84 protein-coding genes and 3 pseudogenes (2 of these 87 cut by a window edge) are annotated in these 115,343 nt (G+C 40.7%); 41 read left to right on the plus strand and 46 right to left on the minus strand.

Annotation, left to right across the window (positions count from 1 at the left end):
• On the plus strand, window positions 1–802 hold the 3' portion of the coding sequence (gene ttcA / locus AC0SAP_RS00280) for a tRNA 2-thiocytidine(32) synthetase TtcA (RefSeq protein ID WP_473382308.1). The gene continues 86 nt to the left of window position 1, outside the view; only the last 802 of its 888 coding nucleotides appear in the window; the start codon falls outside the window, past its left edge; it ends in the stop codon at window positions 800–802.
• A 75-nt stretch (window positions 803–877) separates the two neighbouring features.
• Here the strand turns inward: ttcA and AC0SAP_RS00285 are convergent, their stop codons facing one another.
• From AC0SAP_RS00285 to elbB, 11 genes are all read right to left on the minus strand, one after another.
• Window positions 878–1,780, minus strand: coding sequence for an AEC family transporter (locus tag AC0SAP_RS00285; protein WP_473382309.1), 903 nt, complete (start codon window positions 1,778–1,780; stop codon window positions 878–880).
• Window positions 1,781–1,971: 191 nt separating this feature from the next.
• A complete protein-coding gene (gene nagA / locus AC0SAP_RS00290) occupies window positions 1,972–3,162 on the minus strand; it encodes an N-acetylglucosamine-6-phosphate deacetylase (protein ID WP_473382310.1) in 1,191 nt (396 codons plus the stop codon).
• 336 nt (window positions 3,163–3,498) lie between these two features.
• Window positions 3,499–4,518 carry an SIS domain-containing protein gene (locus AC0SAP_RS00295; RefSeq protein WP_094568236.1) on the minus strand — a complete coding sequence of 340 codons (1,020 nt, stop codon included), beginning with the start codon at window positions 4,516–4,518 and terminating at the stop codon, window positions 3,499–3,501.
• A gap of 166 nt (window positions 4,519–4,684) precedes the next feature.
• Complete coding sequence (locus tag AC0SAP_RS00300; RefSeq protein WP_473382311.1) at window positions 4,685–5,587, minus strand: ATP-binding protein; 903 nt, start codon at window positions 5,585–5,587, stop codon at window positions 4,685–4,687.
• 167 nt (window positions 5,588–5,754) lie between these two features.
• A complete protein-coding gene (accA, locus tag AC0SAP_RS00305) occupies window positions 5,755–6,714 on the minus strand; it encodes an acetyl-CoA carboxylase carboxyl transferase subunit alpha (RefSeq protein ID WP_094568293.1) in 960 nt (319 codons plus the stop codon).
• Window positions 6,715–6,784: 70 nt separating this feature from the next.
• Entirely contained in the window at window positions 6,785–8,149 is a 1,365-nt protein-coding gene (locus AC0SAP_RS00310; RefSeq protein ID WP_473382312.1) for a class II 3-deoxy-7-phosphoheptulonate synthase, read from the minus strand.
• 399 nt (window positions 8,150–8,548) lie between these two features.
• Window positions 8,549–9,565, minus strand: coding sequence for a ketol-acid reductoisomerase (ilvC, locus tag AC0SAP_RS00315; protein ID WP_094568233.1), 1,017 nt, complete (start codon window positions 9,563–9,565; stop codon window positions 8,549–8,551).
• 240 nt (window positions 9,566–9,805) lie between these two features.
• Complete coding sequence (gene ilvN / locus AC0SAP_RS00320; protein WP_094568232.1) at window positions 9,806–10,321, minus strand: acetolactate synthase small subunit; 516 nt, start codon at window positions 10,319–10,321, stop codon at window positions 9,806–9,808.
• A 9-nt stretch (window positions 10,322–10,330) separates the two neighbouring features.
• Window positions 10,331–12,073: a biosynthetic-type acetolactate synthase large subunit gene (gene ilvB, locus AC0SAP_RS00325; protein ID WP_094568231.1), complete on the minus strand. Its 1,743-nt coding sequence runs from the start codon at window positions 12,071–12,073 to the stop codon at window positions 10,331–10,333.
• 426 nt (window positions 12,074–12,499) lie between these two features.
• Window positions 12,500–13,777 (minus strand): homoserine dehydrogenase, encoded by a 1,278-nt coding sequence (locus AC0SAP_RS00330; protein ID WP_473382313.1) that lies wholly within the window; start codon window positions 13,775–13,777, stop codon window positions 12,500–12,502.
• A 368-nt stretch (window positions 13,778–14,145) separates the two neighbouring features.
• Window positions 14,146–14,829 (minus strand): isoprenoid biosynthesis glyoxalase ElbB, encoded by a 684-nt coding sequence (gene elbB / locus AC0SAP_RS00335; RefSeq protein ID WP_473382314.1) that lies wholly within the window; start codon window positions 14,827–14,829, stop codon window positions 14,146–14,148.
• 408 nt (window positions 14,830–15,237) lie between these two features.
• Between elbB and AC0SAP_RS00340 the strand changes: the two genes are divergently transcribed.
• The 7 genes from AC0SAP_RS00340 to AC0SAP_RS00370 all read left to right on the plus strand — a co-directional run bounded on the left by AC0SAP_RS00340 (window position 15,238) and on the right by AC0SAP_RS00370 (window position 24,863).
• Window positions 15,238–17,037, plus strand: a complete 1,800-nt coding sequence (locus tag AC0SAP_RS00340) for a tetratricopeptide repeat protein (protein ID WP_473382316.1) — start codon at window positions 15,238–15,240, stop codon at window positions 17,035–17,037.
• Window positions 17,034–18,644, plus strand: a complete 1,611-nt coding sequence (locus tag AC0SAP_RS00345) for an N-acetylmuramoyl-L-alanine amidase (RefSeq protein ID WP_473382317.1) — start codon at window positions 17,034–17,036, stop codon at window positions 18,642–18,644. The genes AC0SAP_RS00340 and AC0SAP_RS00345 overlap by 4 nt, the downstream gene beginning before the upstream one ends.
• Before the next feature lie 391 nt (window positions 18,645–19,035).
• Complete coding sequence (locus tag AC0SAP_RS00350; protein WP_473382319.1) at window positions 19,036–20,523, plus strand: aldehyde dehydrogenase family protein; 1,488 nt, start codon at window positions 19,036–19,038, stop codon at window positions 20,521–20,523.
• Between the two features lie 347 nt (window positions 20,524–20,870).
• Window positions 20,871–21,821: an ABC transporter permease gene (locus tag AC0SAP_RS00355; RefSeq protein WP_094568227.1), complete on the plus strand. Its 951-nt coding sequence runs from the start codon at window positions 20,871–20,873 to the stop codon at window positions 21,819–21,821.
• Window positions 21,818–22,777 carry an iron chelate uptake ABC transporter family permease subunit gene (locus AC0SAP_RS00360; protein ID WP_286478939.1) on the plus strand — a complete coding sequence of 320 codons (960 nt, stop codon included), beginning with the start codon at window positions 21,818–21,820 and terminating at the stop codon, window positions 22,775–22,777. The genes AC0SAP_RS00355 and AC0SAP_RS00360 overlap by 4 nt, the downstream gene beginning before the upstream one ends.
• Window positions 22,778–23,536 carry an iron ABC transporter ATP-binding protein gene (locus tag AC0SAP_RS00365; protein WP_286478942.1) on the plus strand — a complete coding sequence of 253 codons (759 nt, stop codon included), beginning with the start codon at window positions 22,778–22,780 and terminating at the stop codon, window positions 23,534–23,536. It begins immediately after the preceding gene.
• Window positions 23,537–23,873: 337 nt separating this feature from the next.
• Window positions 23,874–24,863: a siderophore ABC transporter substrate-binding protein gene (locus AC0SAP_RS00370; RefSeq protein ID WP_473382321.1), complete on the plus strand. Its 990-nt coding sequence runs from the start codon at window positions 23,874–23,876 to the stop codon at window positions 24,861–24,863.
• 524 nt (window positions 24,864–25,387) lie between these two features.
• On the opposite strand, the gene AC0SAP_RS00375 is transcribed toward AC0SAP_RS00370, so the two are convergent.
• Window positions 25,388–26,596, minus strand: coding sequence for an argininosuccinate synthase (locus tag AC0SAP_RS00375; RefSeq protein WP_094568224.1), 1,209 nt, complete (start codon window positions 26,594–26,596; stop codon window positions 25,388–25,390).
• 32 nt (window positions 26,597–26,628) lie between these two features.
• On the minus strand, window positions 26,629–28,008 hold the full coding sequence (gene trkA, locus AC0SAP_RS00380; RefSeq protein ID WP_109235308.1) for a Trk system potassium transporter TrkA: 1,380 nt from the start codon (window positions 28,006–28,008) through the stop codon (window positions 26,629–26,631).
• A gap of 296 nt (window positions 28,009–28,304) precedes the next feature.
• Here trkA and AC0SAP_RS00385 point away from each other — a divergent pair.
• Window positions 28,305–28,478: pseudogene (locus AC0SAP_RS00385) on the plus strand (transposase); the annotation flags it as partial.
• Between the two features lie 181 nt (window positions 28,479–28,659).
• Window positions 28,660–28,932, plus strand: coding sequence for an amidohydrolase family protein (locus tag AC0SAP_RS00390; RefSeq protein WP_353623174.1), 273 nt, complete (start codon window positions 28,660–28,662; stop codon window positions 28,930–28,932).
• A 305-nt stretch (window positions 28,933–29,237) separates the two neighbouring features.
• Here the strand turns inward: AC0SAP_RS00390 and narI are convergent, their stop codons facing one another.
• From narI to AC0SAP_RS00430, 8 genes are all read right to left on the minus strand, one after another.
• Window positions 29,238–29,930: a respiratory nitrate reductase subunit gamma gene (gene narI, locus AC0SAP_RS00395; RefSeq protein WP_286478948.1), complete on the minus strand. Its 693-nt coding sequence runs from the start codon at window positions 29,928–29,930 to the stop codon at window positions 29,238–29,240.
• Window positions 29,931–29,940: 10 nt separating this feature from the next.
• Window positions 29,941–30,618 carry a nitrate reductase molybdenum cofactor assembly chaperone gene (gene narJ, locus AC0SAP_RS00400; protein ID WP_473382323.1) on the minus strand — a complete coding sequence of 226 codons (678 nt, stop codon included), beginning with the start codon at window positions 30,616–30,618 and terminating at the stop codon, window positions 29,941–29,943.
• A 9-nt stretch (window positions 30,619–30,627) separates the two neighbouring features.
• On the minus strand, window positions 30,628–32,178 hold the full coding sequence (gene narH, locus AC0SAP_RS00405) for a nitrate reductase subunit beta (RefSeq protein WP_473382324.1): 1,551 nt from the start codon (window positions 32,176–32,178) through the stop codon (window positions 30,628–30,630).
• A 181-nt stretch (window positions 32,179–32,359) separates the two neighbouring features.
• Window positions 32,360–36,073, minus strand: a complete 3,714-nt coding sequence (locus AC0SAP_RS00410) for a nitrate reductase subunit alpha (protein WP_473382326.1) — start codon at window positions 36,071–36,073, stop codon at window positions 32,360–32,362.
• Between the two features lie 307 nt (window positions 36,074–36,380).
• Window positions 36,381–37,751 carry an MFS transporter gene (locus AC0SAP_RS00415; protein ID WP_473382328.1) on the minus strand — a complete coding sequence of 457 codons (1,371 nt, stop codon included), beginning with the start codon at window positions 37,749–37,751 and terminating at the stop codon, window positions 36,381–36,383.
• A 159-nt stretch (window positions 37,752–37,910) separates the two neighbouring features.
• Window positions 37,911–39,146, minus strand: a complete 1,236-nt coding sequence (locus AC0SAP_RS00420; RefSeq protein WP_473382330.1) for an MFS transporter — start codon at window positions 39,144–39,146, stop codon at window positions 37,911–37,913.
• A 140-nt stretch (window positions 39,147–39,286) separates the two neighbouring features.
• Entirely contained in the window at window positions 39,287–39,973 is a 687-nt protein-coding gene (locus AC0SAP_RS00425) for a response regulator (RefSeq protein WP_286478959.1), read from the minus strand.
• Window positions 39,974–40,054: 81 nt separating this feature from the next.
• Window positions 40,055–41,947: a histidine kinase gene (locus tag AC0SAP_RS00430; protein WP_473382331.1), complete on the minus strand. Its 1,893-nt coding sequence runs from the start codon at window positions 41,945–41,947 to the stop codon at window positions 40,055–40,057.
• A 351-nt stretch (window positions 41,948–42,298) separates the two neighbouring features.
• On the opposite strand from AC0SAP_RS00430, the gene AC0SAP_RS00435 reads away from it, so the two are divergent.
• The 3 genes from AC0SAP_RS00435 to AC0SAP_RS00445 all read left to right on the plus strand — a co-directional run bounded on the left by AC0SAP_RS00435 (window position 42,299) and on the right by AC0SAP_RS00445 (window position 46,613).
• On the plus strand, window positions 42,299–42,703 hold the full coding sequence (locus tag AC0SAP_RS00435; protein WP_286478963.1) for a hemerythrin domain-containing protein: 405 nt from the start codon (window positions 42,299–42,301) through the stop codon (window positions 42,701–42,703).
• Between the two features lie 1,200 nt (window positions 42,704–43,903).
• Window positions 43,904–44,932, plus strand: coding sequence for a magnesium transporter (mgtE, locus tag AC0SAP_RS00440; protein WP_286478966.1), 1,029 nt, complete (start codon window positions 43,904–43,906; stop codon window positions 44,930–44,932).
• 406 nt (window positions 44,933–45,338) lie between these two features.
• The gene (locus AC0SAP_RS00445; RefSeq protein WP_473382333.1) at window positions 45,339–46,613 is read left to right on the plus strand and encodes an AmpG family muropeptide MFS transporter; all 1,275 of its coding nucleotides are present in this window, start codon (window positions 45,339–45,341) and stop codon (window positions 46,611–46,613) included.
• 241 nt (window positions 46,614–46,854) lie between these two features.
• Here the strand turns inward: AC0SAP_RS00445 and AC0SAP_RS00450 are convergent, their stop codons facing one another.
• Window positions 46,855–47,517, minus strand: a complete 663-nt coding sequence (locus AC0SAP_RS00450; RefSeq protein WP_473382334.1) for a fumarylacetoacetate hydrolase family protein — start codon at window positions 47,515–47,517, stop codon at window positions 46,855–46,857.
• 547 nt (window positions 47,518–48,064) lie between these two features.
• Between AC0SAP_RS00450 and AC0SAP_RS00455 the strand changes: the two genes are divergently transcribed.
• Window positions 48,065–48,757, plus strand: a complete 693-nt coding sequence (locus AC0SAP_RS00455) for a VIT1/CCC1 transporter family protein (protein ID WP_473382336.1) — start codon at window positions 48,065–48,067, stop codon at window positions 48,755–48,757.
• A 117-nt stretch (window positions 48,758–48,874) separates the two neighbouring features.
• Here AC0SAP_RS00455 and AC0SAP_RS00460 read toward each other — a convergent pair whose 3' ends face one another.
• The 4 genes from AC0SAP_RS00460 to fdnG all read right to left on the minus strand — a co-directional run bounded on the left by AC0SAP_RS00460 (window position 48,875) and on the right by fdnG (window position 54,758).
• Complete coding sequence (locus tag AC0SAP_RS00460) at window positions 48,875–49,783, minus strand: hypothetical protein (RefSeq protein WP_473382338.1); 909 nt, start codon at window positions 49,781–49,783, stop codon at window positions 48,875–48,877.
• A 336-nt stretch (window positions 49,784–50,119) separates the two neighbouring features.
• On the minus strand, window positions 50,120–50,782 hold the full coding sequence (locus tag AC0SAP_RS00465; protein ID WP_286478978.1) for a formate dehydrogenase subunit gamma: 663 nt from the start codon (window positions 50,780–50,782) through the stop codon (window positions 50,120–50,122).
• 3 nt (window positions 50,783–50,785) lie between these two features.
• Window positions 50,786–51,691, minus strand: a complete 906-nt coding sequence (fdxH, locus tag AC0SAP_RS00470; RefSeq protein WP_094568217.1) for a formate dehydrogenase subunit beta — start codon at window positions 51,689–51,691, stop codon at window positions 50,786–50,788.
• Between the two features lie 16 nt (window positions 51,692–51,707).
• Window positions 51,708–54,758 (minus strand): formate dehydrogenase-N subunit alpha, encoded by a 3,051-nt coding sequence (gene fdnG / locus AC0SAP_RS00475; RefSeq protein WP_473382339.1) that lies wholly within the window; start codon window positions 54,756–54,758, stop codon window positions 51,708–51,710.
• Between the two features lie 803 nt (window positions 54,759–55,561).
• Here fdnG and AC0SAP_RS00480 point away from each other — a divergent pair.
• Entirely contained in the window at window positions 55,562–56,311 is a 750-nt protein-coding gene (locus tag AC0SAP_RS00480) for a Nif3-like dinuclear metal center hexameric protein (protein ID WP_473382341.1), read from the plus strand.
• A 329-nt stretch (window positions 56,312–56,640) separates the two neighbouring features.
• Window positions 56,641–60,159: a translocation/assembly module TamB domain-containing protein gene (locus AC0SAP_RS00485; RefSeq protein WP_473382342.1), complete on the plus strand. Its 3,519-nt coding sequence runs from the start codon at window positions 56,641–56,643 to the stop codon at window positions 60,157–60,159.
• A gap of 442 nt (window positions 60,160–60,601) precedes the next feature.
• Here the strand turns inward: AC0SAP_RS00485 and AC0SAP_RS00490 are convergent, their stop codons facing one another.
• Window positions 60,602–62,239, minus strand: a complete 1,638-nt coding sequence (locus AC0SAP_RS00490) for an FMN-binding glutamate synthase family protein (protein ID WP_233146831.1) — start codon at window positions 62,237–62,239, stop codon at window positions 60,602–60,604.
• A 532-nt stretch (window positions 62,240–62,771) separates the two neighbouring features.
• Between AC0SAP_RS00490 and AC0SAP_RS00495 the strand changes: the two genes are divergently transcribed.
• The 3 genes from AC0SAP_RS00495 (at window position 62,772) to AC0SAP_RS00505 (ending at window position 67,658) form a co-directional block, all read left to right on the plus strand.
• Window positions 62,772–63,446, plus strand: coding sequence for a hypothetical protein (locus AC0SAP_RS00495; protein ID WP_286478990.1), 675 nt, complete (start codon window positions 62,772–62,774; stop codon window positions 63,444–63,446).
• Complete coding sequence (locus AC0SAP_RS00500) at window positions 63,443–63,997, plus strand: regulatory protein RecX (protein WP_473382344.1); 555 nt, start codon at window positions 63,443–63,445, stop codon at window positions 63,995–63,997. The genes AC0SAP_RS00495 and AC0SAP_RS00500 overlap by 4 nt, the downstream gene beginning before the upstream one ends.
• 235 nt (window positions 63,998–64,232) lie before the next feature.
• Entirely contained in the window at window positions 64,233–67,658 is a 3,426-nt protein-coding gene (locus AC0SAP_RS00505; protein WP_473382345.1) for an FAD-dependent oxidoreductase, read from the plus strand.
• Between the two features lie 182 nt (window positions 67,659–67,840).
• Here AC0SAP_RS00505 and AC0SAP_RS00510 read toward each other — a convergent pair whose 3' ends face one another.
• Window positions 67,841–68,152 carry a YqfO family protein gene (locus AC0SAP_RS00510; protein WP_109235319.1) on the minus strand — a complete coding sequence of 104 codons (312 nt, stop codon included), beginning with the start codon at window positions 68,150–68,152 and terminating at the stop codon, window positions 67,841–67,843.
• A 159-nt stretch (window positions 68,153–68,311) separates the two neighbouring features.
• On the opposite strand from AC0SAP_RS00510, the gene rluA reads away from it, so the two are divergent.
• Window positions 68,312–68,971: a bifunctional tRNA pseudouridine(32) synthase/23S rRNA pseudouridine(746) synthase RluA gene (rluA, locus tag AC0SAP_RS00515; RefSeq protein ID WP_473382347.1), complete on the plus strand. Its 660-nt coding sequence runs from the start codon at window positions 68,312–68,314 to the stop codon at window positions 68,969–68,971.
• A 160-nt stretch (window positions 68,972–69,131) separates the two neighbouring features.
• On the opposite strand, the gene AC0SAP_RS00520 is transcribed toward rluA, so the two are convergent.
• Complete coding sequence (locus tag AC0SAP_RS00520) at window positions 69,132–70,319, minus strand: M20 aminoacylase family protein (protein ID WP_473382348.1); 1,188 nt, start codon at window positions 70,317–70,319, stop codon at window positions 69,132–69,134.
• Window positions 70,320–70,706: 387 nt separating this feature from the next.
• Here AC0SAP_RS00520 and AC0SAP_RS00525 point away from each other — a divergent pair, with 387 nt between their 5' ends.
• Window positions 70,707–71,735 carry a PTS sugar transporter subunit IIC gene (locus AC0SAP_RS00525; protein ID WP_473382350.1) on the plus strand — a complete coding sequence of 343 codons (1,029 nt, stop codon included), beginning with the start codon at window positions 70,707–70,709 and terminating at the stop codon, window positions 71,733–71,735.
• A 117-nt stretch (window positions 71,736–71,852) separates the two neighbouring features.
• Complete coding sequence (gene tpx, locus AC0SAP_RS00530) at window positions 71,853–72,359, plus strand: thiol peroxidase (RefSeq protein ID WP_473382352.1); 507 nt, start codon at window positions 71,853–71,855, stop codon at window positions 72,357–72,359.
• A gap of 139 nt (window positions 72,360–72,498) precedes the next feature.
• Here tpx and AC0SAP_RS00535 read toward each other — a convergent pair whose 3' ends face one another.
• The 3 genes from AC0SAP_RS00535 to kynU form a co-directional block, all read right to left on the minus strand.
• A complete protein-coding gene (locus tag AC0SAP_RS00535) occupies window positions 72,499–73,320 on the minus strand; it encodes an alpha/beta hydrolase (RefSeq protein WP_473382353.1) in 822 nt (273 codons plus the stop codon).
• A 68-nt stretch (window positions 73,321–73,388) separates the two neighbouring features.
• Window positions 73,389–74,783, minus strand: a complete 1,395-nt coding sequence (locus AC0SAP_RS00540; protein WP_473382354.1) for an amino acid permease — start codon at window positions 74,781–74,783, stop codon at window positions 73,389–73,391.
• A gap of 310 nt (window positions 74,784–75,093) precedes the next feature.
• Window positions 75,094–76,344, minus strand: coding sequence for a kynureninase (gene kynU, locus AC0SAP_RS00545; RefSeq protein WP_094568204.1), 1,251 nt, complete (start codon window positions 76,342–76,344; stop codon window positions 75,094–75,096).
• Window positions 76,345–76,945: 601 nt separating this feature from the next.
• Between kynU and AC0SAP_RS00550 the strand changes: the two genes are divergently transcribed.
• Complete coding sequence (locus AC0SAP_RS00550) at window positions 76,946–77,389, plus strand: Lrp/AsnC family transcriptional regulator (RefSeq protein ID WP_094568203.1); 444 nt, start codon at window positions 76,946–76,948, stop codon at window positions 77,387–77,389.
• Between the two features lie 142 nt (window positions 77,390–77,531).
• Here the strand turns inward: AC0SAP_RS00550 and AC0SAP_RS00555 are convergent, their stop codons facing one another.
• From AC0SAP_RS00555 to AC0SAP_RS00600, 10 genes and pseudogenes are all read right to left on the minus strand, one after another.
• Complete coding sequence (locus AC0SAP_RS00555) at window positions 77,532–77,900, minus strand: glutaredoxin family protein (protein ID WP_094568202.1); 369 nt, start codon at window positions 77,898–77,900, stop codon at window positions 77,532–77,534.
• 221 nt (window positions 77,901–78,121) lie between these two features.
• The gene (locus AC0SAP_RS00560) at window positions 78,122–78,577 is read right to left on the minus strand and encodes a YaiI/YqxD family protein (RefSeq protein ID WP_286479012.1); all 456 of its coding nucleotides are present in this window, start codon (window positions 78,575–78,577) and stop codon (window positions 78,122–78,124) included.
• Between the two features lie 123 nt (window positions 78,578–78,700).
• Complete coding sequence (locus AC0SAP_RS00565) at window positions 78,701–79,135, minus strand: universal stress protein (protein WP_473382356.1); 435 nt, start codon at window positions 79,133–79,135, stop codon at window positions 78,701–78,703.
• 314 nt (window positions 79,136–79,449) lie between these two features.
• The gene (locus AC0SAP_RS00570) at window positions 79,450–80,727 is read right to left on the minus strand and encodes a cytosine deaminase (RefSeq protein WP_473382358.1); all 1,278 of its coding nucleotides are present in this window, start codon (window positions 80,725–80,727) and stop codon (window positions 79,450–79,452) included.
• Window positions 80,728–80,738: 11 nt separating this feature from the next.
• Window positions 80,739–81,971: pseudogene (gene codB / locus AC0SAP_RS00575) on the minus strand (cytosine permease).
• A gap of 328 nt (window positions 81,972–82,299) precedes the next feature.
• Window positions 82,300–83,295 (minus strand): type I glyceraldehyde-3-phosphate dehydrogenase, encoded by a 996-nt coding sequence (gene gap, locus AC0SAP_RS00580; RefSeq protein ID WP_473382359.1) that lies wholly within the window; start codon window positions 83,293–83,295, stop codon window positions 82,300–82,302.
• Window positions 83,296–83,640: 345 nt separating this feature from the next.
• Complete coding sequence (locus AC0SAP_RS00585) at window positions 83,641–85,137, minus strand: leucyl aminopeptidase (RefSeq protein ID WP_473382361.1); 1,497 nt, start codon at window positions 85,135–85,137, stop codon at window positions 83,641–83,643.
• 380 nt (window positions 85,138–85,517) lie between these two features.
• Window positions 85,518–86,861 carry a tRNA (N6-isopentenyl adenosine(37)-C2)-methylthiotransferase MiaB gene (gene miaB, locus AC0SAP_RS00590; RefSeq protein WP_286479022.1) on the minus strand — a complete coding sequence of 448 codons (1,344 nt, stop codon included), beginning with the start codon at window positions 86,859–86,861 and terminating at the stop codon, window positions 85,518–85,520.
• A gap of 187 nt (window positions 86,862–87,048) precedes the next feature.
• Window positions 87,049–87,858 carry a peptidoglycan editing factor PgeF gene (pgeF, locus tag AC0SAP_RS00595; RefSeq protein ID WP_473382362.1) on the minus strand — a complete coding sequence of 270 codons (810 nt, stop codon included), beginning with the start codon at window positions 87,856–87,858 and terminating at the stop codon, window positions 87,049–87,051.
• The gene (locus tag AC0SAP_RS00600; protein WP_473382363.1) at window positions 87,839–88,837 is read right to left on the minus strand and encodes an RluA family pseudouridine synthase; all 999 of its coding nucleotides are present in this window, start codon (window positions 88,835–88,837) and stop codon (window positions 87,839–87,841) included. The genes pgeF and AC0SAP_RS00600 overlap by 20 nt, the downstream gene beginning before the upstream one ends.
• 84 nt (window positions 88,838–88,921) lie before the next feature.
• Here AC0SAP_RS00600 and AC0SAP_RS00605 point away from each other — a divergent pair, with 84 nt between their 5' ends.
• From AC0SAP_RS00605 to AC0SAP_RS00615, 3 genes are all read left to right on the plus strand, one after another.
• Entirely contained in the window at window positions 88,922–89,719 is a 798-nt protein-coding gene (locus AC0SAP_RS00605) for an outer membrane protein assembly factor BamD (RefSeq protein ID WP_473382365.1), read from the plus strand.
• 678 nt (window positions 89,720–90,397) lie between these two features.
• Window positions 90,398–91,678 (plus strand): 3-deoxy-D-manno-octulosonic acid transferase, encoded by a 1,281-nt coding sequence (locus AC0SAP_RS00610; RefSeq protein ID WP_473382367.1) that lies wholly within the window; start codon window positions 90,398–90,400, stop codon window positions 91,676–91,678.
• Between the two features lie 430 nt (window positions 91,679–92,108).
• Entirely contained in the window at window positions 92,109–94,322 is a 2,214-nt protein-coding gene (locus tag AC0SAP_RS00615; RefSeq protein ID WP_473382369.1) for an NADP-dependent isocitrate dehydrogenase, read from the plus strand.
• Window positions 94,323–94,493: 171 nt separating this feature from the next.
• Here the strand turns inward: AC0SAP_RS00615 and leuS are convergent, their stop codons facing one another.
• Window positions 94,494–97,079, minus strand: a complete 2,586-nt coding sequence (leuS, locus tag AC0SAP_RS00620) for a leucine--tRNA ligase (RefSeq protein WP_473382370.1) — start codon at window positions 97,077–97,079, stop codon at window positions 94,494–94,496.
• Window positions 97,080–97,699: 620 nt separating this feature from the next.
• Here leuS and AC0SAP_RS00625 point away from each other — a divergent pair.
• Complete coding sequence (locus AC0SAP_RS00625; RefSeq protein WP_094568189.1) at window positions 97,700–98,470, plus strand: ABC transporter ATP-binding protein; 771 nt, start codon at window positions 97,700–97,702, stop codon at window positions 98,468–98,470.
• Between the two features lie 109 nt (window positions 98,471–98,579).
• Window positions 98,580–100,259, plus strand: a complete 1,680-nt coding sequence (locus AC0SAP_RS00630; protein WP_473382372.1) for a cysteine desulfurase family protein — start codon at window positions 98,580–98,582, stop codon at window positions 100,257–100,259.
• A 194-nt stretch (window positions 100,260–100,453) separates the two neighbouring features.
• On the opposite strand, the gene pgsA is transcribed toward AC0SAP_RS00630, so the two are convergent.
• Window positions 100,454–101,008, minus strand: coding sequence for a CDP-diacylglycerol--glycerol-3-phosphate 3-phosphatidyltransferase (pgsA, locus tag AC0SAP_RS00635; RefSeq protein ID WP_094568187.1), 555 nt, complete (start codon window positions 101,006–101,008; stop codon window positions 100,454–100,456).
• Window positions 101,009–101,173: 165 nt separating this feature from the next.
• Between pgsA and guaB the strand changes: the two genes are divergently transcribed.
• The 3 genes from guaB (at window position 101,174) to AC0SAP_RS00650 (ending at window position 105,553) form a co-directional block, all read left to right on the plus strand.
• Window positions 101,174–102,634, plus strand: coding sequence for an IMP dehydrogenase (gene guaB, locus AC0SAP_RS00640; RefSeq protein ID WP_286479041.1), 1,461 nt, complete (start codon window positions 101,174–101,176; stop codon window positions 102,632–102,634).
• 511 nt (window positions 102,635–103,145) lie between these two features.
• The gene (gene lysS / locus AC0SAP_RS00645; RefSeq protein WP_286479044.1) at window positions 103,146–104,660 is read left to right on the plus strand and encodes a lysine--tRNA ligase; all 1,515 of its coding nucleotides are present in this window, start codon (window positions 103,146–103,148) and stop codon (window positions 104,658–104,660) included.
• A 431-nt stretch (window positions 104,661–105,091) separates the two neighbouring features.
• Window positions 105,092–105,553: a hypothetical protein gene (locus AC0SAP_RS00650; RefSeq protein WP_133243668.1), complete on the plus strand. Its 462-nt coding sequence runs from the start codon at window positions 105,092–105,094 to the stop codon at window positions 105,551–105,553.
• Between the two features lie 210 nt (window positions 105,554–105,763).
• Here the strand turns inward: AC0SAP_RS00650 and AC0SAP_RS00655 are convergent, their stop codons facing one another.
• A complete protein-coding gene (locus AC0SAP_RS00655; RefSeq protein WP_094568183.1) occupies window positions 105,764–105,943 on the minus strand; it encodes a hypothetical protein in 180 nt (59 codons plus the stop codon).
• A gap of 918 nt (window positions 105,944–106,861) precedes the next feature.
• Here AC0SAP_RS00655 and queC point away from each other — a divergent pair.
• The 3 genes and pseudogenes from queC (at window position 106,862) to queE (ending at window position 108,643) form a co-directional block, all read left to right on the plus strand.
• Window positions 106,862–107,518 (plus strand): 7-cyano-7-deazaguanine synthase QueC, encoded by a 657-nt coding sequence (queC, locus tag AC0SAP_RS00660; RefSeq protein ID WP_286479049.1) that lies wholly within the window; start codon window positions 106,862–106,864, stop codon window positions 107,516–107,518.
• A pseudogene (locus AC0SAP_RS00665) lies at window positions 107,518–107,939 on the plus strand (6-pyruvoyl trahydropterin synthase family protein). The gene queC and the pseudogene AC0SAP_RS00665 overlap by 1 nt, the downstream one beginning before the upstream one ends.
• Window positions 107,936–108,643, plus strand: a complete 708-nt coding sequence (queE, locus tag AC0SAP_RS00670) for a 7-carboxy-7-deazaguanine synthase QueE (RefSeq protein WP_473382968.1) — start codon at window positions 107,936–107,938, stop codon at window positions 108,641–108,643. The pseudogene AC0SAP_RS00665 and the gene queE overlap by 4 nt, the downstream one beginning before the upstream one ends.
• Before the next feature lies 1 nt (window position 108,644).
• Here the strand turns inward: queE and AC0SAP_RS00675 are convergent, their stop codons facing one another.
• Window positions 108,645–109,217, minus strand: a complete 573-nt coding sequence (locus tag AC0SAP_RS00675) for a TetR/AcrR family transcriptional regulator (protein ID WP_109235347.1) — start codon at window positions 109,215–109,217, stop codon at window positions 108,645–108,647.
• A 688-nt stretch (window positions 109,218–109,905) separates the two neighbouring features.
• On the opposite strand from AC0SAP_RS00675, the gene AC0SAP_RS00680 reads away from it, so the two are divergent.
• From AC0SAP_RS00680 to hcaB, 7 genes are all read left to right on the plus strand, one after another.
• Window positions 109,906–110,721 (plus strand): alpha/beta fold hydrolase, encoded by an 816-nt coding sequence (locus tag AC0SAP_RS00680; protein ID WP_109235348.1) that lies wholly within the window; start codon window positions 109,906–109,908, stop codon window positions 110,719–110,721.
• A 6-nt stretch (window positions 110,722–110,727) separates the two neighbouring features.
• Complete coding sequence (locus tag AC0SAP_RS00685) at window positions 110,728–111,024, plus strand: extradiol ring-cleavage dioxygenase (protein WP_109235349.1); 297 nt, start codon at window positions 110,728–110,730, stop codon at window positions 111,022–111,024.
• A 4-nt stretch (window positions 111,025–111,028) separates the two neighbouring features.
• Window positions 111,029–111,889 carry a DODA-type extradiol aromatic ring-opening family dioxygenase gene (locus AC0SAP_RS00690; RefSeq protein ID WP_473382374.1) on the plus strand — a complete coding sequence of 287 codons (861 nt, stop codon included), beginning with the start codon at window positions 111,029–111,031 and terminating at the stop codon, window positions 111,887–111,889.
• Window positions 111,889–112,239: a non-heme iron oxygenase ferredoxin subunit gene (locus AC0SAP_RS00695; protein WP_109235351.1), complete on the plus strand. Its 351-nt coding sequence runs from the start codon at window positions 111,889–111,891 to the stop codon at window positions 112,237–112,239. Before AC0SAP_RS00690 ends, AC0SAP_RS00695 begins: the two co-directional genes overlap by 1 nt.
• 227 nt (window positions 112,240–112,466) lie before the next feature.
• Window positions 112,467–113,810: an aromatic ring-hydroxylating oxygenase subunit alpha gene (locus AC0SAP_RS00700; protein WP_109235352.1), complete on the plus strand. Its 1,344-nt coding sequence runs from the start codon at window positions 112,467–112,469 to the stop codon at window positions 113,808–113,810.
• Window positions 113,811–113,819: 9 nt separating this feature from the next.
• On the plus strand, window positions 113,820–114,347 hold the full coding sequence (locus AC0SAP_RS00705) for a 3-phenylpropionate/cinnamic acid dioxygenase subunit beta (RefSeq protein ID WP_109235353.1): 528 nt from the start codon (window positions 113,820–113,822) through the stop codon (window positions 114,345–114,347).
• A gap of 284 nt (window positions 114,348–114,631) precedes the next feature.
• On the plus strand, window positions 114,632–115,343 hold the 5' portion of the coding sequence (hcaB, locus tag AC0SAP_RS00710; protein WP_473382376.1) for a 3-(cis-5,6-dihydroxycyclohexa-1,3-dien-1-yl)propanoate dehydrogenase. It continues 95 nt past the right edge of the window; 712 of the gene's 807 nt are visible here — the first part of the coding sequence; its start codon is at window positions 114,632–114,634; the stop codon falls past the right edge of the window.

The raw sequence follows: 115,343 nt of genomic DNA on the forward strand, positions 1-115,343 counted from the left end.
ACAAGCTGAAAAACTCTCATTTTCTCAATTGCAAAAACGTCTGCGTCATCAAGTAGGAAGAGCCGTGATGGATTATAAGATGATTGAGGAAGGAGATCGCATCATGGTTTGTCTCTCGGGTGGGAAGGATTCTTACACGCTGTTAGATCTTCTTATGATTCTGCAGAGGCATGCGCCGATCTCATTTGAGATTTTAGCGGTTAATCTTGATCAAAAGCAACCCGGTTTTCCTGAAGAGATACTCCCCCAATATCTAGAGAGTATTGGTGTGCCATATCATATTATTGAACAAGATACCTATTCAATTGTGACAGAGAAAATTGCACCCGATAAGACGATGTGTAGCCTCTGTTCTCGGTTACGTCGAGGTTCTCTCTACTCATTTGCTAAAGAGCATGGCTATAATAAGATTGCTTTAGGACATCATCGTGACGATATTGTTGAGACTCTCTTTATGAATATGTTTTTTGGGGGAACAATGAAAGCGATGCCACCAAAGTTGCGGAGTGAAGATGCTGATAATATTGTTATTCGTCCTCTCAGTTACTGTAGTGAAGCAGATATTGCCGCTTATGCCCAATTACGTGAGTTTCCAATTATTCCTTGTAATCTATGTGGCTCTCAAGAGGGACTACAGCGACAAGAGGTGAAGAAGCTATTGCAGCAATGGGAGCGAGAGTCACCCGGAAGAATCGATAATATTTTTAGAGCAACAAAGAATATTCGTCTCTCCCAGCTATGTGACAGCGACCTTTTCGATTTTGAAGCATTTTCAACAAATAGTGAATATGTGAAATCTTAAAAATTTCTGTCTCGAATTACACCCCAAGGTTTTTATTGAACCTTGGGGTTTTTTGATCAGTTTATTATTGAGATATTAGATGACGAGATAGTAGAAGAGTGGGACTGTTAAAAATGAGATGGGGATACCGATAGCGGTCATAATGGAGGCGAGTTCTCCATCGAGTCCGCGCTCAAGCGCAATAATAACAGCAATCACCATCGGTGCCATGCCCGCTTGCATCAAGACAATCTGATTGATGTAGATATTAGAGGATGCATAGATAAAGAGAAGGGTGGCAAGAATAAAGAGTGGTAGGATAATGAGTTTAATAGTAAGACCGATCGTTAGATAACCGATGAGTTTTCTATTACGAGGTATCGTTAAGTTTGCTCCAACAGAGATCATGGTCAGCGGGGTAATGAGGCTACTGAGAGACTCTAAAGTGAAAGTTATAAAGGCTGGGTAGGTAAAGGGCTTGAGGAGGAAGGCGAAGATCAGAGCAATAATTGGAGGATATTTAATTAAAGCATGTAAGTTTTTACGAATAGAGATCTTTTCACCACTATAGAAGTCAGCGATAAAAGCACCGAGTGTAAAGAGAAGAATAAAGTTTGATTGATCAACCCACAATGCGATTCCAAGATACTCTTCTGTTCCCATCATTGCCTGTATCAAGGGGACACCGACAAATGAGGTATTTGCAGTTCCTGCAAGTAAAATGAGTGTCCCGGTAGTGATGCGAGACATCGGAATAAATATTTTGATGATATAGATGAGGATGATTGTTACTAAGAAAAGCACCCAGGGCGAGAGTAGTGGGAAGAGGGCATCTAAAGAGAAGGTTTGTGAATGAACTTTATCGAGTATTAACGCCGGCAGTGCAACTGTGATCGCAACGCGATTGAGAGAGTAGATAAATTCGCTTTTGCAGCTGATTGTACGTGTGACAAGTTTACCTATTACAAGGCATATCAATATTAAGATAATTCCATTCATAAAGGCTGATCCATCCAATATACCCTCTTTTGCACTAAGGGGTGTTTTAGAGCAAGAAGAGAAAGAGAGTGAGTATTTTTAATCCGATAGAGGAGAGTGCAATGAGGAGATTGATGAAGGAGCTGATGAGTCAGCTAATGAGAAAATCATCTCCTTTTTTGCTCTCTACCACTTTAATATAGATCACTCTATTATCCCATCTCAAAGTCTGAGTTTGCTTGAGTAGAGGGGCATGATTCGAAATTAAGGGGAGTAATCACTCCCTCTTTTAATAGATTGATATAGGCAGGTGCCCCTTTTTGGAGAAAACCGTAATTTCTAGAGCTTTTCTGCTCTTTCTGATCTTTCTGATAAATGAGAGTTGCCGGGATCGATGTCCCCAAAGCGAGTGCTTCTTCTAGAGGGATATCGAGAAGATCGATTGCATTGAGAATAGAGCAAGCCATATCGATATGGGCACCGGCAAGCGTTCCTTGATTATTTGTTAAGCGCCCTTGATCGACATAAATTTGCTGATCATCTAAGTAGAATGATTTTTGATCACTGCCGATAGAACTCATGGCATCACTGACAATAAAGAGTTTTCCTTTAGGCTTACTTTGATAAGCTAGCTTCACCATTAAAGGATCAACATGAAAAGTATCATTGATAATAGAAACATAACTCTCTTTCGATTGAATGGCATAACCGGTCGTTGCCGGATTGCGGGAGCTCATTTGTGGCATCGCATTATAGAGATGGGTAAATCCTTTAACGCCGGCCGCTATAGCTCTATGAAGGAGATCAGGAGGGCATTCGGTATGTCCGGCAAAGATAATTGCACCTGATTGAGTAAGCTTTTCAATAATGGGGAGCGGCACCATTTCAGGGGCTAGGGTAATGAGGCGAGGGATTTCTGTATAAGAGGCGATCAGATCGATCATCTCATCACTCAGAAGTCGGATATTATCTGCTTTATGGATCCCTTTACGTTCAGGATTGATCATCGGTCCCTCAATATGGATTCCAAGTAACCCTGGAAACTTTTTCTCCATCCCCTCTGAAACGGCCTCCAATCCTCTTTTGATCACCTCATCTGTAGCAGTAATGAGCGTGGGAAGAAGTGCCGCTGTTCCTCTTGCTCGATGTGCTTTTAAAATTTGGGATATGCCGAGAAGATTGGGGGCATCATTAAAGAGTATTCCTCCACCACCATTAACCTGTAGATCGATAAATCCTGGGAGCAATGTACCACGATACTCTTTTATAGAGTAGGAGGAGGGAATATTTTGGAGAGGAATGATCGCTTCAATAAGATCATTTTTTAATAAGATGGCTGACTCTTTGAGTAGTTGCATGCCATCAAAGATTGTGGGAGCAACAAGAGCAATATTTTGATTCATGATTTATTATGACACTGGACTGATATTAGGCTGATATTGTGCCGGTATTATGTATTAAACAGAAGGTATTTTCTTTAGGAAATAGAGACTGAAAGTATTCTAGTCCTGTTGAGTGTCAGTGACAATCCTATTTTTTTAATGAAGAAGAGAAGCAACTATTTAAATTTTTTATCATTTTATTGCATCTCCTACTATATCTCTTGCTTGTATCTCTTTTTCACTTTATAAGCTCTTAATTTTACAAAATAAGATCTAGAAGGAGGTGAAAGAGAGATCAAAGAGTGTCTTAAGAGAGATAACGCATCTATCTAGAATGACACTCTTTGAAGCAGTAGCTTATAGCGTCTCAGTCACTTTTTTAAGATTAGGGGGTAGATCAGGATCTAGGCCACGATGTTTAGAGAGCTTCTCGATCACCCGGTAGTATGCGGTAATCTGAACTAATGGTTGAAGAAGAGGGTGAACCTCTGGAACGGCTAAGGTATATTCATCTCCCGCTTTTGATGCCACAGAGAAGACTTGTGCCCCATAACCTTCTAACTTTTTATTAATCTCTAAGCAGGATGCTCGAGATTGATCCGAGCCAATAAAGCTAATGACGGGATATTGTGGGGTAATTAATGATACTGATCCGTGGAAAATTTCTGATGCTGAGATTCCTTCAGCATGAATTTGGCAGGTCTCCTTCAACTTTAGTGCAGCCTCTACCGCAGCACTGAGACCTACGCCACGACCGATAATGAAGAGATCTTTTGCATGAGAGAGATGATCAATCAGTGTTGGCCACTCACTATTAACAGCCTCTTCTAAGGCTAATGGGAGGTTAAGAAGGGCATCTGCTAAAGCACCATCTTCGCTCCATGCAGCAAAAATAGCGGCATAGATTGAGAGGCTTCCGACAAAGCTTTTAGTTGCGGCAACACTCTTTTCTTCCCCGGCTTTAATACCAAAGAGAAAATCACACTCTTTAGCAAGTGGGGATTCTTCATCATTGATAATACCGATGACCTTAGTCCCTTGTGCGCGCATCATCTTTGCAAAAGTGATAAGGTCTGGACTTTTACCAGATTGAGATGTGACAATCAAAATGGCATTATCAGTTTTGAGTGCGCGTTGATAGACAGTAGCTAAGGAGGGCGCAGCAACAGAGACGGGAACCCCTAATCCTGTTTCAAAGAGATACTTCCCATAAATAGATGCATTGTAGGAGCTCCCTCGACCTAATGTAATAATCTGATTAGGTTGCTTTTTCTTGAGATACTCCGCAAGTGCGATCAATGTAGAAGCATTTGCTTCATTTTGATGCTCGATAACATTGGGGATATCTAAAATCTCTTTAGCCATGTAGGTCGACATTGTTTATTCCTTATTTTGCTAAATATTAATGAGATAGAGGTTGAGATAGGGCTCTCAGTCTATCATTTTTTGATCATTATACCGTTTTGATTAACGCTGTTATTGGTTTATATCAGTAGTTTTATGAGTACTTCCATCATATTACTTCCATCATATTTTTCTCTTTTTAGTGGTTAACTACTTCTTTTGCTTTCTGCAAAGCGGCTAATTGCGAGCTACCGACAAAATCTTTTGCAAATTGATAGGCGATACGGCCACTGCGAGAGCCGCGGCTCTGAGTAAATTGCAACGCTTTTCGTTCAACATCCTCATTATAAGGGAGATCGGGGGCTAATTGATAGAGCCAACTTTTCACCATCGCAAGATACTCTTTTTGTGAAGGTGGGTAGAAAGAGACCCATAATCCAAATCTCTCTGAGAGTGAGATCTTCTCTTCGATCGCCTCTTGTGGGTGAATCTCCTGCGCTTCATATTGATTAAGATTATCTTGCATCGATTCAGGTAATAGATGGCGTCGATTAGAAGTGGCGTAGAGAAGAATGTTTTTTGCCGGGCTCGAGAGGGAGCCATCCAACATTGCTTTTAGCGGTTTATAAGCGGGATCGCCAGACTCAAAGGAGAGGTCATCACAGAAGATAATGAAAGGGTAGGGGAGCTCTTCTAATAGTGAAAGGAGCTCAGGAAGATCCTCAAGATCTTGACTATCAATTTCAACCATCTTTAATCCATCTTTGTGATAAGAGGCTAAGGTTGCTTTGATCAGGGAGGATTTTCCAGTTCCGCGCGCGCCGGTCAAGAGTAGGTTATTTGCCGGTAATTGCGCTAAAAACTGTTCGGTATTTTGGCGGATAGTTGTAATCTGTTTCTCAATTCCAACAAGTTGCTCAAAAGAGATAGTTGCCGGGTTTTTAATGGGGAGAAGCTGTCCAAAAGGTGAGTAGCTCTTTTTTGCCCAGCGAAATGCAACATTTTCTGCAAAGTTGATGGCTGTATGATCAGGTGGAAAGAGTGGTTCTAAACGATCAATACTCTTACTAATTTTCTCTAAAAGAGTTCTAATTTTTTCCATAAATCTCCCTCCAGATTGGTATGCTCTTGATCTTTTTTGAAATTATTATCGTTATGTTTGGCCAGTTATGACTGATAGTCATGATGGGCTGTGGGGTTTAATTTTCCCCATAAGAAAAGACGATTTTATTTTTCATAAAATCGTCTCTTATCTGCTATTTTATAGGCTTATTTCTCTTTATACTGCCCATATGCCATGATCTTATCATAACGTTGTGCAAGTAATTCCTCTACAGAGAGTTGAGATAATTGATCTAATGCTTCAAGAATCTCTTTTTTGATATTATCGCTCATCTCTTTATAGTTGCGATGCGCTCCACCTTGAGGCTCTTCAATGATTTCATCGATCAGTTTTGCTTCTCGATTCTTCTCTGCTGTTACACCCATCGCTTCAGCCGCTTCCTTATTTTTCTCTGCACTTTTCCAGAGAATAGAAGCACAGCCTTCAGGGGAAATAACAGAGTAGATAGAGTATTGAAGCATCATCACTTTGTCACCTACAGCGATCGCTAATGCACCGCCAGAGCCACCTTCACCTGTTACGGTGCAGATGATAGGCACGCGTAATTTGCTCATCTCTAATAAGTTACGAGCAATTGCCTCACTCTGTCCACGCTCTTCAGCCCCAATACCAGGATATGCTCCAGGTGTATCGATAAAGGTGATGATCGGAACATTAAAGCGCTCAGCAAGCTTCATGAGACGAAGTGCTTTGCGATATCCTTCAGGGCGAGGCATACCGAAGTTACGTCTGATCTTCTCCTTGGTATCGCGTCCCTTTTGATGACCAATCACCATGACTGTTCGGCCCTCAATTCTCGCTAAACCGCCAACGATTGCTGCATCATCTGCATAAGCGCGGTCACCATGGAGTTCTTGGAAATCCTCACAAATAAGATTGATGTAATCTAGGGTATAAGGACGTAAAGGATGGCGTGCGAGTTGTGTGATCTCCCACGATGTGAGCTTAGAAAAGATCTGCTCTAATTTTGCATTCTTCTTCTTTTCTAAGGCTTCAATTTTATCCGATACATCAATATCTGCGTCTTGAGCCCAATTCTGGAGCTCATTTATTTTAGTTTGAAGCTCATAAATAGGGGCTTCAAAATCGAGGTAATTCGTATTCAACACAATACTCCTAAGAAATTCGATATGCCCTATAAAATAGCATATATTAGGGCAATAGTAAGCTAAACTATTATACGCGAGCAGGAATCTTTTCGCGATGCTCTTTTAATTTCGATGAGATTTGGAATGCTAATTCTAAGCTCTGTTGCGCATTTAATCTAGGATCACAATGTGTATGATAACGATCTTCGAGATCTTTAGAGGTGATATTTTGTCCACCCCCTAAACATTCTGTGACATCGGTACCCGTCATTTCAAAATGGACACCACCGGCATAAGTGCCTTCGGCATTATGGGCATCGAAGAAATTGACAACTTCAGCAAGAATTTGATCAAAGGGGCGTGTTTTATAGCGATTTTCAGTAATGGTATTACCATGCATTGGGTCACAGCTCCAAACAACATTTCTCCCTTCTCGTTTTACAACGCGGAGAAGTCTCGGGAGGTGCTCTAAAATATTGTCGGCGCCCATACGGGTGATTAAGGTTAAGCGTCCTGGTTCATTTTGCGGGTTGAGGGTATCAATAAGACGAATAAGTTCTTCATCGCTCATTTTTTGACTCACTTTGACCCCAATTGGGTTTGCAATGCCACGGGCATATTCGATATGCGCGCCATCAAGTTGTCGCGTACGCTCTCCAATCCATACCATGTGTGCCGAGGTGTTATACCAGTCGCCGGTTGTCGAGTCAGTACGTGTCATCGCCTCTTCATAACCTAGGAGAAGCATCTCATGAGATGTGAAGTATTCTGTCTCACGAATAATGGCATTATTAGGGTCGACACCACAAGCTTGCATAAACTTCAATGCATCTTGGATACGTGTTGCCAGATCGATATAACGCTCTGCTTGAGGTGATTTATCAACAAAGCTCATTGTCCAGCGTTGAACGCGGTGAAGGTCGGCATAGCCCCCCTTTGCAAAGGCACGGAGCAGGTTGAGCGTTAATCCTGATTGCGCATATGCTCTCCATAATCTCTCTGGATCAGGCTCTCTCGCCTCAGTAGTAAATTCAATACCATTGACAATATCACCCCGATAGCTAGGAAGGGTCACACCATCAATTGTCTCGGTATCTGATGAGCGAGGTTTTGCAAATTGTCCTGCAATTCGACCTACTTTGATCACAGGGCTACTTGCGGCAAATGTTAAGGTGACTGCCATCTGTAGAAGGACGCGGAAGGTATCACGAATATTATCAGAACTAAAATCTGCAAAGCTCTCGGCACAATCTCCCCCTTGGAGAAGAAACGCCTTTCCATCAACAGCTTGTGCTAAATGGGACTTAAGAGAGCGAGCTTCGCCGGCAAATACAAGAGGAGGTGATTTACGTAAACGATCCTCAACCGCTTTAAGGGCTGCTTTATCTTTGTAGTTAGGCATCTGTGCCGCAGGGAAGTTTCTCCAGCTAGAGGGTGTCCAAATCTGAGTCATAATAATCCTATAATCCTCTCTTGAATTGTCTTGATGATTGAATAAGTAAATATAGTTAAATAAGTAAAAGAATAAAGTAAAAGAATAAAGTAAAAATCAAAGTGATAATGAATAGTGGTGATAAAAACAGAAGCAATAAAACTATAGCACTAACAATGGTACTGGCAATAGCAATAATAGTAATACTAGTAATAGTAGTAATGATAACCTAGAGAATGTCGGTAATAAAAAATGCCTTAAGAGTTATCCGCTTAAGGCATTTTGAACATTCTATCTATAAACTATTGTAGATTATCTATCTCTCGATTGGGAATTGAATCCTAAAATCTCTCTTTGAGTAGATTTATATTAGATAGAGGCTAGCTGCTATCTACCTGCTATCCACTATTGATAGTTTGCTTAGTTTTTAGATTGATCAACAAGGCTATTTTCTGTGATCCATGGCATCATAGAACGAAGTTTAGCACCTGTTTTTTCAATAGGATGTTCTGCATTTAAGCGGCGAAGAGCTGTCATTGACGGATAGTTAGTCATCCCTTCTTGAATAAACATTTTCGCATATTCTCCAGATTGAATGCGATAGAGTGCGTAACGCATCGCTTCTTTCGTCTCTTCTGTAATAATCTCAGGGCCTGTCACATACTCACCATACTCGGCATTATTAGAGATGGAGTAGTTCATATTTGCGATTCCACCTTCATACATAAGGTCTACAATTAACTTCAACTCATGTAGACACTCAAAATATGCCATCTCCGGAGCATAACCAGCTTCTGTTAATACCTCAAAGCCTGCTTTAACAAGCTCTACTGCACCACCGCAGAGAACTGCTTGTTCACCGAAGAGATCTGTTTCCGTCTCTTCTTCGAAGGTTGTTTCGATTACGCCAGCTTTGCCGCCACCGTTTGCAGATGCATAAGAGAGTGCTAAATCGCGCGCTTTACCAGATGAGTCTTGATAGACAGCGATCAATGTAGGAACGCCACCACCTTTAACATATTCAGAGCGAACAGTGTGGCCTGGGCCTTTTGGAGCAACCATCACAACATCGAGATCTTTGCGAGGAACAATCTGGTTGTAGTGGATATTAAATCCATGAGCAAATGCAAGTGTTGCACCCTCTTTAAGATTAGGTTCAATAGCATCACGATAGACAGCAGGCTGATTCTCATCAGGGAGAAGAACCATTACAAAGTCAGCTTCTTTAGTCGCTTCTGCAATCTCTTTCACATTGTGACCAGCGTTAACTGCTTTATCCCATGAAGCGCCACCTTTACGAAGGCCGACAATAACATTGACGCCTGAATCTTTAAGGTTTTGCGCATGAGCGTGACCTTGCGATCCATACCCAATGATTGCAACAGTTGTCCCTTTGATTAATGAGATATCGGCATCTTTGTCATAAAAAACATTCATCTTTAAATATCCTTTCTTTGTTTATGATCTCTCTTCACTACGCTATAAGTTAGCACGCTCTTAATGGCGATTGCTCTAGGATTAGCTTAAGTGAAAATAGAGAGATTATTTTTTATCTAATTTATTAATTTATTTTAATATTGATCTTAGATATTACTCTTAGATCTATTCTTTATTTCTCAAATATTGAGCTATTTTGTTACTTTTAGATTTGTGGTTACTCAATTTTAGGGCGTTACTTTAAATCGTTAAACCTTTTGCGCCTCTGACTAATCCGAGTGCGCCAGATCTTACGATTTCGATGATTCCTAATTCCTGTACCGCCACAATAAAGGCATCAAGCTTCTCTTGTGTACCTGTCATCTCTATTGTGTAGGAGAGAGGAGTAACATCAATCACGCGGCCTCTAAACATCTCATTGATACGAAAAAGCTCAGAGCGATTCTGCCCTTCAGCTTGTACTTTAATGAGCATCATTTCACGCTCAACATAAGCACTATCGCAAAGATTTGTAAGTTTGACAACATCAATTAATTTGTTGAGTTGCTTGATAATCTGCTCAACAACATGATGATCGGCAATAGTGACAAGTGTTAAGCGAGAGAGTGAAGGATCATCTGTCGCAGCAACACAGAGGCTGTCAATATTGTAACCACGGGCGGAAAATAGATTCACTACCTTCGATAGTGCGCCGGCTTCGTTCTCCATTAAGATCGAAATAATATGACGCGAGGTTTCTGTATTAAAAAGTGTCATTTTTCTCTCCTATACCTGACTTAAGCCTTCTTTGAGCGTATTTTCCATCTTATCACGACCCGCTAAGATCATTTCGTGATGACCTTTTCCGGCAGGAATCATTGGGTAAACGTTCTCGCTGGGATCGGTGATAAAGTCGAGGAAGATGGTCTTATCTTTCTGTTTGAAAGCTTCACGTAGTGCCGGTTCAACATCACTTGGTTTGTGAATTTGAACGCCACTGTGACCATATGCCTCAGCAAGTTTTACAAAATCAGGGAGAGAGTCGAAATAGCTCATGCAGTAACGCTTCTGGAAGAAGAATTCTTGCCATTGGCGTACCATCCCTAAATAACCATTATTAAGGTTAATAATTTTAACAGGAGAGCAATATTGCAACATGGTAGAGAGCTCTTGGAGCATCATCTGAATACTACCATCTCCGGTAATACAGGCGACTTCTCTATCAGGACGGGCAATTTTTGCTCCCATTGCGGCAGGAAGGCCAAATCCCATCGTGCCGAGACCACCTGAATTGAGCCATTGTCTTGGCTCATCAAAGGGGTAATATTGTGCTGCCCACATCTGATGTTGGCCCACATCTGAGGTAATAATCGCTTTACCTTCAGTGACCTCAAAGAGTTTTTCAATCACAAATTGTGGTTTGATAACCACGTCAGATTGTTCATACTTTAAGGATTCCATCGCACGCCATTCACCAATCTGCTCCCACCATTTAGTCAGAGCATCCTGATCTAATTTACCTTTTTTGCTCTTATGGATCGCATTAAGCTCTTTAAGAACAGGTTGAAGTTGACCCACAATGGGAAGATCAACAGGGACATTTTTAGCAATTGATGATGGATCAACATCGACATGAATGATCTTCGCGTATGGGCAGAAGCTCTCTAATGTTCCGGTAATCCGATCATCAAAGCGCGCACCTAAGGCAACTAAAACATCACAGTGATGCATCGCCATATTTGCTTCATAAGTTCCATGCATTCCTAACATGCCAAGAAACTGCTTATCAGTTCCCTCGTAAGCACCTAGTCCCATTAAGGTACTTGTGATAGGAAGATTGAGCGCTTTAACAAATTCACGAAGCTCTTTAGAAGCTTCACCAATAATGACGCCCCCGCCGGTATAGACCATTGGGCGTTTAGCTTTCATAATAAGATCATATGCGCGAGCGATCTGTTTTGAGTGCCCCTTAACGGTAGGGTTATAGGAGCGCATTGTAATTTTTTCAGGGTAGACAAACTCTGCTTCATGGACCGTAATATCTTTTGGAAGGTCTATCACAACAGGGCCGGGGCGACCTGTTGTAGCAATATAGAATGCTTTTTTAATTGTGCTTGCGAGATCTTTGACATCTTTGACTAAGAAGTTATGTTTGACACAAGGAAGGGTAATTCCGACAGTATCTACTTCTTGGAACGCATCATTCCCAATTAAGCTGGTAGCTACTTGTCCAGAAAAGACAATCATGGGAATAGAATCCATATAAGCAGTTGCAATACCGGTGACAGCATTGGTTAGTCCAGGGCCTGAAGTGACCAGTACTACGCCTGGTTTACCTGTTGTACGTGCATAAGCATCAGCCGCATGGGTTGCAGCTTGCTCATGGCGCACAAGGACATGTTCAATTTTGTCTTGTTTATAAATCTCATCATAAAGCGGTAGGACAGCACCTCCAGGATAACCAAAGATACACTCTACCTTCTCCTTCATTAAGGAGTGAATGACGATTTCTGCACCGCTTAATTTCACAGGATCTCCTCTCTTTTCAATATTTGTTATTCATTTTTTTTTAGGGTATTGGTTAGATTCCAGAGACTCTTTAATCTCTATCATCAATCTAATCTGATCTAATCTCCATAAAGAACTTCCACTAACTTTCAGTGCTAGTACCACCCATTATAAGTATTGTTCATTATCTAGATTATCTAGGAATTCATTATCTGGGAACTTATTCTTATCTCTCCATCAGATATCACGATACAATAGTGTCGATGATTATTCGGCACCTTTTTACTCCCGCTACCGTCAAATGTAGTAGGAATATTTATAATGATAGAGTGATTGAGATTTATATTTTTTATTCAGAAAATGATTCAGAAATGGGTGGTCATTTATTCTTTTTTCTTGCCGATAAATTTAAAGAAACTCCCTCAATTATTGGGGGATTTTAGAAACTTATTCGACACGGATAAATTTAGAATCCTCAATACCTTTAATTAACATAGCATTATTAATGATATTTTCTACATTTTCTTGCACTGTTTTTTCTAAAAACAGGATAACTTGTTGATATTGATCATAAACTTTAATTTTTTCTGCTCTAATTTCCGCGTCTAAAAGCACTTTTTTAAGCGCTTCAGTAATAGTGTTGCTCACTAGATTGTCACTATATTTAAAAGAGAGATAGTAATGGGAAGAGAAGGCTTTTGCTGGAAGTGTTGGCAGCGCCTGAAGATTCTCTTCTAAAAAGCCTAATGCCGGCGCACTATGGTTGCGGCTCTTGTTTTGAATTATTTCAATAAGATCGGCAATGACCGCAGATGCTGTTGCTTCACTACCTGCACCGCGACCGGAGTAGAATTGTTCGCCAACTGCATTGCCTGCAACATAAACGCCATTAAGGACACCATCGACCTGAGCGAGCTGGTGATCTTTAGAGAGCAGGGTAGGATGAACACGAAGCTCAACTCCCTGCTTGCTCTTTCGGGCAATGCCGAGATGTTTAATGGTATAACCCTCTTCTTGTGTAATAGTAATATCTTCGGCGGTAATGGTATCAATCCCTTCGATATAGAGATCTTCAAAATTGAGGGGCATTCCAAAGGCTGTCGCTGCAAGAATGGTTAACTTGTGAGCCGCATCGATTCCCTTAATATCAAATGTAGGATCTGCCTCGGCATAACCATGTGCTTGTGCTTCTTTGAGACATTGGTCGAAGTCGACCCCTTTATGACTCATCTCCGTTAAAATATAGTTAGAGGTACCATTAATGATTCCCATCACGGTATCGATCTCATTTGCAGATAACCCCTCTCTTAAAAGTTTTAAGATGGGAATGCCGCCGGCAACAGATGCCTCAAAACGGAGAAATACCCCATTTTCTTTTGCAAGTTGAAGCAATTCATTGCCGTGGAGAGCGATAAGCTCCTTATTGGCTGTAATCACAGATTTTCCATGACTTAGGGCGCTTTTAATATAGGTTAATGCAGGTTCAATGCCACCAATGAGCTCAATTACAATATCAATTTCAGGATGATCGGTAATATCGGTAATAGAGGTTGTCAGGTTGAGATCGTAAGGGTTATCTCTCTCGAGTGAGCGCACAAATACTTTTTCTATAATAGGGGTGCGGGTAATTCGACGAGCAATCTCTTCTCTATTTTTTGTTAAAACAGCGGCAACGCCTGAGGCAACAGTGCCAAGACCAATTAATCCTACTTTAAGAGGCTCCATGATAGATCAAATTTCTCCAATGATTAATGAGTGATGAACAATGAGAGTTCAAAAATAGTTTCTGAGTGAGTCTGCTTTTAGGCGCTTATCTATTTTTGACTACATCATTAAGGATTGAAAATTAGGGAGGATAAAACCCCTAATTGTGACTTAAAATTAGTCGTATAATTGAGAGTGTACCTGATTTTTTTAAAAGTGGAAAACAGTTGAGATTCTTGACTATAAAATAAGCAAAGATCTCTCTTGTTCCTTTTGTGAAAATTTTGTTAAGCCCCTATTTGAGCCATTTTATTAAGAACACTCCATATCATTTGTTAAACCATTTGTTAAACGATGATATGGAGGTTCACTTAATGTAGATAGATGATCTATTTTGTTGATTTTTGATAAATTTCTATAGCCTTTAATGCCCCTTGAAAGATTTCATAAGGCGTTGCATCACCATCCATATATGCGCCTCCTGTAATAATTTGATATTGCGCATCATAATGTGCACCAGTTGTTGCGGTTTCAATATGTTTTATATCCCACTTTTCAAGAGCGGGAAGAAAAGCGCCAGCATTTTGAGCTTGTCCAAAGGTGATAGATGCATCTTTGATGTTGAGCTCTTTGAGTGCAATTGCAATAGCCATTGGGGCAGCACAGATCGCAATAATGGGTTTTTTCATCTCGATAGCACCTTTAAGTTTCTCCCCGATATCGGCAGAAAGGGTAGCATCTTCCCCCTTATCAAGAAAATTAGTGAAGTTTTTAATCACGCCGAAACCACCAGCGAGTGCTACACCATCGATTTTATTGAGGTCTAGTTTGGAGATGGGGGAGATTTTCCCTCTCGCGATACGGGCGGCCTCTTGCATAATGTTGCGCTCATCTCCTTCGATCTCTCCATTGAGGTGATTGATGGTATCGGCCTGTAAGCGATCTGGCGCATAGAATGAGACCGCTATTCCTGCTTTAGAAAGTGCGATATTAAGTGCGGTCGCCTCTGTAATTTCTGCACCATCTAGGTGACCACATCCTGAAAGAATTAAAGCAAAATGTTTCTGACTCATACTTTTGTAACTCCTTTTAGTTTGATGGTAATAATTAACACTTCCCCGATTTTTACGTTAAAATAGGCGAAGAATCAATCTTCTTTCATCATACCAGATAAATATTGATCTTCGATGAGAGAGGGTAGATAAGGGATAGAAGAGATATTATAAGAAGCATTATAAAAAATAGAGACAGGTAGAGAGATCGTCGACCGCTGAGCGGTAGATCGGTAGAGTAGTCAATTGAGATTGCTCAGTTACAAGTTGGCCAATCGGCAACATAGTCGCTGAGTATGATTATTGAATATTATCAGTGACATTATCATGACATTATCAGTCATGAGGGTTGATTCTTTGATATCGTTGCTTGGTACTGCTCTCTATCTGAGTATATACAGAGATATAAATTATAAGGAGCCTCTCGGAATGAAGAAACTGTTCAACCTGCTGTTACTCTTTGTGTGTATAACGCACATTCCTACATATGCTCAAACAGGAGCTGATGAAGAGGGGTCGATTGTTGATAACTCAGGAGTGGTAGAAGAGGGTAGGGATGAACCTGTCGATCTTATTGAAGAGATTGATGCTGCAACATTCTATAGAGATCAAGCGATATCTGAGGTTTATGATTTTTTAGCCGCAGAAATCGCTTCTAAGCGTGAAGATTGGGAGAGTGCAAAAGAGCATTATGATGCGCTATTAGAGCGAAATAGTGACCCAAAAGTTTTAGAGCGAAGAATTCGCCTCGATCTAGAAGCCGGCAGTATTGCCGATGCGCTTCCGCTTATTCAGAAATTGGTGATTCAAAATCCATATAACTTGGCAAATTATAATTTATTAGCACAAGCTTACCTTTTAACCGGGGATCTTGAGTATGCGGCAAGAGCTTATAATAACCTGGTAGAGATGATCTATCTTACCAATGAGGGAGTTGTTGAACCTTCTCCTTACTTTGCGATTTTAAAGAAGCTTCATGAATTTGAAATTCCATTAGAAGAGCAGCTAACGCTCTTTAAAAAGATGGCGGCTTTAGAAGAGCATGATACTTTTCCTTTAGTGCTTTTAGCGGGTTTTTTAATCGATAATTTACGCTTTGATGAAGCAGAAGGTTATCTAGAGAGAGCATTGCAACTTGATCCTTCTAATCCTAAAATTTATGCACTCTACACCTATATCTATTGGAATGAGGGTGAACCTGAAAAATCGATTGAGTTATTAGAAGAAGCTTATAACAAGTATCAAGATCCAGAGATAGGGCTAGAGTTAGCGAATACATTAATTGCTAACTTTGAGTATGAAGAGGCTTACCAGCGCCTTATTCCTCTAATGATTTTAACAAATGAGGACCCTGCTGTTTTTGAGAAGTTTATCGGCATGGCTTATGTCATGGGTAATTATGACAATATCAAAGAGATGTTGCAGTTGAGACTGGATCAGCCTGAAATTTTAACTCGAGCAATTTTAAATCTCTTCTATTTCTCTGAAATTTTAGGGAATAGCGAAAATCTTTTAAAAGTGCTCCCTGAAATTGATAATCCGACGCCAGAATATGCCGAAGCTCTCTATACCATTAAGGCTAAAATTGCATTAGCAGAGGGAGATTATGCACAATTCAATCACTATTTTGATGAAATTGCACAATTAGAGATCTTCGATGCACCATCACTTCTTTTGAAGCGTCTATTAATGCTCCAAGAGTTAGAGGAGTATGATCTACTTGATCAGGTATTAGTAGAAGAGGCGGCACTACTTCCTGCGGTTGAGAGCTCCTATCTTGCTTTTCTTCGCTCGATGAGTGCTCTATATCATCAAGACTATAATGAGATGGCGGAGATTCTACAAGAAGAGATCCGTAATAATCCGCAAGATCCTATCGCCTATAATGCATTAGGATTCTCTCTGATCGAAATCGACCCCAAAAATGCAAAGGTTGCATTACCTTTTATCTCTAAGGCAAATTTAATGGCGCCGGGGCGTGACTTTATCCAAGATAGTCTAGCCTGGGCCTACTATATGTTAGGGGATCTAGATCGTGCTTATAAATATATTGTACAAGCGTATCATCAGAATAAAGATCCTGAAATTATCGCTCACTATATCGTGATTTTAGATGCTATTGGCGAGCGTCAAAAAGCGGAAGATCTCTATCACCGTTTTAATCTATTCTTTGGAAATTCAGATGCAAAAGAGGTGCTCATCGAAAACGTTGAGTGGATTAACGAATGAGAGTAGCAAATATGCTGAAGGTAAAAAAAGGTAAACGACTCCTGTTTGCCTTTTTGTTTTTTATGGTGACAACGTTGAGTAATCTGCTGTTTGGCGCAACAGTTGTCGGTACCGGAAAGATGGAAAATCGTGGTGGTGAGATGCTAATTATCTTCCCATTGAGTCAACAGATTAAATTTAATAGCTTTCGCCTGCAAAATCCTGATCGGTTGGTGATCGATATCCCTAATGCCGAGCTACAACATAAAGCGAGTGCTTTACCTATTACTTCGGCTTATGTTGCCGGTGTTCGTTTAGGGACGCAACAAGGGACAGACCTTCGTATTGTGGTGGATCTTAAGCAGGGCTCTGTGCCGGCAAGTGCCGCTGTATTAAGGGGGCGCTTAGGTTATGAGTTGGTCATTGCGGTGGGTGCATCTGTAGGGAGTGTGAAAGAGGATCTCGCTTCATCAGGGCAGACAGTTGTGACTCAGCCTCAGGAGATACAAGTTGCAAAACGTGTTCCTAAGAAAAATATCTTAATTATTCTTGATCCCGGCCATGGCGGAAAAGATCCTGGTGCGGTTGGTAAAGCGGGAACAAGGGAGAAGGATGTCGTATTACAAATTGCAAAAGTATTGCAACAGAAGATCAATCGTGAACCCAATATGAGAGCGATCTTAACACGAAACGATGATACCTTTATTCCTTTGAGAGAGCGTGTATTGATTGCAAGACGGAATAAGGCAGATATGTTTATCTCCTTACATGCCGATGCGGGATCTGCAAAAGCAGATGGTGCTTCTGTCTATATTCTCTCCACTAGTGGCGCATCGAGTGAAGCGGCAAGATTACTAGCAAGAGCTGAGAACCAATCTGACCTTATTGGTGGCGTCAAGATCTCTGATAAGGATGATGCTATCGCCTCTATGTTGCTCGACCTATCACAAGAGGCAACGATTGAATCCTCTAATGCGTTGGGAAACCATCTCTTAAAAAATTTGAGTCGTCATGCTAATCTTCATAAAAAACAGGTTGAACGAGCAGGATTTGCCGTATTGAAAGCACCCGATATCCCATCTGTATTGATTGAGACAGGATTTATCTCTAATCCGAAAGAGGAGCAGAACCTTCGCAATAAAAAACATCAAGATCGTTTAGCGAATGATATTTTGGCGGGAATAAAGGCTTACTATAAGGAGCGTCCGGCAACTGAGCTTATCTATAGTACCGTGGTTCAGCGTTCAGATAATAGCCGTGCGCAAGTATTGACACAAAATCAAGCAAAAGTTGTCGCTCCTCCGAAGCAGTCGATTACGATCCCTCCTATTCGCCTTGAGTCAAAATCGGTGGAGCCTGCAATTCAGCCAGTAGCGCCGCCGATCGAAGTTACGATGATTGAGCCACCGCCGGTAACGATTGGGGTTCAATTTCCTGAACCTTCTGGGCCACCTATTGAGTTGATTTCAAAAGAACGACCACCGAAAGAGTATAGAGTGCAACGAGGAGATACTATTGCGGAAATTGCTCGGACGCATCAGGTTAGTGAGTCGGCATTAAAGCAACGTAATGGGCTTCCTGATAATCAGCTTCGAGTGCCCGCTGGAACGATCTTAATTATTCCATAATCATTGATTCAGTAATTATTGTTTTTGATATTGTTTGAGATCTTTTTAGAGATTCTAATTTTATTTGAAACTGAAACTGAAACTGAAACTGAAACTGAAACTGAAACTGATGTTGATGTAGCTCTAGTTTCAGATTTGAAGATCTAACGTGATCTAAAAAAGGTTGTTAATTGCCGTTGAGAGAAGAGAGATGCTTCTAGGAACTCCTAGATAGCATCTTTTTTATGATTACATTTTATGGTTGTGCGTAATTAGATAGCAAAGAGATATAATATTTTTATCGCAATTTATTATACTTTTTAATAGATTATCTCGTTAAAAAACGGTATGTTGATGAGTGAGACTACTTTTTGTAGGGCTCGTTCTTAATATTCGTTAAGGAGATTAGTGTATGAAAATGTTATCTGATATCAATGGTGATTTGCGTCCGCAGCGCTCTTATCAACTCTTAATTGATGGGGAATGGCTCGATGGAGCGCAAGGTAAAACCTTAGAGAGCCACAATCCCGCAACAGGTGAGAAGTTGACAGAGATCGCTGTCGCAGAAAAAGAAGATGTTGATCGTGCTGTAAAAGCGGCATGGGCTGCATTTGATACGTGGAGTCAAACTTCGCCACAAGAACGAGCGAAATATCTCTTAGAGATTGCTGATCGCTTAGAGGCAGAGTTAGAGCGCTTTGCAACATTGGAGACGCTCGATAATGGTAAGCCAATTCGTGAAACGATGAATGTTGATGTTCCGCTAGCGATCGATCATTTCCGTTATTTCGCCGGCGTTATTCGTGCAGAGAGTGATGAAGCGAATCTAATTAATAAAGATAGTTTAAGTATTGTACTCAGTGAGCCTATTGGCGTTGTGGGGCAGATTATTCCTTGGAACTTTCCACTTTTGATGGGGGCTTGGAAGATTGCACCGGCACTTGCTGCAGGAAACTGTATTGTCATTAAGCCATCGAGCGATACTTCTATTACACTCCTTGAGCTTGGTCGTATCCTCAATGAGGTATTACCCAAAGGGGTTGTTAGTGTCCTGACAGGCGGTGGATCAACTACAGGGAACTATATTTTAGAGCATGAAGGTTTTAGTAAGTTTGCCTTTACCGGTTCCACAAGTGTTGGATATAACGTCGCGAAAGCTGCTGCCGATAAACTAATTCCAGCAACTTTAGAGCTAGGTGGAAAGTCAGCAAATATCGTCTTTGAGGATGCGCAGATAGATAAAGCAATCGATGGCGCACTGATGGGAATTCTCTTTAATCAAGGTCAGGTCTGTTGTGCGGGTTCTCGTCTTTTTATTCAGCGATCGATCTATGATCAATTTTTAGAGAAGTTGAAAGAGAAGTTTGAGAGTGTTCGTGTCGGAGATCCCCTCGATCCCAATACACAGATGGGGGCGCAGATCAATGAGAAGCAACTTAAGCAGATTTTGGGCTATGTTGATATTGCGAAAGAGGAGGGTGCACGTGTTTTAACCGGTGGCCAGCGTGCCTCAGATCAAGGTGCATTTCTTTGTCCGACGGCGATTGTGGATGTAAAACCCAATATGCGCATTGAGAAAGAGGAAGTTTTTGGTCCTGTTGTTGCTATTTTACCTTTTGATAGTGAAGAAGAGGTGATCGAGCTTGCTAATGACTCGGAATATGGTTTAGGTGGTGCAGTCTGGACGCGTGATATCAATAGAGCGTTCCGTGTTGCAAAAGCTGTCCGTACAGGACGGATGTGGGTCAATACCTACAATGAATTGCCGGCACACTCTCCTTTTGGTGGTTATAAAAAATCGGGAATTGGTCGCGAGACCCATAAGATGATTCTCGATGCTTATACCCAGAAGAAGAATATTTACATTAGTTTTAACGAAAAACTTACCGGCTTCTACTAGCTTATGCTTGATCCGAATGGAAGTAGGAGATAAGGCACTCATTAGCCGACGGTGATTATCATGGATTACTGAGTGCTCATATTACTGACTGAAAGGGCTCTATCTTTTAAGGTAGAGCTCTTTTTTGTGGAACAAGGGTAGTGGCATAGTGGCAAGGGCAGTTGAATAAGAAGACTTTTTAAGCAGAAAGTAGCTAATTTTTGCACAAAGCTATTTAAATTCTTTAATAGTGCTATGAAAAGTATAAATATACTGTAAAATAGCAATCATTATCATTCGAGTGCATGTTTCATTTGTAAGAGTTCGTTTAAAAGAATTCATTTGTAAAAGGACAAATTGTTTTATATATGAGAATACAGTACTGGGTTCTCATTCTCATTGTATTATCAGCAATCTCCCTCTTTGTAGGGGTGATAAATATATCGGTGAATGACCTATTTAATTTAACAGATGCTCAGAAGCAGACAATATTGATTAGTCGTATTCCGAGGCTTATTACTATTTTGATTGCCGGGGCAAGCCTCTCAATCAGCGGTCTTATTATGCAAAAATTGAGCCAGAATGCTTTTGTCTCTCCGACAACTGCCGGCACAATGGAGTCTGCACGTTTAGGGATTTTGGTAGCGATTTTGCTCTTTGCCGGAGCCTCTCCTCTTGTAAAGATGGGGTTAGCCTTTCTCTTTGCCCTTTTAGGAACATTTCTCTTTATGAAGATTCTTAATCGAATTCGTTATAAAGATGTTGTCTTTGTTCCGTTAGTGGGGTTGATGTTTGGTGGCATTATCGGTTCAATTTCAACCTTTATTGCATATAAGCATGATCTGATTCAAAATTTAGCCTCGTGGTTGATCGGTGATTTCTCTATGGTGATGTCAGGCCGTTATGAATTGATCTACATCTCCATTCCATTGATGATTATCGCTTATCTCTATGCCCATCAATTCTCAATTGCGGGTTTAGGTGAGGATTTTTCTAAAAATTTAGGTCTAAAGTATCAGCAGGTGGTCAACATCGGTCTTGCGATTGTAGCGATGACAACCGCATCTGTTATTTTGACCGTTGGGATGATTCCTTTTTTAGGATTGATTGTCCCCAATATTATCTCTCTCTATAAAGGAGATAATATCCGCACAACACTCCCTTATACCGCACTTTTAGGGGCGATTATTGTCCTTGCATGTGACATTTTAGGGCGCATTATTATCTACCCTTATGAGATACCGATCAGTGTAACTATTGGTATTTTGGGAAGTCTGCTCTTTATCTGGTTGCTCTTTAAAAAGGTAGGGCAGGCATGAATATAAGAGTCATCAATACAAGAATGAAGTTGGTGTTACTACTGATTTTAGCTGTAGCAAGTTCGGCGCTCTTCCTCTTTTATCAATTAGGCGTTAATTGGGATTATGTACTTCCAAGACGTAGCTATAAACTTTTAGCGATGGTTATTGCCGGGAGTGCTATTGCATTTTCGACAGTTATCTTCCAGACCGTGACCCATAATAGGATCTTAACTCCAAGTATTATGGGGCTAGATTCGCTCTATCTTTTAGTGCAGACTCTATTGGTCTATTTCTTGGGCGGTAAAAACTTTGCAATGATTAGTAATGAGTGGCTCTTCCTCCTCTCAGTATTAGTATTAGTGACTTTCTCTATGCTCTTATTTAAGATGTTACTTGGGAAAGATGGACGTTCAGTCTTCTTTCTACTCTTAATAGGGATCGTTTTAGGAGCACTCTTTCAGAGTCTATCCACTTTTATGCAGGTTTTGATCGACCCTAATGAGTTTTTCTTAGTACAAGATAAGATGTTTGCAAGTTTTAATAATGTACAGGTGAAGTTAATCTGGTGGGCATTAGGAATTATTGGGGTTACGATGATTCTCTATTTACCGATGATTAAATATCTTGATGTCCTCTCGTTAGGGCGTGATCAATCAGTTAATTTAGGGATCTCTTACCGTAAGGTTGTGATGTTGACATTGATTGCGGTCTCTGTTTTGACAGCAGTATCAACAGCATTAATAGGGCCGATCACTTTTTTAGGCTTATTAGTGGCAAATCTTGGCTATGAGATCTTTAAAACTTATCGTCACTCTGTTTTGCTGATGGGGACGATATTAGTGAGTATTATTGCCTTAGCATTTGGGCAGATGTTGGTGGAGCGAGTCTTCTCATTCTCAACGACCTTGAGTGTTATTATTAACTTTATTGGTGGACTCTATTTTATCTATCTACTTTTAAGGGGGAGCAAATAAATGGTTGTAGTCGAAGGAGTTTCAAAATTATTTGGACAACGAAAAGTTGTTGATAATGTTTCCATTACGATCCCTAAAAATAAGGTCACATCCTTAATTGGGCCTAATGGGGCAGGCAAGAGTACCCTCTTAGGGATGATGAGTCGTCTGATTGATCCTGATGCTGGCTCTATTAAGATCGATGATCGTCTGATTCGTGATTGGAAGAGTGATGAGTTGGCGAAAAAGATTTCGATTCTTAAGCAGGCCAATCATCTCAATCTTCGAATTACGGTTCGTGAATTGGTTGCTTTTGGACGTTTTCCCCATAGTAAAGGTCGTTTGACGGCGGAAGATGACGCATTGATTGATGAAGCAATTGCTTATATGGGATTGACAGATCTTGAGAATAAGTATGTCTCTGAACTAAGTGGTGGGCAGCGTCAATGTGCCTTTATCGCGATGGTTGTTGCACAAAATACTGATATTATCTTTTTAGATGAACCGCTCAATAATCTGGATATGAAACATTCAGTAGAGATTATGCAGGTTTTGCGTAAATTAGTAGCTGAAAAGAATAAGACAATCGTTATTGTCATTCATGATATTAACTTTGCATCGTGCTACTCAGATTACATTATCTCTCTTAAAGGGGGAGCTTTGGTGCATGAAGGTGCGACAGAGAAGATTATCGATACCAATATTCTTCGTGATATCTATGACATGGAGATCCCTATTCAGACCATTAATGATCAGCGAATTTGTGTTTATTTCTCATAGGTTAATGTAATAAGCATAATAATGCGTAATAAGCCTGTGAGATAGATGGAATAAAGAGAGTAATTTTAGAGAGCAATTTCTCTTTTTTTAAAGTATCATGATGTGAATGATTCTCAATTATATAGTTGAATGGCTCCTATTAAGGAACCTTTATTAGATGATAGCTGTTATGTATTATCGATCGCTGTTGAAGTGAGCGGTTATGCCATCCCTTGATGCAATCAGGCCTATTCAATGGGTTCATTCAATAGGGTCATTCAAGAGGTCCATTTAATTTGTTTAATTAACTGTTTAATTAACTGAAATAATCAAAAGTGTAAAAGCTTAAGGAGTAAAAATGAAGTCCAAAGCATTTAAGAAAGTGGTTCTTGTATCGGCATTAGCGCTAGTGCTAGCTGCCTGTGGTGAAGAGAAAGCAGCGCCGGCAAAATCAGTCGAAAGCGCAGTTAAAGAGCAGAGCAGTAGTGCTGTTGCGGAAACTAAGCGAATTACGGTTAAGCATGACTCAGGGGAGACTGTTGTTCCTTTTGCTCCTGAAAAAGTGGTTGCTTTCGATTTTGGGGCGCTAGATACATTAGAATCTTTAGATATCGACATTATTGGACTTCCTAAAGCAAATCTCCCAGCTTATCTTAATGATTATAGTGCCGACAAATATCAAAACTTTGGAACTCTAAAAGAGCCAAATTTTGAAGCGATTCATGCAGCAAAGCCTGATCTTATTATTATTGCGGTACGACAAGCACCACTTTATGAGCAATTCTCTGAAATTGCACCGACAATCAATCTTTCTGTAGATGATAACGATATTATGGGATCTACAGAGCGTAATATTCGTGTCTTAGGTGAAATCTATGGTCGTGAAGCGGATGTAGAGAAAGAGATAGCCCTTCTTAATGAGAAGATTACCAAGGTTCGTGAGAAGACCGACCAGATGGATGAGACAGGTTTAATTCTTCTTGTCAACGATGGCAAAATTAGTGCCTATGGCCCAGGCTCACGTTTCGGTATTATCCATGATGTTTTAGGTATTAAGCCGGCAGATAGTACAATCAAGCAATCACGCCATGGTCAAACGGCATCATTTGAGTATGTGATGGATCTTAATCCTGATTATCTCTTTATTGTCGATCGAAGTGCTGTTATTGCCGGTAACGGTAATACCGGAGCTAAAGAAGTTGTTGAAAATGATCTAGTGAAAAATACTAATGCTTATAAAAATGGCAAGATCGTCTATCTTGATCCTAATGTTTGGTATCTCTCAGGCGGTGGTTTTAAATCAACCAACCAGATGATTGATGATATCGCTGAAGCAATTGATCAGTAGTTGATCAGTAATTACTCAGGAATTGATGGATATAACATCAATCTAAAAAGTATTTCCTTTATAAAACTTTGCCACTACTTCGGTAGTGGTTTTTTTATACTGCAAAACTAAGGTCTCAAAGCTAAGAGGATTTTTGGAGCCAAAGGAACTCGATCATCTTACTCTTACTACTTACTCTTATAGTAGATTCTGTAGATCTGTAGATTTATGCCTGTCTGAGGCATCTACAATGCCGGGATCATATCTTTAAATTGATATTATCTCCCGACGAGGATCAGCATTTGCCGAAGCAGGTTTTTGAAACAGATGTGATAGTGGGATTTAACCGCTGTCGGGCTTTGTTGTTTTATCATTTGATCAGTAGCAACAGTAGTAGCAATAGCAACCAATGGTAACAATAATGATAATAGCAATAATAATAAAAATCCTATAGTGCGATTAGACACTATAGGATTTTTTGATGATAATTTTAAACCATCAAATGTAACTTCTGCGAAGCAGGTGACAACTGATGAGAGGACTGATTAACGGCGATTTTTGCTCGCTGCAATACGAAGACGAAGAGCATTGAGTTTGATAAAACCACCCGCATCTTTCTGATCATACGCGCCACCATCATCTTCAAATGTTGCGATATTCTCATCAAAGAGTGAGTCATCAGATTTACGACCCACGATGATAACATTCCCTTTATAGAGTTTGACGCGCACGACACCATTTACAAACTTTTGTGATTCATCGATCATTGTTTGTAAAAGTTCACGCTCAGGACTCCACCAGTAACCATTATAGATAAGGCTTGCATAGCGTGGCATTAACTCATCTTTAAGATGAGCAACTTCACGGTCAAGTGTAATTGACTCAATCGCACGATGCGCCTTCAACATAACGGTCCCAGCAGGTGTTTCATAACAACCGCGTGCTTTCATACCGACATAGCGGTTTTCTACGATATCAACACGACCGATTCCATTTTCACCAGCGAGTTTGTTAAGCTTCTCCATGACGGTTGCAGGAGAAGTTTCAACACCATCAATAGCAACAATATCACCATGGCGATAGGTTAACTCTACATAGGTAGGCTTATCAGGTGCTTCTTCAGGAGAGACTGTCCAGCGCCACATATCTGCTTCTGGCTCTGTCCATGGATCTTCTAACATTAAACCTTCGTAAGAGATATGGAGTAAGTTAGCATCCATTGAGTAAGGGGATTTTTTACCACCACGATCGATCTCAATATTGTTTTTCTCAGCGTAGTCGAGAAGTTTCTCACGAGACATAAGATCCCACTCACGCCATGGAGCGATCACTTTCACGCCTGGCTTAAGTGCGTATGCACCTAACTCAAAGCGAACTTGGTCATTACCTTTACCGGTTGCTCCGTGAGAAATTGCATCTGCGTTTGTTTCATTAGCAATTTCAACGAGGCGTTTTGCAATTAATGGACGCGCGATAGAGGTCCCTAAAAGATACTCTCCTTCATAGATCGCATTTGCGCGGAACATTGGAAAAATAAAGTCACGAGCAAATTCTTCGCGGAGGTCATCGATATAGATCTCTTTAACGCCAAGCGCCTTCGCTTTATCGCGTGCCGGCTCAACTTCTTCGCCTTGACCAATATCTGCCGTAAATGTTACGACTTCGCAATTATATTCATCTTGTAACCATTTGAGGATTACAGAAGTGTCCAATCCGCCTGAATATGCGAGAACCACTTTATTGATTTTTTCCATTATAGTCTCCTGTCGACTTTTGGGGTTTTTGACTATTTTCTTAACTCAAAGAGATCTTCCACTTCTGGAATACTCTCTTTGTCTGTGATAAATAAGATGAGATGATCATTCTGTTCAATAGAGATGGAGGGCTCAATTTTCATCACTTTCCCTCTTCGGATAAGTCCCGCGACAACGACATTTTCGGGCCAACGTATCCCTTCCAAAGATTTACCGACGATTTTTGAGGTTTCAGCATTACCGTGGGCAATAATCTCCATTGCTTCTGATTCGCCTGATCTAAGAGAGTATACCTGAACAATATCGCCTTTTCTAATATAGGTTAACAAGGTACTCAAAGTTACCTGTTGTGGCGAGAAGGCGAGATCAATATTTGACTCCTCTTCAATCATCTCAAGATAGGAAGAACGATTGATTAGCGCCATTGAAAACTTCGCACCTAGACGCTTAGCTAACATAGCGGCCATAATATTAGTTTGATCATCATTTGTGAGCGCGCAGAAGAGATCCGTTTTATCGATATTTTCTTCAAATAGCAGTGTCTCATCGGTACAATCCCCATGAAGAATGAGGCTGCGACTCAGCTTAGAAGCAAGGGCGTTAGCACGTTCTGCATTCTCTTCGATCAGCTTTACATGGGTATAAGATTCAAGGGCTTCCGCTAATGCGGCACCGATATTACCACCACCGGCAATGGTGACTTTTTTGGCAATTCTCTGTTTAGATTGAAAGAGCTCAATGACCTCTCTTGCATCTGAACGAGCACAGAGAAAGTAGATCTCATCATCCTCTTCTAAGATGGTCTCATCATGGGGAATAAATTCACTTCCTTCCCGATAGATCGCAACATAGTTGATGTTGAGATGGCGGGTTCGACGTTTGATTTTGGCAAAACGGCGACCATAGAGCTGGGAGTTCTTTTCTACCCCAATAGAGACAATAAGTGCTTCACCTTTTGAGAAGCGTAAGACATCGAGCGCACCCGGTAATTCAATAATATTTTTAATATAGTTAGTGATTAAGATCTCAGGGCTGATCACAACATCGATGTGAAAGGTCGAATCGAGTTTGTTTCCAAAAAGATCACCGTGACGAACATAATCGCGTGAGCGAACTCTAGCAACTTTTAACTTAATGCCAAAAACGGTATGTGCAATTTGGCAGGCAACAATATTGACCTCATCGCTTGAGGTAACGGCAATAATCACATCCATATTTTCAGCGCCAGCCTCTTTCAGTAAGATGGGAGAAGCCGCATTGCCACGGATGGTACGAATATCATATCGCTCTTTAAGGGCTGCTAGAGGGGCATATTGATTATCGATAATGGTGATATCGTTTTGTGCTTCTTTTGATAAAACATGGGCAACAGTAGAACCTACTTGTCCGGCACCAAGAATCAAAATTTTCATGACTGCGATTATTCCTTTTGAAAGACGCCTAAAATAATAGCTCAAAATAGAGGGATATTGTATCTGTTTTTCTAATTGACCGCTTCTTAGATTCTTTTATGAAGTCGTTATTAAGTTACCATCTAGCGTCATCAAGAGATTATTGAGATGTGATGAGCACATTATCAGATTGGTTGTGGTAGATAGACTCCATCGTAAACTGACCCTAAAAAGACACAAGCCAAAACTAGAGATTTCTGTCATCATTGTTTTAGATGGAGGAAATCGTGAAACGATCAAAATTTACAGAAACATAAATTGTAAACATTTTAAAACTGGTAGAAAAGGGCGTTAAAGTTACCGATATCTACCGAGAGCACGGCATTAGTAGTGCGACGTATTATTAATGGAAAAGTAAATATGGGGGCTTAGAAGCCTTTGATTTGAAGCGATTACGGGAAATTGAAGCTGAAAATGTCAAACTCAAAAAACATGTGAAAAACAATTAACCGAAAAAATCTCTAGTTATGAGCTGTGCGCTTGACGGTAAGCTTACGATAAATTTTATTTAGGTTTACCGAATTTCGAGGGGCAAAATATGTCTGTGCACCGCCTATTCGAGCAAAGGCCAATCAAAAACCACTTTGAGGTACGCTTCGTAAAGGGTGGTTAATTGCAGCGAGCTCTGATCACTGTGCATTAGTGGGAGGATTTGAGAAGAAAAAGGCAGGCTATGGCGATTTTGCTAAAACTCCTAATGGTGTGCCGGGGATGAAAGAGCGGATGATGATGCTTTGGACTTATGATGTTGAAACAAGGCGCATTAGTCGACAAAAGTTTGTTGAGATTAGCGCAACGAATCCTGCAAAATTGATCAATCTACCGCATAAAAGGCGTATTGCTGTTGGCTGTGATGCAGATATTGTGATTTGGGATGATCTCTAATAAAGTGAGTTACCAAGGGATTGATTACTCTGCTTTTGAGGTTTTTAAAGTCAAAGGTCGGCCTGATCAAGTATTTTTACGGGGTACTTTAATGGCAGAAAAAGGACAATTTGTCGGAGACAGAGGGCAAGGCAGACGACAATATGCCAAACCTTATGGAGGTTGTTTCGATTACTTGGAGCATTCGCCTGAGGTATTGGGGTGACGATTAAGAATATTAAAAGAGGAAGAGAAAAAGAGAGATTCCATTGAATCTCTCTTTTTCTCTTCTATCTGTTAGAGTTATGTGTACCTATGATGAGGTTCTACTCATAACGACGACTTCTCACTAATTGAGGTCTTCTACCTAAATACGCAACGGTACCGATACCGCTCCAGATATGAACTAAGCGAGTAAAGGGGAAGATCACAAAGAGTGTGATGCCCATAAAGATATGTGCTTTGAAGATCGGGCTTACGCCGGCAAGTAGATCAACAGCACCACCGCGGAAGGTGACAATATATTGCGCCCAATGCATCAGTTTGAGCATCTCTTTGCCATCGGTATGATGCGAAGAGACAATAATAGTGCTAAGGCCTAATAGTAGCGTTATTAAAATCCAGATTAAGACCAGTTTATCCCGCCACGTTGATGTTGCCATAAGACGCGCCGAGCTAAAGCGACGATAAATGAGGATCAGGAGACCAATGAGTGCTATTGTTCCCATAATACCACCAGCAGTCATTGCTAGAATTTGCTTACTGCTATGACTTACGCCCAGAAAATCCCACACTTGAATCGGTGTTAAAAGTCCTACAAAATGCCCTAAAAAGAGACCAATGATCCCTAAGTGAAAGAGAATATTTCCAAGACGGAGATATTGAGGCTGCAATAGCTGGCTAGAATCAGATTTCCAACTATATTGCTCTCTATCAAATCGTACAAGGCTACCAAAGAGGAAGATCGAGAGTGCGATGTAGGGATAGATCCCAAAGAGAAATGTATCAAGATAATTCATAATGCCTCCCTTATTGGCATTTGTGACAAGCGGAAAGTGACGTGGATCCACATCCTTGCGCGTGGTTCCCTAGATTAAAAGAGTGCGATAAAAGAGGTTCTATTCCTTCGGCATTGGGGCCAAATTGTTCCATTGCCTCCTCCATATTGCGGATAGGTGCGACTTTTAAAGGTTCTGCTTTAACCGGTGAATATCGGTCAATCACCTCAAAAATCGCCGCATAGGGTGAGTTGTTTTTGGCCAAGTTTTCTCCAATATAATGAATCACGTGAATCGCATCCCCTAAGAGCGGTAGTGCTTCTTCTTTTGGAATAGACGCTAAGAACTCTAAGAAAAGGGGTAAATAATCTGGCAATTCATTGGCTGTAGGTTCAAAACCTTTTGTACGATAGGTTTCTAATAGATCCACCATCGCTTGGCCACGCAACCGATCTTCACCGTGTAGATGTTCAAAAAGATGCAGTGAATGGGTCGGTGTGCGATCAAAGGTTGCTACATATTCCGTTTGTAATGTGATCTCATCATCTTGCAGACGCTCAAAGAGGGGTTGTAAGGTTTGATATGATTGTAGATCCGTTTCTGTACTATAGCTCTCTATTTCAGGTAGCTCTGTTAGCCAAGTTTGCGTTGGATATTGCAGTAAGATTGAAAGCACTTTAAAAATAGATAGATTCGTAGATGTTGACATAATCTTCTCCTATAGCTGTTTGATTTTCGCACGATTGCGAAGATCATTAAGGTTAATAGGAACAGCTTTACTATTACCAAAGAGACTCTCTTTACTGACACCACCTGAGCAACCATTTCCGAATGAGAAGCCACAGCTGCCTTTTTCTGCAAAGGTATCTTCCACGAGCTCTTTATGTGTCGTTGGTATGACGAAACGATCTTCATAGTTAGCAATGGCCATAATTTGATACATCTCTTCGATCTGTTTGGCACTTAAATGCGCATTTAATAGCGTTTCATCTGCGCGTTCTTGCGAATAGAGTGTCTTATTACGCATATATTTACGCATTGTAATCATTGTCGAGAGTGCTTTAAGAATAGGGTTGGTATCGCCGGCAGTTAAGAGATTCGCTAAATATTGCAAGGGAATACGGAGTTCATTTACATCAGGAATGAGGCCATTTTCACCAATCACCCCCGATTCTATAGCTGATTGAATAGGGGAAAGCGGTGGAATATACCAAACCATCGGTAATGTACGATATTCAGGATGTAATGGGAATGCCACTTTCCACTCAACGGCCATTTTATAAACCGGAGATGTTTTTGCGGCATCAATCCATTCTTGTGGAATCCCTTGTTTAAGCGCTTCCGCTGCAACAGCAGGATCATTGGGATCTAAGAAGAGATCTAATTGTGATTCATAGAGATCTTCGGGGTTCTCGGTACTTGCTGCATCACTAATCTGATCAGCATCATAGAGTAATACGCCAAGATAGCGAATACGACCGACACAGGTTTCTGAACAGATTGTAGGTTGACCTGACTCGATACGAGGGAAACAGAAGATACACTTCTCCGATTTACCTGTTTTCCAGTTGTAGTAGATTTTTTTGTATGGACAACCGGAAACACACATTCTCCAACCACGACATTTGTCCTGGTCAATAAGAACGATCCCATCTTCTTCACGCTTATAGATTGATCCTGCAGGACAGCTTGCCACACAAGCAGGATTCAAACAGTGTTCGCAAAGACGGGGAAGATACATCATAAAGGTATTTTCAAAGGCACCATAAATATCTTTCTGAATTCCCTCAAATAACTGATCTTTGGCGCGTTTTTTAAATTCGCCACCTAAGTCATCTTCCCAGTTTGGCCCCCACTCAATCTTCTCCATTTTCTCGCCGGTAATCGCAGAGATCGGACGCGCAGTAGGAGGTGTACTCATTCTTGGCGCTTTTTGTAGATGCTCATAATCGTAAGTGAAAGGTTCATAGTAATCATCAATGCTAAGCATATTAGGGTTAGCAAAGATATTGCCGAGAACTTTAAATTTCGTACCTTGCTTAAGTTGTAATTTCCCTTTCTTATTACGAACCCAGCCCCCTTTATGGATCTCTTGATCTTCCCAATTTTTAGGGTAACCAATGCCAGGTTTAGTTTCGACGTTATTGAACCAAGCATATTCAACACCATCTCGGCTGGTCCAGACATTTTTACAAGTAACTGAACAGGTATGGCAACCGATACATTTATCAAGGTTTAGAACCATTCCAATTTGTGCTCTAATTTTCATAATTTATTCCTTATTGCGAAATCTGTGGGATGTCGATAGTTGTTTGATGAAGTAGGGGTGAGCTATTGACCGACAGGCCTGTTTAATGGATTGTTGATTGTCACTGACCGGCTACTTCATCGCACTAGATTGATGACCGTTGATACTTCTTGACTATTGCGCTCATTAGCGAGCGGGGTCATCAAGCCTTATCATCAAGTAATAGACTTTCAGTGGATTGCACTTCTTCATCTAACCAGTCGACTTTCGACATTTTTTTTACGACCACTAATTCATCTCGATTGGTACCCACCGTTCCATAGTAGTTAAAGCCCCAAGAGAGTTGCGCATATCCACCAATCATATGAGTTGGCTTCATTACAATTTTGGTGACAGAGTTATGAATACCGCCCCGTTTACCAGAGATCTCCGCGCCGGGAACATTAATGATTTTTTCCTGTGCGTGGTACATCAAGATCATTCCCTCAGGAATCCGTTGGCTGACGATTGTGCGCGCTGCGAGCGTACCATTGACATTGAAGACTTCGACCCAGTCGTTATCGGCAATACCTATCTTCGCTGCATCGACTTCTGATAACCAGACGTGAGGACCACCTCGAGAGAGGGTCAGCATTCGGATATTGTCAGAATAAGTTGAGTGAATCCCCCATTTTTGATGTGGTGTGAGGAAGTTCAATATTAATTCAGGTTGGCCATTGCCATATTGACCTAGCATCTTATCTGTCGTTTTCATATCAATAGCAGGGCGATAGTTGGCAAATCCCTCGCCAAAGACACGCATCCATTGATGATCTTGATAGAATTGCTGACGGCCTGTAATGGTGCGCCAAGGAATGAGTTCGTGCACATTGGTATAGCCCGCGTTATAGCTCACTTCCTCGCTCTCAACACCTGACCAGGTAGGAGAAGAGATAATTTTTCGAGGTTGCGCTTGAACATCTCTAAACCGAATAGCATCGTGTTCCCGCGGTTTCGCTAAATGAGTATGATCAATGCCGGTATTTTGAGAGAGTGCTTCCCAAGCTTTGACGGCTACGTGACCATTGGTTTCAGGGGCGAGCGTTAAAATCATCTCCGCCGCATCAATCGCTGTTTCTAAGCGAGGTTGTTGATTACTTACACCCTCATCACGGGTTTTATTGAGTTTACGAAGTAGCTCAACTTCAGCGTTGGTTTGCCAATTAATACCTTTACCGCCATTGCCCAATTTTTCAAGTAGGGGGCCAATAGAAGTATATTTGTCATAAATCGCGCCATAATCACGTTCTACAACGGTTATTTGTGGCATTGTTTTTCCGGGAATAGGATCACATTCTCCAAGTTTCCAATCTTTTGCATCAAAAGGTTGACCCAATTCTTGGGGGGTATCGTGCATTAGCGGCGTTAAAACTAAATCTTTTTGAACGCCTAAATGCTCTTTTCCCAATTCAGAGAATTTTTTCGCTAACCCTTTATAAATTTCCCAATCACTCTTACTCTCCCATAGCGGTTGTACAGCTTCACTCAATGGATGAATAAAGGGGTGCATATCAGAGGTATTTAAATCATCTTTCTCATACCAAGTTGCCGTAGGCAGAACAATATCCGCATAGAGACAAGTTGTAGACATTCTAAAGTCTAAGACCGTTAAAAGATCTAATTTCCCCTCTACTGCTGGGCGGACTTTAATATTCTCTGGTTTAATGCAATCAGATTCATCGCTCATCACTGCATTTTGAGTACCAAGTAGATATTTTAAGAAGTATTCGTGACCTTTACTCGAAGAGCCAAGAATATTAGAGCGCCATACAAACAGATTGCGTGGGAAGTTTTTCGGATTATCGGGATCGTTACACGCCATATCGATATTACCAGATTTTAAACCGGATACGGTAAAATCAATGGGATCAACGCCGGCATCTATCGCTTTTTGAGTAATTTTAAGCGGATTTTCAGATAATTGTGGCGCTGACGGCAACCAACCAAGGCGTTCAGCTTTTGCATTGTAATCGATCATTGAGATTTTCCCCATATCGCCAGTGTGTGAAGGCGCAACGATCTCATCCATAGAGAGTTTTTCGTGACGCCATTGACTAGTATGGGCATAGAAGAACGAAGTTCCATTCATTTGTCGAGAAGGGCGATTCCAGTCAAGGGCAAAGGCTAAAGGTGCCCAACCTGTTTGTGGACGCAATTTTTCTTGACCAACATAATGTGCCCAGCCACCGCCACTTTGACCGATACAACCACACATCATTAACATATTGATAATGCCACGATAAGCCATATCCATATGATACCAATGGTTTAGACCTGCACCGACAATCACCATACTTTTACCGTGCGTTTCATCGGCATTTTGCGCAAATTCGCGGGCAACTTGAATGACGAGTTCAGGTTTTACACCGGTATGTTTTTCTTGCCAAGCCGGCGTATTAGGGCAATCTTCCTCATAATTTTTGGCAACACCCTCGCCACCAAATCCACGATCAATACCGTAGTTGGCACAGAGCAGATCAAAAACAGTAGCAACATAGAGTGTTTCCCCCTCATCAGTGGTCAATTTTTTCACTGGTACATTTTTGATCAACGTGGATTTAGCATCCTTGCCACCGAAGTAATCGAAGGTTACTCCCACAATCTCATCGGCATTCTCTTTTAAAGTGAGTTGCGCTTTAATTTCCGTATTATCGCGCGTCTCTTGCAGTAGATTCCAGCGGCCTTTTTCGCCCCATCTAAAACCGATAGAACCTTTAGGTGCGCGGATCTCTCCGGATAATTCATCTAATACTAATGTTTTCCATTCAGGATTATTCTCTTCTTCGAGTTGACGATTAATGTGACTTGCTCTCAAGTAATAGCTTGGAAGTAGCGCGCCATTTTCCTCTTTGAGTGTCACTAATACCGGCATATCAGTTAAGCGACGGCAATAATCAGTGAAATATTCTGAAGGATTCTCTAAATGGAACTCTTTTAAGATCACGTGCCCCATTGCCATTGCAAGTGCGGCATCAGTTCCCTGTTTAGGGGCTAACCAGATATCCCCGAATTTCACCATTTCACCATAGTCAGAAGAGACGGCAACGGTTTTGGTACCTTTATAACGTACTTCTGTATAGAAGTGGGCATCCGGTGTACGGGTCATCGGAACATTTGAGCCCCATACCATTAGATAAGTGGAATTATACCAATCGGCAGATTCAGCCACATCGGTCTGTTCTCCCCAAATTTGGGGGCTTGAAGGGGGAAGGTCACAATACCAATCGTAGAATGAGAGCGGTACACCTCCTAAAAGGCTTAGGTAACGGGTACCTGCTGCATAACTAATCATTGACATTGCAGGAATGGGAGAGAAGCCAAAGATACGATCAGGTCCATACTCCTTGATCGTGTGGGTATTGGCTGCTGCAATGATTTCATAAACTTCATCCCACGAGGTACGAACGAATCCCCCTAAGCCACGAACTGCTTTATATTGTTTGCTTAATTCAGGATCACTAGTAATGTTGCGCCACGCTTCTACCGCATTATGATTGGCACGTTCTTTTCTCCACAGACGTATTAATTCTGCACGTACCATTGGGTATTTGACCCGTTGTGCTGAATAGACATACCAACTATAAGAAGCCCCACGAGGGCAGCCGCGAGGTTCGTGATTAGGAAGATCAGGGCGTGTACGAGGGTAATCGGTCTGTTGCATCTCCCAAGTGATTAGACCACTTTTGACGAAGATTCTCCAACTACAAGAACCGGTACAGTTAACGCCGTGTGTAGAACGAACGATTTTATCGTGTTGCCAGCGTTGACGATATCCATCTTCCCAACAACGATCTTCGGCCACAACAGCACCGTGATCGTGAGAAAAGGTCTCTTTGGTTTGTCTGAAAAAATTTAAACGATCAAGAAAGTGACTCATAACAACTCCAAGGGCTAGGTTAAAGAAAGCCTGTTTAGCTGACTTTATAGTACCGTTTTGCCCTTAAAATCCTATTGTTATGAAGTAGCAACTTATTGCAGAAGAAGGATTATCCCTATCTAATACTTTTGGCTAGTATGGCTAATTCTTTTTTATAGTTTGAGCTAAGCAATAAAAAAGAGGATCATTCTCTTTCTTATCTTATTGCTATTGAGGGATAGTATTAAAATTCGATAGAGCAATGATCCTTAAGAGGGACTTGAAGAATAATTCTAAAGATTCTAAAGATTATAAAAACTGGGGTCGATTAACAACTGACAGGTGAGTCTTTGCGCATATAGAAGTAGTAATTGACTATAATGCAGCTAAGATAAAAGATGATAAAACCTATAAGTGCCGCTTCAACGCTACCGGTGATCTCAATAGAGCTCCCGAAGCTTTTGGGAATTAAAAATCCACCGTAAGCCCCAATTGCGCCCATAAAACCGACCACAGTTGCGGATTCTTTGGTCGCTTGAATGTTGGCTTGATCGCCGTTCTCTTTCAGTACTTTTTGATGAAAGAGCGCAAATGCACGAGGTGCTTGGGCAAATGTAGATCCGTTACCAATACCGCTAAAGAAGAAGATCAACATAAAGCTCCAGAAGAAAAGGGCAAAACTACCTGTACTACTCCCATTCGGTAAGGCTAAGATAATGCCGATACTACCAACAATCATTAAAAGGAAGCTTGCTCCGGTAATCAGTGCCGGTGAAATCTTATCTGACAACCAACCCCCTATGACACGGGTAATAGCGCCTACGAGAGGGCCTAAGAATGCATATTTCATAGGATCAACGGTAGGGAATGATTGTGTTGTAAGAAGCGGAAAAGCAGCAGAGAACCCAATAAAAGAGCCAAATACACCAATATAGAGCCAGCAGAGGAGCCAGTTATGGGTGCGTTTGAAGATAATGGATTGCTCTTTAAAAGAGGAATTAATATTCCCAATATCATTCATTCCAAAGTAAGCTAATAGAGTTGAGAGTAGAATGAACGGTACCCAAATAAATCCGGCATTTTGTAACCATAAATAGCTAGTTCCATTCTCTGATTGAACGACTTGCGGTTCTCCAGTAATGACAGCAAACATTCCAGTTGTAATCACTAGTGGGACAACAAATTGTACTACTGAGACCCCTAAGTTACCAAGACCGGCATTTAATCCCATCGCACCCCCTTTCTTTGATTTAGGAAAGAAGAAGCTGATATTAGACATTGAGGAGCTAAAGTTTGCCCCTCCAAAGCCACAAAGTAGAGCGAGGATAAACATCCAGCTATAAGGGGTTGTTGGATCTTGTACCGCAAACCCTAGCCCAATGGCAGGGATAAGTAAGCTTGCAGTTGAGATGACGGTCCAACGTCTTCCCCCAAAAATAGGGACGACAAAGGAGTAGAAGATACGAAGCGTTGCCCCTGAAAGTGCCGGCAGTGAGGCGAGCCAGAAGAGTTCATTAGCACTATAGGTAAAACCTACGCTAGGTAATTTGATCACTGTAACACTCCAGACTTGCCAGATTGCAAAGGCGAGTAAGAGGGCAGGAATAGAGATCCAGAGATTTCGTTTGGCAATTTTCCGTCCCTCTTTTTCCCAAAATTGGGGATTCTCGGGTTGCCAATTGGTTAATAATTTACTCATTGTATAGCTCCTATGAGAAGTGAAAGGATACAAAGGTTTTATGATCTTTTTACGATCTTATGATTTTATAAAATGGCTTTATCATATTGAGGGCATAAAGCTGAGATATTTTGAGGTGTATGAGATTATTGTTTAATGGGTCTAATTGACTTAGTTGACCTAATTTGATCTATGGGTTGAACGACGTTGCTTGAAACTAAAATGCATCCAGATTAAGCTGATCGATACAGCTCCATACATCAACATAAAAGAACTTGAACGAATGCCGGTAATATCAACTAAGGCACCAAAGAGGATAGGGAGTAAAAATCCACCTAAACCGCCTGCTAAACCGACAATGCCGGAAACAGTGCCGATCTCATCAGGAAAATCATCGGCGATAAATTTAAAGACAGAGGCTTTACCAATCGCTAGCGCAATACCGACAATGAAGATTAAGAGCGTAAAGAAAAAGGCATTAAGACCAATATTAAGAGAAAATGGACCATTAACCGTCTCAATGATCATTGCAGTTTGTGGGTAAGACATTATGAAAAAAGCGACCCAACAGACCCACATTACCGCCCAAGTCACTTTATAAGCCCCATATTTATCAGATAACCAACCGCCAAAAGCCCGTAGTACACCACCGGGTAATGAGAAGCAGGTCGCTAATAACGCCGCACTGGCAAGCGAAAATCCATACTCATCGACATAGTAGCTTACCATCCAGAGAGATAGCCCTACATAACCGCCAAAGACGACGGAGTAATATTGGCTATATTTCAAGACATCTTTATTCTTCATTAAACGTAATTGATCTTGAAGAGAGACGGTGCGTTTTTGTGTTGCTTTAGGTGTGGGATAACTAAAGATCCAAAAGAGAATGACTGTAATCAGTAGAATAACGGCATAGCTATTAGGCACAAAAGTCCAGCCGAAGAGAGCAATTAAAGTGGGCGCAATAAGTTTATTCAATGCGGCACCGGCATTGCCGGCACCAAAAATCCCCATCGCTAAACCTTGTCGCTCTTTCGGAAACCAGCGTGCCACATAAGGCGTTCCTACTGAGAATGAGCCACCAATTAACCCCAACCATAAGCTGATCAGTAGAAAGTGGTAATATTGGGTAGCATAGGGCATTAACAGAAGTGGCGGAATACAGATTAGCATTAAAACAGCAAATACCGCACGAGCACTATAACGATCAGTCATCATTCCCAGCGGAATACGACAGAGCGAACCCGATAAGACCGGCATTGCAGTCAATAGCCCAAATTGAGTGGCGTTAAGACTTAAACTCTCTTTAATCGGTAACCCTAATACCGAAAAGATCATCCAAATCATAAAGCAGACAGTAAAAGCACCGGTGCTACTGGCTAAAACAATATAAGGTTGTGTTTTATGTGTGACCATAATAGAAACCCTTTGAAGAGGTGAACAAACAAATTATTCATAGGCTCTAGCATAAGATTTCTGTATAAAAAAACTATTCACATAAATGGGAATAGTTCTTGCGCAAAAGAGTAAGTGGAAAGTAGTTCTAAAGTAGTAGTCTACTCATCAAATTCCAATTGATTTTCAACAGCAAAGAGCGCTGCTTGTACTCGACTTTGAAGATTGAGCTTTCTTAAAACATTTTGCACGTGGACTTTGACAGTGCTTTCGGTAACATCCATTTTACGCGCAATCTCTTTATTGCTGATTCCTTTTGTGAGCCATTTAAGCACTTCAAGTTCTCTTGACGTGAGTGATTGAATAGCTGATTCTTCGGCTTTTTGCTGTTCGCTACCGCGTAGTTGAGCAATCAATTTATTGGTCATTTCAGGAGAGAGCACATTATCCCCCTCAACTGCTTTCTCAATGGCATTTAGAAGAAAATCACTATCGATACTTTTAAGCAGATAGCCTTTAGCGCCATATTTCATTGCCATCGCAAGATCATTACTATCATCGGAAACGGTCAACATAATAATCGCTAGTTGCGGGTGATCATTGAGCATTAGAGAGAGTGCTTCAACACCATTCATCGAGGGCATATCCACATCTAACAAAACCACATCTGGCATTAGCGTATCTACTAACTTAACCCCCTCTAAACCATCAGTTGCTTCACCAATCACTTGATAGCGTGGATCAGATTCAATGATAAAACGTAACCCTTTACGAAAAAGGGGATGATCATCCACAAGGATGATTTTAATTTTATCGTGTGTCTCTCTATTTTGCGTAATGGAATGCATATCCAGCCTTTTGATTGCTTATCGGGTGAAAAGTATTTGATTCAGTGATTAATGGAGCCATTGTCTATCCAATATAGGGTATCAAATAGATCGTTGAATTGTCACATCAACCACCGTTCCTTGTGGAATGTTCTGCTTAAATTGTAATTTACCCCCCACTTTTTGAATGCGTTCACGCATAATCCTTGTGCCAAGATGACCTTGTTTCTCAAACTCATTCAATTGCGCAAGATCAAATCCTACGCCATTATCTGCTATGATCATCTGAAAAATCTTCTCATCTTGGGTGATAGTGACAGATACTTCTGATGCTTGCGCGTGTTTACGAATATTGGAGAGCGCTTCTTGTAAAATAAAGATCACTTGTAATTGTGCCTCAGGAGAGAGATCAATCATCGGTGTAATATGGCTTTTAACCGTCAGATGATATTGGTGCTCAAAGCGTTCAATGACTGAGTGAATAGTATTACCAAAGGAGCCTTGTGCAATGCGAACCCTAAAGTTAGAGAGTAATTCCCGAATATCTAAATAGCACTCTTCAATACCCTCTTTAATAAAGGAGAGGGTCTGTTGCTGTAAGGGATGATTCTCCTCAGTTAAAGCCCGTTCTAAGAGGGGGAGTTGCATTTTGATAAAGGCTAATGATTGGGCAATACTATCGTGCAAGCCTTGTGCTAAATGATTACGTTCTTCTAAAATAGCGAGTTGTTTATCTAAGGCGGTGAGTCGTATTTTTACTAATGCCATTGCAAATTGGGCCGTCACTGTTTCAATCAGTTGCGCAAGTTCTTCTGTTAATGCACTTTCTGTCTCAAAGTAGAGCGTAATAACCCCGAGTTTTTCATCCATATGATGAATAGGAATGGTGACTAGGTAATCTGAGATATAATCTTGACAAAGTAAACGAGTACTATTATCACGATTGCCTCGTTTATGAATGACGAAACTTCCCTCGTAGAGACCTTTACCACAATAGCAGTGGTTGAGAATGTTGCAATGATTCGCGTCTTTGATTATATCCGGGAGATTCTCTTCCGCTAAGATCTCTAATTGGTGCCTATTTTTATTGAGTAGGCGAATAGATCCCGATTGCGCGTTGCCATATTCTACAATTTTCTGTAAAAATTGCGTCATTAGGGCTTCCTGATCTGTAGCTTTTTGAATTAATGTTGTTGTTTCATAGAGAAATAGCAGCTCTTCGTTACGTTGACTCAGCGCTTGCGTTTTATCGGCAACTTTATCTTCAAGATGATTGTAAAGTTCTTTGAGCCTTGCGCTCATAATATTAAATCCATCTGCCACAGTTGCAAACTCATTATTGAGCTCTACAGAGACTTGAGTCCCTAAGCGCCCTTGCGTCAAATGATCAATCCCCCGATAGAGTTGATTCAGTGGCAGAATCACTAATTTGCGCAGTAATCGGGAAGAAGCAACGGCAGAGAGAAGTGCCATTATAATCAAGAGTATCTGTAAAATCCGTAATCGTTCAATACTCTCGGTATTATCCTGTTCAATAATAGCTACAACACCACTAATTTGATTCGCCAGCTGTTCTGCCGTTTGTCGATATTCAGTGATCGAGATCGGGAAACCTGCGCGTTGTTTTTGGATAAATTGATCGAGTGCGATTTCAATACGGTTGATCTCTAGGTTTAATTTATTGTGTCTTTGGTGATCAAAAAAGTTTTGTTCAGGAATATCCCTCAGTTGTTCCGCGACTTTCTTAAAGTTGCTCACTTCGTGCAGAATATCTGCTTCGGGCTCTTGATTGCTGGCAAGCATCATAATATGAAATACCCGTTTACGCAGACTACCAGAATCATTGATCGCAACTCCCATCTCTTCTAAACGCCAAGAGATATTCAGTGATAATCCAACAATCAGAATTGCCCCAATGAGCCAAATACTAATTAGCGTCATTAAGACGGTCGAGAGTTTGTGTGGCTTTTGGCGAATCTTATCAAAATAGGTCATATTTGATCTTATTTATAATAAAGGAATAGAGAGGACTATAGAGTGAGAGTTAAATTCAACAAATTAGGGACTACACTCTAGCGTAACAATTTTATGGATAAATAGCACTTATTCTAAAGCCTAAGTTGAGGCTAATTCTTTAGAGGATAGTCAAATGTGCGTCTTTATGATTAAATGCCAATGATTCAATATCTAAGGTTAATGTCTAAGATCAATAGACAATGGTTTAATGATCTAGTTGACACGATTGAGATCTATTTAAAATGACTACAAACGTGGGTTTGGTATGGGCTGTTCACTAGAACAGCTGTATATATCCTCAACAATAATATTGATTTAACAGGAGATTCTATGAAACGAGATCCTCGTTTGATTCCTTTTTCTAAAGAACATCATCAAACTTTAAAGCTTGGAAATTACCTACGACGATTAACAGAGATTGAGGCTGATCCTGCGATAGCGTTAAAACAGATTCAGGCACTATTAGAATCGGCAAATAGAGCAGTGAGTGAAGATAGAGCTTCCTTATTGAATCACTTTGCTGAAGAAGAGCGATTACTTCAACCCATTTTAGATCAATGGTCAGATCAACATTTAAATCATCAATTCCAAGCAGAGCATCAGCAATTACGACAAATCTTGTCACAGAATGAGTGGACGCTCAATGAGTTAATTGATTTAGGAACATTATTGATTGCGCATACTCGTTTTGAGGAGCGATCCCTTTTCCCGGCGATAGAGAATTATTGGAATTAATAATTTCGATACGTATAATCTTGAACCAAAATTACGATAGGATAAGTGCTTGTTTTTGTTTGAATTACGCACAAATTATTGGTAACACTCTATATGCTTATCGGGATCTATCTTTTTACCCCGATTGTAGCTGTTGCCCATGAATATTCTAAGTTGATGAATCCTATTTCAGCTCTACAAACCATGCAATTAATGGAGTTCCTGAGCCTACTGATTATCTTATACTAAATAATGAAGGTCACCATTTTTTAGATTCAAATCTGAGAGATAAAGATAAAAGCCATCATAGAGATCATCATCGGGCTCATCAGGAAAATAGCATGACAGATGATTGCGTAAGCTTACGCCATTACCTCACTGTTCTTTCTTAAAGTAGGGAGCGAAATAGGTGATGAAAAGAGGGGAGTTATCGCAACGGTAGCGGGAAGTGAGAGATGATGAGATAGATCGCTTGCTTTTCTCCATTTCATTGCTCTAAATCCAATTTTAGGGTATAATTCTTGCCTTAAAATACCTAGAAGGTAGACTTATCAATATCTCAAAAGCTCTGATTTTGCTGTAGTGTATATAGATATATGTAGTAGACATACACGGTCACATATACGGTCAATGGGGTGAGGGTTTTGAGGTAGTAATGAGTCTACTTTTTTCATTTGATTTGATTAATACTCTTTCATGGAGTTTTCCACTTTAATTTTCTATTTCAACTTTCTATTTTAATTTTTCACTTCAATTTTTACTTCAACTTTGGTTTCAGTCTTTCTATTTTAGACTTTTAGTTAAAATTATGGATAGGATTCTAATAGAGAGAGGTTGCAATAGAGGATCAATAGTAGTTGTTAAAATTCACTGTTGGGGTAATTCTTAAATCAATTCAAATTAATTCAAATCAGATCAAGCGGGTTCAAGTTGGTTCAGATCGATTATTCAAAGATTATTCAAATCGATTAGATTAAAGTAGTTTAGTTAGATAATGATTCCTCGTTAGGTGAGGTTGCTGTAGAGTCGGAAGCTATTGCCCAGAGAATATTCGAAAATATGGATGGGTTAAAAGAGATGATTGAGTGAAGATTGTCTCGAATATAGTGAAAACAAGGGGAGGTCATCTCTTCTAGGAGCGCACCTTCAGATAAGCGATATACTTCACTCTATCTCATTAGAGATCATCATCGATCACATGTAGTCACAGGAGGATGCTTTATGGTTCATCATCAAAATGCAAGAAAAACGCATGAGTTTGCAGAGGAGACGGTCGGATCGTTAATGGATTTCGATTTTATCTGCGTTCCTGAAACCTATACCGTGAGTGAAACCTTTAAATATCTGAGGAAAAACGTTCATGGTAAGGCCAATATTCACTACAGTTATGTGATTGATCCTTTAGGGGTATTAGTGGGAGTTCTCTCATTAAGGGAACTTTTAGGTGCAGATGAGAATGCGATTTTAAAAGATATCATGGCGCCGACAACCCTTAAGCTCTCTTATGATCTAGACCAAGAAAAGGCTGCTAAAATCTTCCAAGATTCGGATCTTGTTACATTACCTGTGATCGATACCAATGGCAGGATGATCGGTGTACTCCATGTTGATGAGATGATGGATGTTCTACAACAAGAAGCGACTGAAGATATCCATAAGATGGCATCGATCTCGGTTGATGAGGATGAAGAGGTTAAGGGATTACTCGAATCCTCAATGGGCTGGCTCTATAAAAAGCGAATTGGTTGGCTCGTGATTCTTGTATTTGTCAATCTTCTTTCTGGTGCCGGGATTGCAAGTTATGAAGAGTTACTCAATCAACATATCTATGTTGTTTTCTTCCTACCGCTCTTAATTGCAAGTGGTGGTAATACCGGTTCACAGTCAACGACTCTGGTTATTCGAGCGATGGCTGTCGGAGATGTCACCATGCGAGATTGGGGGAAGGTCTTTGCTAAAGAGGCTCTGGTTTCATTTGCCTTGGGAATCACGATGGCGGCCGCAATTGCGGTAATCGGCTATTACCGTGGTAGTGATTATGGTGCCGGAACAGAGACCGCTATTATTATTGCTTTATCGATGGTGATTGTTGTGATGTTTGGTGGGCTATTAGGTGCAATTATTCCTTTTGTCTTTAGATTATTTAAGCTTGACCCGGCAACAGCAAGTACACCGCTTATTACCTCAATTTGTGATATTGCGGGTGTCTTTATCTATTTAGGAATTGCGAGTCTTTTCTTGCAGCTATAAGAGAGAGGCGGGATCATCAATGTATAGAGAAGATATATGGATGATAGCTGCTTAAGATCTTTGAGAAAAAGTGATCGGTGATCTTTGTCATCGATCATTTTTTATTGTATGAGATTATTTGTGAGATGATTAAGATTTTGTGGGATCTTAATTGGCTAAGAAGTCTAAGAATTAAGTTAAAAGAGTGCAAATGTGTAAATGTGCAATGTAAATTTCAATTGTGAGCGATTAGCTTAAATTTATATTTAGAAATTTATATTCAGATTCACATCACATTCGAATTTATATTTATAGTTATATCTTATAGTTATATTTACTTTTAAGTTACAGTTCAAATTGAAGCTCAAATGAGGGAACTCAAATGAGGTTTCGAGAAGAGTTTAAATTCAAGAGAAGAGAGGATCGTGTGAAGAAAGAGGGTTTTTTAACAACAATCGGCTACTATTTTTCCCGGCAGAATCTCTCGGTAGCGCTGCTTGGCTTTGCCTCGGGACTACCGATCTTGATGACTCTCTCAACGTTAACCTATTGGCTCTCTACTTTAGGGGTGCAAAAGAGCGCAATTGGTCTTGCGTCACTTCTAGGATTGCCTTATCTCCTTAAGTTTTTATGGGCACCACTCCTTGATCTCTTTACTCTTCCTCTTTTAGGGCGTTTAGGGCATCGTAAAGGATGGATTTTACTTTTTCAGCTTATTATTGCCGGCATCTTTGCACTTTTAGCATTTATCGATCCCACAGAGAATCCTTATCTTTTAGGCGTCTTAATCTTTCTATTAGCGACTGCATCGGCAAGCCTTGATATTGTGGTAGATGCTTATCGTATCGACTCTTTAGATGAAGAGACGCAAGCTTATGGTGCCAGCAGTTATCTTTTTATGTATCGTATCGCTATGTTATTGATGGGAGCCGGCGTCTTAGCTCTCTCGGATTTTTATAGCTGGTCACTTATATTTCAAGGTGTGGCGTTGCTCTTTCTCTTGATTTTTCTCTTAACGTTCTTGATTAAAGAGCCTAAACGAGAGGAGATTGTAGGGGAGGATGATGCGCCATTAGGTGTATCTTTAAAACGCTTTATAGAGGGGTTTATCCAATTTTTTAAACGGGATAAAGCGATTCTCTTTCTGCTTTTAGTAATCTGTTATAAATTGCCTGATGCTGTTTCCGGGATTATGGTGACCCCTTTCTATCATGAGATGGGCTACAGTGGTGCTGAAATTGGTGCGGTGACTAAGGTCTATGGCTTAATTGCAACATTATTAGGGGCATTTTTGGCAGCAACCATTATTCATAAATTGGGGCTCTATCGAAGCTTGGTTGTTTCTGCGATCTTAATTGGGATTACTAATTTGGGATATCTGCTAATTATCGCAAAACCTAACTTGTGGATGTTGATTGTGGCCATCAGTGGTGAGAATTTTATCTCTGGCTTTTCAAGTGCGCTCTTTATTATGTTTTTAGGTCTATTATGTGATCGTAATGCCTCTGCTACACAATATGCACTATTAAGTGCTTTGGCTTCTTTTGGTTTGCGCGTATTTGGCGGAGCATCGGGCTTCCTCGCAGAAGGACTTGGATGGGAGGGATTCTTTATCAGCACGGCGATTCTCTTTATTCCTAGTCTACTGCTGATTCTCCTTCTAAAGCCCTCTATTGTTAAAATGAGAGTCCCAACTTCTTAGGCTTTACCCTCTTAATTTTAAGTTTTTGTGGGGGAATGTAGAGGTCTGGGACTGTATAAGAGAGGATCATAGCTATAATATCATTGACGTTTTGAGCTTTGGAGTATTGGAGCTAAAGCGTTGATAGTTGTTAGTTTAGGTTTTATAGAGATCGCTGAAAGATCTCTATAAACTAAGTATCACTGAAAGTATCATTAACTTCCGTTTCTATTGAGAAAGATTGGGAAAGGGTTAAGAAAGGTTAAGAAGCATTAACTTTAAAGTTCGCTGTAACCTGATCTTCTAAAGTTAATGTGAGTTGATCTCCAGGAGCAAGCTTACCAACTCCTTCAGGCGTGCCGGTGTAGATAATATCTCCTTTTGAGAGACCATAGACAGTTGAGAGGTAGGCAATAATCTCCGCAATAGGGTAGAGCATCATTTTGGAGTTACCATTCTGTTTTAACTCACCATTTTGTTTAAAAGTGAAAGTGATATCGGTGGGATCTTTGATCTTATCAGCCGAAATAAAGGTGCTGACAATTGCTGCTCCCGGAAAGCCTTTACATTTTGTCCAAGGTTCGCCTCGCTCTTTGATTTGGTCTTGGAGATCACGCGCCGTTAAATCGAGTCCTACACCATATCCGCCAATAACTGAGAGAGCGGACTCTTCAGAGAGATTTTTAGCATCTTCTTTAATGTAGATGACCAATTCCGCCTCATAGTGAATGGCATCTGAGTAGGAGGGCAGTGTAACAAGATCGCCCTCCACAGCAAGTGCCGAAGTGGGCTTTAAAAATACCAGCGGTTCTGTTGGTGTCGCGTTATTAAGCTCTGCAATATGTTTTGCATAATTTCTGCCGATACAGAAAATATTCTGAATTGGATAATTACTACCTGCAATTGTTATTTCTGCTCTTTTCATCTCTTCTCCTAAGGTTGAATATTGAATGTTATCAGTGTTTACACGACGCCTTTTTTAAGCGTGATTGAATACTATTTTTTAGTGTAATAGATCTCCGGCAAGGATGTTAGCCCATTTACAGCGAAGGTGACTTTTTATACAGATTTTAATTGATACAGTTTTTTAGAGTTACTGCTATTTTTTTTAGTAGGAGCCATTTGGTAGAAGTTATTTAATGGAGATTATTTTTTAATCTCTCATTTTGAAAGAGAGATAATAGAAGCGAGATATAATATATTTAATCTATATAATGAAGGTTATAGGGATAAAATAAGAGAGAAATGAAAATAGATAGCTTAATTATCACGATAAATCTATCACGATAAATTGTAAATTATTAATTATGAAACGTGATAGATAGCACCATCAAATAGTCGTTATAAGTTGGATAGGGTTGAGCAGATTAAAATAGAGATATATTGAATGAACTTCTATTGGATAGAAGTTTATTGAAAAATATTCAAAATATTACGAAAGAGTAATTACGAAAGAGTAGAGGAGCCATTTTATGGCAAAGAAAGAGAAGAGATCGACAGATATAGAGAACCGATTAAATGTCCTAAGAGCAGGTGTGTTAGGGGCTAATGATGGCATTATCTCCACAGCCGGATTGGTTATTGGGGTTGCAAGTGCGACAACAAATTTAATGACTATCTTAATTGCAGGGCTTGCGGGTTTATTAGCGGGAGCCTTATCGATGGCAGGGGGAGAATACTCTTCTGTAAGTACACAAAAAGATGTAGAGAAAGCGGAAGTAGAGAAAGAGAAAAAGTTATTAGATAGCGATTATGATGGTGAAAAAGCCGCTTTAACGCACTACTATGAAGAGAAAGGGCTCTCATCAGATTTAGCATTGCAAGTAGCAACAGAGTTGATGAAAGAGGACGCCTTAGCTGCGCGTGTTCAGGCGAAGCTCAATATCACATTAGGAGAGTATGTTAATCCTTGGAATGCTGCATTCTCTTCTATTATCTCTTTCTCCTGCGGTGCGATTATTCCACTTCTCTTTATTCTTTTCTTGCCACAAGAGTTTAAGATTATAGGGACCTTTGCTGCCGTCTCATTAGCTCTTGCTTTAACAGGGTTTGTCAGTGCAGCATTAGGGGGCGCACCTCGATTAAAAGCGGTTATTCGAAATGTAATTGTGGGGATGTTAACAATGGCTATTACCTATGGTTTAGGGCATATAGCACATATTTAAGGGTGATTAATCACTACTGAACATTTTGTGAAGAGTATCCGTTATCCATCAAAGAAAAGAGGGGCTTGCTCGTTATGATTTGAGTCAGCCCCTCTTATTTTATATCTTTTAGTGGCGTTATAATAGGTAAGGATTAACCCCAAAGGTTTGATAATTCTCTTCAGTTAAACGAATTGATAATGGTAATGTTAAGAGATCTTCGATAAAGGGATCTGCGAGTAGCGTTTTAGTGCGATCCGTAACCTTGAGGTAGGTCTGGCACTCGTCACAAACTTCTGCATAGATTGGGCTTTTATCTCCCTCGATACGCTGTTGATAGAGCGATTTGTTGCTCATACACTCGGTACATTGACCTCTGACGACATGCCATTTTGTTTCACAAAATGAGCAGTAGAGATAGCGAAGCCCATCTTCACTATTATCGAGAACGCTACTAATTGCCGGCATTTTACAACAAGGACAGAGGTCTCGTTCTCTGAGCTGGTAGTTCTTATCAATCTCTAGTTGCGTTGCAGCATGATGAAGGGTTACCTGTAATGCTGATAGGAGAAAGATACGCTCTTCTGCTGCAATATTATCGAGTTCTAATGTTAAGAGCCGTTGAAGGAGGGTCTTGAGAGTGATTTGATCTTGGCTCTTCTCTTCAATCGTTGCAATGATGGATAATATATTATGATAGGGATGATCAGCAGTTCCATCGATCTCTTGTGTGAATATCGATTTTAGTTTTTGGCAGATCGTTTTTAGTGCGACTTGGAATTGGGTGAGTGTTTCGTTTGTGATGGCAATAAAAGGAGGAGTCTCTTGAAGGGTAATCTTCTTTTTCTCTGTAGAGTTAAGGCTCGCTAATTGTTGGAATGCATCCTCTTGCGCCATCACAATATGAAGTAGGAAGGGGAGTGCCGCCATATCGGGATGATTTTTGATGGCCTCTTGGAGTACTTTTTGTCGGTAAGGATAGTGACTCCCTTTAGGGGGGAGGATCTGAATAATCTCTTTGATACCACCAACAGGGATATTAGTCATAATTTATTCTCTTTTGGGTTCTCTTAAAATTTAGATAGTTGATATTGAAGTGGGATATTGAAATCAACTAGTGAAATCAACTAGTGAAGTCTAATAGACTAATAAGTCTATTAGTATAAAGTATGGATGAAATAAGGTGTTGAGGTAGGCATTGAAGTAGGCATTGAAATAGGAGAGCTCCTTTGATCCTATTAATTAATTCTAGAGATCTTAGGAGCCCCCTTAGTTTGATGCAGATAGAACAGGTATGATTGAGAGAGATCTAAAGCGAGCTGCTCCATTAGCTGTTCTATTATCTAAGATAGAAGCGCATCAATATATTTTATAGCTTTTATTTTATAACTTTTCATCAACTTCTGTTGTTTTAGTATCTTTCTGCTCAACACCTGCCATCACCTCTTTGTACCAGAGGGGATGGTGTGATTTTGCCCATTTCTCTGTTACTACACCTTCAGTCATAGCACGAATCGTCCCTTTAACCCAGATCGCTGCATAGACATGGACAATGATTGATGCAATTAAGATCAATGCAAACCATGCATGAAGTAAGATTGCAACACGACGAAGCGGAATACTAAAGGCATTCGCAAAATAGGGCTGCCACATCATGATTCCAGTGATGATTAACACAATCATTGAGAGTGTCATTACCCAGAACATCACTTTCTGGCCGGCATTATATTTTCCAACATTCGGAAGATGCTCACCTGTAATAACCTCTTTAACAGAGAGCGCCCACTTCACATCCTCTTGATTGATAAAGTTTCGCTTTACATAGCGGAAAAACTGGATAAAGAAGCCAATAAACATGATGACACCAACGAAAGGATGGACAATACGAGCCATCTGCGGCGTACCAAAGATTTGGCTAAACCAGAAGAAGCTAGGGTAGAAGAAAGCTAATCCTGAAAAAGCAAGGAGAATGAAGCAGAAAGCTACTACCCAGTGATTAATGCGTTCCGATGCGGAATATCGCTGTATAAGTCTCTCTTTTGCCATGATCTACTCTCCTTTACCTTTTGATTTTTTAGGATCAATAACTTCTTTTCCTTCATCAGGATCATCTGCACGGCTAGGTCCTACAGTAACGTAGTGTAAAAAGCCAGTGAAGACCGCCGCTGCAATACCAAATGTAGAAAGGGGTTTTAAGATACCTTTCCAGAGACTTGTAACAGGGCTGATCTTTGGATCTTTCGGAAGGTTGCTATAGAGCTCTGGTTTATCAGCATGTTGAAGAACATACATGACATGTGTTCCGCCAACGCCTGCGGGGTCATAGAGTCCTGCATTTTCATAACCACGGGCATTGAGATCCTTGATTCGATCTGAGGCATATACTTTCATATCCTCTTTAGAGCCAAATTGGATTGCGCCTGTTGGGCAAGACTTAACACATGCCGGTTCTTGACCGACAGCAAGACGATCAGAACAGAGAGAGCATTTATAGGCTTTGTTATCTTTTTTGCTCAGACGTGGGATGTTGAATGGACAGCCTGTAATACAGTAACCACATCCAATACAGTTCTCCTGATTAAAATCAACAACACCATTATTGTATTGAACGATCGCTCCAGGAGAAGGGCATGCCTTTAAGCATCCCGGATCTTCACAGTGCATACAGCCGTCTTTACGGATTAACCACTCCAATTTGCCATTTTCTGTAGTCTCATTAAAGCGCATTACCGTCCAAGACTCATTGGTTAAATCAGGAGGGTTATTGTAAGTACCATCACATGTCCCTACGACATCGCGCAGATCATTCCATTCAGAACAGGCAACCTGACATGCTTTACAGCCGATACAAGCTGAAACATCGATCAATTTTGCTACTTCAATGCCTTGACGTACATCTGGGGATTTAGTTGAAGTCGCAGAACGACGTTTAATATCTAAAGATTCTAAAATCATTTTTATCTATATCCTTTTATGCATTGAGTGGCTCAACATTCACAAGGAATGTCTTATATTCCGGTGTTTGTGTATTTGCATCACCGACCGCAACAGGTAAGAAGTTGGTCAAGAAGCCTTTCTTCGCAACGCTCTCAAATCCCCAGTGAACGGGAATTCCAACTTGATGTACCGTTTTGCCATCAACTTTAAGTGGCATGATTCGCTTAGTGACAACTGCAACAGCTTCAACATAACCACGATTTGAAGAGACCTTGACGCGATCACCTAATTTGATTCCTTTCTCTTTTGCTAATGCTTCGCCAATTTCGACAAATTGCTCTGGCTGAGTAATCGCGGCAAGAAGGGCATTTTTAGTCCAGAATTGGAAATGCTCTGTTAAGCGATAAGTTGTTCCTACATAAGGGAATTTATCGTGTGTGCCAAGCATGTCACGATCGCGCTTAAAGATTCTAACCGCCGGATTATTAACCGGTGTATAGAGCGGATTGTAGCCAAGCGGTGTCTCCATCGCTTCAAAGTGGGTTGGGAAAGGACCATCAACTAATTTATCGCTTGATGAGAGTCGGCCAACACCTTCAGGATTCATAATAAATGGATCCATAGGGCTACCTGGAGCTGCGGTTGCATCAAAGTCAGGAACATCCCAACCGATCCAGCGTTCACCATTCCATTTGAAAAGACGGCGATGAGGATCCCAAGGTCTTCCCATGCGATCAGCAGAAGCTCTATTGTAGAGTATGCGACGATTTGCCGGCCATGCCCAAGCCCAACCTAATGTAATACCAAGACCGGATGGATCGCTATTATCGCGACGCGCCATCTGATTTCCTTCTTCCGTCCAAGATCCCGTATAGATCCAGCAACCTGCCGCCGTTGAACCATCATCTCGTAATTCAGAGAAGCTACCTAAAAGCTCTCCTTTCTTACGGATTAATTTGCCATTATCATCATAAAGATCCTCTAGTGCGTAACCATTTTGCTCTTTAGTGATCTCTTCTGAGCTCGGATAAAGTGGCTGAGCATAATCCCATTGGATATGCATAATAGGATCAGGGAAGGCACCACCTTCTTTTTTGTAGAGCTCACGTAATTTAAAGAGAAGGCGAGAGAGAATTTCTGTATCCCCTTTTGATTCACCAGGGCCATCAGCTGCTTGATAGTGCCACTGTAACCAGCGAGCAGAGTTGACAATAGAACCTGAACCTTCAACGAAGCAGTGTGCAGGGAGACGATAGACTGTTGTCATCACCTCTTTGGGGTCGATATTGTTATGTGCGCCATGATTTTCCCAGAAACTACCCGTTTCTGTTGTTTGTGGGTCAATCACAACAAGATATTTTAATTTTGCTAATGCTTGACGATTCTTATTAGTATCAGGAATCGCCGCTAATGGGTTAAATCCTTGGCAGATATAACCATTCATCTCCCCTTGATCCATCATCTCAAAAGCTTTAATGATGTCATACATTTTGTCCCATTTAGGGAGATAATCGAAGGCAAAATTATTCTCTTTGGTTGCGTAAGGACCATAGAAAGTCTTCATCATACTATTGAAGAACTTCGGTGTGTTTTGCCAATAGTTCATCTGCCCAGGACGAAGAGATTTGGGGGTTGTCTCACGAATATACTTCTCATAAGTATTTTGAGAATCACTTGGAAGATTGAGATACGCTGGGAGCTGCGTGGAGAGAAGACCTAAGTCTGTCAGTCCTTGGATATTTGAGTGTCCACGTAAGGCGTTAACACCGCCTCCAGGAACGCCCATATTTCCTAAAAGAAGCTGAACCATCGCCATTGTGCGGATCATCTGTGTTCCAACAGTATGTTGTGTCCAGCCTAATGCGTAGAGGATCGTGGAGGCTTTATCATTAGCGGCACATTCACCTAAAGTTTCAGCGATATAGAGGAAATCTTTCATCGGTGTGCCGGTAACGCGTTCGACCATCTCAGGAGTATAGCGATCGTAGTGGGCGCGCATCATATTGAAGACACAACGTGGATGTTGAAGTGTCTCATCTACTTTAGCGTAACCATTCTCATCGAGCTCATAGGTCCATGATTCCCGTTCATAACGTTGTAACTCTTCATTCCAACCCGAGAAATAACCATCTTCAAAGTCATAATCAGGATGCATAATGAATTTTGCATTCGTATACTCTTTTACATACTCTAAGTTGATCTTGTTATTATCGATCAACCAGCGGATTAAGCCACCTAAGAAGACAATATCAGAGCCAGAGCGGATCGGAGCATAGAAATCTGCAACCGCAGAAGTTCTATTGAAGCGTGGATCGACACTTAATAATTTAGCGCCTCGTTTTTTTGCTTCAATCGCCCATTTGAATCCTACAGGATGTGCTTCGGCCGCATTTCCTCCCATTACGAGGATCACATCAGCATTACGAATATCGACCCAGTGATTGGTCATTGCTCCACGACCAAAGGTTGCCGCTAAGCTTGCAACTGTTGAGCCATGGCAGACACGTGCCTGGTTATCGATCGCAATCATTCCTAAAGCACGAATAAATTTACCAGTGACAAACCCATTCTCATTAGTAGTTGCAGAAGTTGCTAAAAATCCGGTGGAGGTCCAGCGATTGACAGTCACGCCATCGCTATTTTTTGTTTGGAAATTGGCATCACGATCATCTTTCATCCAGCGTGCAATCTCATCAATGGCTTGATCCCAAGAGATGGGTTCCCACTTATCGGAGCCAGGACGTCTTACTTCTGGATATTTGACTCGATTAGGGCTATGGACAAAGTCGATAACGCCGGCACCTTTAGGGCAGAGCGAACCACGGCTTACAGGATGATCAGGATCTCCCTCAATATGGATAATTTCTGCTTTAGAGTTTTTAGGCTTACCCCCCATAGAGTAGACTAACATCCCACAACCAACAGAGCAGTAGGTACAAACCGTTCTTGTCTCTTTAGCTTTTAAGATCTTATATTCTCTAACAGCTGCTTGTGAAATGCTCGGCATCATTCCTAATGCTGCGAGGCTTGTAGCACCAACGGTGCCCGCCGACACTTTGAAAAATTGTCGTCTTGATAATTCCATCGTTATTTCCTTTAAACTTTTATAGTTTAATGAGGTAGAAAGAGCTCATTAATTAGGTCAACTATCCTGATCTGATATTTCTCTGCAATTTCTCTCTACGGCCTCTATTTTATCGCTGTATACACCATTGCTCATAGAAAAATCGTTATTTCTGCTCAATCAATTTATGATAGAAAGCAATCGTCAAATTGCTTTTAATGATAAATGGATCTAATTATCAGGAGTTTAGGTTGTTATATTATGGATATAATTAACAGATAATGACTCAAATATATATTTATCGATATTGGAACTTTAACGATCGACTTCTGTTGAAGATTGTAGATCTGCAGAAATACTCTCGAAAATAGTACCGAGAAATGTACCGAAAAATATATCGGCAATGTTGCTATGCCGTTGCACTCAAGAGTCATAAAATGGTACAGAGTCCTAGATTATATCGTTATTGTTGTCAATAATCTATATGGCTGATTTACATTTATATGGAATCATTGTAAGTGAATCACTTTGAAGCATGAATGAGCATCATTAAAATATAAAATATCAAGGGTTAGATAGCTCTTTTAGTGAAAAAGGGATGCTCAATAGCTGAAAAAGACATAGAATAGAGCAATTGCTTCATTTGCCGGGGCTATTGGGATCTGCAAAAGGGGCTTGCAGAGAGTATTGCTCCATTAGATATTGACCAATCGGTATTTAAAAAACTTTAAAGGTTTAAAGGTTTAAAGGTTTAGAAGTTTAGGACACTAGGACATTAGAACACTAGAAGTTTAGGAAATTAAAAATTTAGAAAAATCATAGCTATGAATAACTTACAATTAGAAAAAATTATCAATGAGAAGTTAGAGAGTAACGGGATCAAAGATTATGTCCCTAATGGATTGCAGGTGGAGGGGCGATCGGAGGTTAAACATATTGTTGCCGGAGTAACAGCAAGTCTAGAGTTGATTGAATGTGCATTAGAGCGTAACGCCGATGCATTGCTTGTTCATCATGGCTACTTCTGGAAGAGTGAATCACCCCTTATTCGAGGGATGAAGTATGAGCGTATCAAAAAATTGATAGAGGGCGGTATTAATCTCTATGCTTACCACCTTCCATTAGATCTTCATCCTGAGCTTGGTAATAATGCACAATTAGCAGAGCTTTGGGAAATTGAAAATGTAGCGCCTATATCTACGGATAACCCTCTAGTCTTAACAGGAGATCTTGCCGAAGCGGTTGATGTCGTCTCTTTTGCAAAGATGATTAAAGATACTTTAGGACGAAAACCGTTTGTTGAAGCCTCAGGTCCTAAGTTAATCAAACGAGTTGCGTGGTGTTCAGGCGCTGCTCAAGATGCCTTAGAGGAGGTGGCGATGCAAGGTTATGATGCGTTTATTACAGGGGAAGTTTCTGAGCGGACCATCTATATTGCGCGTGAGCTAGGAATTCATTTTTTTGCCGCAGGCCATCATGCAACAGAACGTGCAGGAGTTGCAAAGTTGGGAGAATGGTTAGCTGAGCATTATGATTTAGAAGTTGAATTTATCGATATTCATAATCCTATCTAAATCATCTAATTATAGATCTCTTCTCGATAGTTCCCTCTATTGTAAATCGATAAAGCAGTTTCATTTTAGAGCAATTTCATCTCAATTTTATCTCGAATTCAGGTAAAATAGGTCCCTAATATTGTTAGAACTCTTAATAGAATCGGTTATTTATTAAGATTATTAGTTATAGATTATTGTTAATTAATGATGAATCAATAGAAGAGTGAATAGAGAATAGATAGAGATAAATGGATAAACAAATAGATTGAAGCTTGAAAAGCAGATTGAAAGATCAATTAGGACGTAATTGAGAGCCAATAACCAGATAGCAAAATGAAAGGGTAGAGATGTCAAAACAGATTGAAGAGAATCAAGATAGAGAGATTCCACTTGCAAAGAATGGTAAGCAGGCGCTAGATCAATCTGCTTTAGATCAATCACATTTTCAAGAATCAATTGCTGAAACTCAAGCAGATAAAGAGGGAGTGGAGGAGAAGGGGAAGAAAAAGGCCCCAAAAAGTAGAAAGAAGAGATCGTTGATAGGTCGCTTTTTTACGTGGCTTTTAAGTTCTTTTCTGATGCTCTCTACCGCGATTATCTTACTGCTCTTCTTCCTCGTAGATACTCAAGCGGGGTTAAAGACTTTAACTGCGGCAGCAAATCGCTATGCCGGCGACTATATCTCTATCGGCGATGCTACAGGGCGCTTAGGGCAGGAGTTTCAATTAACAGATTTAACACTAAAGCTGCCAAATTATCAGCCACTTAAAATTGCCTCTCTCGATTTATCTTGGGATTATGTAGCGCTTTTGGAGAAGCGTGTAGATCTTAAGGCTCTTAAAGTATCGGGAGCTGATCTCAATTTTACACCCATTATTCCCGAGCCCGAGAAGGAGTCTTCAGAGTCTTTCTCTCCGCTTTCGATCAAAGAGATCGATATCCCTATTAATATCGCTTTAGACTCTCTCGATTTTGCCGAAAGTACCCTACAAATTGGTGATTTTTATCTCGGTTTGAATCAGTTTGAAGTCGATGGTTTAGCATTAGTTAATAATAATGTCACATTGAAACATGCGTTAGGAGATCTCCACATTTTAGTGGGAGATAATGTCGATCTACCTTTTGTTGTTGCGCTCAATGGAGATGTCGATCTTCCTAAAGAGAGTGCTGACCTCAATCTTGCGCTCTATGCTCAAGATGGGATCGTTAATGATGAGCACTTTAATGTGGCCCTAAACTCTCAGCTCGATGGTGAACTGAACGATCTTAAGTTTAATATTGATGGGCGCGTTGATTGGTCAAATATGTTAAATGATCCTATTCTTCTAAAATTGGAGAATAGTGTTGTAGCGCAAAATAGGATCTCTACCTATCTACATATTAAAAATTTAGCCAATCAGATGATGCTAGAGAGTGTATGGCAAATCGATCAGCCTTACGATTTCGATCTCACGATGAAGATGAATGCACCTTATCTTTCACAGTTTCACCCCAATATTCGAGGCTCGATGATGGGGGATCTCTGCCTGCAAGGGGATCTGATGCAACCTCTTTTAAATGCTGATATGCGCGTAGAGAAGCTCGATATTTTAGGTCTTCGTCTCAATCTTTTGACACTGCTCGGATCTCATAATGAGAAGCATCAGGCAAAAGTTGCTTTGACGTTAGATCAGTTGAAATTTAATGAGTTCTATCTTAAACATTTAGGTGTCAATCTTGATGGGACTTTAACAGAAGAGTTCGATTTTGATATTACTATTCAAGATCTAGAGCGGGAGCTAGTTGTACAGGTAGAACGTCCTTCAAAGAATGAGAGAGTTATCGATAAAGTGACAGCATCGGGAAGTGAAGAAGAGATTTACTATGCGGAAAATATGCCGATCTCTTTCTCCCCTAAAGGCGCAACTGAGGTGCTTGTTAAGAATGTGGAGTATCGGGTACAGGGGCGTGCTGAATCACACCAATTTAATTTCTTGCTTGATAGTATTGGCGGGATGATTCATTCAAATGGAGTTGCGGCTCTACGTAACTTAACCACAGACCCGACCTTTGATCTCTACTTAGGAGAGTCAAAGATTACCTCTCCCTTTATTGGTGATTTTAAATTAAATCGCCCCGCCTACTTTCATCTAGGTGCGAAAGATCAACAGATTAAATTGAGTCCTGTCTGTTATCAGCAGGGGTATGTAGTCTTCTGTGCTGAAGGGGAGCGGACAAAAGAGGGGGTTAATACTGCAGTTGTGACACTCAACAATCTTCCATCATCACTCCTAAAAGATTATCTACCTGACGATATCTCGATCAATACAAAAGCTAATGCCACGATTGCAGGACAATTCTCAACAGAGGAAGATTTTATCGGGGTTGCAAATATCTCACTTTCAAAAGGGGATATTCGCTATCGTCTTCAAGGTCGAGAAATTGAGATTCCTCTCTCAACAACATTACTCGATGTGCAGGCACGCCCTAGTGGTGTTACAAGTACCCTCAATGTAGATTGGGGTAAATATCTACGAGTTGTAGGGGATGGTAAGATCAATGATCTCTTTAAGAAAAATATTGTTGATGCAAAAGTGAAAGCAGATGTGCCAAGTTTTGATTGGGTCTCGCCGCTTGTGCCGGCATTACAAGGCTTAGGTGGAGAGATACTATTTACTTCAGAGGTCAATGGGCCGATTGAACATCCTGAAATAGGCGCAAATTTAAGTGTCAAAGATGGCAGACTCTATATTGCTTCTCTCAATAGTCGTCTTAAAAATATTAATCTGAATGTTAATTTACAAAAAGGAACTCCTGTATTTTTGATTAAAGGTGCGGTTGGTACCGAGAAGGGGACATTACAACTTGATGGGCTCTATAATATCTCTAACTTAACAGCTTCACTCAATGTGAAAGGAAATGATCTTCTATTAGCAAATAGTGATGATATTAAGTTAATGATCTCTCCTGATTTGAGCTTTAATGCTTTGGGCAAACCCGGGGGTGGCAAATATCGCCTTACAGGTTCAGTAAGAATTCCGGAACTCTTCTATCAACATAAAGCCTCGGAAGAGGGCGGACCTGTTGTGACCGTCTCGAGTGATACTGTCATTATTGGAGATGGTAATGAGCATAAGCGAAGTGAAGATTTTATGAAAAATCTCTATATGGATGTCAATTTTATCTTAGGAGATCGTATCAAAGTTGGGGCAGAAGGGTTGACCGCGACCTTAAATGGAGGCGTTAAAGTGACCAAAGCTTACAATCAGGCAATTCGTGGGCTTGGTGTTATCAATATTGGTAAAGGGGAGTTTGATATCTATGGGCAGGTATTGACGCTCGATAAAGGAAAGATACAGTTTTCCGGCGCCTCTATTACTAATCCAGCACTCGATATCCAAGCATCTCGAAGTTTTGTTAATGAGATTGAGGGTCGAGAAGTGCAGGTAGGAGTTAAAGTCTTAGGGAGTGCCGAAGCGCCGAGAATCGAGCTCTACTCCTCGCCGATGTTAACGGATATCGAGATCGCCTCTTATCTCTTCTTAGGGCGAAGTCCTAATCTGCAATCGCCTACGGAGAATCTTATGTTACTTAATATGGTACGTAAAATCGCAACAGGAGAACCTATTTCTGGCTCTAAAGATGGACTTGCAAGTCAGTTAGGATTGAGTGACTTTGGTTTTATGGAGACCCCGGAAGGCTCTATTGGTGTTGGAATTGGAAAACGCTTTGCAAATAGCTTCTATGTAGGCTTAGGTGTTGGAGTTGAAGATAGTTCTGGTGCATTTGCGATTTTAAGATATCGTTTCTTAAAATACTTTAACGTTAACACCGCTATTATGAGTGAAGGTGGAAGTATCAACGTTAACTATCTTCGAGATTTTTAGAGGTTCTTAAGATCTTAGATGGTATAAAAATAGTGATGGTATTTTTTCTCGATGGATCTACTCGATAGCTCTATGAATAGAGGGAAAGGCTATTTGTGATGATTACGGAGTAATGATTGCTGATCACGCATGAAGTATCTGGCATTAAATGTCATCAAAAGCGCCACCGAACAGGATCAAACATTAAATGCTACTATTTACAGAGCTGATTTGTAGTGTGAAGAGCGGGTAGATAAAAGCCGAAGTTGTTATGTAGTAAGCTAGTAGTGTAATAGTATGTTGATTAAAAATTAAGAATATACAGATTATGACATGATAGCTTATATATGTGTTGTATGCGTTATGTATGTTCTATGTGGCTCTGTGATTAATCATCAGAAATAAAAAAATCGGGAGTGCATCCCGATTTTTTTGTTTTAAGAACATCTATCATTACTACCAATTATGCTACTTTAGGAATAATTACTCTTGGTTGGAATGATTCTGCTTGTGCAATATTCCAGATGCTTGAGTAGTAGTTACTATCAATATCTTCCTCTAAGAGTGCACCTTCTGCAAGGTAGTAATGCATATTGGAGAAGAGACGAATCTCATTTTCAGATGAACGCATCACTAGATGTTGCGGGAGTAGTTTCGATGGATGTGAAACTCCGGCAGAAGAGAGAATCTCTGAAAGTGCATGAAGCGTATTGTGGTGGAAGTTATAGACTCGCTCAATCTTATCTTCAACGACTAACGCTTTTTGTCGTAGAGGGTCTTGCGTTGCAATACCTGTTGGACAGCTATTAGTATGGCAGCTACGAGATTGGATACAACCGAGAGCAAACATAAAGCCCCGAGCCGAATTAACCCAATCAGCACCAATTGCTAAAGTTCTTGTGATATCGAAAGCAGTGATGATCTTTCCACTTGCACCAATACGGATCTTCTTCCGCAATCCTGTCCCCACTAAGACATTGTGGACAAAGAGAAGTCCCTCTTGTAGAGGCGTACCAATATGGTCAGCGAACTCAATCGGCGCAGAACCTGTTCCCCCCTCTTTTCCATCAACGACAATAAAGTCTGGTAAAATTTTGGTCAATAACATCGCTTTTGCGATCGCCATAAACTCCCAAGGATGGCCTACACAGAGTTTAAAACCAACTGGCTTACCGCCACTCAATTCACGGAGTTGTTGGATAAATTGAAGTAGTTCAATCGGCGTAGAGAAGGCGCTATGATTGGAGGGAGAGATACAATCTCTATCTCTAGGAACGCCTCTAGTTGCGGCAATCTCTTCACTAATTTTATCTTTAGGTAGAACACCGCCATGACCCGGTTTTGCGCCTTGACTCAACTTAATCTCAATCATCTTGATTTGTGGATCAGCCGCTTGTTTTTCAAATTTTACAGGATCAAAGTGGCCATCTTCTGTACGACAACCAAAATAGCCAGATCCTAGTTCCCAGATAAGATCTCCACCATGTTTGCGATGGTAAGGGCTAATGCCTCCCTCGCCGGTATCATGAGCGAAATTCCCCATTTTTGCGCCACCATTGAGCGATTCAATTGCACGCGCACTGAGAGCTCCGAAACTCATCGCCGAGATATTGAGGATTGAGGCGGAGTAGGGGTGTTTACATTCATCCCCACCGATCGTGACACGAAATGTCGCAGGATCAGCTGCCGGTACTGTTGCCATTGAGTGGGTGACAAATTGAAATCCCGGCTCATAGGTGTTTTGTAATGTTCCAAAAGCTTGAACGGAATCTTGTGCAATATTTTTTGCACGAGCATAGACCAATTTACGTTCAGCATGGGTGAAAGGAACTGCATCATTATCCGACTCAATAAAGTATTGGCGAATCTCTGAGCGGAAGTGCTTTAAGATATAGCGTAAGTTACCAATAATAGGGTAGTTTTTACGAACAGCATAGGTATTTTGTGATAGATCAACTATCCCAATAATTGAGAGAATAGCAGTAATGCCGGTTAATACCCACATTGTCGTACTCTGTTCTGCAAAGAAGAGGCCGTACACGGTAAAGGCTAAAACAAAAATAAGGGGTAAGTAACGCCCAAATCGAGCAGCGATATGCATATCAGGGAGCTCCTATATTAGCTAGGTAATGGGAAGGTTAAAAGCGTCATTATCATAACGCATTTTGGAATAATAATTTAGAAATTTTCTCTCGATTTTCCCATTAATTGCAGATTAATGAGAAGATGGTTTTGGATAAAGTTAATGCTCTTTTTCACCGATTTTGTCTCTTAAGTCTCTTATATATATTGGTCTAACGAATTGATCTAAATATATTGATCTAAAAAAACTGGATAAGAATAAAATAGAAGTAAGAATGAATTGTGGTATCAAATAAATTGAGTTATCAATTTTTTGATATTTCAAACTCTCCTTTTACAAGTGATCTTTCTCTCTTGTTTAATCTCCTATTATTAGGCAATGATAACCTTAATTGAAGGGGACTTGGTTAAAATACTACCAAATTACTACATCACTAGATATAAAAAGAGGGATTAGCTTTAACAAATCCCTATTGGTGGTAGCTTACCATCAATTTTGATAGAGGTGTAATGATAGATTTTTATCACACTTATTGCGTATAATAATCGATATGAAAAAGAATGAGCTAAATCCGTGGGATGATCATATTGTCCCTCGTAAAAAATTGGATGAGAAACGGGTTGCTAAGAGCAAGCTTCGTAATGTGCAAGCTGAAATTGGTCAGTTATCGCGCAAAAGAAGTGATCTTAATCCTTATCAGGTACTCACGATCTACCTTAAAAGATCATTACAACTAACCTATATTGAACCTTGGTTTCAAGCCTTTTTGCCACCTCGATTAAAGGGAAAGCTCTTTATCTCGACAATTGGCAAACGCTATTGGGTGATTGGTACTACGCGACCTGAATATCGAATGGCATTTACTTTTTATCAAAAAGAGATTCATAACTCTTTGGAAAATCATCTTAATAAAATTTCGAAGAAACGTTGGAAGATCCCTGGATTTAAGATCGCGGTAATGCCGGAGAATCCTTACGATAAGCTCTATCAGAAAGAGTTAGAGGCGTTGATGTCGATTAAATCTGTACCGATGAAATCGAAAGAGGAGAAGGCTGCTTTTCGTAAAAAACGGCAGGAAGAGCAAGCGGCAAAAGCAGAGGCTGAAGAGAAACGTAGGAGTGCCGCAAGTCGTATTATTGGCACAATTTCGGAGGAGCTCGATCAATATCAGAGTCGTAGAGGTCGGATGGCGCTTCTTGCAACGGAATCACAGGAGTTATCATGAAGGGTGAAAAGCGCCAGCTGATTGAGCAGATGGTTGCAAAAAGCCAGCAGAAATCAGAAGCGAAAAAAGAGATAAGGATTGATAGTGATAGTTTACAGACCTATTACGATGCCTTTTACCAAGGGCATGATGCTTCTCTAGAGTGTGATGAATTACTACGCCAATGGCGTTACTGGCGTGAGCGAGCGATGAATTTTTTGGTGCGTCGTGAACATAGTGAAGTGGAGCTCAGGCAAAAGTTGCGTCAAAGAGCATTACCTGAGTGGTTGTTCGAGCCATTGATTGAGTGGCTCTATAGTAGAGATTACTTAAGTCTTGAACGTTTTGCTTATAGTTATGCTAAAAATAGAGCAGATTTGGGATATGGTCCGATACGTGTCAGTTATGAGTTGAGGGTTGAGCATCAAGTGCCTGAGCATTTTATCAATGAGGCTTTCCGAGAGATCAATTGGGAGAGAGCAGAGGCGGTCGCTGCGCGAAAAATTCGACATAGTGATCCTCTGAAGTATCGAGCAGCACTCTATCGACGAGGATTTAATAGTGATGGTTAGAGGGGTGTTAGGTCAGGCGAGGTGAGGGCTTATAGTGAGATAATCATTGATGTAATAGAGCTTAATTGTGAGAATCTATCGATGATTGTGGTAGCGCTCCATTATGGGGGAATTGTGAAGAATCGCTCGAGGAAGTTTGATCGCTTTTGATCTAACTTCCTCGTTTTATTTAAAAAGTGGGTATAATAAGCGAAATTATTTTCAGTTGATTTCAGTTGATTTTAGAGGAATAGAGATGGCATTAGATGAACGATTGCAGCGATATGGCTTGAGTTTTCAAGACCTACAGAAGCGAGAAGGGCTAGTTGAAGTAGATACCCTTTATCAGCAGATTCTCCCGGAAGAGACCTTGTCGACCCTACTCCAGTGGCGTCGAGGAGAAGCAGAATTTACGGCAATTGAAGAGTCTGAATTTCAAATTGAATTAGGTGCTCATCTCAACCGCTTTATTGCCGAGCTTTTCAATATTGAGAAAGAGAGCGAAGCATTAATTGATCGTGCAAAGCGTTATGAACGATTGATGCTCTTTAAAGAGCAATTTATTCAGCGAGGCGCAAAGCGTTATCGTCAAGAGATTGAAGGCTCTTTCGCAGAACATCATGCAGCCCTTCTTGAAAAGATCGGTGTTTCTGATCAAGATCCTGAATTAGAGGCAAAAATTGCAAAATATGCACTCTCTCTTGATTCCGAAAAAGATGCTGATGAGATTATTGCTATTCATCAATGGGGAGCTTTAGCAGAAAAAGATCCTGAAGGTATTGCGCGCGTTCAAGATTGGATGACCTTTAAATTCGCGGCACGTCTCGACTTTGATCATCTAGTGGCAACAGAAGAGCGTACATTCCAGGGAATTCCTGTCAAAGTAGGAAGTCGTCCTCTTCGTCAGCGAGATGGTTTTGATCTGACGGATCACCGAATGAATCGTTACGAGATCGCAAGTGAAATTGCTTATTGTAAATATTGTCATGACCATGATGGTGACTTTTGTAGTATCGGTTTTCCGGTTAAGAAGGGGGAGCCTGAACAGGGCTTTCGTAAAAACCCCTTTAATGAGACGTTAACAGGATGTCCATTAGATGAGATGATCTCAGAGATGCAACGCTTAGAGAAAGAGGGATTATCGATCGGTTCACTTGCTATCACAATGGTTGAAAATCCGATGGTGCCGGCAACAGGACATCGTATCTGTAATGATTGTATGAAATCATGTATCTATCAGCGTGCAGAGCCAGTCAATATCCCCCAAATTGAGACAGGTGTTTTATCGACAGTATTGGATCTTCCGTACGGCGTGGAGATCTATAACTTATTAGCTCGTTGGAATCCTCTTAAGCGTGAAGATTATCTTCCTGCAGAAGAGAATGGGCGCAAGGTCTTAGTGGCAGGAATGGGCCCTGCAGGATTTACAATGACACATTACCTTTCACAGCAAGGTTGTCATGTCGTGGGCATCGATGGATTAAAGATTGAACCGCTTCCTGCTGAGATCCTAACGCAACCTGTTAGAAACTGGAGTGATTTAGAAGAGCGCTTAGGCGATCGTATTCTTGCCGGATTTGGTGGTGTTGCCGAGTATGGAATTACGGTACGTTGGGATAAAAATTTCCTAAAATTGATCTATCTTACTTTAGCGCGTCGCCGTAATGTAGAGATCTATGGAGGTGTTCGTCTAGGGGGAACATTAACTTTAGAAGATGCCTTTGACCTTGGTTTCGATCATGTCTCATTAGCTGTTGGTGCGGGGCTTCCAAGAGTCTTAAAGATCGACAACTCTTTAGCTAAAGGGATGAAGCAAGCTTCCGACTTCTTGATGGCGATGCAATTAACAGGAGCGGCTAAAGATAGTTCTATTGCCAACTTGCAAGTGCGTCTTCCTGCTGTTGTTATCGGTGGTGGATTAACAGCGATCGATACTGCAACAGAGGTCCAAGCTTACTATATTAAGCAGGTCGAAAAAACACTCCATCGTGTAGAGATATTGGGAGAAGAGAAGATTCGTGAAAATCTCTCGCCTGAAGATGATGAGACATTAACGGAATTTTTAACGCATGGTCGCGAAGTTCGTGCAGAACGTGAGCGTGCAGCGGCTGCCGGAGAAGCGCCAGACTTCAATCCGCTACTACAAAAATGGGGCGGCGTGATGATCGCTTATCGCCGTACTTTACAAGAGTCTCCCGCTTATACTCTGAATCATGAAGAGGTTACAAAAGCTTTTGAAGAGGGAATTCATTTTGGTGAAGAGCTCAATCCATTAGGTGTAGAGCTCGATCAATATGGACATGTTAAAGCGATTCGCTTTATGAAGTCAGGAGAAGAGGAGGTCATTGTGCCGGCAAGAGCAGTACTTGTTGCAGCAGGAACTTCTCCTAATACCATTTATGGTACTGAGTATCCCGGCTCGATTGAGATCGAAGAGAAACACCATTTCCAAGGGTATGATCTTGAAGGCAATCTTGTACCATTTAATTGGGGAACTAATAATAAAGAGCCTTTTGCCCCTTTCACATCCTATCGTCGTGGCGAGAAGCGAGTCTCTTATATTGGTGATACCCATCCTGTCTTTAATGGTAACGTTGTAAAAGCGATCGCAAGTGCTAAAAAGTCAACTCCTATCATTATGCAGGCACTCGATCGCCTTCCTAAGAATAGTAAGCCTAACAATACCTTTTCTCTAGAGATGAAAGAGGGGTTAACAGCGACAATTCAATCGATTGATGCTTCAAACCCGACAGTATGTGAAGTATGGGTTAAAGCGCCGATGGCGGCGCAAAACTTTAAGCCGGGACAATTCTTCCGGATGCAGACCTTTGAAACGGGTAGTGAGATCGTTGCCGGCACACGCTTACAGATTCCTCTATTAACGGTGTCAGGAACAGGCTCAACTGAGGATGCGATTCGTCTTCTTGTCTTCCAATGGGGAACCGGTCAACGATTGATTCCTTCATTAAAGCCTGGAGATCAAGTGGTTCTTGCAGGTCCTACAGGAGCGCCGACAGAGTTACCTTCAGGCAAGACTATTTTAGTAGTTGCCGGTCGCTGGGGTGCAGCTGTGATGCTCGATATCGGTTTTGCACTTCGTAGTGCTGGCAATAAAGTGATCTATATTGCTGCGATGGGTTCTAAGAATGATGTTGATCATATGGATGAGCTTGAAGAGGGTGCTGATCAGATTATCTGGGCGGTTGGTAAGGGGGATCCAATTGAGGCGCGTCGCCCACAAGATCACTCTGTTGTTGAGTGGGATGTGATCAAGTTGATCAAATCTCTCAATGAGCAGGGAATCGTTGATATGGGAGAAGTCGATCGCTTGATGGCGATGGGGTCGACCGGTATGCTCAAAGGGTTCCAAAAAGAGCTCTCTGAGGGCGGTTCTTTGAAGGATCTCTTTAAAGAAGATCTTCATGTTACAGGGACGATCGGCAGCCCTATGCAATGCATGATGAAAGGGGTTTGTGGCCAATGTCTACAGTGGCAAGTTGATCCTGCAACAGGAGAGCGCACCAAAGCAGTCTTTACCTGTTCACAGCAAGATCAGCTTCTTAAAGCGGTTGATTTAGATAACCTTACAGCACGTACAAGCCAAAATAGATTGCCAGATATTATCTCATCCCATTGGTTGAGCTATGTCTTAGAAGAGAAGGCAAAAGAAGAGGGCGCATAGAGTCATTTTGAGAGTTAGAATAATCTTGAAAAGATAGATTAAAAGGATAGAGTTTAAAAAGTAATACAAAAAGAGAGATTCATCAGTATCGATCGATTTACAAAACGAAAAGGTGAGTAAATTGATCAGCTGAAGATCTCTCTTTTCCTTTTTTATTTTCTATTTTTATTGAAAATTAGAAATTAGAAGGGAAGAAGCTCGATCACATCATATGCCGGCGTTTCATAGGGATGCGCTGATTTTAAGGCGGCAATAGCATCATGAATATAGGGTTTTGCAACAACAAGTTCTACGCGCCACTCAGGTACACGTTTTAATTGATCAACCTCACCGGAGTAGGGATTACTGCCAGGGAGAGGTTTGAATTGCCCTTCTCCTAAGACTTGCCAAGCACAGTGTGAATAATTTCCAATTTCACCTCCTTTTGCGGCGAAGATAGCCTCTTTGACTACTTCAAGGTGTGAGTCGGGTACAAAAAAGAGTAGTTTATACATTATTTTCTCCAACTTCGTTAAACTGATTGAGTCTATCTCAATATTGTATATTGTACGGGTATTTTAACGCTCTCTGAGCGTCATTCTACAGAGATTATTATTGATTTAGCAACACTCAAGCGTATTGCTTCAATAGAGATCTAGCATGGGAGATCTAACATGGAATTTTATTATAATCCCCCCATTGAGCCTTGGTTGAGTATCCTCTACCAAGATGAGGAGATTATGGTTGTCGATAAACCGGCAGAACTGCTCTCTGTTCCGGGAAAGGGCGCAGAGCTTCACGATAGCATTATTACGCGCGTACAGTGGGAGTTCCCTGAGGCGGAAACAGTTCATCGTCTTGATATGTCAACAAGTGGTATTTTAGTGATTGCTCTTACGAAAGTAGCGGAGCGGGAGTTGAAGCGTCAATTTCGAGAACGAGAGACCTATAAGCGTTATATTGCCGATGTCTTCGGAATTATGGAGGAGGATGGTGGGATGATTGATCTTCCCTTAATCTGTGATTGGGAGCGACGACCGAAACAGATGGTCTGTTTTGAACGAGGCAAAGAGGCGAGGACCGCTTATCGAGTACTTTTTCGTAATTATCAAGAGAATTTCACGCGTGTCTCTTTAAATCCTTTAACGGGGCGTTCTCATCAGTTGCGTGTTCATCTCTTATCTTTAGGACATGTCATTTTAGGAGATCGCTTCTATGCCCAAGGAGAAGCACTTCAGCAACGATCTCGATTAGCGCTTCATGCTTGTGAGTTAAAATTAATTCATCCTACAACAAAAGAGGCGCTCCACTTTAAGGTTGCGCCCCCTTTCTAGTCTCTTCTCTTTAAAGGATATTGTTGCCGGTGACTGAGATTAGAGATTACTCATTGCCGCACTCAATTTTTGAGAGCGCGACAGTGAGATCCGGCACCATTTAGCCTCTTTTCTTAGCCCCTTTTCTTCGCCTATTTTGCATGAATTAAGCTAAAGGCTATTAGTCGATAGGACAGTAACGATAGAGAAGATTCACCCAATAGTTCGCAACAATAGGGATTAGTTGATCATTGAAGTTATAGTGAGGATTGTGAACAGAACAGCCGTGCGCACCATCAGTCCCATTCCCTACAAAGAGATAGCTTGAGGGAAGTTGTTGTGAGAAAAAAGCAAAATCTTCACTACCAGTCATTGCCGGGAAGTTAGGGATAATCATCTCTTTGCCATAGCAGTCGATCGCGACCTTTTTAGCAAATTCACTCTCTTTTTGACTATTATGAAGGATAGGGTAGGCGCGTACATAATCGATCTCGGCTGTTGCGCCATAACTTTCCGCCTGTGATTGAATAAGTTGTTTGATACGTTCTTCGACGAGATCTTGAACAGCGGCATTGAGGTTCCGAACAGAGAGCCGTAATGTAACGCTATCGGGAATAACATTAAAAGTGGTTCCGCCATGAATAGAGCCTACTGAGATTACGGTCATCTCTAAGGGAGAGACATTTCGCGCAACAATTGATTGAAGATTGAGAACGATAGAGGAAGCTACAACAATGGGGTCAATAGTGAAATTGGGCATTGCCGCATGCCCCCCTTTCCCCTGAATCTTTACGGTAACACGATCAGAGGAGGCGAGTGCCGCACCACTTTTAAAGCCGAAATGACCGAGCGGGAATCCTGGCATATTATGAAATCCAAAGATCGCATCACAAGGATACTTTTCAAGAACGCCGGCTTCGATCATCGCTTTTGCTCCTCCAAGCTCCTCTTCTGCCGGTTGAAAGAAGAGGTTAAGGGTACCTTTAAAGTGAGGGTTTTCTGCAATATATTTTGCAGCCGCGAGAAGCGTTGCGGTATGACCATCATGGCCACAAGCGTGCATAATTCCTTCCCTCTGACTTTTGTAGGGGAGTTGATTCTCCTCCTGAATCTTTAAAGCATCCATGTCGGCACGAATACCCATCTTCGGACCATTCCCTCTTTTGAGTTGCCCTACAACCCCGGTCTTACCAACGCCCGTTTCGACATGATAACCCCAGCTTTTTAGAGATTCTGCAACTAGCTTAGCGGTTTTAAACTCTTCAAAACCCAACTCTGGATATTGATGAATCTGCTGCCGAATTATCATCATCTCTTCTGCAATAGTTTGTAGACCTGGGAGTAGATGATTACTATTAAGATGATTCATGTGAGGCCTCTCTCTATCTATGATTTAATGATTTAGGAATAATGTTTAGAAAATAGTGCAATCTACAATATAACGAGATCTTAAGATCTACTCAAGATTGATTGAGAGATCAATTTAGTGATTGCAATCAGAGAGTGCATCAGAGATTGTATTAAAAATCGAGCAGAAATCAGATCAAAACCTGATTTAAGCCTTGAATAAGGTGCTACATTGCCTGAGAGTTTAAAGATATTGAGTTGAAATTTTAGGTGGGAGGTTCAATATAGATGGAATAGGTAGAGGAGATAGGTAAATGCGGTCGGAGATTTATCTATGACAGACAGTTGTACTAGCATTAGTGAGTTGTACAACCATTAAAAATATTGATATTCAGTGAGGAGAGAAGAAATGGCACGTGGTGTGCGGGGTTTTTTAGCAGAAAAAGGGGTCACATTATCCCCAAAGATCTACTTTATAGATGCATTGAGCTATATGGCGCTTGGGCTCTTTTCATCACTCTTAATGGGACTTATTGTCAAAACATTAGGGCAACAATTGGGATGGGAATCATTTGTCGAGTTAGGAAGCTTTGCAATGAAGCCGGAAATTGTTGGCGGTGCAATAGGTGTAGCGATTGCAGCAAGTTTAAAAGCGCCACCATTAATTCTCTTTTCTGCCGTATTTGTAGGGGCTTTTGGTAATAATATTGGGGGACCTGCTGGGGCTTATGTGGCTGTTCTGATCGCAGTGGAACTTACAAAGTTGATCTATAAAAGTACTAAGCTCGATATTATTATTGTTCCGTTTATCGCTTTTCTAGTTGGTTTCTGGATTGCAAAGTGGATTGGAATACCGATTCATGACTTGATGCGTGGTTTGGGAGATCTGATTAATTGGGCAACAGAGCAACGTCCGCTTGTGATGTCTATTTTAGTTGCAACCGTTATGGGTTTAGCATTAACTGCACCTATTTCGAGTGCTGCGCTCTCCTTTATGTTGGGACTAGATGGCTTTGCTGCCGGAGCTGCCGTGATTGGCTGTAGTGCGCAAATGATCGGTTTTGCAACGAGTAGTTATCGTGATAATGGCTTTGGGGGCTTGATAGCTCAAGGTGTCGGCACTTCAATGTTGCAGATCGCTAATATTATTCGTAAACCTCTTATCTTGATTCCACCGACTGTTGCCGGGATGATTGCCGCTCCCATTGGCGTCGTTCTCTTTAAGATGACCAATAATGCTGCCGGCGCTGGGATGGGTACAAGTGGTTTTGTTGGCCAATTTATGGCTTTTGAATCGATGGGTTTTTCAATAACAACAGCAATTTATGTCTTGATCTGCCACTTTATATTGCCGGCAGTGATCTCGCTTCTTTTAGCTTATTGGTTCTATCAGAAAGGATGGTTGAAATTAGGTGATATGAAGCTCAATTATGAGTAAGTTAGATTGGGATATCTGTTGTTGTATCTATTTTAAACAAGGAATTTGTCCCCTTTACAGCGGTAGGTGTGCTAGTATGCAGAAAGTATCCATTTAGCAATGCGCAAGGAGAGAATTATGACAAATAGAACAGGTATTACTATGGGTGGCAATCCTATTACACTGATCGGCACAGAAGCTATCGTTGGGGAAAAGGGTGCTAATTTTACAGTTGTAGATTTTGCTTTAAAGCCTGTAACATTAGATGATTTTGCCGGTAAAATTAAGATTATCTCTGTTGTTCCATCGATCGATACGGGTGTTTGTGCGATTCAGACAAAGAAATTTGAAGCAGAGGCAACTGCATTGAAAGATACAGTGGTCTTAACAATCTCGGTAGATCTACCCTTTGCACAAAAACGTTTTGCCGGTGAGAATAGTATCGAGAATAACCATCTTCTTTCAGATTATCAAACACATGATTTTGGTGTTGAGTATGGTTTTGAGATTGAAGGATTAGCACTTCTTTCTCGAGGCATTGTTGTATTAGATCGTGATAATGTCATTCGTTATGTTGAGTATGTTAAAGAGGTTACAACAGAGCCTGATTATGATGCAGCATTAGCGGTTGCTAAATCTCTCTAATTAACGCTTTAACTCTTTAATTAGAGATAAGAGGTATCCTGACAGATCCACCCTCTATCTTTTATAAAGAAGGATAAGAGGACAAGAGGAACAGAGGGATTAAAATATCTATTAAGGCAGCTCTTAAGCTGCCTTTTTTCTAGGCAGAGAATCGATCGAGCCGGTTAAAGAGATCATCTAAGATAGTATAGTGATCGCTTGGTAGAAGGATTAGTTCGCTTTTTGCCCCTTCAGCAGATAATTTTTGGTGGTAGCTGAGGCTCTGATAGATCAGCTCAGGAAGTTCATTTTGACCGACTATAATTTTTATCTCTTTGCCCATTGGTGCCGGCAGTGATTGGGGTGAGAGTAGCTCAATCTCTTTTGGACTCAATTGTAAAGCTCGATTGAGATGACTTTTAGCGATCGATTCGAGTTGATAGAGTCCGCTTAGAAGCCATACCTCATCGATTAATGGATGATTAGCATTGAGGGCAGCAAGATGGGCTCCTGCAGAATGACCGATAAGAAGGGTAGGTTCTGTTTGATCGATTCTCTTTTCATAGTGGTAGAGATAATCGAGAGCAATGGTTATTGCTCCATTAATTTCGGTCAATGTTGCTGTTGGTGCTAAGGGATACTCTATTAAGAGGAGATGGTAACCTGCAGCTAAAATTGGTTGCGAGATAAATGCAAAATCAGTTTTATCACACCATTGCCAATATCCTCCATGGATAAAGAGGATTGTACCTTTCGACTCTTTTTGATTGAGAAATAGATCATAAGTCGCTCGATCCTCTAGAAAAGATCGGTGCTGTAATGCTTTCTTATCATTGATCTTATCGTGCTTTGTTAAATAGCTACAGTTAAAGATATGGGGATAACGTTCATAAGCGATTTTACTTCGTATTTTAAAATCGTCTAAGATTCTCCCTTCATCGGCAACTGTAGCACTATTATCGTAATGATATCGCTTTTTCATCCTTCTCTCCGATACTCTTAAGGCCTACTACTTAAACCTTAAGAGTATTTTTTATGGGTGGATTTACCCTAGAGTTTGAGTTGATCTCTCTTGATGACGTTTTTTTGCTGCTTAATAGAGTAGAAGATCACAAGAAGAATCAGAAAAGGAATGCCAAATTTTAGGGTGGAATGAAAGATATCGGTAAACCATGTCGTGATAGTGATAGCTATGATTGCCCCTAAACCGAGTAATGTACCAATAGGATATCCCGGCATCTTAAATTTTAATTGAACCTTTTCTCGTCTCATCGCTCTTCTAAAGAAGAGGTGAGTAAAGAAGATCATTCCCCAGGTAAAGAGTGCACCAAACATAGAGAGAGCAATCATAATGGGAAATGCAGTATCGGGATTAAAGGTATGGACAATCGCTGCAACGGCAATACCACTTGCGGAGAGCGCTAATGCATGCATTGGCACCCCATTTTTATTAATTGTCCCAAAAACTTTAGGCGCATCCCCAGCACGTGAGAGGCTAAACATCATTCTTGTAGAGATGTAGAGCATACTATTCATCGCTGAAAGCGCAGCGATAATGACGATAAAGTTTAAGATGCTATCAGCAAAGGGAACATTGAAGGATTGCATTACAGTTACAAATGGGCTAGTTGCTTCTGGGGTAATTAAACTCTTCCATGGCACCAACATAATAATAAGGGCAAGGGAGAGGATATAGAAGATAAAAAGACGCATCAATGTAGCTTTAAAGGCATGACGAACTGCTTTTTCAGGATCTTCCGCTTCTCCTGCTGCAACTGCAATCATTTCAATACTAAGATAGCTGAAGATAGAGATAATGACACCGATCCAGACACCAGAAAAGCCATTAGGGAAGAAGCCATCATCTCCGATCAAATTCTCTTTTACTTCAGCGCTATTTTTAAAGCTTACAATAACGCCAATTGCCATAATGATAAAGGCGATAATTGCAAAGACTTTGATGGCTGAGAACCAATATTCCACTGATCCAAATGCTTTAACACTATATGCATTTACATAGATGAGTGCGGTAGAAAAGAGAACTATCCAGATCCAAGCAGAGATGTCGGGGAACCAAAATTTCATATAGTCGGCAACTGCGGTAACCTCAGTCCCTACCGCTAAGACGATACAGGCCCAATAGCTATAACGAATGAGAAAGCCAGCTAAAGGATGAACATAATGTTCTGCATAAGCCCCAAATGAACCTGAGGTAGGATGTTGAACGGTCATCTCAGCTAAGCACCCCATTAAGAGGAGAGCGATAACACCCCCAATTGCATAACTAACAATAACACCAGGGCCTGCAAAAGCGATAGCGAATTTGCTACCGAGGAAGAGTCCTGTACCAATAGCACCACCGATAGCGATCATCGCCATCTGCTTGCCGGTTAATTTTTTATGAAGACCTGCTTCACGAGCTTGAATTTTATCAAAGCTACTCATTGTATCCTCCTAAGATCTTATATGATGACGATCTTAAATTCCTCTGTTTTTGATGGTGGCTGATAACTTCTGCCATTTTTATTCTTTTTGTTCTTGTTATTCTTTTACTAAGAAGTACCCCATTTTTCTGCCATTAGCTATCTCTTTCGATTTTAATCCTATTTGGCTCTTAAAGTTTACTTTTGTTGATAGATAGTGGCCGCTATTGTCGATTAGGGTTAATAAAATTGATATGAATCAGCCGATATGAACCAATCGATATGGCGTCAGTTTCATCTGTCTCGACAATAGCGCATGATGAGATATGAACTTAGGTCACATCTCCCCTTTGTTGATAACGAGGATTCTCCCACTCTCTATTTTCAAATACCGCCTTAATATGGGCGACAGCATTCCAAATATCGCTATAGCTGAGATAAAGTGGTGTTACACCAAAGCGCATTACCTCAGGCTCACGATAATCACCAATAACACCGCGGGCAATAAGAGCTTGAATGACGGCATACCCCTCTTTATGTTCAAAGCTAACATGGCTACCACGATAGTGATGATCTAAAGGTGTAATCAGTTTTAAACCATATTGATGACACTCTTGCTCAACTAGTTGGATAAAGAGATCGGTAAGGGCCAATGACTTTTTACGAATCTCCTCCATATCTGTCTGTAGGAAGATATCGACACCTGATTCAATGAGTGACATGGAGATAATTGGTTGTGTTCCACATAGATAGCGACGAATGCCCGATGCTGCCTCATACTTTACAGCCATATCAAATGGGCGTTCATGCCCCCACCAGCCAGAGAGAGGTTGCCAAAAGCGAGTTTGATAACGAGGATGAACCCAGAGCATTGCGGGGGATCCAGGGCCACCATTGAGATATTTATAGGTACAGCCAACAGCAAAATCGGAATCACTGCCATTAAGATCGATGGGAACTGCACCGATAGAGTGACAAAGATCCCAGATCACTAATGCGCCTTTCTCATGTGCGATTCTATTTGTTTCTGCCATATCATAGAAGTAGCCGGTACGGTAATTGACATGAGAGAGAACAATAGCGGCCGTCTCTTCATCAATTGTATGGGCGAGATCATCAGGATGATCAATCAGCTCAATGCGATAACCGCGATCTAAAAATTGGGTAAACCCTTGGATAATATAGAGATCTGTTGGGAAAGAATCTCTTTCGGCAATAATGACTTTACGTTGAGGATTCTTCTCTTCTTGAATATGGATCGCGCTCGCTAATACTTTGAAGAGATTGAGGGAGGTTGTATCGGTAATGACAGTCTCTCCTGTTTTGGCACCGACAAGTTGACCTACTTTATCCCCTAAGCGTGTCGGAAGATTCCACCAATCATTGCTATTCCAACTATTGATAAGATCATTTCCCCACTCTTTCATAATCACTTCTGCTGCGAGTGCTTCTGCTGATTTCGGACGGGCACCGAGAGAGTTCCCGTCGAGATAGATAACGCCTTCTGGAAGCGCAAATTGTTCCTTAAAGTGGGCTAATGTATCGTTCTGATCATGCTGCAGACAATCTTGAAGTGTGATCATAATATTCTCCTTGGTACTTTAGTTGTTTTATCGATTACTTTCTATTATTTTTTTACTATTTTTACTATTTTTACTATTTTTACTATTTTTACTATTTTCACTGTTTTTTAATAGTATTTAAATTATGTTATTGATCGCTTTACTGTTTATCTATAAATGATTAGTATGATTTTTATGATTTATCCATAAATAATTTATTTATAAATGGTGAGAGTATTAGCTCTATCCCCACCCCATCTATTTTTAGAAAGCTTATTAAAAAAAGCTTACTAAAACTGGCGATCATTAATTAGTGTTAGCCCTCATTTACAGTGCCTTGTCGACATTTTTTGGCTGATATTATTATCCATTTTCTTGATTTAAATCGCGTGATTTTTCAAAATCAAATAATGAATAATTAACGAAAATTTAATCACCTTTTAGTCGTTTATTGATCATTTTAATCATATCTTCTAATTTATCTTCCATTTTATTCTCTTTTAAGAATTGCAGTTCCAATTTAGCACGAAGTTTAATGAATTTTATTGCAAATAAATAACTCAGAAAACTATTTTTTAGAATTAAATGCGGTAAGATGAGATAAAAAGAGAGGAGATTCTAAATGAAACTAGACGAAATAGATTTAAAGATTTTACGTGCACTGAAGGATGATGGTCGATTATCGAATCAAGATTTAGCTGAAAGAATATCGCTTTCCCCTTCAGCGTGTCATCGAAGAGTTAAAGAGCTTGAAAATAGTGGGATTATTAAGGGATATCGCGCTGTTTTAGATGAGAAGAAGCTAGGTAGAGAGATTGAAGCCTTTGTTGAGATAGGTCTTATGCATCTCGATGAATCGGGTCATCAACATTTTTGTGATCACATAGCGACACTCCCTGAGGTCATTAATGCTTATATCATCACTGGAGAGTCAAATTATCTGCTTCATGTGAGAACCAATAATTTCTCCACTTTCTCCTACTTCATTACTCATAAATTGAATAAGATCTCCGGCATTATTAAGATCCATTCAAAGATTGTGATTAGTGATGTTAAGAAGATGTAGAAACAGGTCGTTAGAAGTAGATAGTTAGAGACAGATAAGTAGAGCCCGAAAGAGTAAATTTTATTGATCTACTCTTTCGGGCTCATAGTTTATGGGGTAATAAGAGGGTTATGGAATAAGAGAAACCTTATTGTGATAAGGTTTAAGCTTCGTGAGCAATCTTCTCAAGATATTGATTGATAGCATCCGATTCATACATCCAGTTTACCGTACCATCACTATTTTCAATGCGAAGGCAGGGGACTTGACGTTTTCCACCTTGTGTCAGTAATTCTTCTGCAAACTGTGCATTATCCTTTGCATCTCTCAATTCAATATTGAGATTGAGTCTTTTAATGGTGCGACGCACTTTAACGCAGAAAGGGCACATGTGGAATTGATAGAGTGCAAGATGAGCTGTTTTTTGATCCATCTTTGCTTGCGCTTCCGCTGATCGTTTAACGGGAGTAGGGGCAAAAGTACTATCAAAAAAGAGAATTGCTTTACCTAGAATATTACGTATCAGTTTCATATTAAATCCTTTTATAATAACTCTATTAACATGGTTCCGTAAGGAGAGATAGAGAAGGGATGGCGAGAAGAGGCCAAAATAGAGAAGGGCTTAGTGTATCAAGCTTTCCGAGAAATGAGAAACGGAGAAATGGTGAAAGAGGGAAGTCAAAATGGGGGTTATGTCCTGTAAGCTTCTGTTTGGATCATCTCTATTTAGATCATCTCTACTCAGGTCATCTCTCAAGCACGGTGATGATCACGCAACCAGCGATCGAGACTATTACTGAAGTTTTGGCGATCTCGTTGATTGAGCGGTTCAGGGCCTTTGGTCTGTATCCCACTACCACGAAGTAATTCATTAAAATCTCGCATGGCAAGTTTGGCATTGATGCTTCCTAAATCATAAAAATCTCCACGAGGGTTAAGGGCAATCCCCCCTTTATCGAGAACATCTTTCGCTAATGGGATATCGGCTGTGATGATGAGATCATCTTTCTCTGTTATTGCGACGATTCGTTGATCCGCTACATCAAACCCTGATAGGACCTGTATCGCTTGAAGGTATGGGGAGCGGGGTAATTTTGTGGGCTGATTGGCAATAAAGATCACCTTGATCTTCTCGCGAATTGCCGTTCGACAGAGAATCTCTTTTAATACATTGGGGATAGCATCAGCATCTACTAAAATTTGTGCCATTTTGATCGCCCTCTTAATCTCTATTTTTATAATTTGTCTTGGGGGAGTGAATAACTCACTATAAAGTAAAAGAGCCCTTTGGATGAAGAGCTCTTTATATCGTTACTATCTTTTCATTTTTGTTTAGCGAACAATCATGATGTCGCAAGTTGAGTGGCGAACGGTGCTTTCAGAGACAGATCCAACAAACATTCTCTCTACCATGCCGTAACCTGTTGCCCCCATGACAATAAGATCCGCATTCACTTCAGGAGCGATCTTCTTAGCGATCACTGATCTTGGTGAGCCTTCTTTCTTCAATGTTGCGATATCTGTAAGTCCAGCATCTTTTGCTTTTTGCTCTGCATCTGCAAGAATTTTTTTCGCATTATCTTCTGCATACTCTTCAAGTGGCTCACGGTAAGCAATCGCTAATGAATATGAGCGAACATCAATAACGTGAGCAATCACTAACTTGCTTGTATAGAGCTTTGCTAATTCAATTGCACGATCGAGTGCTTTAAGAGAAGCGTCAGAACCATCAACAGGGACTAAAATCGTTTTATATTGTTTACTCATATTAAACTCCTAATATTGGGTTGAGGCTAAAGATAGATCGATATTATGTATCAACATTGTCTCGGATACTCGGGTAACGAATAATAGAGACTTTATATCAAACACTTAATATCAAGTATTATATTTGCCACTTTCTTTTAAGTTATTCTTTTAGGTTATTTATTGATTCAATAGCTTAACGAGCGATCCTTAAAAGGTGCTATTGATGCGCTCTTCTCGACTATTAATCATTTTCATTATACCCAACTTAATGATTATTTACAGAAGATTAAAAATAGAAATAGCGACCAAGATCAATGCAATTTTAGAAGTGATTAACGGCGATAGTCGATCTTCTCTTCTGATTGAAGGTAGATGTGCGTTTCCGGCAACGTTGTTGTCGCTATAATCTTACCTCTACGGATAGAGTAGCGGGTTGGAACCTGGCGTCTTAAGGCATCAAAACCATTCTCTGCAGGAAGAATTAAGCAGTTTGCATCGAATCCCTCTTCAATACCATATTTTTCTAGATGAAGTACCTTCGCGCTATTGTTGGTAATAAGATCTAAACCATTATTGAGTTCAGGATATCCCATCATCTGTCCAACATGCATTCCCATATGAAGAACTTGTAACATATTCGCCGTTCCAAGTGGGTACCAAGGATCAAAAACATCGTCATGACCAAAAGCAACATTGAGTCCTGCTTTTAAGAGCTCCTTAACGCGCGTCATCCCTCTACGTTTAGGGTAACTGTCGAAACGACCTTGTAGATGAATATTGACTAATGGATTGGCAACAAAATTGATTTTTGAGAGACGGAAAGCGCGAAAGAGGCGAGATGTATATGCATCATTATAAGAGCCCATCGCAGTTGTGTGGCTCGCTGTGACTCTCTCTCCTATTTCATCACGATAAGCAAATGCAGCAACAGATTCAACAAAGCGAGATTGCTCATCGTCGATCTCATCACAATGGATATCGATGAGGCGATCATATTTTTTAGCAAGTAAGAAGAGGTACTCTAATGATTGCACACCATATTCACGCGTAAATTCAAAGTGAGGGATTCCACCGACAACATCGGCTCCCATCTTTAATGACTCTTCAAGAAGTGCTTTACCTTGGGGAAAGGAGAGAATCCCCTCTTGTGGGAAGGCTACAATCTGGAGGTCGATAAATTCTTTTACCTCTTCTTTAAGCTCTAGCATCGCTTCTAATGCAACTAATGAAGGATCAGAGATATCGACATGAGTTCTAACATGTTGAATACCATTAGCGATCTGCCATTTTAATGTTTTTAATGCTCGAGTTTTAACATCTTCATGATTTAAAAGTGCTTTTCGTTCTGCCCAACGCTCAATACCTTCAAAGAGTGTTCCGGAGATGTTCCATTTCGGTTCCCCAGCCGTTTGGGTGGTATCGAGATGAATATGGGGCTCGATAAATGGGGGAATTAGTAAACCCTCTTCTGCATCTATCTTTTTGATCGATTCAGAGATCTCAAGAGGCTCATCTTGAGGCACAATTTTTGCAAACTTTCCATCAGCAATAATCACTTTCCAGAGTCCGGCATAATCACGAAGACGGGCATTTTCAATCAGTAGTTGCATCTTGCTTACTCCTATTTAATATGGTTTTTAGCACCTAATGTTTTCTCAAGAAGTGTATAGGTGATTAACGATGCGATCACAGAATTTAGAGGAACTATGCCTCCGAGAAGATAACTTGCTAAAACGCCGGCAATTACGGCGATAATCGCATTCCAATTCATAAAGATGGCATTCATCTCTGTAATCTGCTCATACCGTTTTCTCTGCATGAAGAAGTCGGCGATCAAGATTGTTCCAACGGGAGGAATCGCAGATGATAAAAAGATGAGTCAGTCGACAAAGTTATTATAGAGCCATAGTGAACTAATGGTACCGATAAATCCTAAAATCATAGAGAGCTTGCGACTAGAGATCCCCGTGATGCTTGAAAAGCCCAGTCCTGATGCATAGAGTGCATTATTAGTCGTCCAGATGTTGAGTCCTAAAATAAGAATTGCCGGGATAATTAAGCCTTGGATCAGCATTACATCAAAAATATCAGCTTTTCCTAGGGCTAAGGTGCCAATAGCACCAAAAATAAACATGAGAGAGTTACCGATAAAGAAAGTGAGTACTGCGGCAATAATGGCTGTTTTAGCATTGCGCCCAAAGCGAAGAAAATCTGCTGTTAATGTGCCGGCACTAATAAAAGAGCCAATAACAATACTCAGAGCGCTTGCCATAGTGAGTGGATCAGTTGGTTCAACAGCGGCAAGCGCTTGAACGCCACCAACAGAATCGACCGCTTCCCAGACAGAATAGATTCCCAAGATGCTCATTGAGGGGACGGCTAAAATTGAGAGTGCCGCAATTGCGCCGATACCAAAATACATAGTTCCTGTCATCAATGCTCCGGCAATGGCGATCAAAAGATAGAGGTTGATGCCGGCTACTTCACTAACGGGAATAACAAACATTGCGACACCAACACCAAACCAGCCAACTTGTGTGCCAGCAAGAAGTAGAGAGGGGAGCCAAGCCCCACGACGACCAAAAGCGTAGCGCGCTAAAAGATGAGTTGTTAACCCCGTTTTGACACCAATATAGCCTAAAAATGCGGTATAGATCGCTAAAAATGAGTTACCAATTAAGATCGCGATAAAGAAGTTATTGAGATTCAAGCCCGCTCCTACACGGCCACCCGCTAGCATACTTGCTGAGAAGAAGGTAAGGCCTAGCATAATAAAGGAGAGGGAGATGAGACTTTTTCGTTGTTCTAGAGGGACAATACCTTGGCTATAGTTGATATCTTGAGGTTGAGACATCGATGGGACTCCATGAATGATTGATAAAATAAAGTTCTATGAATTATAGGTCTGTTTTGTCCAATTGGGAGTAATCACTATTTTGATTCGCCTCTTTTGTGCGTACAAAACTTTCCCATAATAGATCTTTTTTTTAAAAAGAGAAGTAAATAGCTAGATATTAGACACTTATCTTAAGTGAGTTTAAGTAGTTTAAGTAAGTTTAAATAAATAGATAGAGATAAAAAAAGAGATCTAACCTCTATATATGAGTATTAGATCTCTCTATCATGACTATTTTAATATTTAAAAGGTAATTTTAAAAAGGTAATTTTTTGGGAAATTAAAATTACTTAGAGATATGCGCTACTAAGTCGAGAACTTTGTTAGAGTAACCGATCTCATTGTCATACCAAGATACAACTTTAACAAAAGTATCAGTTAAAGCGATACCCGCTTTTGCATCAAAGACAGAGGTGCATACTTCACCTAAGAAGTCTGTTGATACAACTGCATCTTCGGTATAGCCTAAAACACCTTTTAACTCACCTTCTGCCATCTCTTTCATTTTTGCGCAGATTTCATCATAAGTTGCAGGCTTCTTCAAGTTAACCGTTAAGTCAACAACAGAAACGTTAGGGGTTGGAACGCGGAAAGACATACCGGTTAATTTACCGTTAAGTTCAGGGATAACAACACCCACAGCTTTAGCCGCACCTGTTGATGAAGGGATGATATTTTGTGATGCACCACGGCCACCTCTCCAATCTTTAGCAGAAGGACCATCAACCGTTTTTTGAGTCGCGGTTGTTGCGTGAACTGTCGTCATAAGACCTGATTCAATACCCCAAGTATCGTTAAGTACTTTAGCGATAGGTGCTAAGCAGTTTGTTGTACATGATGCATTTGAAACGATATCTTCGCCTTTATAGGTGTTTTCATTAACACCGATAACAAACATTGGTGTCTTATCTTTTGAAGGGCCCGTCATTACAACTTTTTTAGCGCCTGCTGTAATATGTTTACGTGCTGTTTCATCAGTTAAGAAGAGGCCCGTTCCTTCTACAACAACATCAACATTGATCTCATCCCACTTAAGGTTTTCTGGATCTCTTTCAGATGTAACGCGGATCTTCTTGCCATTGACCACTAAGTGATCATCTTCAACTTCTACTGTGCCATTGAAACGACCATGTGTAGAGTCATATTTGAGCATATAAGCCATGTAATCAACATCGATTAGATCATTGATTCCAACCACTTCAATATCGTTGCGTTCGCATGCTGCACGAAAAACAAAGCGACCAATACGACCAAAACCATTAATACCAACACGAATTGCCATGATGTATCTCCTTTTGAGAGTCAATTTACAGATTAGATAGTTTACGTATGATAACTGAATAATTGCGATTTTCTACTTTCACTTCTCATTGCGCAATTATGCAATTATGTCACTAAACAGTTGTAACTACCTAATAGGCTGTAATAGAGGTTAAAATAAGAATAAAAAACCAAAATAAAAATCGGAATGAAAATAAAAGCTATAACATCAGAATAGATTTATAAAGTTAAGATATTAGCGATAGAAGACCCTAAGTAATAAAGCTTTTAATTGAAGGCTTCAAATAGGGTCTTCAGTAAGAGTTTAACGATAATTTCTTATTAATCTCAATCTATTCTACCTAATTTAATCTTGATAGTTCTTGATGAAGTCAAGAAGTAGTGGAACAGGACGTGCTGTTGCCCCTTTTTCTTTACCCGAAGTCCATGCCGTTCCGGCAATATCAAGGTGAGCCCAAGGGTAATCTTCTACAAAGCGCTCAAGGAAACAAGCTGCGGTAATTGATCCTGCACCGCGACCACCACTGCTAATATTCCCCATATCAGCAAAGTTGGAATCGAGCATGGGTTGGAAGATATGATCCCAAATAGGGAATTCCCACACGTAATCACGAGTTGTCTCTGCGGACTCTTTTAACTTATTGCTAAGAGAATCATTATTACTAAAGAGTCCTGATACCTCATGACCTAATGCCACGATAATTGCACCTGTTAATGTTGCAATATCGACAATCGCTTTAGGTTTAAATTGTGTTGCGTAGGTTAGGGCATCACAGAGAATGAGACGGCCTTCAGCATCAGTATTGAGAATCTCAATTGTCTGACCAGACATTGAAGTAACAACATCCCCCGGTTTTACAGCTTTGCCAGATGGCATATTCTCTGTTGCTGGGATTAGGCCAATCACATTCGCTTTTAAGTTGAGCTCAGCAAGTGCTCTGAAAGTTCCTAATACAGAAGCTGCACCACCCATATCGTACTTCATCTCATCCATCGCCGCGCCCGGTTTAAGTGAGATGCCTCCCGTATCAAAAGTGACCCCTTTACCGACTAAAGCGATAGGTGCCTCATCTTGCATCTCATCATGGATATATTCGAGTACAATAAAGCGAGGTTTCTCTTTTGAACCTTGTGCTACTGCGAGAAAAGCACCCATTCCTAATTTCTTGATATCATCTTTATTGAGAACGGTTGCTTTGATGCTTGGGTATTTTTCTGCAAGTTTTAGCGCAGCTTCGCCAAGATCTTTAGGTGTCATCATATTTGCCGGCATGTTAGCTAATGTTTTTGTTAAAGACATACCGTTAACTAATGCTTGGCCATAGGCAACTGCTTCTGCAATACCTGCTTCTTCATTGCTATCTAAAATTGTAATTGTTTTGAGCTCTAGCGCTTTAACTTTCTCTTTTTTCTCAGCTGCAAATTGATAGAGGACATCGCCGATAGATTGGATGAGTGCTGGAATTGAGGTTGCTTTACGCTTGCAATTTTCGAGTAATGCAAAGGTAGCATCTTTTGCAGGGGTTGATTTAATCCAGCGAGTTGCAGCCGAAACAGCTTTACGCATAATGTCGATATTATATTTCTCTTCTTGCCCAAGACCGACCACTAATAGGCGCTTAGCTTTGATAGCGTTTAATCCAAGAAGTGGAAGTACTTCTCCCATTTTGCCGCTAATATCGCCACTCTCTACTAATCTTCCTAATTCTCCATTTAAGAGAGTATCTAATTTCTCTGCTGTCGCAGTTAGTTTCCCTTCAAAAGCGCCGACAACAAGACAATCAGTCTGATGTTGGTCGAGGGCGCTATGTGCTGCGTGAAAAGTCATTTTATTGATATTCATAATATTCCTTTAAACAATCCTTGAGAGGTAACTCTTTTGTGGAAGACTTTTAGTCTATCTCAATGAAGAGAATCTTACTCTTCCTTCAACGAACCTCTAAGATTTTGCTTGTTGCGATTTTAATAGGGTCGTTAAAGAGTAACGCGGTTAAGAGATCTGTTCTTTGTTAATGGTCAAAATATGTAACATAGAAATTATCTACTGTTGCTAATGGGATTATGTGGCTTTAATTTCTATATTCAACTGGTAAGTTATTTAATTGTACAAATAGGCATTATACGGATAGGTATTGTACAAATTGTAGAGATGGGAAGTCAGTGAGAAGAGGGTAGATAGAGAAAGAGAGATCGACATTGAGTTGATCTCTCTTTTAGGTCTTACTACTCTGCGACAACTAAACGTCCACGTAAGGAGTTAGGTTGAGCTTCTGTAATAATTACATCACAGAAGTGGCCAATGAGTGAGCTAGGCGCTTCAAAGTTCACGACACGATTATTTTCGGTTCTTCCAGCAAGTTCTTTCGGGTTATTGCGGGATGGGCGATCAACTAAAATGCGTTGAACGGTGCCGACCATCGATTGTGAAATAGCGTTTGCCTGCTCAGTTAACTTTGCTTGAAGGCGGGCAAGGCGCGCTTTTTTCTCTTCTAAAGAGACATCATCGGGTAGATTGGCCGCTGGTGTTCCCGGTCTTGCTGAGTAGATAAAACTAAATGAATGATCGTAATGGATATCCTCTACGAGTTTCATTGTTGCCTCAAAATCTGCCTCACTCTCTCCAGGGAAGCCGACGATAATATCGGTGGAGATAGAGATATCTGGGCGAATTGCACGGAGCTTCTTAATTTTGGCTTTATACTCTAATACCGTATGGTTTCGTTTCATCATCATCAAAATATGATCTGATCCTGATTGAACAGGAAGATGGAGATGAGAGACAAGCTTTGGAACACGCGCATAAGCTTCAATTAGGCGATCATTAAAGGCAATTGGATGAGAGGTGGTATAGCGAATTCTCTCAATACCTTCAATCTCAGCGACATACTCAATAAGAAGTGCCAGATCTCCAATTTTGCCATCGGGCATCTCACCTTGGTAATCATTCACATTTTGCCCAAGGAGTGTAACTTCACGAACCCCTTGTTCAGCAAGTGACGCGATCTCTCCAAGCACATCAATAAAGGGGCGCGAGATCTCTTCGCCACGCGTATAGGGGACAATACAGAAAGAGCAATATTTATTACATCCTTCCATAATTGAGACAAATGCGGTAACGCCTTCAGCGCGAGGCTTAGGAAGGTGGTCAAATTTCTCAATTTCAGGGAAAGAGACATCGACCTGAGTCCCATTGCCTTGCCAAACGTCATTGAGCATTTTGGGGAGGCGATGGAGCGTTTGAGGACCAAAGATAATATCAACAAAGGGGGCGCGCTTCTTAATCGCTTCCCCTTCTTGTGATGCCACACATCCGCCAACAGCGATCACAATGTGAGGGTTCTCCTCTTTATGTTTGCGCCAACGACCTAATTCAGAGAAGACTTTCTCTTGTGCTTTTTCACGAATTGAGCAGGTATTGAGTATAAAAAGGTCTGCTTCTTCAATCTTGTCGGTCTGTTCTAAGTTGCAAAATGCTTTGAGTGAGTCTGCCATCTTCTCTGAGTCATACTCATTCATCTGGCAGCCCTGGGTTTGAATATAAAATTTCTTATATTGTACTGTGGACATAACTAGTTATAAATCTCGCAAGTTTGTAGATATCGATCGATGATCCCGATAATTTTTAACGCTCTATTTTAGCCTATTTCTCTAATAACTTCAGGTTAGTTTGTTGGCGATTTCTGATCTGTTTTGTCTGTTATCGCTTTGGACACTCAATTGTGGTTGTTGGAGATAGAGGCTCACCTTTTACAATTTAGCCCTCTTGAATCCAGATATAACTTGCCATGCGTCCCGACTTAACGCCATCTCGGCGATAAGAGTAGAAGAGGGCGGGATCTGAGTAAGTACAAAGATCCCCTCCATAAATTTGTGTTTCAGGGACACCTAGATTCTTTAAACGTAATTTTGCGAGTTGATAGATATCAGCAAGATACTTTCCGTTATTGGGAGAGGGGATAAATAGTGAAGGGTGATCTCTCTCTACATTGCTGATATTTTTCAGTAGGGTATTGCGATATTGAAAGGCGGATTTCACCTCAGGACCAATCTCAAATGCTTTTTGGGAGATTGCAGGGCCTAGCCAGACAAAGAGATCGTCACTTTTTTGCTTTAAAGCGTGAACACTATTCTCAATAATATCCATTAAGAGCGAGCGCCACCCAGCATGAATAGCGGTCACAATACTCTCTTCTCGATTAGAGATGAGGATTGGCAAGCAATCTGCGGTTAAAATCATTGCCGGTTGATTGAGCTTACTGGTGTAAGCTGCATCAGCGCCGGCACCATTCCACTCTGGTAAAATGGGGACGCAGAGATTGGAGTGAATTTGGGTCAATGAGAAGTGGATGCCGGGAATCTTAAAGGTCTCTCTGAGGCGCTCTCTATTAGTCAATACATCTTCACGCCGGTCAGAGGAGCTTAAACTCAAATTGAGTCCTGCGAAATCGCCTTGAGAAACGCCTCCTTTGCGCGTTGTTGTAAAAGCCTTTATTCGTTGGGAGAGGGGCCAGTTCGGAGCAACAACTACGATACCACTCTCTTCTTTAATGATCTTGCTGCTCATAAGCGATACTCTCCTCTCGAATGGCATCTACTAGATTTTTGAGATCATTAGGCCAAGGTTGCTCAAAGAAGAGGGTCTCTCCTGTGCGGGGATGTTCGAAGGAGATCGAGTAGGCGTGGAGTGCCTGACGTTTAAATCCTCTTAAGACATTTTCAGCGTGTTGCCCAAATTTTTTGGGTATCCGAAGACGTGCACCATAATCACTGTCGCCGACAATAGGATAATTTATATGTTGCATATGGACACGTATCTGATGAGTTCTGCCGGTCTCAATGTTGACCTCTATAAGGGTGTGGGCTCTAAAGCGCTCTTTGACGCGAACATGAGTGATTGCTTCTTTCCCCTCATTATTCCCCTCTTCATCTGTCTCTGTTACCCACATATGTTTCCGGCGATGGGGATTGCGGCCGATAGGAGCATCAATGGTACGTCCCGAGATCATTTCACCAATAACAAGGGCATGATAGATCTTTGTGGGGGTTCTCGCTTTAAATTGCTCAATAAGATTCTCTTCAGCTGCTGCATTTTTTGCAATCACTAAGATGCCGGAGGTCTCTTTATCAAGACGATGTACAATGCCGGCACGACTTAAGTTTGCTAATTCAGGGCAGTGATGGAGGAGCGCATTTGCAAGTGTTCCTTGTTGGTTTCCAGCGCCGGGATGAACCACCATGCCGGCAGGTTTATTAAGTACAATAATGTCATCATCTTCAAAAATAAGATCGAGATCGATCTTCTCGGGGATAATTTCTTCACTATCTGATTGATTTTTTTCGATAGTTAGTTGAATAATATCTTGAGAAGAGACATTATCTCTTGGGCGAGGTACTTCACCATTAAGAAGAACCTGGCCATTCTTAATAAGACGTTGCCCTTGGCTTCGAGATAGATTAGGCTGAAGAAGCGGGAGGATCGCATCAATGCGCTCACCAGCTAGATGTTCGGGGATTGTGATAGTAAAAGTTTCTGACTGTTTCATAATTTATCTGTATAATCTCGAAGAATTAATTCAATTTGTTGGACCTATAGTAATAAAATGAAAGCGAAAACACTAAAAATTTTTATGATACTAATTACTGCTGGCGTTATTTCCGCTTGTGGTTCGACCTCTGCTAAAAAAGATGATAAGTACTACGCTATGACGGGGCAAGATCTTTTAGAAGAGGGTAATAAAAACTTAGAGGGAGCTAGTTACGAGGTTGCGGTTCAACACTACGAAGCGATTGAGGCAAGATTCCCCAATACTAGTCTTGCTGAGCAGGCAAAATTAAATAAGATTTATGCTCACTACCATAATCGTGATCATGATAAAGCTTTAACAGAGATCGATACCTTTATTAGGCTCTATCCATACCATGAGAGTATCGACTATCTCTACTATATGCAAGGTTTGATCAACTTTGATAGAGCAAGATCGATCCTTGATAAATTGCTTCCTCCTGATCGAGCGAAAATTGATCAGAATCAGATGAAGGAGTCGCTTCAATCATTTATGACAGTGATTGAACGTTATCCTGATGGTGACTATGCAGAAGATTCTGCTGAACGTGTCATCTATCTTCGTAACTTATTGGCAGAAGCGGAGATTCATAAAGCAAAATTCTATCTCGATCGTCATGCTTATGTGGGTGCTGCAAATCGCGCACAATATGTTCTTGATAATTATGATGCGACAACATCGGTATCGGATGCTCTCTATATTCAAGCAAAAGCCTATCAAGCGCTCGGTTTAGATGAGCTTTCTCAAAAGAGCCTTGCGGTGTTACTTCACAACTTCCCATATGATAAGCGTCTTGTAGAGTTTGGTTATACTATTACACCTACTGGTGCGGTTTTAACTGAAAGTATTGTTGAAGAGTAGCCGAGTGCGCCTTGTTATGGTGGGCGGTATCTGTAGTATCACTTCTATTTATTCTTAAAAAGAACCCCTTAATAACCCATCCTTTCGATTGACGTTATTAAGGGGTTCTTTGATTTTGTCGTTCTTAAATAGAGTTAGAGTTGTATATTGAGGTGTGCTAAAAATCGCTATCTATCTTCGCTATCTATCTTTTGTTGTCACATTAGTCATCCTATAAGAAGACCTGTGGAGAAGGTATGTGAGAAGTAGAAGGGATGGCAGAGTCAGCGGTAGAGTCGTAAAAACTGATTTTGTTAGAAAAATATTGGGTATAATCTTCTTTATCGCGATGGAGTCTCTTGTTTTTAAGATCACTTATGTGCAATATTGATTGTTTATCTGAATTAGTGCGTGAATAAATGGGTGAATAGATAGGCACTAGCTGTTTAGTAGCTATTGTGATTGATTAAGATTGATTTGTCGTCAAATGAGAGCCGTAGATAAAAATCGAAATTACAGATATTACGGATATTACAGATACGGGTATTGTAGATATTGTAGAGTATTGCAACTATCGAGTAGCGATATGTGTAATTGAAAAGAAACGACGATAAAAAGATAAATCGATAAGTGATAAGCGATAAGAAGATGCAAAAAGATAGTAGACGATATATTAAAGTCTGGATGGAATAGCAATATATGATAGTTTTGACACTCTATAGGTTGTTGTGGTGGGTTCTTTTACCCATTATTATTGTCACTCGGCTTTTTCGAGATTGGCGCTCTCCATTAGGTGTACGTTCCTTTTTGCATCGCTTTGGTTTTCATAAATTGCCGGCAGCTGATCTAGTGATTCATGCTGTTTCATTGGGGGAAGTGCGTGCCGTCACCCCATTAGTTCGAAGATTATTGCAGGAGAAGCAGTGCTCAATTCTTTTCACGGCAACCACTTTAACGGGTAGTGATCAAATTATTCGCACATTTAAGAAAGAGATCGCCTCTGGAGCTCTTTATCACTCCTATCTACCCCTCGATTTTGGTCCTTCTATTTCTCGCTTTCTGGCGCAGGTAAAACCTAAAGCGATCTTAATTATGGAGACCGAGATTTGGCCTAATTTCATCTATCAAGCAGGAAAGCGTCACATTCCTCTACTTATTATTAGCGCATGTCTCTCTGATCGTTCTTATCGTCGTTATCAAAAAATTGCGCCAGCGATGCATCGGCTCTTGAAGTCTGTGGATGTTTTAACACAGACCGATGAAGATACATTGCGCTTTGAAGTTTTGGGGGCGAGATCGGTAGAGCGGATGGGGAATATTAAATATGATCTTACCGTTTCAGATACCCTCTATCAAAAAGTAGAGCCTTTAGTGGCACATCGCTCGCCTCACTCGATCTATTGGATCGCTGCAAGCACTCATGAAGAGGAGGAAGAGATTGTTGTTGAGGCCTATATTAAGGCGCGTCGCCGAGCACCGCATCTTAAATTAATTTTGGTGCCACGCCATCCTGAGCGCTTTCAAGAGGTACGCTATCTATTAGAGGAGTATGCAGATGCGCATGATTTTAAGCTCTCTATTCGTAGTGAGGGGGATCTTTTAACGCTCAATCCAAATGCAGATATTTGGTTGATCGACACTTTAGGAGAACTACTACTCTTCTATCTCTTTGCTGATATTGTGACGGTTGGCGGTAGCTTTGTCCCAATTGGTGGACATAATATCTTAGAGCCGGCCTATTTTGCTAAACCGATTATTGTTGGGCCCCATATGGAGGAGAATCGGGAGACCTTGTTCAACTTTCTCGAAAGTAGAGCATTGATACAGGTAGATGCAGATCAGCTAGCGGAGGTTGTCGTCGACTTTGCAAATGATTCCTCTCTCCGTGAAAGTTACGGCGCTGCCGCACAGAAAACAATGGCTCAAAATCAAGGTGCTATCGAGGTTGTCATGGCAAAGTTGAATGAGCTTCTTGATTAAGTCTTAGATTAAGCTTCATTTTTATCCATCATTGGGGATCATTTGCTAATTCTCAGCCATCTCCTATATACTGCTAAAGTTCTTTGCTAATCCTTCCTCTCTTTCTTCATCTATTTAATGGCCTTTTAATGACCTTTGTAATATGGTCAGCTTCTGGGTGATATCAATAGAGAGAAAGACCTAATAATGAACAACAAATTAGATTGTTGCGATAGTTTTAAGGATAGTTGTTATTGAGTATCAATGAAGCGGGTCTCAAATAGAGTGATCATCAATGGACTTCTCCATGATTAATCTGCATGAGAGGCTATAGGAGAAAGAGGTAGGGTAGCAAATATTTGATAATAAAATAATTTAAGGCAATATTGATCAAACAATTTTAAGTTAGATATTATATATATTCACATACTAATAAGGATAGATAACAAATATGGCAAAATCTAAGATTTTTTATACAAAGACAGATGAAGCGCCAGCGCTTGCAACCTACTCATTTCTTCCGATCGTAGAAGCTTTCACCTCTCCTGCTGAGATCGATATCGAGGTTAAGGATATCTCACTTGCGGGAAGAATCTTAGCGCTTTTCCCTGATCTTCTCGCAGAAGAGCAACGTGTTGAGGATGCTCTTTCAGAGTTAGGTCATTTAACGCAAGATCCTAAAACAAATATTATTAAACTCCCTAATATTTCGGCATCTATTCCGCAGCTGAAGCGTGCAATCGCAGAGTTACAAGCTGCAGGATTTGCAATTCCTGATTTTCCTGAAGAGCCAAAAGATGAGAAAGAGGCAGAAATCAAAGCACGTTATGCGCGTGTGTTGGGGTCTGCTGTCAATCCTGTATTGCGTGAAGGAAATTCAGATCGTAGGGCACCGGCAGCAATTAAGGAATTTGCGCGCAATAATCCGCATTCAATGGGTGAGTGGAAAAAAGATTCAAAAACAGCTGTTGCAACAATGAGTGAAGGGGATTTCTATGGAACGGAGCAATCTGTCACGATCCCTGAAGCAACAGAGTATAAAATCGTCTTTAAAGGAGCGGAGGGTGAGAAAACTCTAAAAGATTATGCGCCCCTATTAAAAGGTGAAATTATCGACTCCTCGGTGATGAATCTTGCTAAATTAAAAGCATTTGTTGCTGAGGCGATTAAAGAAGCAAAAGAGAAAGATGTCCTTCTCTCAGCGCATTTGAAAGCAACGATGATGAAGGTATCAGATCCTATTATGTTTGGTGCGATAGTCGAGGTCTATTTTGCCGATCTGTTTGCACAATATAGCGATCTCTTTAAGGAGTTAGGAGTCGATACCCGTAATGGTCTTGGAGATATCTACGCCAAGATTAAAGGTCATGAGAAAGAGGCGGAGGTGGTTGCAGCAATCGATGCAGCAATTGAGAAAGGTCCACGTCTTGCAATGGTTGATTCTGATAAGGGAATTACCAATCTTCATGTCCCTTCAGATGTTATTGTGGATGCCTCGATGCCGGCGATGATTCGTGCTGGGGGTAAAATGTGGAACCGTGATAATAAAACGGAAGATACCGTCGCTATCATTCCTGACCGTTGCTATTCAGGCGTTTTTGCGGCAACAATTGAAGATTGTATTGCCAATGGTGCCTTAGATCCTCGTACAATGGGTACGGTACCTAATGTTGGTTTAATGGCGCAAAAAGCAGAAGAGTATGGCTCACATGATAAGACATTCCAGGCAGAGGCTGATGGTGTTATCGATGTTGTAGCGAAAGATGGCACAATTTTGATGAGTCAAAAAGTAGAGAAGGGTGATATCTTCAGAATGTGTCAAGCGAAAGATGCACCTATTCAAGATTGGGTAAAATTAGCAGTAACGCGTGCACGACTTTCAGATACGCCTGCTGTTTTCTGGTTAGATCCACAACGTGCGCACGATCGTGAGATGATCAAAAAAGTTGAACGTTACTTAAAAGATCATGATACAAATGGTCTTGATATTCAAATTATGGATCCTATCTCTGCGGCAAAGCATACGTTAAAGCGTATTAGAGAAGGAAAAGATACGATCTCTGTAACAGGTAACGTTCTACGTGATTATTTAACGGATCTCTTCCCTATTCTTGAGCTTGGTACTTCAGCGAAGATGCTCTCAATCGTTCCGTTGATGAAAGGGGGCGGTCTTTTTGAAACAGGAGCAGGTGGTTCTGCGCCGAAGCATGTAGAGCAATTTTTAACTGAAGGATATCTTCGTTGGGATTCTTTAGGTGAGTTTTTAGCATTAGCAGAATCACTTAAACATTTAGGTCGCACTCAGGATAATCCAAAAGCCTTAGTCTTGGCTGATGCGCTTGATCTTGCAAATAGTAAGTTCTTAAAAGAAGATCGTTCACCAGCAAGAAAATTGGGGCAGATTGATAATCGCGGTTCGCACTTCTATCTTGCTCTCTATTGGGCGGAAGCATTAGCAAACCAAGATCAAGATGCAGAGTTAAAAGAGATCTTCACTAAAGTGCATCAAGAATTAGCGGAAAATGAAGCGAAGATTAATGAAGAGTTGATCAGTGCTCAAGGTAAAGCGCAAGACATTGGTGGCTACTATCGTCCAATTGATGAAAAAGCAATTAAAGCGATGCGTCCTAGTGAGACCTTCAATGCTGTTTTAGCGGCGCTTTAATCATCGATCAATAAAAAGCGATCATCAAAAATTAAAAATAGAGAAAATAGTTTTTGATTGAGTAAAAAAAGAGAAACCCCGACAAGATGACTTGTTGGGGTTTTTTTAGAGCTTTTTATAGCTTTTGATACCATTTTTTATTTTACGGTTTTATTCTACAGAACTCTCTGATCAGTTTGCCACTATATTGACTAAGCGGTTAGGCACGACGATAATTCTGCGAATCTCACCTTCAATAAATTTAGCCGCATTCTCATTTGCAAGAGCTGCTTTTTCTATCTCCTCTTTTGAGGCAGAGGCTGGAACAATAATCTCTCCTCTTAAGCGGCCATTAACTTGCACCATATATTTCACTTCATCAGAGACTAATGCTTCCGCAACAACTTCAGGAAGTGGATGGTTAAGAATATCATCGCCAAACAATGTCTCCCAGATCGTGTGTGTAATATGGGGAACAATAGGACTCAGTAGGCGAAGCATAATAGAGAAGCCTTCCTGTTTAACTGCCGCTTCATCTCTAGAGTCACCCAATTTACCTAAAATATTGAGCATAATCATATTAGCAGAGATGACGGTGTTAAAGTGGAATCGCTCATAATCGTAGAGTGCTTTCTTTAGCTCTTGATGAATCTCGCGACGGGCATCTTTAGCGTTCTTTTCTGTTAATACTTCACAGCTGAGGGTTAAATCTTTTAAGATCGCCTGATTCTCATAAGCGAAGTTCCAAACACGACGTAAGAAGCGATCTGCACCTTCTAGACCAGATGCTGACCATTCAAGTGTCTGCTCAGGAGGAGAAGTAAACATCATAAAGAGACGCGAGACATCTGCACCATACTCTTTAACAATCGCTTCCGGGTCAACCCCATTATTTTTCGATTTACCCATCTTTTGGATGCCATAATAGGTAACAGGTTCACCATCTGCTTTTAAGAAATACTCTTTCTCACCATTATTTTCACGAACTTCAACATCTTTAATATTGAACCACTCGTAGCCTTTTGAGCTATGGCGGAAGAATGAAGGAGAAACAACCATTCCTTGAGTTAAGAGTGCCTTGAAGGGTTCAGGGCCCACTTTTTCAATATCGCCTAATAAACCTTCATTACGCATTAGCTTATGGAAGAAGCGTGAGTAGAGAAGGTGGAGGATGGCATGCTCAACACCCCCAATATATTGGTCAACAGGAAGCCATGCTGTTGCCGCTTCAGGGTCGATCATTCCTTTCTCATAATTGCTACATGCAAAACGAGCGTAATACCAAGAGGACTCAACAAAAGTATCCATTGTGTCAGTTTCGCGCTCAGCTGCACCACCACATTTTGGACATGCTACATTTTTGAAAGAGTCTAATTTATTAAGTGGGTTTCCACTTCCATCAGGAATACAGTCGGTCGGTAGGACGACGGGCAGATCTTTTTCAGGAACAGGTACTTCGCCACAGCTTGGGCAGTTGATGATAGGAATTGGGCAACCCCAGTAGCGTTGTCGTGAAATTCCCCAGTCGCGTAAGCGATATTGCGTCTTCGGTTTACCTAAACCTTTAGACTCTAATGCTGTACCAATTTTACTAAAGGCTTCTTCAAAATTAAGACCATCAAACTCACCAGAATTGATCAATGTGCCATGTTCTGCGAGTGACTCATGCCATGTATCGGTGCTGATGTCCCCATTTTCTGGTTTGATAACAACTTTGATAGGGAGGTTATACTTTTTAGCAAAGGCAAAATCACGAGCATCATGTGCCGGAACGGCCATTACCGCGCCATCACCATAAGCCATTAAGACATAGTTAGCGACCCAGATCTCAACCTTTTCACCTGTTAGGGGGTGGGTTGCAAATTCCCCAGTTGGCATTCCTTTTGCTTCTTGTGTTGCAAAGTCAGCTTCACTAGTGCCTGTTTTTTGACATTCTTTAATAAACTCTGCTAATTGAGGATTCTTTTCTGCTGCTTTTGCGGCAATAGGATGCTCAGGAGCGACTGCAACATAGGTAACACCCATCAATGTGTCGGGGCGAGTAGTGAAGACATTAAATTGCCCACCTTCATGGAGGAATGTTACCTCCATCCCTTCAGAGCGCCCAATCCAATTTGCCTGCATTGTTCTGACTTGCTCAGGCCACTCTTCTAAAAGTGCGAGATCTTCCAATAACTCATCGGCATAATCGGTAATTTTGAAGTAGTACATAGGGATCTCACGGCGCTCCACAAGTGCATCAGAACGCCAGCCACGCCCATCAATAACCTGCTCATTAGCAAGTACTGTTTGATCTACAGGGTCCCAATTAACGATCCCTTTTTTACGATAGATAACCCCTTTTTTATAGAGTTGGAGGAAGAACCATTGCTCCCAACCATAATATTCAGGATCGCAAGTAGAGAATTCGCGAGACCAATCGAAGCCAAATCCAAGCTCTCTAAATTGTTTACGCATATAGACAATATTCTTCTGCGTCCAATCATTAGGAGAGACCTTGTTATCGATCGCCGCATTTTCAGCCGGCATCCCAAATGCATCCCAACCAATTGGTTGCATGACATTGTAGCCACTCATCTTTTTATAGCGTGTGATAACGTCACCAATGGTGTAGTTACGGACATGGCCCATATGGAGTCTACCGGATGGGTAGGGGAACATCGAAAGACAGTAGTAATTTGGCTTATCGGTTTTATCTTCTACTTTAAAAGAAGCATTCTTTTCCCAAAATTCTTGCGCTGATGCTTCAATTACGGCCGCTTCGTAGGTTGGTTTCATTCAAAAAAATCCTTTATTTTATAGTCATTTAATAAAGTTTAAATAGGGTTTAAATAGAGTTTAATCGTCTTTAAGCAGAGTTTTAATACTCAGTTTTTAGTACTCAAATGTGCTTAACAAGCTTAATATTAATAATTTTTAATAATTTCGCTAACGATATCGTTAAATATTGTTTAAAGCTGCCACTAGACAGTTTGATACAGATTTTTCGATTATACATTTTAATCCTAGTTTAGGACCTAAATTCTGAATCCTAAATCCTAAATCCTAAATCCTGAATCTCGGAGGAATATCTATCAATGTATGGCGATGCATCTATCTTGATAGATCAAATATATTGTTGCATCTATATATTGGTATCAATTGTAGGTTTTAGTCAGCAGTTTTCGGGCAAATAATCTAGAAAGCATGTAAAAACCGCTACTAAAGTAGTGTTGAAAATGGTGGTAATATGCCACTTTCTACAGCTATTTTTTGATTTCGTTATTATACACTATGTTTTGGCCCTTTTGTCCTATTGGCTCGGGAACTTTCTAAGAAATGTTCAGTCGTTTCTTGGTGAATGTTGTTATAATAAAGAGCTTGCCTTATCTTATTTGAATATTAGGAATCATCATATTATGAGCAGTCAGCCTACGTTAGTCGTTGAAAATATCCATAAGTCTTTTGGGGATAGAGAGATCTTAAAAGGGATCTCATTGACCTTAAATAAGGGAGATGTTGTCTCGATGTTAGGGGCTTCTGGCTCCGGTAAGAGTACTTTTTTACGATGTATTAATTTGTTGGAGAATCCAGATCAAGGAGAGATAACGCTCAATGGCGAGAAGCTCATTTTAGTACCAGGGCCTGATGGTTTAGTGGCAAAAGATCCTAAAGCATTACAGAAGATGCGTACTGAATTAGGGATGGTATTCCAAAACTTTAATCTTTGGGGCCATATGACGGTGCTTGAGAATATGATCGAAGCCCCTATTCATGTTTTAGGGCTCTCAAAAAGGGAAGCAAAAGAGCGCGCTTTAGCGCTTTTGGCTAAAGTAGGGATGAGTGAGCGAGTGAATGATTATCCTATTTCCTTATCAGGTGGGCAGCAGCAACGTGTTGCAATTGCGCGCGCTTTAGCGATGGAGCCGAGCGTTATTCTCTTTGATGAGCCGACATCAGCACTTGATCCAGAATTAGTGCATGAGGTATTAACAGTGATGCAAGATTTAGCAAAAGAGGGGATGACGATGATTGTTGTTACCCATGAGATGGATTTTGCGCGTAATGTTTCCAATCGTGTCGTCTTCTTCCATGAAGGTAAAATTGAAGAGGAGGGAGCGCCCCATGAACTCTTTACGAATCCTCAGTCAGATCGCTTTAAGCAATTTATTAAGCATTATAATCGTTAGAAATTCTCCTTTTGAGGGTATAAAGAATTACCAATTAAAGGCTCTTTGTGAGCCTTTTTCATTTCTGATGTAGCATCCTGTTATAGAGATAACTGTTATAGAGATAATTATGAAATCAATATTAGAAAGTTTTGGGATTGATCCATTTATGAAACAGCGCGATGATCAGCAAAATCATGCTTTGCAAAAGGGATCAATAGGGAAGAGCGACTCTAAGTTACCGACTAAACCCCAATTTTCAGGAATTATCTATCTCGACTATGCGGCAACGACGCCGGTTGATCCAGAGGTGATCGACTCGATGGTCAGCGCAATGGAGTGTGATTGGGCAAATGTAGGAAGCCCTCATGAATTGGGGATGTTGGCTAAACAGAGAATTGAGGATGCGCTTTCAGAGATAGCGGCACATTTTAATCTCCAAAGAGATGAGATTATTATTACAAGTGGTGCGACTGAGTCGATTAATCATGCGCTAAAAGGGGTATTGATGGCGCAAAAGAAACGGGAAATTATTACGACTACGATCGAGCATAAAGCTACACTCAATACGCTCCAAGCATTGATGAAACAGGGATATCGTGCAAAATTTATTGCACCTAATGCGGAGAGAGTCATTACTACGGAGATGATTGAGTCTGCAATTACCGAGGAGACAGCATTAATTTCACTCATTTGGGTGAATAATGAGACAGGCGATAAATTACCTGTTGAAGAGATTGCGCAGATCGCGCGTCGATATAAGATTCCGATCCATATTGATGCAACACAGGCTGCGCCCCATTTTCAATTTGATGCGACACAATTTGATCTAGTGAGTCTTTCAGCTCATAAATGTTATGGCCCTAAAGGAATAGGGTTACTCTATCGACGTGCATTTCCCAAGTTGCCGATGAGACCTCTCATAGATGGTAGCGGAGGACAAATGGCGTTGCGGGCGGGGACGATGATGAATGAGTCGATTATCGGATTTGCTAAAGCGCTTAATCTCATTGCCCAGCGTTGGGAAGATGAGCGTCATCGCTTAGTTCGATTAGAGAGTCTTCTTCTGAAGCAATTGCTCCCTTATGGCGTTGAGGTCAATAGTGCATCCCCTTTAGCTGAACGAGAGCCTGGGGTGCTCAATCTTTATATCCCTCACGTTCACGCAGATGCCTTGATGGCATTAACCCCTAAAGTGGCGGTAGCAAAGGGTTCTGCGTGTAATAGTGATAGTTCACTCCCCTCTTATGTATTAACTGAGATGGGATATAGTGATCGACGAGCACTCTCATCAATACGAGTGAGTGTTGGGCGCTTTACAACAGAAGAGGAGGTCTTAACTGCCGGAAATTATTTGAGAGAAGCTATCGCGTTTTTACAAAGTCTTGCATTAGGAGAGCCGACTGCATGGTATGGAGAATATAATCTTTATGATAGTGATATCTCTTCCATTTTAACGCCGGAATTGGTGGTGGAAAGTTGTGAGGATTATCAGGAGAATAAAATACCTGCAGAGCCTCTACTTGTTATTGATGAACCTCACTATCAATTAGCGCTATATGGTTCGGTAGATGTGCTTGAAGTGGATGATGGGAAGATCTTAAAACTACAAGATATTACGGCAAAAGTGTATGGCGCACCTTTCTATTTAGCGCTCTTTAATGAACTTATTAAGACTTTAAGAGAATCGTCATTGACGCCTAATCTCTCATTAGAGACCCTTTTAGGGAGAAGAATTCCAGCACAATATCTACGTGACTCTCTACAAATTGAGAAGGCATTGCGGAGTTTTGTCAATGAGTCTTTATAAGAGTGAAGGCTTAGGTAGAAACTAGAAACTAGAAACTTAAAAATAAAAATTAAAAAAGAGACATTGAAAAAGAGAAATTGAAAAAGAAGAGCTGAAAAAGAGAAACCCCATTAAAAAATGGGGTTTTTCATTGATATGAGATTTTTTTGAAGTTTTTATCTTCTATCTATTTCGTACTTATCTTACTCGCGCGCTTATCTTACTCGTAAGACTTTCCAAGTTGAGTAGAGGTATTGCATCATTGACCAGAGTGTTAAGACGGTTGCAATAATTAAGAAGATAATGCCGAGTTCATAGAGCGGTATGCCGAAAAGAGGTTTTTCGTAGAGGATAAAGGTAATTGCCCCCATCTGAAAAGCCGTTTTCCATTTGCCGATCCAAGAGACAGCAACGACCCCTCTCTCTCCCATGCTGGCCATCCACTCTCGAAGTGCAGAGATAGTGATTTCACGGCTGATAATAATCATTACAGAGAGTGTGAGATACCACTTATGGGGATCATGATCGATAATTGCAATGAGCGCTACTGCAACAAGGAGCTTATCTGCAACAGGATCTAAAAAGGCGCCAAAACTAGAGGTTTGGTTCCATTTTCTCGCAAGATAACCGTCTAGCCAATCTGTTAATGAGGCGGCCATAAAAAGGAGCGTCAATACAATATTTTTATTGGGAGTATCGAGAAAGTAACAGAGAATAAAGACAGGAATCGCAACGACTCGTGTCCAGGTGATGAGGCTAGGAAGGTTCATACTTAGATTAACTCCTCGAGAACATTTTAATAGGCACCTCGGTTATTATAACAAACTTTTTTAAAATTTATTTAATTGCGCAAAAGCCCCATAAAATCTAGCAAGAGCTATTTTTTTTTGTTAAAATAAGCCACTTTTTAAATTGCTGTTCTTGGAGAGAGACATATGCTTAGAATAATGGAAAAAGGTTTAACCTTTGACGATGTATTATTAGTACCTGATTACTCTGAAGTTCTTCCGAGAGATGTGTCACTCAGGACACAACTTACTCAAAAAATAGCGCTCAATATTCCGCTTCTTTCGGCGGCGATGGATACCGTAACAGAGAGTAAAATGGCAATTGCACTTGCACAGCAAGGTGGAATTGGCATTATTCATAAAAATTTAACCCCAGCAGAGCAGGCAAGACAAGTTCGTAAGGTTAAAAATTTTGAGAGTGGTGTTTTAACAGATCCGATCACAGTCACTACGGAGTGTACATTAGAAGAGGTGCGTAATATTATGCGTAACCGAAGCATCTCTAGTGTACCGGTACTTTCAACGGATGGAAAAGTAGCCGGTATTATTACAACGCGTGACTTACGTTTCCAGACCGATTTAAATAAAAATATAACAGAGGCGATGACGAACCGTGATCGCCTTATTACTATCCATGAAGGGGCAACGCGTGAAGAGATCATTGAGCGTCTTCGTTCGCACCGTTTAGAGCGTCTAGTGGTTGTTAATGATAATAATGAGCTTCGTGGCTTAATCACTGTAAAAGATCTTTCCCATACTGATACGCACCCTAATGCGGTGATGGATGATGAAGAGCGCCTACTTTGTGGTGCTGCGGTCGGGGCTGGTGATGGTACAGAAGAGCGTATCGAGCAATTAGTTGATGTTGGTGTTGATGTTATTATTGTTGATACCGCCCATGGTCATTCAAAAGGGGTTATTGATCGTGTTCGCTGGGTTAAACAACATTATCCTGATCTGCAGATTATTAGCGGAAACATTGCAACAGCAGAAGCGGCAAAAGCATTAATGCAAGCAGGAACAGATGGCGTTAAAGTAGGGATTGGTCCAGGATCTATCTGTACTACACGTATCGTTGCCGGAATTGGCTTCCCGCAAGTCAGCGCAATTGCCAATGTGGCGGCAGCTCTTAGAGGAAGTGGTATTCCTGTGATCGCAGATGGCGGGGTTCGTTATTCAGGCGATATGGCGAAAGCATTAGCAGCCGGGGCAAACTCTATCATGGTGGGTTCTATTCTTGCAGGAACGGATGAGTCTCCTGGTGAGATTGAGTTCTACCAAGGAAGAGCGTACAAATCATATCGTGGAATGGGTTCACTAGGCGCAATGAGTGCCGGTTCATCTGACCGCTATTTCCAAGAAGGATCAAGCGCTGATAAATTAGTGCCGGAAGGTATTGAAGGGCGAGTAGCTTATAAAGGCTCTGCTGCACCTATTATTCATCAATTGATGGGTGGAATTCGTGCGGGAATGGGGTATGTTGGTTGTGCAACGATTGAAGAGATGAATACAAAACCTCGTTTTGTAGAGATTACAAGCGCAGGTATGAATGAATCTCACGTGCATGATGTCACCATTACAAAAGAGGCACCAAACTACTCACGTTAATCACGACTCTCATTACTATTATCATTATCATCATAACTATATCAGCCATGCATATTAATTATGAATATATGAGTATATGAGTGTATGGATATATGGATTATCCACTTATGAGCTGTGAAAGATGGGAAGATTAGTATTAAAGCTCTTTTCAGAGCTTATCAATCACTTCTGATTCTCATGCTGATTAGCAACTATTCTATATTCGCAAGAGTGATTAAAAGTGGTGATTTTAGTTGGGTAATTTCTATAAAATAGTGGATAATAGAAGAGTAAAGTAGTTTGTAGATTCGCATTTGCGAATTTGCGCTAAAAATCTCGGGGAGAGATCCTCGAGATTTTTGAGTTTTTAGAAAAACGAGTAAAAATACCGGCAATGAGGTTCTTCTGGGTCTTCTTTTGACTCATAAAGAGAGGAGAACTCAATTGTCATAACTAAGATGGGGTGAAAGGATTGAATCGAAGAAGTCATCCTTTCGGATATTGTAAACCATGATTTAAAGTAGAAGATATAATGACAAAAGAGACTGTAGTGAACGATCACGAGCATAATGAGAATCATCTAATTACAGAGCGCCGCGAAAAGCTTGCGAAGATTCGTGAGTCGAAACCGGTGGCATTCCCTAATCACTTTAGAAAAGATACCGATGCAAAAGCACTTCATCAAGAGATGGAAGGGCTTGATCGTGAGGCGCTAAAGGAGAAGGGTAAGATTGTTAAGATGGCCGGTCGTATCGTTGCTAAGCGTCTTTTTGGTAAGGGTGGCTTTATCAGTCTGCGTGATCAGACCGGTGATATTCAGATATTTGTGAATACCAGTTTAATTGGGGTTGAGGCCTTTGAAGAATTTAAGACCTGGGATATTGGTGATATCGTTGCCGTGGAGGGTGAAGTCTCCCGCTCAGATAAAGGGGAGTTGACCGTAAGAGCGAATCAGTTAATTTTATTAACAAAATCGTTGCGCCCATTGCCGGATAAATTCCACGGGCTAACTGATGTTGAAGCACGTTATCGTAAACGTTACCTCGATCTTATTATGAATGAGTCCTCTCGTGAGACCTTCCGTAAACGCAACTTAATTTTACGAACCATCCGTAACTTTATGGATGAGTGGGGTTTTGAAGAGGTGGAAACACCGATGATGCACCCTATTCCAGGCGGTGCAAATGCACAACCCTTTGTAACGCATCACAATGCATTAGATATGGAGTTTTATCTCCGTATTGCACCGGAACTCTATCTTAAGAGATTAATTGTTGGTGGTATGGAACGAGTCTATGAGATTAATCGTAACTTCCGCAATGAAGGCGTTTCTACACGGCATAATCCTGAATTTACAATGATGGAGTGGTATTGGGCATATGCAGATTACAAAGATATGATGGATATGACCGAGGCGATGATGCGTAAAGTTGCCTTAGAGGTGAATGGCTCGACAGAAGTTCCTTATCAAGGATATACATTAGATTTTGGTAAGCCATCATTGAGAATGACGGTCCAAGAATCTATTTTGAAATATTGTGAAGAGGCGAAAGATTACGACCTCGATACAAGGGAAGGAGTTGCGGCATTAGCAGACCTCTACCATATTAAATATCAAGATAGCGATTGCTGGGGTAAAATCTTGATGGAGATTTTTGATGAGAAGGTTGAAGAGAATTTGATGCAACCAACCTTTATCACAGGTTATCCGCTTGCAGTATCGCCTTTGGCAAGAAAGAATGATGAAAACCCATTAATTACTGATCGGTTTGAGTATTTTATTGGTGGACGAGAAGTCGGTAATGGCTATTCGGAGCTTAATGATGCGGAAGATCAGCATGAGCGCTTTATCTCTCAGGTAGCAGATAAAGAATCAGGGGATGATGAAGCGATGCATTATGATAAAGATTTCGTAACGGCGCTTGAATATGGTATGCCACCAACAGGTGGGGAAGGAATAGGTATCGATCGATTAGTGATGATCTTTACAGATTCCCCATCAATTCGTGATGTATTACTCTTTCCCCATATGCGTATGCGTGATTGATTAGTTGATTAATTGATTGATATAACATGTATTCTGTATCAGGGTAATAAGAGCAGAGATCTTCAAACTTCAATGATCTCAGTAAAAGATAAGTAATAGTGATCCCTTTTCATAAGTATGAGAAGGGATTTTTTATTGCCATAATAACAACTTCATTATCTCGATTTATGATATGATTATTTTCACGGCCTACTATTTCTATATGTAGCACCATTAATAGGGGAGAGCTTCTGGCCGTATTTTGAGTATCTACTCACTAATTTTCTCATCTATTTATCAATAGTGGTTGTAATCTATTCGATCTGTCGAAGTTATAGATAATCTCTAGATCACATATAGTAATAGGCTCATCAAGAGCAGATCTTATTTATATTGAAGATGGCGCGTAGCTTGATAACTACCCCATAATGAAAGAGATTAAAAAAGATAGAATGAAAGCGAAAGCCTCGATATATGCCCACACAGCTCAGGCAAAAGTGATGCAGGCATTAACGATTTTCCTCTTTACCGTCATTGTCATGGCGATAGCAGCAAAGTTTGATTCCCCTATCCCCCTTCTTACATACCTTATTTTAGCGCTATTTATCTACTACATTGGAGATATGAGAGCAGCGCTCTATACCGATCGTTTACGCGTACGGGCTACTTTAGGGAAGAGAAGAGAGTATCTCTTTTCTCAAGGAAAATTTTGGCTTGAATCGAAGCCTTCACTCTTTGCTAAATTATTCGGTTCTGAAGAAGGTTTGCGAATTGTTTATCAAGAGGAGGGGAAAAGAGCGGTTGTTGTGATGAATGAGCTCTTTTCAGATCAAGATTTAAGGGAGCTTTATGCAGAGATTGATCAGCTCCAAAGGGCATATGCGCAAAAAGATGAAGTCACTATGTTAGGGTAGCGATCTATTTTTTCAGACTTCTAAATACATTTTATGAGATGTAAAAAGCCCATCATATGATGGGCTTTTTAGTGGGTTGGTCGTCTCTTCACGACTCTACTAAATTTGGAATCAAGATAAAGCAATTACGAAACTTAAGCTCTATTTTGATAGTTGATAATAAAATAATAATCTCAAAATTGGGTCAATTAAGATGACTCTTTGTAGTGATTATGAGAATTGTACGAAGTTTTTCATCTCTTCAAACCAGTTGAATCCACCGCCTTTATACCAAACTTGTTCGGTGTTTTCATCAACTCTTATAATGGTATCCCACTGTTCATTTCTCATTAGTAAGCTACCAACATCTACAACATGACCGTTTCTATCGATTGGTTGTTTTTTAATCATAATTTTCTCCTAATTTTTTCTTGTTATTACCATAGGAATTAGCAACGCCTGATTAAGGAGCGTGCTACTTGAAAAGATCTACTTATCTGTTTAATCAATTATTTTGACTCACAAATATTTAATAGATCTCAAACAATCTAACCTGTTTAATGCAATTTGTACATATTAATTTTTTTATTAGTTGATTAATATTCACTAATAAAGTAGAACAGACCCGTTTTTTAGGGGTATGTAACATCTCTCTATACCGAAAAGATCTTTTTAAATTTTTTAAATTCTTATTAAACAGCATCAAGTTTTTAAAAGAAGGGTAAAGCATAGCGCGCTTCAATCTTCTATTTGATGATCTATCTAGTTTCCCAGTACCCACTGTGTCGGTGTAAATGAAATAATATTGACAAAGTAGGCTTGCTACATCATTGCTTGTAATCGTTGAGTAGCAGTTGTTTTGGTAATATGGGTATGTTTTATATAACTTATATCAATGTATTAATGTATTAATGTATTAAATATACAAAAAATATATATAACTATGTAACTTTATAAAGATAAATAAAATAAGTTTATCGGGTTAAATTTAAATTTATTTTTAATCTTATGATTTCTTCTAATATTTCAATTTTAATCTCTACTAGCAACTTCACCCTACAGTTATCAATTTTATATTATGAGAGTGGCAACACAAGGGGCGTGTAGATACTGTTTTATTAAAGAATGTTTCTCATTATAGGAAGTGGCTTAGGCGATGTCAATATATACCTATAATATCTCTATCGTTTATATTCTCATACTGTAGAGAAATCTGTCGATTATTTTGTTTAGCGATTGCCATCATGATCATTTTTGATATACTTCACAAACGCTAAAAAAAGCAGAGGTATTAGCGCAACCCTCTATAAAAAACTAAGGAGATTCCCTATGAATCAAAATCGTGCGATCGTCGTATTTAGTGGCGGTCAAGATAGTACAACCTGTCTATTTTGGGCAAAAGAGCGATTTGAAGATGTTATCGCATTAACGTTTGATTATGGACAGCGTCATAGTAATGAAGTAGATCATGCAAGAGCGATTGCCGAGGAGCTTGGTATTGAGCTTATTGTTTTTGAATTAGATCTCTTTTCTCGATTAACTAAAAATGCCCTCACAGATGAGAGTCTTGCAATTGAGAGTCATGATGGTGAACCGCCATCAACATTTGTTCCTGGGCGTAATCATCTTTTCTTCTCTATCGCCGCAATGGTGGCTTATCAGCGGATGGCGAAACATATTGTTGTCGGAGTCAGTGAAACCGACTTTAGTGGCTACCCAGATTGTCGAGATAACTTTATTAAATCATTAAATGTGACCCTTAATTTAGCAATGGATGCAGCTTTTGAGCTTCATACCCCCTTGATGTGGCGTGATAAAGCGGAAGTTTGGGCATTGGCTGATGAGTTAGGTGCGTTTGATTATGTACGAGAGAGAACACTCACCTGTTATAACGGTATCCCTGCATCGGGTTGTGGAGAATGTCCCGCCTGTATTTTACGAAATAATGGTTTAAATCATTATCTCGCTCAGCGTAAGGAGAAGTAATGTTACAACAATTTTATCCTACGCCGGCACATAGTTTTCGCCATAAGCTCAAGATATGCATTTTGCAGCGGCTCATTTTATTCCAAATGAGCTAGCTGGTGTCTGTCAAAGAGTTTATGGCCATACTTACTTTGCGAATATTACCGTTGTCGGTAATGAGTTAGATGAGTGTGGATTTTTAATCAACTTTCAGACTTTAAAGGTATTACTTCACGGTGCCTATGATCATACATTGATGAATGATCATCCTGATTTTTATCATGAGCCTCCTTCAACAGAAGTGGTTGCGAAGATGGCATGGCAACGAATTCAGAAGGCTTTAGATCAAGAGCCTCATCAGTCACGGTGCATACAGGTTTTAATTAGTGAAACACCGACCAGTTATGTGCGTTATCTTCCACAAGAGGAGGATTTTAGATAAATCTTCCTGTCTTAGAGATCTTTGGACCGACCATTCAGGGTGAAGGGATGGTGATTGGTCGTAAAACCTGTTTTGTCAGATTAGCAGCTTGTGATTATCAGTGTGTTTGGTGTGATTCTAAATTTACTTGGGATGGTTCTATTAAGCCTGATTTGATGAGTATAGAAGAGATTGTTGCCGCTGTGGTAAAACTTGCTGACAATAGGACAGATCACATTACGATTAGTGGTGGTAATCCGGCGCTCTATAAAGGATTGTCGGAACTAGTTTTACAATTGCAAAATAGGGGATATCAAGTCGCTATTGAGACACAAGGATCTAAATGGAATGAGGCTCTTCTGCTGATTGACGAGGTGACGCTCTCTCCTAAGCCACCATCGAGTAAAATGGCGACTGATTTTCCCCTTTTATCAGAGATCATTATAAGATTATCAGGACGAAATATCTCCCTGAAAGTTGTTGTTTTTGATGAAAGAGATCTGCAATATGCTGAAGAGATCCATCCGCGTTATCCAGAGATACCTCTCTTTTTACAGGTTGGAAATGATCAGATGACTTTGGAAGATGAGGCTGCGACGGCGAGATATCTTCTAACTCGCTACAGTGAGCTTGTTGAGGTTGTGATGGCTTCAACAATTTTGAAAAATGTTCGTGTTCTCCCACAGCTTCATGCGCTATTGTGGGGAAATCGTCGCGGTGTGTAGATTAAAGTGCCGGAAGTAGTAGTGAGAAGATCTCATCATCTGATTCAAAGAGCCCAGGACGCCAATCATTAGGGTCGGAGAGAGAGATCGTTACAAGATAGGAGTAGAGAAGGAAAGCTCGTTGTGCAGCTTCCTTTTCGCTATATCCAAGGGATTCTATTAGCTCTTCAATGTAGTTGAGTCGAAATTGATCCACCTCTTCCATCATTTTCCGTGCCATCTTATCTCGTCTTGCCCATGCCCTAATTGCAAGTTCAAAGTCGGCAGCCCCTTTTGCAGAATCTCCACGAGTTGGGAGATTAAAGATAATTGCTAGCTGCTGTTTCGGTGGGTAGTGGGTGTTTTTTAAACGACGAATAACTTGATCAGTTGCTCGACTCTTCCAATCGAGCAAAATCTCTTGGAGCAGCTCATTTCTCCCTTTGAAATGATGGTAGAAACTTCCGCGAGTAATGCCGATATTTTGCGCTAATGTCTCGACACGAACCGAATCAATACCGCTCTTAATAAGCATCTGTTGGCCCGCTTTAATCCAATCATTGCGAGAAAGTGGAGTGGATACTTTACGTGTCATAAATGATCTATACCTTATTTGCTTGGTTCTTTAAATGCCCCTATTACGCTGTAATTATAATCTTGTAATGGGAGCTGAGTAGTAAGAGCCGCGATAGGATTTTTTAGAAAATGAGATTTCTATTGAAGGCTTTTAGTTCGGTTACCAATTTTATCGGGCAATTATCATTTCATAAATAGCGTTTAAAGGCGAATATTTAAATTGACTTTGATCAAACAATAGCCAAAACAAGCAAAACATACACTACTGTATTGACAGCTATCAAAGATCTTGCTTAATATGACAAACATACAGTCGTGTATGGTTCTGTCGGTTACCTGTTTTGATTATTTGCTACTAAGGCAGATGTTAAGCACTGTTTTAAGGAGTATCGGGAGTTAGAAAAGCTGCCGAAAGTGACTAAAAATCGACTCGATAACGAGTGAGAAGCTCGATAAGAAGCCAACAGATTAACCAGAGATAGCGATATCACTTTAAATAACAACATAGTAGATAACAAAATTAGAGAGCAGAAGCATTCTTCGTCTTGAAAATCGAAAGCAAAGATTGAAATCAAAGATCAAGATCAAGATCAGGTCAAGATCGAGATTAGATTAAGAATGGGGATTGGAATCGGGGAGCTTTAAATATCTCTTCGCAATAAGATCAGGACTTCTGCCCTAAATATGCACAGAGGGAGGATATAAGCATGCAAGGAATAGGCAAAAGTATTTTAGCAGCAGATCATCAGACAAATTATCACGAAAGTGGGAGTGGTGAGCCACTCTTCCTACTTCATGGATCAGGCCCGGGTGTATCAGGCTGGACTAACTGGTCTAAGACAATTTCCCATTTTGATGATCGCTGGCGCGTTATTGTGCCGGATATCGCTGGATTTGGATTTACTGAATTTAAAGAGGGCGCTAAATATGACATTAAATTATGGGTTAATCATCTCATCGGCATTATGGATGCTCTAGGAATTGAGAAAGCCTCTTTTGTCGGTAACTCTTTTGGGGGTGCTGTTGCAATCGGTTTAGCACTCTTTGATCCGAGCCGTGTTGATAAATTGATTTTATTGGGAACGCCGGCAGGAGAGTTTGAGCAGACACCCGGTTTGCGTGGCGCATGGACCTATGAACCATCTGTTGAAAATATGCGTTCATTGATGGAACTCTTTCCCTATGATAAGGGGCAAATTACTGAAGAATTGGTAATGGCTCGTTATGAGGCATCAGCAAGAGAGGGAGCGCAAGAAGCATTACGTAAATTATTACCGAAGCCGAAAGAGGATGGAGTCACGATGGTTCGTGGTTTCCCCGCTAAATATTTGGAAAATATTCAAGCGCCAACCTTAGTTGTTCATGGACGTGAAGATAAGGTTGTTCCTCCAGAGTGTGGATTATTATTAGCGAATAGTATCCCTAATGCAGACCTCTACCTCTTTGGTCAATGTGGTCATTGGGTTCAATCAGAGCAGACAGAGAAATTTGTCTCTATCGTTAGAAGTTTTTTAGGGGCGTAGGGTGATATGAGTCGAAATGTATTAGAGCGTGTGCTCTGGCATCTCTCTGTTGAGAGGCCGGCAAAAGAGCGTTTTAAAGAAGATCCCGTGCGTTACCTCTCTCGTTTTGATTTAACAGATGAAGAGAAGCAGATGGTGATGGAGTTTGATGTCGCTTCATTACAGAAATTAGGGGTTAACCCCATGTTAACAATGGGGTATTGGCAAGAGCTTTCCCCTACTCGCAGTATGCGTCTCTACAAAGAGAAACTTGGTGCAGAAGCAGATCAGATTAACGCATTTTCAGCAGCATTGAAGGAGTAGCGCAATGGCTAAAATAGTTGGTGGATTTTGGGTACCTCATGACCCAGTAATGTTTGTAGCGCCAGATGCTCCTGCAGATAAGGATGTTGCGGCGCGTATGTGGCAGGCTTATGAGACTTGTGGTCAGAAAATGGCTGAATTAGATGCCACAGCTGCCATTATTGTGGGGAATGATCACTATATTCTTTTTGGAACGAACTGTCTTCCTCGATATCTCATTGGGACAGGTGATGTTGATGGTCCTATTGAGAATTTGAGGGGCTTAGAGCGTGGTGTGATTAAAAATCATGAAGCTTTAGCGCAACATATTGTTAAACAGGGTGATCAGGAGAATTTTGATTGGTCGGTAGCACGAAGCTTTACAGTAGATCATGCGTTTTCAATACCCCATCAATATGTTGTTGAAGTTGCTGAGAAGGCACTCAATAGAACAATTCCTACGATACCGATCTATATTGCTAGTGGCGTTGATCCTTTTATCTCTCTTAAGCGTAGCCGTGAATTGGGTGAGCATATCTTAAGAGCAGTTGAGAGTTTTCCAGAAGATGAGCGTGTTGTCATTATTGGCAGTGGCGGTATTAGCCATTGGGTGGGGACTGTCGAGATGGGGAAAGTTGCAGAAGATTTTGACCAGGAGATTTTAGATCTCGGCGTCAATGGCGATTTAGAGGGATTATCTCGTTATAGCAATGAAGAGATTTTGGAGCGCGGGGGCAATGGGGCGATGGAGATCCGTAATCTTCTTTGTGCATTAGCTGCTGTTCCTAATCGAAAAGGGGAGATTATCGATTATGCACCTGTTCCAGAATGGGTGACAGGTCTAGGTTTTTTACAAATTCATGCAGATCAAGTAGGAGGAGAGTAATGTCAAAGGTCTTACTATGTCGTGAGGATGAGTTGACACCGGGATCTTTAAAGAAGGTGCAAAATGAAGTTGTTGGAGATCTATGTGTCTACAACTTAGATGGTGAATATTTTGCAACATTAGATATGTGTACCCATGCAACGGCTTCATTAGCTGAAGGGTTCATTGAAGATGATCTGATCACCTGTCCAGTTCATTGGGGACAGTTTAATATCAAGACGGGAGAAGCGGTGGCATTTCCTTGTGAAAAGCATCTCCAGACGTTTAAGATCGTGGTGGAAAATGGGGAGGTTTTTGCTGATTTAGAATCCCCATCGCCAGAGGCGATCGAAGCTAATATTGTGAGTTAATTCTTTAAAGCAGTTATAGCGTTTAAGGGATCAATATGAGATCAATATATTTACCCAAGATATATCTAATTGAGATATGTCTAATCAATAATGAAACTAAGAAATAGATCTTAATCATAAAGATCTAAATAATCAAAAGTTAAATAATCAGAAAAGATCGAGATAGTGAGTTTTAAATATCGTTCGATGAATAGAAACCACTGTGGAAAAATCTTATGGAGGAAAAAATGAGAGAAAGAAGTAAATTGCGGGCGTTAGAGCCAACACCAGTTTTAGGAGAGTTAGATCGACTCTGCGATATGGAAGAGGGGCGTCTTGCCGGCAAGATATTTTGGGATCAGGAGATCTATGAGCAGGAGCTTGAAAAGATTTTTGCTCGCTGCTGGCTCTTTGTGGCGCATGAGTCACAAATCCCTAATCCTGGCGATTATCTAACTACAACGATGGGCGAAGATGAAGTATTAGTTGTCCGTCAAAGAGATGGATCGATTAAGGCTTTCCTCAATGCTTGTCCTCATCGTGGTAATAAAGTCTGTTTTGCGGAAGCGGGTAATGCCCGAGGTTTTATCTGTAACTACCATGGTTGGTCTTTTGGTCCTGATGGCGCTTTAAGAGGTGTTCATGAATCAGATATCTATGAAGAGAGTGATTTTGATAAATCTCAACATGGCTTAAGAGAGGTCGCTCAGATCGATTCTTATAAAGGTCTGGTTTTTGCAACTTTTGATCCAGACGCACCAACGCTACGAGAGTATTTAGGTGAGATTACTTGGTATCTTGATTCACTTCTTGATAATGATGAAGGTGGAACTGAATTTGTAGGAGGATGTATCCGTTCTACGATTGAGTGTAACTGGAAACTTGCAGCAGAGAACTTTGTTGCTGATATTCTCCATGCAGGTTGGACACATGACTCTGCAGCAAGAGCGATGTTAGGAGGTCCTGTTGCTAAGGTAAGCGATTTCCCTGAGTCTTATCAAGTGAATTGGAACGGTCACGGTTATGAGTTTGCGCTCGACTTTGTTGGAAATGCTGCCGTTTTAGGTGAGAGAGCAATTAATAAGTATCTCCATCTTCACCGTCCAGCTGCAGAGGAGCGTTTAGGGAAATTCCGCGCATCGATGATCGGTGCTGTCTCCTCTTCAACGATCTTTCCTAACTTCTCCTTCCTTCCTGGGCAAAATACAATTCGTGTTTGGCAGCCAAGAGGTCCTAATAAAATCGATCTCTATACCTGGGTGATTGTTAATAAAAATGCACCTGAAGAGATTAAAGAGATGTGGCGAAAAGGCGCAATGATGACCTTCTCACCAACAGGTGTCTTTGAGATGGATGATGGTGAAAACTGGGAGTATTGTACGAAGACAAGCCGTGGTGCTGTGACACGTTATCAAGATCTCTATATTGGTCTAGGGATGAATACGAAAGTTGAAGATCCTGAAATCCCAGGAAATGTCTTTAAAGGGCAGATCAACGAAGCGAATGCGAGAGCATATTATCAACGTTGGAAAGATCTGTTACAGGCAGAGAGCTGGGATGAAGTTCCTGATCGCAATGGCAAGATGAAGTAGGAGGATACGATGAGTAGAGAAGAGAGACAATATGCAGATTTAGAGCAGATTCGAGAAGTAGAGCGTTTCCTCTATAGAGAGGCAAGATTACTTGACTGGGAATGTTGGGATGATTGGCTCGCAACGCTTTCAGAAGAGATACACTACTGGATGCCGGGAATTGAAAATCGTCGACGTGAGGATAAGCTCGGTCAATATAGTATAGAGCATATGGCCTATTTTGATGATGGATTGCGTGATCTTAATCGTCGAATTGAGCGTTTTAAGCAGCCTACGGCTTGGGCAGAAAATCCACGAACACGTAATGTTCATCTGATTACCAATATTGAAGTATTTCAGGGAGAGAATGAAGGGGAGTTTGAGGTTCATTCCTGCTTCACAAATGTTCGTAGTCGTGGGTTAGATGAAGAGTATACTCTTGCGGGAAGAAGAGAAGATATTCTCCGTTATGAAGCAGGTGAGCTAAAGCTCTATCGCCGGAAGATTTTAATTCCAAATGCCTCATTACTCTTTAAGAACCTTAATACCTTCTTATAAAGATTATATGAGTTATAGGTATGTATGAGTTATATGAGTTGGATGAAAATTGGTTAAGAGTTTGTTAAAAACTTACTCTCGACCTGTCACTAACTCATTAGTAACTCATTAGTAACTCATTAATAACTAATTAAAAATGACTCAAATACTCGCTAGAGAGCTCTAAAGTGACTTTGATGCTCGATGTAACTTTGTTCGCTTATGAGTCATGGATTTATAGATCATAAATAGGGTCTCTCTAGAGAGAAATATATTGAGAGGATCAGTGAGAAGAGGAGTCTATTTTGGGCTGGTTAAAAGAATATAGTGCGCTTATCACCGGTGGAACGGGAGGGATTGGTAGTGCTGTTGTTCGTCGTTATGTTGCAGAAGGGGCGAATGTCACTGTGCTAGCAAACAATGAGGCGGAGCTACTCGAGCTTCAAAAAGAGCTTGGTGATCGAATTGCGATTGTCTGTGGGGATGTTACCTCTTATGAGGATAATGCCCGTGCAGTGGCGCTAGCTTTAGAGACATTTGGAAAACTCGATGTCTTTGTTGCCAATGCAGCACTTTTCGATTATTTCACCCGTTTAGAAAAAATTCCCCCAGAAGAGTTTGAACGCCATTTTCAAAAACTCTTTGCGGTGAATGTTCAAGGGTACCTACTCGGTGCTCAAGCGGCTATTCCGGCGCTAAAAGAGAGCAGAGGTTCAATGATATTCACTCTCTCTAATAGTGCGTTTTATGCAGGTGGTGGCGGTATCCTCTATGTAGCATCAAAGCATGCTGTTGTAGGGATCGTCCGTCAGCTAGCTTATGAACTTGCTCCCTATATTCGGGTCAATGGCGTTGCTCCTGGTGCGACAGATACTCCCATGGCGACATTAGCCGATCTAAATGAAAAGAGTGTTCCACTCAATCAACTTCCTAATTTCGCTGAAAATGCAGCCTCTTCCGTACCGCTTCAAAAGATTGCTGAACCAGACGCACATACAGGTCATTACGTTCTTTTAG

It is taken from the genome of Ignatzschineria sp. PL_is040 (assembly GCF_055813795.1).

Bases quoted from the DNA above. Each gene is read 5' to 3' on its own strand.
- AC0SAP_RS00295 (WP_094568236.1), bottom strand. From the start codon at position 4,518: ATGTCGACCTACATGGCTAAAGAGATTTTAGATATCCCCAATGTTATC.
- AC0SAP_RS00360 (WP_286478939.1), top strand. From the start codon at position 21,818: ATGAATATAAGAGTCATCAATACAAGAATGAAGTTGGTGTTACTACTG.
- AC0SAP_RS00495 (WP_286478990.1), top strand. From the start codon at position 62,772: ATGAAAAAGAATGAGCTAAATCCGTGGGATGATCATATTGTCCCTCGT.
- AC0SAP_RS00585 (WP_473382361.1), bottom strand. From the start codon at position 85,137: ATGAATATCAATAAAATGACTTTTCACGCAGCACATAGCGCCCTCGAC.
- AC0SAP_RS00415 (WP_473382328.1), bottom strand. From the start codon at position 37,751: ATGAGTAAATTATTAACCAATTGGCAACCCGAGAATCCCCAATTTTGG.
- AC0SAP_RS00450 (WP_473382334.1), bottom strand. From the start codon at position 47,517: ATGAAAAGAGCAGAAATAACAATTGCAGGTAGTAATTATCCAATTCAG.
- AC0SAP_RS00630 (WP_473382372.1), top strand. From the start codon at position 98,580: ATGAAATCAATATTAGAAAGTTTTGGGATTGATCCATTTATGAAACAG.
- AC0SAP_RS00680 (WP_109235348.1), top strand. From the start codon at position 109,906: ATGCAAGGAATAGGCAAAAGTATTTTAGCAGCAGATCATCAGACAAAT.
- narJ (WP_473382323.1), bottom strand. From the start codon at position 30,618: ATGTCAACATCTACGAATCTATCTATTTTTAAAGTGCTTTCAATCTTA.
- AC0SAP_RS00550 (WP_094568203.1), top strand. From the start codon at position 76,946: ATGAAACTAGACGAAATAGATTTAAAGATTTTACGTGCACTGAAGGAT.
- AC0SAP_RS00330 (WP_473382313.1), bottom strand. From the start codon at position 13,777: ATGGAGCCTCTTAAAGTAGGATTAATTGGTCTTGGCACTGTTGCCTCA.
- fdnG (WP_473382339.1), bottom strand. From the start codon at position 54,758: ATGGAATTATCAAGACGACAATTTTTCAAAGTGTCGGCGGGCACCGTT.
- AC0SAP_RS00500 (WP_473382344.1), top strand. From the start codon at position 63,443: ATGAAGGGTGAAAAGCGCCAGCTGATTGAGCAGATGGTTGCAAAAAGC.
- AC0SAP_RS00650 (WP_133243668.1), top strand. From the start codon at position 105,092: ATGAAAGCGAAAGCCTCGATATATGCCCACACAGCTCAGGCAAAAGTG.
- rluA (WP_473382347.1), top strand. From the start codon at position 68,312: ATGGAATTTTATTATAATCCCCCCATTGAGCCTTGGTTGAGTATCCTC.
- AC0SAP_RS00705 (WP_109235353.1), top strand. From the start codon at position 113,820: ATGAGTAGAGAAGAGAGACAATATGCAGATTTAGAGCAGATTCGAGAA.
- kynU (WP_094568204.1), bottom strand. From the start codon at position 76,344: ATGATCACACTTCAAGATTGTCTGCAGCATGATCAGAACGATACATTA.
- AC0SAP_RS00690 (WP_473382374.1), top strand. From the start codon at position 111,029: ATGGCTAAAATAGTTGGTGGATTTTGGGTACCTCATGACCCAGTAATG.
- narI (WP_286478948.1), bottom strand. From the start codon at position 29,930: ATGAATTATCTTGATACATTTCTCTTTGGGATCTATCCCTACATCGCA.
- AC0SAP_RS00700 (WP_109235352.1), top strand. From the start codon at position 112,467: ATGAGAGAAAGAAGTAAATTGCGGGCGTTAGAGCCAACACCAGTTTTA.
- AC0SAP_RS00485 (WP_473382342.1), top strand. From the start codon at position 56,641: ATGTCAAAACAGATTGAAGAGAATCAAGATAGAGAGATTCCACTTGCA.
- fdxH (WP_094568217.1), bottom strand. From the start codon at position 51,691: ATGATTTTAGAATCTTTAGATATTAAACGTCGTTCTGCGACTTCAACT.
- AC0SAP_RS00600 (WP_473382363.1), bottom strand. From the start codon at position 88,837: ATGAAACAGTCAGAAACTTTTACTATCACAATCCCCGAACATCTAGCT.
- AC0SAP_RS00510 (WP_109235319.1), bottom strand. From the start codon at position 68,152: ATGTATAAACTACTCTTTTTTGTACCCGACTCACACCTTGAAGTAGTC.
- AC0SAP_RS00310 (WP_473382312.1), bottom strand. From the start codon at position 8,149: ATGACTCAGATTTGGACACCCTCTAGCTGGAGAAACTTCCCTGCGGCA.
- AC0SAP_RS00370 (WP_473382321.1), top strand. From the start codon at position 23,874: ATGAAGTCCAAAGCATTTAAGAAAGTGGTTCTTGTATCGGCATTAGCG.
- AC0SAP_RS00615 (WP_473382369.1), top strand. From the start codon at position 92,109: ATGGCAAAATCTAAGATTTTTTATACAAAGACAGATGAAGCGCCAGCG.
- AC0SAP_RS00525 (WP_473382350.1), top strand. From the start codon at position 70,707: ATGGCACGTGGTGTGCGGGGTTTTTTAGCAGAAAAAGGGGTCACATTA.
- AC0SAP_RS00420 (WP_473382330.1), bottom strand. From the start codon at position 39,146: ATGGTCACACATAAAACACAACCTTATATTGTTTTAGCCAGTAGCACC.
- AC0SAP_RS00565 (WP_473382356.1), bottom strand. From the start codon at position 79,135: ATGAGTAAACAATATAAAACGATTTTAGTCCCTGTTGATGGTTCTGAC.
- AC0SAP_RS00560 (WP_286479012.1), bottom strand. From the start codon at position 78,577: ATGGCACAAATTTTAGTAGATGCTGATGCTATCCCCAATGTATTAAAA.
- AC0SAP_RS00610 (WP_473382367.1), top strand. From the start codon at position 90,398: ATGATAGTTTTGACACTCTATAGGTTGTTGTGGTGGGTTCTTTTACCC.
- AC0SAP_RS00625 (WP_094568189.1), top strand. From the start codon at position 97,700: ATGAGCAGTCAGCCTACGTTAGTCGTTGAAAATATCCATAAGTCTTTT.
- AC0SAP_RS00505 (WP_473382345.1), top strand. From the start codon at position 64,233: ATGGCATTAGATGAACGATTGCAGCGATATGGCTTGAGTTTTCAAGAC.
- AC0SAP_RS00520 (WP_473382348.1), bottom strand. From the start codon at position 70,319: ATGAATCATCTTAATAGTAATCATCTACTCCCAGGTCTACAAACTATT.
- AC0SAP_RS00540 (WP_473382354.1), bottom strand. From the start codon at position 74,783: ATGAGTAGCTTTGATAAAATTCAAGCTCGTGAAGCAGGTCTTCATAAA.
- ilvN (WP_094568232.1), bottom strand. From the start codon at position 10,321: ATGACACTTTTTAATACAGAAACCTCGCGTCATATTATTTCGATCTTA.
- narH (WP_473382324.1), bottom strand. From the start codon at position 32,178: ATGAAAATTAGAGCACAAATTGGAATGGTTCTAAACCTTGATAAATGT.
- AC0SAP_RS00675 (WP_109235347.1), bottom strand. From the start codon at position 109,217: ATGACACGTAAAGTATCCACTCCACTTTCTCGCAATGATTGGATTAAA.
- AC0SAP_RS00300 (WP_473382311.1), bottom strand. From the start codon at position 5,587: ATGGAAAAAATTAGAACTCTTTTAGAGAAAATTAGTAAGAGTATTGAT.
- AC0SAP_RS00465 (WP_286478978.1), bottom strand. From the start codon at position 50,782: ATGGCAAAAGAGAGACTTATACAGCGATATTCCGCATCGGAACGCATT.
- elbB (WP_473382314.1), bottom strand. From the start codon at position 14,829: ATGAGTCAGAAACATTTTGCTTTAATTCTTTCAGGATGTGGTCACCTA.
- AC0SAP_RS00655 (WP_094568183.1), bottom strand. From the start codon at position 105,943: ATGATTAAAAAACAACCAATCGATAGAAACGGTCATGTTGTAGATGTT.
- AC0SAP_RS00350 (WP_473382319.1), top strand. From the start codon at position 19,036: ATGAAAATGTTATCTGATATCAATGGTGATTTGCGTCCGCAGCGCTCT.
- AC0SAP_RS00460 (WP_473382338.1), bottom strand. From the start codon at position 49,783: ATGACTAATATCCCTGTTGGTGGTATCAAAGAGATTATTCAGATCCTC.
- AC0SAP_RS00535 (WP_473382353.1), bottom strand. From the start codon at position 73,320: ATGAAAAAGCGATATCATTACGATAATAGTGCTACAGTTGCCGATGAA.
- leuS (WP_473382370.1), bottom strand. From the start codon at position 97,079: ATGAAACCAACCTACGAAGCGGCCGTAATTGAAGCATCAGCGCAAGAA.
- AC0SAP_RS00555 (WP_094568202.1), bottom strand. From the start codon at position 77,900: ATGAAACTGATACGTAATATTCTAGGTAAAGCAATTCTCTTTTTTGAT.
- AC0SAP_RS00410 (WP_473382326.1), bottom strand. From the start codon at position 36,073: ATGAGTCACTTTCTTGATCGTTTAAATTTTTTCAGACAAACCAAAGAG.
- AC0SAP_RS00685 (WP_109235349.1), top strand. From the start codon at position 110,728: ATGAGTCGAAATGTATTAGAGCGTGTGCTCTGGCATCTCTCTGTTGAG.
- AC0SAP_RS00355 (WP_094568227.1), top strand. From the start codon at position 20,871: ATGAGAATACAGTACTGGGTTCTCATTCTCATTGTATTATCAGCAATC.
- pgeF (WP_473382362.1), bottom strand. From the start codon at position 87,858: ATGAGCAGCAAGATCATTAAAGAAGAGAGTGGTATCGTAGTTGTTGCT.
- tpx (WP_473382352.1), top strand. From the start codon at position 71,853: ATGACAAATAGAACAGGTATTACTATGGGTGGCAATCCTATTACACTG.
- mgtE (WP_286478966.1), top strand. From the start codon at position 43,904: ATGGTTCATCATCAAAATGCAAGAAAAACGCATGAGTTTGCAGAGGAG.
- AC0SAP_RS00605 (WP_473382365.1), top strand. From the start codon at position 88,922: ATGATACTAATTACTGCTGGCGTTATTTCCGCTTGTGGTTCGACCTCT.
- AC0SAP_RS00340 (WP_473382316.1), top strand. From the start codon at position 15,238: ATGAAGAAACTGTTCAACCTGCTGTTACTCTTTGTGTGTATAACGCAC.
- pgsA (WP_094568187.1), bottom strand. From the start codon at position 101,008: ATGAACCTTCCTAGCCTCATCACCTGGACACGAGTCGTTGCGATTCCT.
- miaB (WP_286479022.1), bottom strand. From the start codon at position 86,861: ATGTCCACAGTACAATATAAGAAATTTTATATTCAAACCCAGGGCTGC.
- AC0SAP_RS00375 (WP_094568224.1), bottom strand. From the start codon at position 26,596: ATGGAAAAAATCAATAAAGTGGTTCTCGCATATTCAGGCGGATTGGAC.
- lysS (WP_286479044.1), top strand. From the start codon at position 103,146: ATGACAAAAGAGACTGTAGTGAACGATCACGAGCATAATGAGAATCAT.
- guaB (WP_286479041.1), top strand. From the start codon at position 101,174: ATGCTTAGAATAATGGAAAAAGGTTTAACCTTTGACGATGTATTATTA.
- AC0SAP_RS00570 (WP_473382358.1), bottom strand. From the start codon at position 80,727: ATGCAACTACTGATTGAAAATGCCCGTCTTCGTGATTATGCCGGACTC.
- AC0SAP_RS00435 (WP_286478963.1), top strand. From the start codon at position 42,299: ATGAAACGAGATCCTCGTTTGATTCCTTTTTCTAAAGAACATCATCAA.
- AC0SAP_RS00480 (WP_473382341.1), top strand. From the start codon at position 55,562: ATGAATAACTTACAATTAGAAAAAATTATCAATGAGAAGTTAGAGAGT.
- trkA (WP_109235308.1), bottom strand. From the start codon at position 28,008: ATGAAAATTTTGATTCTTGGTGCCGGACAAGTAGGTTCTACTGTTGCC.
- AC0SAP_RS00345 (WP_473382317.1), top strand. From the start codon at position 17,034: ATGAGAGTAGCAAATATGCTGAAGGTAAAAAAAGGTAAACGACTCCTG.
- queC (WP_286479049.1), top strand. From the start codon at position 106,862: ATGAATCAAAATCGTGCGATCGTCGTATTTAGTGGCGGTCAAGATAGT.
- AC0SAP_RS00455 (WP_473382336.1), top strand. From the start codon at position 48,065: ATGGCAAAGAAAGAGAAGAGATCGACAGATATAGAGAACCGATTAAAT.
- AC0SAP_RS00695 (WP_109235351.1), top strand. From the start codon at position 111,889: ATGTCAAAGGTCTTACTATGTCGTGAGGATGAGTTGACACCGGGATCT.
- nagA (WP_473382310.1), bottom strand. From the start codon at position 3,162: ATGAATCAAAATATTGCTCTTGTTGCTCCCACAATCTTTGATGGCATG.
- ilvC (WP_094568233.1), bottom strand. From the start codon at position 9,565: ATGAATGTTTTTTATGACAAAGATGCCGATATCTCATTAATCAAAGGG.
- AC0SAP_RS00285 (WP_473382309.1), bottom strand. From the start codon at position 1,780: ATGAATGGAATTATCTTAATATTGATATGCCTTGTAATAGGTAAACTT.
- AC0SAP_RS00365 (WP_286478942.1), top strand. From the start codon at position 22,778: ATGGTTGTAGTCGAAGGAGTTTCAAAATTATTTGGACAACGAAAAGTT.
- gap (WP_473382359.1), bottom strand. From the start codon at position 83,295: ATGGCAATTCGTGTTGGTATTAATGGTTTTGGTCGTATTGGTCGCTTT.
- AC0SAP_RS00490 (WP_233146831.1), bottom strand. From the start codon at position 62,239: ATGCATATCGCTGCTCGATTTGGGCGTTACTTACCCCTTATTTTTGTT.
- AC0SAP_RS00425 (WP_286478959.1), bottom strand. From the start codon at position 39,973: ATGCATTCCATTACGCAAAATAGAGAGACACACGATAAAATTAAAATC.
- AC0SAP_RS00430 (WP_473382331.1), bottom strand. From the start codon at position 41,947: ATGACCTATTTTGATAAGATTCGCCAAAAGCCACACAAACTCTCGACC.